Source organism: Sinorhizobium terangae (assembly GCF_009601505.1).
GTDB lineage: Bacteria > Pseudomonadota > Alphaproteobacteria > Rhizobiales > Rhizobiaceae > Sinorhizobium > Sinorhizobium terangae.
In genome coordinates, this window is record NZ_WITC01000036.1 from 452,233 (window position 1) to 535,094 (window position 82,862).

Below are 82,862 nucleotides of genomic sequence, written 5' to 3' on the forward strand. Positions count from 1 at the left end.
TCCCAACCACAGCAATGGCCGAAGACGCCGTGCCAGCGCTCGTCGAAGCCTGCACCGCGCCCTGTGCCGGTTACGAAGTTTCTACGGAGCTCCAGAATGACTGGTTGTTTGCCGCCAATCCCTCTGTTTTGAGGTCCGACGAACTGCAGCCGACAATTACCGTCGATCTGTTCTTCGCGCCGACGGACTATTTGCGGTTCGTCACGTCGATCATCACGGAGCCGGTTGTCGAGCCAGAGCCTGGCGAGAACATGATTTTTGAAGGGATCGGGACCTACCTGGCCGAACTTTACACCACGGTCGAAGCGGGCCCGGCCACCGTGAGGGCCGGAAAATTCGATACGATCTTCAGCCTTGCCAGCGAGGTCGCGCCCGGAATCAATGCCACGGACCTGGTGTCGGATTTCGACGCGGACGAGCGCGTCGGTGCCGAGGTCGTATTTAACTTCGACGGTCTCGGGATGGATCAGGCCCTGGCCGCAACTCTGTTCACCACCGACCGATCGATCTTCAGCGATTCCCTGTTCACCGCTCGGGGGCGGACGCGACTGTCGGATGGCGGCGCCGGCAACACCGATGGCCTGTCTTCGCTCTCGCTTGTCCTTGACGGCTGCAGAGGGGCGGAGCCGAGTGATTGCTATCTGGACGGTGATTACGGCTACAGGCTGGGCTTCCGGTACCAGAGGGCCGGAGAGCCTACCGGCGAGGACATGGAAGAAGGGCTGACACCCGAAGACGAACTGGCCTACCTGGCGTCGGCGACCGCAAGCCTTCAGATGAACGAGATGACGCTGAGGCTGCTCGGCGAGGCGGCGTATCTTCGGCATTTCGACAGCGGTCCGGTCGATGCATTCGTCCTCACGGGTTCGGCCGCGCTTGAGCTGGAGCCGTTGACCTATGTCGCGAGCTATACCCAGCAGCTCAATCTTGTTGACAGCGGGCCGGACACACGTCAGCACCTGGCTGACCTCGAGGTCATCTATGATCCCGACGAGGAGCATGGCGAAGGCATGCCGTTCGAAGGCACGGGATGGAAACTCGCCGCCGCTTACACATTTACACGCAATGCCGACGAGGAAACGGCCCACATTTTCAGCGTTCGAGCGGTTTACGATTTCGACGGAGACGTGGAGTTCGATGCGCCGTGAGACGGGTCGCCGTCCGCCGTCATGTTCGGTTTTCCGTCCACATCACCGCTCCAGCGCATTTAAGAAGGACGAGTATGATCTAGCCGACGCTCCTTCTGCTCGGATCCGGCAGCGTCAGATCGTGAAGTAGCCGCCAGACCCATCAAGTGGTGAAATGGGCGCCCCCAATAACCGAAGGAGGGTTTCATGTCGGAACATGTCAGCGATGGGATCCTGGAGCACAACCGGGAGGCGGCGGCACTCTGGGGAGCAGGAGGCAGGCACTACGACCTTGTCAGCTTCGCGATCTCCGACGCGCTGGCGCATGCCGCCCAGCGATTGAGCCCGAAGCCCGGCGACAAAGTGCTCGACGTCGCGACCGGCACCGGCTGGAGCGCGCGCAATGCGGCGCGCTTCGGCGCAAACGTCACGGCGATCGATATTTCGGCCGATCTCATCGACGCTGCCCGCCAGCTTTCATCCGGCGTCGAGCCGCCGATCGACTTCCGCGTCGCCGATGCCGAGAACCTGCCCTTCCCGAACGAAAGCTTCGACAAGGTGCTCTCGACCTTCGGCGTGATATTTGCCGGGGATCACCGCCGCGCGGCGAGCGAACTGGCGCGCGTCTGCCGCAAAGAAGGGCGGCTCTGCATCTCGGCTTGGTCGCCGACGGGCGCCGTCGCCCGCTTCTTCGCTGTAATCAGCGCGCACACGAAGGCGCCGCCTCCGAAGGAATCGTCGCTCTCGTGGGGTGATCCGGCCCGTGTTGAAGACCTGCTCGGGCAAGAATTCAGGCTCACTTTCGAACACGGAACCAACAACGCCTATCATGAAAGCGTCGAGGCGATCTGGAACTGGTATCTGCGCGGCTTTGGGCCGTTGCGCATGCTCTACGAAGGCTTGAACGAAGGCGAAAGGGCAGCGCTGAAGCGCGATGTCGACGCCTATCACGCGCACTACCAGGTCGAGGCCGGGCTCCACATCAAGCGTGAGTATCTCGTCATCATTGGCGAGAAACGATAGATGTCCGTCGGCGGGACGTATCCGTGGCGAAGCAAGGGGATTGGCAACGCTTTCGATGCGCTGTGACTGATCCATCGGCAACATCAATGCGATGGGCTGCAATGTAGTGCCTTGAGGGGAAGTGGCGCACCCGAAGAGATTCGAACTCCTGACCCCCAGATTCGTAGTCTGGTGCTCTATCCAGCTGAGCTACGGGTGCTTGCCTGAAGCGGTGAGAACCGCTTGCGTGGCGATCCTCTACTGGGTCCTTTCGGCGATTGCAAGCGCCTTTCGGGAAAAAATTTCATTTTTGCGACAACAGTGGATAAGGCCCGGAAAGACCGATTGGGGCCGGGCGATGAGAACACTGGCAGCCCAAGGAGGGAATATCAGGGCCGCGCCTTCGAGCGGAAAGCGTCGAGCGGCACCGGGCGATCCGGCAGTTCGATGCGGAACAGCGTGCCGGGTGTCGGCTTTTCGACGAGCGCGATCGTGCCGCCATGGGCGAGTACCAGTTCGCGGGCGATGGCGAGCCCGAGGCCCGTGCCGCCGGAGCGCGCCGAGCCGCGAAATGCGGCAAACAGGTTTTCGCGTGCCTTGGCCGGCATGCCCGGCCCCGTATCGTCGATGGAAATCGTAACCACGCTGCCGGTTCGCATGGCCGAAACCGAGATCGACCTGGAGCGGCCGTCCTCCGGCTCGTGATTCGTCAACGCCTCGACGGCGTTGCGGCAGATATTGTGGACGACGCGAAAAAGCTGCTCGCTGTCGGCGTCGACCACGACGTCGTCGCGTATCTGGATCTCGAAATCGATGCCGCTCTGGCCGTCGATGGCGAGGAGTTCCGAGACGTCCTCGACGAGCGGACGCAGCGCGACAAAGCGGCGGTGCGGTTCTGCCTCAGCCGTGCGCCCGTAGGAGAGAACCTCCTGTGTATAGCCGACGGCGCGGTCTATCGTCCTCAGCAGCGTCGGTGCAAAGCGTTTGACCACCGGATCATCGACATCGGCGAGCCGGTCGGAGATGAGTTGCGCGGACGAGAGGATGTTGCGCATGTCGTGGTTGATCTTAGAAACCGCGAGGCCGAGTTCGGCGAGGCTCTTCTGCTGTTTCAAGGTTTTCTGCAATTCGCGCTGCATGCTCGCGAGGTGCTGACCGGCGATCGCCAGTTCATCACCGCCCTCCGGCGGAACGAGCAGTCGCTCCGGGTTCGACGGCTCTTCGGAAAACTCCTGCATGCTCGTCGTCATCCGCCTGATCGGCACGATCAGCATGCGGTTGATGGCGAGGAAGATCAGTGCCGCCGTAATCAGCGAAATCGCGATCGACAGAAGGAAAACGTTGCGTGAATAGACGAGCATCGCATTGCGCAGGCCCGCATCCTTCATCACCAGTTCGATCGTCGCATCGCTTTCGCCGAGCGGGCCATAGACGCGCACGATGCGCTTGCCACCGAAAAGCAGCGTATCGAACGCATCGCGTATCGCGCCGGCCGGGGTGAAGTTGGCGATGTCGTATTCGCCGTCGATCGCCGGCGGCATGTCGACGGTGGCGATCATCCGCGACGCATCCTTGCGGCGAATGACGATGGCCTTGGTTCCGGTCGCCATCAACGTGTCGCGCTGCACCGCCCGCGGAAGCTCGACATTCTGCAGTCCGTCGACCACGACGGCCGCAGCGGCGACCGTGTTCAGCCGATCCTGAAGCCAGCGGATCCGCATGTTGGCGACCGACGGCACGAAGATCAGCACTTCCGCCAGCATGACGAAGGCAACGGTCAAAAGCAGCAGCTTGCCGGAGAGCCCGCGGAGAAACCCCACGGCCGCTCGGGGCATACCATTCGCATCGGCCGGACGCGTGTCTTCCACCATAACTCTAGAACATTCCCTGCAACTCAGCCGAAATACCGCAGCATTCCGATCACGGATCGCACGAGCGGATTTCGCGCCACAGGGCCATAATAGGAGATCGATGCCTGTTTTCCAATCTCGGACAAGGTGGGATAGGGCGCCACATAGCCGCGGAAATGCTTGAGCGTCAGCCGATTGGCGACGGCGAAAGCAAAGCCGTTGATCATCTCTCCGGCACCGGCGCCGGCGATTGCAGCACCGAGGATCCGACCACGCCGCGTGACCGTGATCTTGATGAGGCCCCGGCCGAGGCCGTCGGTGCGGGCGCGGTCATTGGCTGAAAAGTCCCAGCGGACGACGTCGACACGACCGAACTTTTCCCGTGCCTCCGCCTCGCCGGGGCCGACCTCGGCCAGTTCCGGATCCGTGAACGTGACCCTCGGGACGATGCCTCGGTCTTCGCGCGCCGGCAGGCGGAACAGGATCTGCTGCAGCACGAGCCGCGCATGATAGCCCGCGACATGGGTGAACTGCATGCCTCCTGCGGCATCGCCGATCGCATAGGCGCGGCGATTGCTTGTGCGCAGGTCCGCGCCAACGGCGATCCCCTTCGCGTCGTGGCGAATACCGGCGGCGTCGAGATCGAGAGAAGCGTGATTGGGGGCACGGCCGGCGGCCAGCAGCAGATCGCTGCCGTCGATGAAAAAACGCCCTTGCGCATTTTCGCAATGCAGCCGCACGCCGCCCGCGTGCCGCTCAACGGACAGGATGGCGGTTTCTTCATGAAGAATGATACCCTCGGCCCGGATCGCCTCCAGAACGATCGCCACCAGTTCCGGATCGTCGCTCGAAAGCGCTTTGCCGCTCTCAACGACCGTCACGCGTGCGCCGAGCCGGCGATAGGCCTGGGCCATTTCCAGCCCGACAGGTCCGGCACCGACAATAACGAGGTGTTTCGGCAGCCGTTTCAGATCGAACAGCGTCTCATTGGTGAGATACGGCGTATCGGAGAGCCCCGGAATTGCGGGAATGGCCGGCGACGAGCCGGTAGCGATCACGAAGCGCCGGGCCCGGATGAGATGATCGCCGACTGCCACCGTCCTGTCGTCGATGAAACGGGCCGCATCGGCGATGACTTTCACGCCAAGGCTCTCGAAGCGCTCGGCGGAATCATGCGGCGCGATTTCCCCGATGACCGCGTGGACCCGCGCCTGCAACCGTTCATAGTCGATGAGCGGCTCGCCTGCGGAAATGCCGAATTCCTCTGCCGCGCGGATCGCCTGCGCGTGTTTCGCGGCCGCGATCAGCGCCTTCGACGGCACACAGCCAAAGTTCAGGCAATCCCCACCCATCCGGCCGCGCTCGACCAGAACGACCGGCACGCCGAAGGCTGCGGCGCCCGCGGCCACGGACAGGCCAGCCGCACCGCCGCCGATTACGCAGATATCCGGATTGAGGACATTCGCCACGCCGCTCGCCGCCCCTTTCAGACCGCCTTGCGGCGCGACTGTATTAGCTTCAACGCCAGGGGCAATGCCGCGATGAGGGTCAATGCCGCAAGCCCCAGCGAAATGTCCCTCGTCGCGAAATCCGCAAGCGTAAGCTCGCCGCCTGTCGCCCCCGAGCGCGCGATCACGGCGTCGAGGCTGCGACCGAGCCAGGCATAGGCGAGCGTGCCGGGCACGATGCCGATCAGCGTCGCGAGGGCAAAGGTGCGCAGCCGCACGTCAAAGAATGCGGGTGCGATATTGACGACGAAGAAGGGAAAGATCGGCGCCAGCCGCAATACCAGGAGATAAAGGAACGCATTGCGCCGGAAACCTTCCGCCAGACGCTCCAGAAAGCGTCCGGCGCGGGGGCGCAGGAGGTCGCCAAAAACGCCGCGCGCGGCAAGGAACAGAAGGCACGATCCGAGCGTCGCCGCGGCGATCGCGATGATCCCGCCTGTAAGACAGCCAAAAAGAAACCCGGAAAATATGGTCAGCACCGATGCAGCCGGAATCGAAAAGACGACCACCGCGACATAGACCGCAAAGAAGGCAGTTCCCGCATGGAGCGGATGAGTATCGACATAGGCGCTGAGTATCTCGCGGTGATGGACGAGCGCCGTCAACGACAGGTATTGCGGCAGGCCAAACGCATAGCAGACGGCACCACCGAGAAGCAGGAGAGCGAATGGCACGAACCGCCACGGCGAACGGCGCGGCGCATGTTCAGCGTCGCTCCGCCCTGACGAGGGGTTCAGGGCTGCTCCTTCTGCCCCGTTTCTTACTCCATTGTTCATGCGGCCTTGCTTTCGGCGAGATCTACTCCTGAGTTAGAGGGAATCCGGACCCGGAACCAATAACGAATGGTCGCGCCGTCAAACGTCAACGTGAACAGTTCGTCCTGACAACTCACGTTGCCGTGAAAAGAAGAACTATCGTCCCTGGTGTCGCTGGAGCCGCTGCATCCAGGTTTCTCCCGCGGAGACCGGCAGGGCCGTCCGCGAGAAAAGATCGTGACGTGGAGGCTCAGAATTCCTCCCATTCGTCCCGCGCCGCCGCGGCACTGCCGCCGAAGGCTCGAGCGACGCTGCCCATCATACGCCGGGCGGGCGAGGCAACCGGGCGGCTTGTCCCCTTTGCCGGCGCGATCGCCCCGACGGCATCGCGATCGACCTTGAAGTAGGCGATCAGGTTCGCAAGGTTGCCGGTTTCGGCTGAAAGCTTGTGTGTCGCGGCGTTCGCCTCCTCGACCATTGCGGCATTGCGCTGCGTGACCTGGTCCATCTGGTTGACGGCCGTGCTGACCTCGGCAAGCCCTGTCGATTGCTCGCGTGCAGCCGTCGCGATCGAATGGATATGGTCGTTGATCTTCAGGACGCGCGTTTCGATCTCGCCGAGCGCGGTTCCGGTCGCCTGAACAAGCTTGACACCGGTCGCGACTTCGCTGCCCGACTTCGAAATCAGCGCCTTGATGTCCTTGGCGGCACTGGCGGCGCGTTGAGCGAGTTCACGCACCTCCTGGGCCACGACGGCGAAACCCTTGCCGGCATCGCCTGCCCGCGCCGCCTCGACGCCCGCGTTCAGCGCCAAGAGGTTGGTCTGGAAGGCGATTTCATCGATGACGTTGGTGATCTGACCGATCTCGTTCGAGGCCTGTTCGATGCGGCCCATCGCCTCGACCGCGCTGCGCACGACGGACGCGGACTCGGCAGCGCTTTGATTGGCCTCGGTGACCATGACCGATGCTTCCTGCGCCCTCTCGGTCGAGCTGCGAACCGCGGCTGTGATCTCGTCGAGCGCGGCCGAGGTTTGCTCGAGCGAAGCGGCCTGCTGTTCCGTGCGTTTCGAGAGGTCGTCCGCCGCCGAGCGCAATTCGGATGCGTTGCCGTTGATCGAATCCGTCGTCGTGCGCACCTCGCGCAGGGTCTTCTGCAAGGTCGTAAGCGTGTCGTTGACGTTCTTCTGCAGCTCCGCGAAGGCACCCTGAAACTGGCCGTTCATGCTTTGCGTCAGGTCGCCGGCGGCAAGGCTCGCGATGACGCGGCGCGTTTCGGAAATCCCGCTGTCGACGCTGCCGACGAGTTCGTTGACGCTCGCGGCAAAGCGGTTGAGGTCGTCGTTGCCGTAGTCCTTGCTGATGCGCCTGGTGAAATCGCCCGCGGCGGCCGCAGATACGACGACGCCGATGCTCGACTGCAGGTCAGCGCTCTTTTCCCTGAGGGCCGCTTCCTGGGCATTGAGCTCGCGCACGGCAAGTCCGTTCTGCTTGAAGATGCCGACGGCGGCAGCCATGTCGCCGATCTCGTCCTTGCGGCCGGCAAAGGGTACGTCGACGGAGAGATCACCTCCGGCAAGCAGCTTCATGGCGCCGGTCAGGTCGAGAATCGGACGGCTGAGCTGGTTGGTGCCGATGTAGAAGGCCGTGCCGATGCCCGCGACCAGGCCGAGGCCGGCAATGCCGAGCACAATGAGAATAACGGAGCGCTCAAAGGCTGCGATCTCATCCGTGATCGCCTCAAGCGACTCGAGGTTGGCGTCCACGATCCCGTCTATTTCGGCCTGGAAAGCCTTGCGGTTGGCGCGATTGGCGTCGTTGTTGCCCTGCTCGTTGGCAGCCTGCGGCGAAACCTCTTGGCCCAGACGGGCCGTCTCGGTGCGGAAGGTCTTGAACTCTTCCGCGCGCTTCACCAGCGCATCGAAGGACGAGAGCTTGTCCGCAGGAACCAGCGGGCGCCAGTCTTTCAGCAGTGCGTCGATCTTGTCGAGGTTCTTGAGGAGACCTTCAGCGAAGGGTTTTGCCTTTTCGATCGTCGGCGCCGCGTAAATGCCGCGCGCTTCCATGACGACGCCGGTCACCAGGCGATTGAGCCGCTCGCCCTTGAACGCCCGCTGGGATGCGCTCTGGAATTGATGAAGCTTGTCGTTGTACTCCGACACGATCAGCAGCGACATGCCGGTAATGGCGATCGCAAGCAGGCTCATGATGCCGACGATCAGATAGATTTTCCCGCGTATTTTCATTTCCTGCCCCCCACCGCGTACTCGCCCAAAACGGGAAAGTAACCTGCGGTCCACACGTAATTGAATAAATGCTAAAATACTCTTGGTTAACAAAGGGCTCATCGGCTGCCCCTTAGTTCTTACAGCTGGGACACTGCAGGGGGCCATCGAATCTACGAGCCCATCGTCTCGAAAAGCCCGTCGGGAATTGACTTTGCCGGACATTTGTCCTTATAAGCCGCGCACGTCCGGTCAAGCCACCCTGCCCGCAAGGCGGAGCTGTGCCCGGTTACGTAAACGCTCTTGCAATATGCAAACCCAAGAAGGGCCGCACACCGCGGTATTTAAATAAATGAAGCGTACCTACCAACCGTCCAAGCTTGTTCGCAAGCGCCGTCACGGCTTCCGTGCACGCATGTCCACCAAGGGTGGCCAGAAGGTCCTCGCAGCCCGCCGGGCTCGTGGCCGCAAGCGTCTCTCGGCCTAAGCCGAGCCTGCCCGAAACCTCATGTCCGGGCATATGACGTCAGGCAAAGACAAGACGACTGTCGGGCGGCTGAAAAGCCGTCCGCAGTTTTTGGCCGTCAGAGCTGGAGAAAGCCGCAAAGGCCCACTATTTCTGCTCGAAGTGCTCGACCGCAAGGATCTCGATGGTGATGCCCGCGTCGGCTTCACAGTCACCAAGAAGCACGGCAACGCCGTAGAGCGCAACCGAATGCGCCGACGCCTCAAAGAAGCAGTGCGGCTTTCAGCCGGGTTTGCAATGAAACCCGGACACGACTATGTGATTGTCGCCCGACGCGATCTGCTGCATGCCCCCTTCGACACATTGACCCGGGCGCTCTGCGATCGCATCGAAAACAAGCCGAAACAGAAGCGGCCTTCGGCCGGTTCCAGGAAACCATGATGGAAAACAACCGCAATTATTTCGTGGCGATTGCACTGTCCGTGCTGATCCTCGTCGCTTGGCAATTTTTCTATGTCAATCCGAGGATCGAGAAGGACCGCATTGCTGCGGAACAGGCCCAGCAGACGCAACAGGCTCAACCGCAGGGCGGTACGCAGCAGGCAACGCCGGGCCAGGCGCCTGCGGGCGGTGCCATCCCGGGTGCCGGCGAAAACCGCGACCAGGCGATCGCCAAATCTGCACGTGTTGCGATCGATACGCCGGCGCTTTCGGGATCCATCAACCTGGCCGGCGCACGCTTCGACGATCTGAGGCTCAAGGGGTACCACGAGACGGTCGATCCGAAGAGCCCCGTCATCACCCTCTTCAGCCCCGCGGAAACGGCGGACGGCTATTTTACCGAGATCGGCTATATCGGTAACGACGCGTCCGGCTCGGTTCCGGGGCCACAGACCGTCTGGACGCTTTCGAGCGGCGAAAAGCTGACGCCTTCGACACCCATCACCCTCACCTACACCAACGACAAGGGTCTCACCTTCCTCCGGACGATTTCCGTCGACGATCGCTACATGTTCCAAGTCGTCGACAGCATCAAGAACGAGAGCTCGGCACCAATCTCGCTGTCTTCCTACGGCCGCGTCACCCGCTTCAACAAGCCGACGACGCCGAGCGTCTATGTGCTGCACGAGGGGTTCATCGGCGTGGCCGGCGAAACCGGCCTGCAGGAGGTCGGCTACTCGAAGGTCGAAGACAATCAGCCCGTCGAACCGGGCAAATCGACTGGCGGCTGGCTGGGCATCACCGACAAGTACTGGGCCGCAACGATCGTCCCGCCGCAGGAGACGCCGTTCGACATTCGCTTCTCGCACTTCACCGATGGCCGCGCCCGCTACCAGAGCGACTACAAGGGCGACGCGATCACCGTCGCGCCGGGCCAATCCGCAGAGGTCAAGAATCTCGTCTTCGCCGGTGCCAAGGAAGTTCCGGTCGTCGACAGCTACGAAGCCGCCTACTCGATCCCGAATTTCGACAAGCTGATCGATTGGGGCTGGTTCTACTTCATCACCAAGCCGATGTTCAAAATGATGGATTTCTTCTTCCGTCTGTTCGGCAATTTCGGCATCGCGATCCTGATCACCACGATCGTCGTCAAGCTTCTCTTCTTCCCGCTCGCCAACAAGCAGTATGCGTCGATGGCGAACATGAAGAAGGTCCAGCCGAAGATGGAGGAACTGAAGAAGAAGTTCGGCGACGACCGCATGGGCCTGCAGCAGGCGATGATGCAGCTCTACAAGGACGAGAAGATCAACCCGCTGGCGGGCTGCTGGCCGATCCTCATCCAGATCCCGGTGTTCTTCGCGCTCTATAAGGTGATTTACATCACCATCGAGATGCGCCATGCGCCGTTCTTCGGCTGGATCAGGGACCTCTCCGCGCCCGATCCGACGACAATCGTCAACCTCTTCGGCCTGCTTCCCTTCGACGCACCGTCGTTCCTGCACCTTGGCGTCTGGCCGCTCATCATGGGCGTTACCATGTTCCTGCAGATGCGCATGAACCCGACGCCCCCGGATCCGACCCAGGCGATGCTGTTCACCTGGATGCCGGTGGTCTTCACCTTCATGCTGGCGTCCTTCCCCGCAGGCCTCGTCATCTATTGGGCCTGGAACAACACGCTGTCGATCATCCAGCAGTCGATCATCATGAAACGCCAGGGCGTGAAGATCGAGCTCTTCGACAACCTCAAATCGCTGTTCGCGAAGAAACCCAAACCGGCGGAATAGAGCAATTCCGGGAAAAGTGCGTTACGATTTTCCGTCCGGAATTGCGTAGATCTAGCCGCCGGCTCCCATCCGCTTCAAAAGCCCCGGATCGAACGATCCGGGGCTTTTTCTTTGTCATTCCGCTTTGCGACAACCGACTGTCGCGAAAACCGGGGACTGCAACCGGCAAGCGCTCTATTGTCTGCCGGTTTTAATCCGGATTCCGATGATGTCGCAGCCGACCGTCCTGCCGAATACCGCCATGCCGGTTCAAGGCCGTGCAACCGAGGTCGCGCTCGTTGTCGGCTCGGCCGTCGTCTGGAGCTTTGGCGGCACCTTGGCGCGTTTCCTCGAAATTGACGACAGCTGGATCGTCGTTTTCTGGCGGTCGTTCTTCGCCGCCGCTTTCCTGATCACCTTCATGCTGGTCCGCGACGGGGCCTCGAACATGATGCGGCTCTTCCTGGACATGGATTGGCCCGGTGTGGCCGTCGGCTGCTGCTTCGCGACAGCATCGACGAGCTTCGTGCTGGCCCTTGCCCGACGAAATCCCCCGCACCAATACCATCATTGGCGGGTCGATCGTGCTCTTCGCCCTCTTTCCCTATCTCGCCGTCGAACTCTGGCGGCAACGCCGGCTGCGCACGGAAACTGGTGCGAGTCCTTGACAAGGAGGCGCAAAACATTGAAGCCGACCGGGCAACGGAAAAAATCGAGCGATGACCGGAAAGAAGAAAAACCAGAACGATTCCTCCGCCTTCGGCCGCCCGTGGATCTTCATCCGCGGCGTTCCAGCCATGAAGTTCCTGCCGCCCGAGGGCCCGCTGGAGATCGCCTTTGCCGGCCGCTCGAATGTCGGCAAATCGTCGCTGATCAACGCTCTTGTCGGACAGAAGGGCCTCGCGCGCACATCGAACACCCCGGGCCGCACACAGGAGCTCAACTATTTCGTGCCGGACGGCTATTCCGGCGAGGCCGGCGACCTGCCGCCAATGGCGCTTGTCGACATGCCGGGCTACGGCTATGCGCAGGCACCGAAGGAGCAGGTCGACGCCTGGACGAAGCTCGTCTTCGACTATCTGCGCGGCCGCTCCACGCTGAAGCGCGTCTATGTGCTGATCGACGCCCGTCACGGCATCAAGAAGAATGACGAAGAGGTGCTCGCGCTCCTCGACAAGGCCGCCGTTTCCTATCAGATCGTGCTCACCAAGACAGACAAGATCAAAGCGGCGGGCGTGCCGCGGCTGATCGCGGACACGATCGAGAAGATCAAGAAGCGCCCAGCCGCATTTCCCGAGGTGTTGTCGACCTCCTCGGAAAAGGGCACCGGCATCGAAGAACTGCGGGCAGCGATCGATCTCGCCGTCGCGCGCTGAAACGGGTATCTCTCTCCCACCCGAAGACAAAAGTCTTTGATCTTCGTCACTACCCTGACACGCAAAGCGCTCTATTTCTGCGAGCGGCGGCACTCTTGCCGGCCGGGCCAAGATGCAGGAGAGAGACATGTCCGATTTGATTGTCGTAGGGTTCGATTCGACGGAAGAGGCCGACAAGGTTCTCTTGAAGCTGAACAGCCTTAAGAAAGAATATCTGATCGACCTTGAGGATGCGGTCGTGGTCGTGCGCGACGGTGAAGGCAAGGTGCACCTGAAGCAGAGCCTCAATCTCGCCGCCGTCGGTGCAACCTCGGGCCTTCTTTCGGGTTCGCTCTGGGGCGGCCTCGTCGGCCTGCTCTTCCTCAATCCGCTCGCGGGTTTCGCGATCGGCGGCGCGCTCGGCGCCGGCGCCGGGGCGCTCTCCGGTTCGCTTGCCGACTACGGCATCGACGACGAGTTCATCAAGTCGCTCGGCAACACGATCCCGAACAATTCCTCTGCACTCTTTATTCTGGTGCGCAAGGTGCAACCGGAAAAGGTACTCGCCGAGCTTACAGGGCTGCGCGGCCGCGTACTGAAAACGTCGCTCTCGCCCGAGCAGGAGCAGAGGCTGCAGGCTGCGCTCTCCGACGTGCAGGCTCCGCCGCAGGCCACCGCGTCCTAGATCCGGGTGGCCTGCGGCCTGCTGTCTCCTTTTCCCATTTAGATGGGGAGAAGGAGGCAAGCCAAGGGGCAATAATTTCGTCTCGCTTCATGCGGCGGCCGGCGCAAATGTCAGCGCCAGACCGTTGATGCAGTGCCGCTTGCCGGTCGGCGGCGGGCCATCGTCGAAAACGTGGCCGAGATGCCCGCCGCAGCGGCGGCAGTGGCATTCGACCCTTGTCATGAACAGGGAATTGTCCTCGCGTGTGCGGACTGCGTCGGGAAGCGATTGCCAGAAGCTCGGCCAGCCAGTGCCGCTGTCATACTTCGCCTCGGATGAATAGAGGGCGAGCCCGCATCCCGCGCAGTGGAATATCCCCTTGCGTTTCTCGTGGTTGAGCGCGCTTGTGAAGGGCCGTTCCGTGTCCTCCTGCCGCAATATGCCATACTGGTCCGCGGTCAGGATCGCGCGCCACTCCTCGTCCGTCTTCACGACTTCGAAAGTCTCGCCGTCGGCCGCGCGTACGGCGGGGCCAAAGCTACGCGCCACCATCCATGCGGCGAGCGCGGCGCCCGCCATCAGGAACTTGCGACGGTTCGTCATCGGAACCTCCCGTGCAAAAGGGGCCCGCTGCATGTTGCCTTTAATCGTAGCCTATTGAAGGACAAAAACATGCAGCAATTCAAAGTGCTACAGCGTCCTTTGCGCGCCTGATAAGACGCGCGGCTCTGTAGTGTTTACTTGGAGACTAGCGGTCCGAGAGAACCACGACAAAACAAAGTCCATCAAACCGACGTGAGAGCAGTGCGGCAAGCGGCTTGAGCGGCGGGCCGATGCCCGCCGCCCGTAAGCGGATCATCCCTTCGGCAGCAGCACCTTGTTGATGACGTGGATGACACCGTTCGACTGTTTCACGTCGGCAATCGTCACCCAGGCGGTGCCGCCGGTTTCGTCGGTCAGGCTGATCTTGCCGCCGTCGGCCTTGGCCTTCAGGATGCAACCGCCAACCGTCTTGACGTCGTGTTCCCCGCCGTCATCCTTGATCATCTCAGCGATCGCCGACGACATTGCGTTGGCGGCGACGACATGGCAGGTCAGCACAGTCGTGAGCTTGTCCTTGTTCTCGGGCTTCAACAGTGTGTCGACGGTGCCGGCCGGCAGGGCCGCGAAGGCTTCGTTCGTCGGCGCGAAGACGGTGAACGGCCCCTTGCCCTCAAGGGTCTCGACAAGGCCGGCGGCCTTCACGGCCGCAACCAGCGTCGTGTGGTCCTTCGAGTTCATGGCATTTTCGACGATATTCTTGTCGGCAAACATCGGGGCACCGCCGACCATCGGGTTCTCGGCGTAGGCGACGACCGAACCTGTCGTAATCACGGAGGCGACAAGTGCCGAACGGATCACAAACTTGAACATCTCTCTTCCTTCCTGTTGCGCTTGCCCACGGAGGGCGATTGCTGTTCCTCTCGGGAACATCACAAGCAACGGGAGGCGTGGAGAAAGAGTTTCAGATCACGCGATTTGACGCTAAGCATTTGAAAAGATAGCGTCTTTTTTGGGGCCGCTGCGGGCAGCCCTAGAGATGGCGGGCCGTGCCCTGCGCGACAACCGCACCGGTGGGAGCACCCGTCGGCGAACCGCCAAGCGGCTCGACACTGACGGCAAGGGTCGAACCTTCGTCGAATCTCGTCCGCATCTCGGGCGGCACCAGGATTTCGCCTTCACCGGACTGGGGCAGTACCCCCAGCGAAACTGCCGGATTGTCGCCCTCTATCAGCCAGAGTTCGAGAGACTTTTGCTCCGCCTGCCGCGCCGCCACCGGGGTCAGCTTCAGGCTCCCGGACGCTCTGTCGAAGCGTGCCACGAGATTGATCGCATTGCCCTCGCCGGAGAGTTCCGCCACCAGCGGCTGGCTTTGCGGCTCGCTGAACAGGCCGGCCATGGACGCACCCATGATTGCCACTGCAGCGAGCGACGCGACGGCAAGGCTGCGCCAGAGAAGAAGAGAGTTCCAGAATCCGACCCGAGGGCTGGCTGCCGGCGGCGGGAAGATGCGGCTCTCGACAGCAGCAAACACGTGGGCTGGTGGGCGGACCGCTTCGTAGGCATCGTCGAAAGAGGCGAGATTGTGCTGCCAGCGATCGACCATGGCGGCGAAGTTCCGGTCGGATGCCATGCGCGCCTCGACCTTGCGGCGGTCCTCTTCAGACAGAACGCCCAACACGTATTCTCCCGCGATCACCTCGTCGCGGCGAAAATCTCCGCTTTCGGGATTCTGCGTCGTCATCGCTCCATGCACTCTCTCAGTTTCAGGAGGCTGCGTCTCAACCAGGTCCGCATCGTATTGAGCGGTACCGCGAACATCTCGGCCAGTTCCTGGTAGCTCAATCCTTCGACATAGGCTCGGCGCACCGCCTCGGCGCGATCCTTCTCGAGCTCCTCCATACAGGCGTCGATCCGCCTGCCTTCCGACCGGACTGCTGCCAATCGTTCCGGATCTGGAGCAGGATCAGCCAAATCATAGACCTCGTCAATCGCGTTTGCGACGGGTTTTCGCGCCCGGATGAGGTCGATTGCATGGTTGCGTGCGATTGCCGTCAGCCAGGACATGGGGCTTGCCTGGCCTGTCGCGAAACGGTCGGCGCGCTGCCAAATCTTGACGTAGATTTCCTGGAGTGCTTCTTCCGCTTCGCTGAGATCCTTGAGTATACGCAAACAGACGCCGAAGAGTTTCGGGCTCGTCTGGCGATAGAGCGCCGCAAAGGCATCGCGGTCTCTCAGGACCACGCGGCCGAGCAGCGCGGAGATCTCCTCATCGGCCATGGCGCCTGGGCCCCTTGCGGCTTCAAAGCATCACCATAGGATAGAGGGAGCGCCAGAGCCAGCAGCAGTGTCATTAGGGCTTTATGTTGCGGCCCGATCATTCCGGCCTTCCGGAACTTGCGTTTTCGCCGTGAAAGGCTCTAAACAGCAGCCGATATTCTTCGAGGGTCCGCCATGTCCGCATCAGAAAGTGAAATCCAGGCACGCCTGCTCACCCAAGCATTGCCCTACATGCAACGCTACGAGAACAAAACGATCGTCGTCAAATATGGCGGCCACGCCATGGGCAATCCGGAACTGGGGCGTGCGTTCGCCAGCGACATCGCGCTCCTGAAGCAGTCCGGCGTCAACCCGATCGTCGTGCATGGCGGTGGCCCGCAGATCGGCGCGATGCTCTCCAAGATGGGCATTGAATCGAAATTCGAGGGCGGGCTGCGCGTCACCGACGAGAAGACCGTCGAGATCGTCGAGATGGTGCTCGCCGGCTCGATCAACAAGGAAATCGTCGCCCTCATCAACCAGACCGGCGAATGGGCGATCGGTCTTTGCGGCAAGGACGGCAACATGGTGTTCGCCGAAAAGGCCAAGAAAACCGCCCGCGATCCGGACTCCAACATCGAGCGCGTTCTCGATCTCGGCTTTGTCGGCGACGTCGTCGAGGTGGACCGCACGCTGCTCGATCTGCTGGCGCGCTCGGAAATGATTCCGGTGATCGCGCCGGTGGCCCCCGGCCGCGATGGCCACACCTACAATATCAATGCCGACACCTTTGCCGGCGCCATCGCCGGAGCGCTGAACGCCACCCGCCTGCTTTTCCTGACCGACGTGCCGGGCGTGCTCAACAAGCAGGGCGAGCTGATCAAGGAGCTGTCGGTGGCGCAGGCACGTGCGCTGATCGCCGACGGCACGATTTCCGGCGGCATGATCCCGAAGGTCGAGACCTGCATCGATGCGATCAAGGCCGGCGTGCAGGGCGTGGTCATCCTCAACGGCAAGACCGCCCATTCGGTCCTGCTCGAGATCTTCACCGAACGCGGCGCCGGCACGTTGATCGTGCCGTGATTTGGCACGACAGCGCCGCGGATATTATGTAGCGGCGCTCTCGTAGACTTTCTGCGCCTCACCGCGCAGCCACGCGATCATGGCGCGGTAGGGAAACGGCCCGTAGCTGACCCGACCGACGCCTGCCGCCGCGAGCGTGGCGAGATCCGGTGCACCAGGCTTCATCATCACGTTCACCGGCAAGGGCGACGCCGCACAAAGCCTGCCGATCAGTTCCGCATCGGCCAGCCCCGGCGCAAAGAAGCCGCTGCCACCGGCCTCGGCATAGGCCTTGGCGCGCGTGATCGCCTCATCGAGCAACCCCGCATGGCGCGTCGCGTCGCCTTCCTGGAGGAAGAGGTCGGTGCGGGCGTTGATGAAGAGCGTTATGCCGCGACGCTCTGCCATTTCGCGGATCGCCCGGATGCGCGACGCCTGCTTGTCGATGGCATGGACACCGCCCTTGCCCACCACCTGGTCCTCGAAATTGATGCCGATCGCCCCGGCATCAATGAGCTGCGCAACATTGGCCGCGCCCTGCGCCGCATCCTCGGAGTAGGCGCCCTCGAAATCGACCGAGAGCGGGAGGTCCGTCGCGCCGTCGATCAGCCGGACGATTTCGAGCAGGAGCGCGAGCGGTATCTTTTGCCCATCGCCAAACCCTTGCGCCGCCGCCACAGACCAGCTTCCGGTGGCAAGCGCCTTTGCCCCGGCCTCGGCCACGCAGCGGGCGCTGCCGGCATCCCAGATATTGTAAAGAACGACCGGGTCGCCCTTGCTATGCAACGCTCCAAAGGCGAGCGCCTTTTCCTGCTGTTTCATCGAACATCCTCCGCAAACAATCCAACGGGTTTCAACTTTCCCTCATGACGCAGCAGCCATTGCTTTCGCCAGAGACCGCCGCCATAGCCGGTCAGTGATCCGTCCGAGCCGATGCAACGATGGCACGGGATAACAATCGCGATGCGGTTGGCGCCATTTGCCTTGGCGACGGCGCGCACCGCCTGGAGCGTGGCGACCTCCCGCGCAATATCGCTGTAAGACCGCGTCTCTCCCACCGGTATCTTTACAAGCTCCGCCCAGACCTCCCGTTCAAAGGCGCTGCCGTCGAGCGCGAGCGGCGTGCGGAATTCGCTCAAATCGCCGGCAAAATAGGCTTTCAGTTCCGCCTCGATCCGATCGATCGGCGGCACCCGGCCAGGTGCCACGGCGGATCGTGTCTTGCGTTTCAGGCTTTCCATTTCGGTCGGCAGGGCCTTGCGGTCGTGGAATTCGAGCAGATGGAGATGCGTCTTGTCGGCGACCGCTACCATCGGCCCGAGCGGCGTTTCGATTGTATCGGCGAAGAGCAATTGGCGCCCCTGCGACATAGCAGGCGCCTCACCGATCAGCTTCGCGAAAGCGGCGCGGAACCCGCTCGGCGAATCATATCCGGCATCGATCTGCGCTTCGATAACGCTGGCGCCGCCCGAAAGCTGACGGGCGGCCTCGCCCATCCGCCGCTGACGGGCGAGGTCGAGAAAGGTGACGCCAAGCACCCGCTTGAAGGCACGACGCACGGTAGATGGATCGAACCCGCGCCGGACGAGATCGTCCTCGGTCCAGCGGCGATCCGGAGCGCGGTCGAGCAGTTTCAGAAGGTCGTTGACGAGCGGCTCCTTGTCGGATGGTCGGTTGAGCGGGCGACACCGCTCGCAGGGCCGGAAGCCGGAATTGATACAGGCGGCGATGCTGTCGAAAAACAGCGTGTTTTCCCGCTTCGGCTTGCGAGCCGGGCAGGAGAGCCGGCAGAAGATGCCGGTGCTCTTGACGCAGACGAAGGCCTGGCCTTCGTAATCGACGCTTCGGGCCAGAAGCGCGTCGTAAAGGATATCGTCGTTCGGCAAATCGAAAAGCATGCCGCTGTTGTAACACCGGACGGACGGCTCGTCCGCCGAAATTCGGGCGGCTATTTCGGGCGCCCTTAAAGAACGATGAGCATCACGACGCCGGCCACGATCAGCAGACAGCCGAACAATTCGAGGCGGTTGATCCACTCGCGGAAGACGAAAAAGGACGAGGCGAAGGTGAAGAGCATTTCGACCTGCGCCACGACCTTGACGACCGCGGCCTGCTGCAGGGTCATCGCCATGAACCAACCGAAGGATGCCGAGGCGCCGACGAAGCCGACGACGAAGGCCGGCCTCCATGCAGCGCCGATGCGTTGCAGTTCCTCCGGTTCGCGAACCACGATCCAGGCAAGCATCACGACGGTCTGAAGCAGGATGACGAAGCCGAGCGTGAAGCTCGCCTGCATCATGTAGTCCGGTGCAGGAAGGCTGGGCGCCAGCGCCAGCGAGGCGGAGCGATAGGAGACGGCCGAAAGGCCGAAGAACGTGCCGGACGTAAGCCCAATACCGGCGGTGCGGCTGAATACCGAAGTCACCAGCGATCGCGGGCTGAGCATGGTGCGGGCAACGGAGATGAGCATCACGCCGACCACCGAAATGGCGATCGCCACCAGCGCGCCCTGGCTCGCTTTCTCGCCCAGGAAGATCAGGCCGAAGAGAGCTGCCTGCGCTGGTTCGGTGCGGGAATAGGCCGTACCGACGGCGAAGTTGCGAAACGAGAAGAGATGGACGAGCAGGAAGGTCGCGGCGATCTGCGCCAGTCCGCCGATGACTGCCCAGAGAAAGAACGTGCCGTTCGGGGCCGGCAGGGGGTGCCCCGCGCCACGCCAGAGGACGACGAGGTAGAAGAGTGCGAAAGGCAAGCCGAAGCCGAAGCGCACGAAGGTCGCGCCGGTGGTGCGCATGACGCCCTTCAGGTGCTTCTGCATGGCGGAGCGGACATTCTGAAGGAAGGCCGCGGCGACGGTGATAAGAACCCAGGTTTCCATTTTCGCGAGCTAGCACGCGCGCGGCGGACAATCCATTGGTGCGCGCGGTGCGAGACAAAATAAATCCGTTTTCCTTCGTAAGCCTGCCATGTCATAACCCGGCCATGAAAAAGCTCGACCGCCTTCCGACCCATGCCGAGTTCGCCCATGTCACAGACTGGGTCTTCGATCTCGACAACACGCTCTATCCGCACCACGTCAATCTGTTCGCGCAGATCGACCGCAACATGACGGCCTATGTCGCCGAGCTCCTGGCGCTCGAGCCGGCGGAAGCGAAGAAGTTGCAGAAGGAATATTACCGCGACCACGGCACGACGCTGCAGGGGCTGATGATTCATCACGGTGTCGATCCCAACGATTTCCTGCAGAGGGCGCATGCGATCGACTACAGCGTGGTTCCGGCCGACCCCGCGCTCGGCGAGGCGATCAAGGCGTTGCCGGGCCGCAAGTTCATCTTCACCAATGGCAGTGTTCACCATGCTGAGATGACGGCGCGCGCGCTCGGCATTCTCGACCATTTCGACGACATCTTCGACATCGTCGCCGCCAATTTCGTGCCCAAGCCGGCCGGCGACACCTATGACAAGTTCATGAGCCTTCACCGCGTCGACACCCGCAACGCCGTCATGTTCGAGGATCTGCCGCGTAACCTCCTGGTCCCCAAGGCGCTCGGCATGAAAACCGTGCTGCTCGTGCCGCACAACCTCGAATACGAATTCGCGGAAGCCTGGGAGACGTCGAGCGACGCGGACGAGCAGATCGACTACGTCACCGAGAACCTCACTGGATTCCTGCGGCGGGTGGTGGCGCAGGCCTAACGCAACACGATTCAACCACTGAAAAACCGCTTTTCCGCCAGAGACTTAAATTACCAAAGTTTAACTGGTGCCGGGACCGCGCTTGCCTATCCTTTGCTCAGGATAACTGATCGAAGGAAAGCATGATGCGCAACAGGACTTTCATTCTCGGCGCCACGGTCCTCGCCGTGGCATTGACCGGTCTTTCAGCACCTTCATTTGCCGCCAAAAACAAGCTTATGCCCGAGCAGCGCGCGGAGCGCATGATCAAGCGCCTCGACACGAGCGGCGATTCCAAGGTCTCCCTTCAGGAGCTCCAGGCGCGGATCTCGAACAATTTCAAGAGCTTCGACACCAACGGCGACGGTGAGATCAGCCGCGACGAGATCGAGGCAAAGCGCCAGGCATTCCGCGAGGCGCGCAAAGCATGGCGCGACGCCCGGGCGAAGACCGGCGGGGAGCGGGACCAGGCGATCGCCAGGCTCAGGGAAGCTCGCCCGGCCATGCTGCCGGGAATGCGGCCGCGTGCCTTCGCGCGCATCGATGCCGATGGCAACGGCACTCTCAGCGCAGCCGAAGTGGCTGCAGCCACGGAAAGGATATTCAAGCGCCGCGACCGCAATGGCGACGGAATGATCGACGCCGCCGACTTTACCAGAAAGGTCTGATGCGTCTCGCCCTCTTTGTCATCGAAGAGGGCAAGATCTCCTACTGCATATCCCGACCTCGATTTAAGGACAAAGACATGCAGCAATTCAAAGTGCTACAGCGATCTTTGCGCGTCCGATAAGACGCGCGGCGCTGTAGTTCTAGCGCCGTCCGGATGCCATCGGTATCGACCGCGGATCGATGCTCTCGTAGAACCGGGCGATGATCTCCCAGGCCTCTTCGGCGGTCTCGACGAAATGCACGAGATCGACGTCGTTCGGCGCAATCGTGCCGAACTCGGCCAATGCCTCGAAATTGATGATCGTGCGCCAGAACTTTTCACCGAAAAGGATGAGCGGCACCAGGGCCAGACGGCCCGTTTGCATCAGCGTTAACGTTTCGAACAATTCGTCGAGCGTGCCGAAGCCGCCCGGAAACACGGTGACCGCCTTGGCGCGCAGAAGGAAGTGCATCTTGCGAATGGCGAAATAGTGGAAATTGAACGACAGCTCCGGCGTCACGAAGCGGTTTGGCGCCTGCTCGTGCGGTAGCACGATGTTGAGGCCGATCGAAGGGGCGCCCGCATCCGCCGCGCCGCGGTTTCCCGCCTCCATCACCCCCGGGCCGCCGCCGGTGACGATGACATATTCCTTGTAGCCGAGCTTGGCGGACTGCTCCGAGCAGATCCGTGCGAATTTGCGGGCTTCGTCATAGTAGATCGATGCCGCTTCGAGATTCTTGCGCTGCGTGTCGTTCTTGGCCGCCCAAGCCTCGCCGCCCGGTTCGGGGATACGCGCGCCGCCGAACATCACCACGGTCGAATTGATCCCCCGCTCCTCGAGCATCATCTCCGTTTTCAGGAGCTCGAGCTGCAGGCGTACCGGCCTCAGTTCCTCGCGGCAGAGAAAATCATCGTCGACATAGGCGAGACGATAGGTCGGCGAGGCCGACTGCGGCGTCAGCGGCACGGTCGAGGCGCGCAGCCTGCTCTGCGAGCTGTCGGCCAGCGGATCCCAAACTCCATCCTTGCGGCGCAGATTGCGCTTCTTCATGCGTGCCATATTTCATCTTCCCGTCGCGTTTCGAACAGACGGCATCTCGTCCGGACGCGCCCTGTCGTGTTTCCTCGGTCATAGAGGCGTCCCTACTGCCGGAAACACGGAAGTTTGCCAAGTCCTGCTGAGATGTCGAAGCCAAAAGCGCTTCAACTTTTCAGATTTATGCCTCTGCAGCGCACGCGTCATCAAGACGCGTGAGGTCGCTGCAGGACTTTGAATTGCTGCATAACTTTGTCCTCAAATCGGTTCCGATTTAAGGAATTATGCAGTAGAGCTTGCACGACAACGCCGAACATAAGGAATTCCGATGACGACCCACGACCTTGCCTCCCTGTCGCAGACCATCGAGACCGCCTTCGACAATCGCGAAGCCGTCAATACCGGCACGCGCGGCGCGGTCCGCGAAGCGGTCGAAGCGGCGCTGAACCTGCTCGATAGCGGCAAGGCCCGCGTCGCCGAACGCGGCAAGGACGGCACCTGGACCGTCAATCAGTGGCTGAAGAAGGCCGTCCTTCTGTCCTTCCGCCTGAACCCGATGGAGCTCGTCAAGGGCGGTCCCGGCGAGTCGGTCTGGTGGGACAAGGTTCCCTCCAAGTTCGACGGCTGGAGCGTCAACGAGTTCGAGAAGGCCGGCTTCCGCGCGGTTCCGAACTGCGTCGTCCGCCGCTCGGCCTATATTGCGCCGAACGCGATCCTGATGCCGTCCTTCGTCAACCTCGGCGCCTATGTTGGCGAGGGCACGATGGTTGATACCTGGGCAACCGTCGGTTCCTGTGCCCAGATCGGCAAGAACGTGCACCTTTCCGGTGGCGTCGGCATCGGCGGCGTACTGGAGCCAATGCAGGCAGGACCGACGATCATCGAGGACAATTGCTTCATCGGCGCCCGCTCGGAAGTGGTCGAAGGCTGCATCGTGCGCGAAGGCTCGGTTCTCGGCATGGGCGTCTTCATCGGCAAGTCGACCAAGATCGTCGATCGCGCGACAGGCGAAGTGACCTACGGCGAAGTGCCGCCCTATTCCGTCGTCGTGGCGGGCTCGATGCCGTCCGGCTCGACCATGGCGAACGGCCAGCCGGCGCCGAACCTCTATTGCGCGGTCATCGTCAAGCGTGTCGACGAGAAGACGCGCGCCAAGACCGGCATCAACGAACTGCTCAGAGACTGATGCGATGGCCGAGGAGGGGCAACAGCCGAGCATGACCTGGCTGTTCTTCAGCCCCTCCGGCCGCATCGGCCGCCTCCCCTTCTTCCTTTCCTGGCTTTTCTGGTTCCTCGTCGGCGGCGTCTTCCTCATGCAGATGCTGAAGAACGAAACCGAGGACACCGCATTGGCGCTCTGGACACTGGCGCTCATCGTGTCCGGCGTCCTTTCGACCGTTTCCATCGCGATGCTGGCGATCAAGCGCCTGCATGACATCGGCTATCCCGGCCCGCTAGCGCTCTGCCTTTTCATTCCGGTGCTGAGCCCGATCGTGTTCATCGCCCTCTGTCTGTGGCCAGGCACGAAGGGCCAGAACGAGTTCGGCGGCCCCAACAACGGTCCCGGACACTAAAGATTCCGCCTGTACATGAGCGCTTCCGCCGCGTATGTAGCGCGCCATGAACAGGCCCGCGACGTGTTGGCCGCGGCAATTGACGCCTGATGACGACCTGATCCAAATCCGCTCGTCTGTCGGCGTGAAGACCGAAATCCGAAAGACAAGATATGACTGAGTTCGAAGGGATCGCGCCCGCGATCGCCGAGGCATTGGCAAGACGCGGTTACAACGAGCTGACGCCGGTACAGAAGGCGATGCTCGATCCAGCGCTCGATGGCGCGGACGCGCTGGTTTCGGCCCAGACCGGGTCCGGCAAGACCGTGGCCTTCGGCCTTGCGCTTGCGCCGACGCTCCTCAATGGCGCAGAGCGTTTTAGCGCAGCCGGCGCACCGCTCGCGCTCGTCATTGCGCCCACACGCGAACTGGCGCTGCAGGTGAAGCGCGAACTCGACTGGCTCTACGAGGTGGCGGGCGCGACCATCGCCTCCTGCGTCGGCGGCATGGATATCCGCAGCGAACGGCGCGCGCTCGAACGCGGCGCCCACATCGTCGTCGGCACGCCGGGACGGCTTTGCGACCACATCCGCCGGGATTCGCTCGACATCTCGGCGCTCCGCGCCGTCGTGCTCGATGAGGCCGACGAGATGCTGGACCTCGGCTTTCGCGAGGATCTGGAGTTCATCCTCGAAGCCGCGCCTCAAGACCGGCGCACGCTGATGTTCTCGGCGACCGTGCCGCGCTCGATCGCAACGCTTGCGAAAAATTACCAGCGCGATGCCATACGCATCAGCACCGCATCGGAACAGAAGCAGCATGGCGATATCGAATATCGCTCACTGCTCGTCACGCCGAGCGACCGCGAGAACGCAATCATCAACGTGCTTCGCTACTACGAGGCACGAAACGCGATCGTCTTCTGCTCCACCCGCGCTGCGGTCAATCACCTGACGGCCCGCTTCAACAATCGCGGCTTCTCTGTCGTGGCGCTATCCGGCGAACTCAGCCAGAACGAACGCACCCATGCGCTGCAGGCGATGCGCGACGGACGTGCCCGCGTCTGCATCGCGACGGATGTTGCGGCACGTGGCATCGACCTGCCGGGACTGGAACTGGTGGTCCACGCCGATCTGCCGACCAATCCCGAGACCTTGCTGCATCGAAGCGGGCGTACGGGTCGTGCGGGCCAGAAGGGCGTCAGCGCGCTGATCGTCCCCGTCAATGCACGCCGCAAGGCCGAAAGGCTCTTGGAAAATGCGCGCATCACCGCGACCTGGGCAAAGCCGCCGTCAGCGGACGAGGTTATGAGCCGTGACGACGAGCGCATCGTCGCCGATACGGCGTTCGACGAGCCGCTGCGCGAGGACGAACAGGCGATCGTGCGGGCTCTGATCGACCGTCACGGCGCAGAGAAGGTGGCAGCCGCCTTCGTGCGGCAGTTCCGTTCCGGTCGCTCGGCGCCGGAAGATCTCGCCGATGTTTCTCTCGCGGACGACCGCAGGAAAGGGCGGCGCGATGCCGCTCCGACGACCCGCGATGATTTCGGCGCACCGCGCGCCGACTTCACGGAGGGTAGCTGGTTTTCGCTCTCGGTCGGCCGCAAGCAGAATGCCGAACCGCGCTGGCTGATCCCGATGCTGTGCCGTCATGGCAAGCTTTCAAAGCGCGATATCGGCGCGATCCGGATGCAGCCGGAAGAGACCTATGTGGAACTGACGGCCGAAGGCGCCGAACGCTTCCTCTCGGCAATCGGTCCGAGCCGGACGCTCGAAAAGGGCATTCGCGTGAAGCCGCTCGCGGGTACCCCGGATCTGTCCCAGCCGCGGCAGGAAAAGCCCGAATTCGCGAAGAAGCGGACCGCCGACGCAGCACGCGAGGATTTCAAACCGAAGCGCAAGTTCGAAAAGAAGCCGGCCTTTGCCGAGGAGACACGCCTTGAGAAGCGGGACGACAAACCCCGCGGCAAGAAGGGCAAGCCGGGAGCGCAAAAGGACGCTGGCGGCTTCAAACCCAAAGCGAAACGCGCCAACGCCAAGAACAGGCAATACTAATCACCGTGGTTTTGGGCCCGCGTTGTCTGCTGCCACCTTGGCAGCAGCGCGCCTGGCCTCCTCCGGACGCCGTGGAGCGTAACGGCGAGGCATGCGAAAGCGTTTGCATTCCTCGAGCATTTCCCGATGAGTGCCAGCACTGCGTGTACCTCAGCGATATTATTCTCCAAAAGCGGTAAATCACGCCGCGGACATTCTTTTTGCGGATCGTTCCCGCACGTTTCCTCCTCGAAAACCGCCACGATTGCGCTATTCTGCGCGAAACAATCGCCAGCCGCAAAGGAGCAGACCATGGGCCTCCGTATCAACCAAACCGCCCCAGATTTCACCGCCGAGACCACGCAGGGCACGATCAATTTCCATGAATGGATCGGCGACGGCTGGGCCGTTCTCTTTTCCCATCCGAAGAATTTCACACCCGTGTGCACCACCGAACTTGGCGCCATGGCCGGAATAGAGAACGAGTTCCGCAAGCGCGGCGTCAAGATCATCGGCATCTCGGTCGATCCGGTGGAAAGCCACAGCAAGTGGAAGAACGACATCAAGGTCGCAACCGGTTTCGACGTCGAATACCCGCTGATCGGCGACAAGGACCTCAAGGTGGCCAAACTCTACGACATGCTGCCGGCTGATGCCGGCGAAACGTCGGAAGGCCGCACACCGGCCGACAATGCCACCGTGCGCTCGGTCTACGTCATCGGCCCGGACAAGAAGATCAAGCTGATCCTCACCTACCCGATGACCACCGGCCGCAATTTCAACGAGATCCTGCGTGCGATCGACTCGATCCAACTGACCGCCAAGCACCAGGTTGCGACGCCGGCGAACTGGCAACAGGGCGAGGACGTCATCATTACCGCTGCCGTATCCAACGAGGACGCGATCCAGCGTTTCGGCTCCTTCGACACGATCTTGCCTTATCTCCGGAAGACGAAGCAACCGACCGCGTAACACCTGCAAACTCGTAGCGGCGCTGAATAAATGGCCCATGAAACGTTCACCCGGCGCTTCATGGGCCACGGGCTATCGAAGGCCAAGCTGGTTCAAGCCTCCAGAAACCGCAGCCCTGCGACCGCGACGATGATCATGGCGATGCAGACGAGGCGAAGCCAGGATACCGGATCGCCGAAAAGAACGATGCCAAGCACGGTGATGCCCACCGATCCGATGCCGGTCCAGGCAGCATAGGCGGTGCCCGCTGGCAGTTCCCGCATCGCGATCGTCAAGAGATAGACACTGGCGAGTGCCGCGACCACACCGATGATGCTTGGAACAAGCCGCGTCCAGCCCTCGGCATATTTGAGCGCAAGCCCCATGGCGATTTCGACGGCGCTCGCTGCCAGCAACGTGATCCATGCCATTGGCATCTCCATCCAGATTTTTGAATCTCTGGACCCAATCTGGTAGCGTAGGCACCAAAGGACAATTACGCACCTTTTGGTAACTATGAAAATGTCTTCAGAGCCGGCAGAGAATTCCGAGACCTCGGCGCCGAGCGTCTTCGATCCGACGTGCTCCTCCCGTCACGCGCTGGAGCTTGTCGCCAGCAAATGGGCGATGCTGATCATCTCCGCTCTTGATCAGGGGCCGATGCGCAATGCCGCGCTGATGCGCAAGCTTGGCGACGTGTCGCAGAAGATGCTGACGCAGACGCTCAAAGAACTGGAGCGCAACGACTGGTGATCCGCGACGACAAGCAGACCGTGCCGCCACATGTCGAATATCGCCTGAGCGCGGTCGGGCGGTCGCTGAGCGATACGCTTGTGGTCCTCGATCGCTGGGCTGAAACGCATTTCGGCGAACTCGATGCCGCGCGCGAGCGCTATGATGCGGAACGCCGCGATTGAGCTGTGGGGGATACCACGTCAAGCTCGATTGGCCTACTCGCCATCCATCTGCGACTGTGCGATCACCTTCACCGCCCAATCAGCGAAAACCCGCAGTCGACTGCTCAAATGCCGGTTGGGTGGATAGACGAGATAGATCGGCGCCGGTTCGATCTGCCAATCATTGAGCACCGGCCTCATCGCACCGGTCCGCAAATCGTCGCGCACCATGAAGCGTGGTGCCTGGACGACTCCGAGCCCGGCCCGCGCGGCGGCAAGATAGGTCGTCGCTTCGTTTGCCGCGACTGCGTAACGGCCTTTGACTTCGATCTCCTCGTTTCCTCGCTTGAAATGAATCGGCATCGGCTGCCCGGTCTGCGGCCGGAAATAGCCGACGACATAGCAATTCCTCTCGAGGTCGGCCGGATGCTGCGGCGTTGAGTGGCGATCGAGATAGGCTGGCGACGCACAGGTGATGAAGCTCATTTCCGTAATGCGCCGGGCGATCAGCGACTGGTCGGTCAGCGTGCCCACGCGGATCGCACAATCGACGTTTTCGGCGACATAGTCGATGGTCCGATCCGAAACCCCGAGGTCGATCTGGATGTCGGGGTATTTCTTGTGGAACTCGGGGAGCGCGGGAAGGATGACGAGATTGGCGATCGCACTCGCCATTTCAACCCGCAGCCGCCCCTTCGGGAGGCTCTGCGCGCTCGACAGGCTGCCGTCCAGTTCGTCGAGATCGGAAACAAGGCGTGCCGCGCGCTCGTAATAGAGTGCGCCATCCGGTGTCACCAGGACGCGCCGCGTCGTGCGGTTGAGCAATTTGGTGCTTAAGTGCGCTTCCAACCCCTGGATGAGGTTAGTCACCGTCGCCTTCGGCATATTGAGCGATACGGATGCCCGGGTAAAATTGCCGGTCTCCACCACTCGAAGAAAAGCGCGCATGGCCGTGAGCTGGTCCATTTTCAATAACCGAATTGTTCGAAATACCGAATAGTGTAGTCAGAACCCGCCGACTATTCCAGACGAAAGACAATGTTATGCTGCAAACATCGCGGGCTGTCCCTCATCTAGGGATTGCCCTATGGTTGAGACAAGAGAGATGAACGCGCATTTTACCGAAGAGACGATGCAGACGACCCACGGGGCGTGCCGCGCGCGCGTCTACCGCGGCGCGTCCTTGCTCGTTCCGCCTCCGGTCGTGCTTCATTTTCACGGCGGGTCCTTCGTCGGGGAATCGGTCGCGGCCGGCGAGAAAGTTGCGAGCGCGCTTGCCGCCGCCGGGGCTGTGGTCGTTTCGCCGGAATACCCTTCGGCATGCTTGAGCCCGTTCCCGGCGGCGCTCGAGGCCTCGTACGCCATGCTGTCGTCGATGCGCAGCCGCTGTCCGCAGTTTGCGAACAAGAAGTCCATGCTGTTCATTGCCGGCGAGGAAGCGGGCGGAAATCTCGCGGCCGGCCTGGCGCTGATGGCGCGCGACCAGTTCCTCCCGGATCTCAAGGGGCAGATCCTGCTGTCGCCGTTGCTCGATCCCTGCATGGCCACCGCTTCGTTCCGGAAGTACTGTCCCCAGACTTCGGTGCAGTCGATCGCTGATGGCTGGCAACGCTACCTCGGCGAACGTAGCGGACTGACGCATCCTTATGCGGCGCCCGGCCATTGCACGCGACTGGGCGGGCTGGTTCCCGCCCTCGTCATCACCAGCGAGCAATGTCCGATGCGCGACGAAACGGAAGCCTATGCAGAGCGGCTTCGCAAGGCCAGCGTCCCGGTAGAAATGCACGTCCTGCCGGGGGGCGCCGCCTGGCTGCCTGCCAACACCTCGTCGCAGGAAAGCTGGCCTGCGCAAGAACAGACGATATCCGGCATTTTCTCCCGCTTCTTCCAGAAAGCGGGGGCGAGGCCAAAATCGCAGATGAAAACGAACTAGGCCGGGCTCCCAACCGGCAAGGAGAAAATATGACGTCGACCGTTACCCGCCGGGTCCTTTGGGGCGCCGGCCTGAGTATCCTATTGTCCATTGCCGGGGGAACCGCCGTTTTCTTCGGCGTGCCCTATCGGTTCACGGCTGACGCCGCGACCGACGCGGCCGCGCCGCCGCCAGCCGTGCCTGTCTCGGTTGCGAAGGCAGAATCGCGCCGGATTACCACCTGGGAGAATTTCTCCGGGCGACTCGAGGCGATCGAGCGCGTCGAGGTGCGTCCCCGCGTCGGCGGTGCCGTTCTCCAAGCGCATTTCCGTGAAGGCGCGCTGGTGGAGAAGGGTGACCTCCTCGTCACCATCGATCCCGAACCCTACGCCGCCGCCGTCGAGCGCGCAGAGGCGCAGGTTGCGGCGGCCGAAGCGCGCGTCGCGTTGGCAAAAACCGAACTCGAACGCGGCCGCAAGCTGGTTACCACCAGTGCGATCCCGCAAAGCGGAGTCGATCAGCGCCTGAGCGTCTACGACGAAGCGCAGGCGAACGTCCGCTCCGCGAAGGCGGCTCTGCGTTCGGCGCGGCTGGACCTTCAATATACCGAGGTCCGTGCGCCGATCTCGGGCCGTGTCGGCAGGCTCGAAGTGACGGCCGGCAACCTGGTGGCCGCCGGCTCTACCTCGCCAGTGCTGACGACGCTCGTCTCGGTCGATCCGATCTATGCGAGTTTCAACGTCAACGAGGAGGTGGTCGCCGCAGCCTTGGCCAAGCTTTCCGCCTCCGCCGGCAGCAACGCGATCGAGCGCATTCCGGTCGAGATCGGCACTGCCGCCGACCAGGGGACGCCGATCACCGGCCATATCCAGCTCATCAACAACGAGGTCGACGCCACCACCGGCACGATCCGCGTACGGGCGGCGCTCAACAATGCCGACGGCCGCCTGATCCCCGGTCAGTTCGTCCGCATCCGGATCGGCGATCCGGCTCCAACCGAGAAGCTGGTGATCAGCGACCGCGCCATTGGCTCGGACCAGGACAAGAAATTCGTGCTGGTCGTCGGCGCCGACAACAAGGTCGAATACCGCCAGGTGACCCTCGGACCGACGGCCGATGGCCTGCGGATCGTCGAAGCCGGGCTGAAGCCGGGCGAGAGCATTGTCGTCAACGGGCTGCAGCGCGTCCGGCCCGGCGTACTCGTTGCCCCGCAGCCGGCCGAAGAGGCCACGGCCTCGATCGCCAAGCGATAGTCGAACGCGCCGCCTCGCGCTCCTTGAGGGGACACGCGGCGGCGCCGACCGAACACCTAACTGCATGCTTCCGCGCTCGCGGCGAACATCCTCGCCGCGGATGCCTGGCTTTTTGTCCCAAGGGGGATCGTTATGAATTTCTCACGCTTTTTCGTCGACCGCCCGGTCTTCGCGGGCGTTCTTTCAGTACTCATATTCGTCGCGGGCCTGATCGGCATGACCGGTCTGCCGATCTCGGAATATCCGGAAGTCGTGCCGCCGCAGATCGTGGTGCGTGCACAGTACCCCGGCGCCAACCCGTCGGTGATCGCCGAGACTGTTGCGACCCCGCTTGAAGAACAGATCAACGGTGTCGAAGGCATGCTCTACATGCAGAGCCAGGCAACGGCCGACGGCCTGATGACGCTGACCGTCACCTTCGAACTCGGCACCGATCCGGACCAGGCCCAGCAGCTCGTGCAGAACCGCGTGTCGCAGGCCGAACCCCGCCTGCCGGAAGAGGTGCGCCGCCTCGGCGTCACGACGGTCAAGAGCTCGCCCGACCTGACGCTCGTCGTACACCTGATTTCGCCGAACGGCCAATACGACATCAACTACCTGCGCAATTACGGCGTCCTGAACGTCAAGGACCGGTTGGCCCGCGTCGAGGGCGTCGGCCAGGTGCAGATCTTCGGCGGCGGCGACTACTCGATGCGCGTCTGGATCGACCCTGAAAAGGCTGCCGAGCGCGGGCTTGCGGCAAGCGACATCGCCAATGCCATTCGCGGACAGAACGTCCAGGCGGCCGCCGGTGTCATCGGCGCATCGCCCTCGGTTGCAGGGCTCGACCTGCAACTCTCCGTCAATGCACAGGGGCGGCTCAGAACCCCGGAAGACTTTGCCGACATCGTCGTCAAGTCCGGCGCCGATGGCGAGATCACCCGTCTTGGCGACGTCGCGCGTGTCGAAATGGGTGCGGCGGACTACTCGCTACGCTCACTCCTCGACAACAAGGCCGCCGTCGGCATGGGTGTCTTCCAGGCACCCGGCTCCAACGCCATCCAGATCTCCGAGAACGTCCACAAGGCGATGGCCGAGCTGAAGCAGACCATGCCGGAGGGCGTCGATTACGAGATCGTCTATGACACGACGCAGTTCGTCAGAGCCTCGATCGAGTCCGTCGTTCATACGCTGCTCGAAGCGATCGCGCTGGTTGTGCTCGTCGTCATCATCTTCCTGCAAACCTGGCGCGCGTCGATCATCCCGCTCGTTGCCGTGCCGGTCTCGATCGTCGGCACCTTCGCGGTGATGTATGTCTTCGGCTTTTCGATCAATGCGTTGAGCCTCTTCGGCCTGGTGCTGGCGATCGGCATCGTCGTCGATGACGCCATCGTCGTCGTCGAGAACGTCGAGCGCAACATCGCGCAGGGGCTTTCGCCGGTGCAGGCGACCTATCGCGCCATGTCGGAGGTTTCCGGCCCGATCATCGCAATCGCGCTGGTGCTGGTCGCGGTCTTCGTGCCGCTCGCCTTCATCACCGGCCTGACGGGACAGTTCTACCGCCAGTTCGCACTGACCATCGCGATCTCGACGGTGATCTCCGCCTTCAATTCACTGACGCTTTCTCCGGCGCTCGCCGCCCTTCTCCTGAAGGATCACCATGCGCCGAAAGACCTCTTGACACGCGTGATGGACAGGCTGTTCGGCTGGTTCTTCCGCGGCTTCAACCGCTTCTTCGGAAAGAGCTCGGAGGCCTATGGCCGCGGCGTCGGCGGGATTCTCTCGCGCAAGTCGCTGATCATGGGAGTCTACGTCGTCCTTATCGGCGTCACCTTCACCCTGTTCCGGGCCGTCCCCGGTGGTTTCGTGCCGGCCCAGGACAAGCAATACCTGATCGGCTTTGCGCAATTGCCGGACGCGGCGACGCTCGACCGCTCGGAAGACGTCATCCGGCGCATGAGCGAGATCGCGCTCAAGCATCCAGGCGTCGAACATGCCATCGCCTTCCCGGGCCTGTCGATCAACGGCTTCACCAACTCGTCGAACTCCGGCATCGTCTTCGTATCGCTGAAGCCGTTCGAGGAGCGGACGACGCCGGAACTCTCCGGCGGAGCGATCGCCATGCAACTGAACCAGGAGTTCGGCGCGATCCAAGATGCGTTCATCGCCATGTTCCCGCCGCCGCCTGTCCAAGGCCTCGGCACGACCGGCGGCTTCAAGCTGCAGATCGAAGACAAGAACGGCCTCGGCTACCGGGCGCTTGACGATGCGGCCAAGGCATTCCTCGCGAAAGCGATGGCAACGCCAGAACTCGCCGGGCTCTATTCGAGCTATCAGATCAATGTGCCGCAGCTCTATGCCGACCTCGACCGCGTCAAGGCGCGCCAGCTCGGCGTGGCGGTCACCGACGTGTTCGAAACGCTGCAGATCTATCTGGGCTCGCTCTATGTCAACGACTTCAACGCCTTTGGCCGCACCTACAGCGTGCGCATACAGGCCGATGCGAGCTACCGCAGCCATGCCGACGACATCGGCCGGCTGAAGGTCCGCTCGCAGTCGGGCGAAATGATCCCGCTTTCGGCGCTGTTGAAGGTCGAGCAGACCGTCGGCGCGGAACGGGCGATACGGTACAACGGCTTCCTGTCCGCCGATATCAACGGCGGTCCGGCACCGGGCTACTCGTCCGGCCAGGCGCAGGCCGCGATCGAAAGGATCGCCGCGGAGACACTGCCGCCCGGCATCTCCTTCGAGTGGACGGACCTGACTTACCAGCAGATCCTCGCGGGCAATTCGGGCATCCTGGTGTTCCCCTTGGCGCTGCTGCTCGTCTACCTCGTGCTGGCGGCCCAATATGAAAGCCTGTTGCTGCCGATCGCCATCGTGCTCATCGTGCCGATGGGCCTGATGGCGGCGCTCACGGGCGTCTGGCTGACCGGTGGGGACAACAACGTCTTCACTCAGATCGGCTTGATCGTGCTCGTCGGGCTGTCGGCCAAGAACGCTATCCTGATCGTCGAGTTCGCCCGCGAGCTCGAACTTTCCGGCAGCAGCGCGGTCGCTGCCGCGATCGAGGCGAGCCGGCTGCGTCTGAGGCCGATCCTCATGACCTCGATGGCCTTCATCATGGGCGTCGTACCGCTCGTCACCTCCACCGGTGCCGGTGCGGAAATGCGCTCGGCCATGGGCGTCGCGGTTTTTGCCGGCATGATCGGCGTTACCGCCTTCGGCATCTTCATGACGCCGGTCTTCTACGTGCTGATCCGCAAGCTCGCTGGCGAGCGGCCGTTGAAGCACGCCGGAGCGCACATCGAAGCGCCTCACCTCGCCCCCGGCGAGTGAGGCCCCCTCCCCTGCCCCCTGCGCTCCCTGCGGGCCGGACGACAATTCGTCCGGCCCGTGTGCCTTTGCCGAGAGTCGAGACCATCACGCGTGACAGCCGACACCCGATCGGATAAACCAGCAACCTCCGACCTCACAGGCCTGCGTGCCCCGCAGATGGCATTCCGATAGATGACCTCCACCGATCCGATTACCAATCTTGCCACCCTTATCCGCTGCCCCTCCGTCACCCCCGCCGAAGGCGGCGCTCTCGCCGCTCTCGAACAGATGCTGAAGCCGCTCGGCTTCACCGTCGACCGCGTGGTGGCGAAGGACACCGGGACCCCGGACATCGAAAATCTCTACGCCCGCCTTGGAAGCGATGGACCACACTTGATGTTTGCCGGGCATACCGACGTTGTGCCGGTCGGGGATGAGGCCGCCTGGACCCACCCGCCCTTCTCCGCGGCGATCGCCGACGGGGAGATGTATGGCCGCGGCGCCGTCGACATGAAGGGCGGCATCGCCTGTTTCGTGGCTGCGGTCGCGCGCCACATCGAAAAACATGGAGCGCCGAAGGGTTCGCTCTCGTTTCTGATCACCGGCGACGAGGAAGGCCCGGCCATCAATGGCACAGTGAAGCTTCTTGAGTGGGCGGCGGCGAAGGGCGAACGCTGGGACGCCTGTCTTGTCGGCGAGCCCACCAATCCCGATGCGCTTGGCGACATGATCAAGATCGGCCGGCGCGGCTCGCTCTCCGGTCGGATCACCGTTCACGGTGTCCAGGGACATGCGGCCTATCCGCATCTCGCCGACAATCCCGTGCGCGGCATACTGCAGCTCACCGAGGCCCTGATGGACCCGCCCTTCGATAGCGGTACCGAGAATTTCCAGCCATCGAACCTCGAGGTCACGACCATCGATGTCGGCAATCCGGCCGTCAACGTCATTCCGGCGAAGGCGAGCGCCAGCTTCAACATCCGCTTCAACGACATCTGGACCGCCGAAAGCCTGATGGCGGAGATCATCGCGCGGCTCGATCGTGCCGCAGCGAAAGACAAGCTCAGGCCCGGCCGCACACCGGTCCGCTACGACATCGTCTGGAACGAGCGTCCGAGCCACGTCTTCCTCACGCGCAACAACGCCCTCATCGATTCGCTTTCCGGCGCGGTCGAGGCCGTCGTGGGGCGCCAGCCGAAGCTCTCGACCACGGGCGGCACATCGGATGCGCGCTTCATCAAGGATTACTGCCCCGTCGTCGAATTCGGCCTCGTCGGGCAGACGATGCATATGGTCGACGAGCGCGTTGCCGTCGCCGATCTCGAGACCTTGACCGGGATCTACGAGACCTTCATTGCCCGCTGGTTCGGTCATGCCGCTGCTTGAGGAGGTCCTCACCTATGTCAAGGGGTTATGGCTGCTGATCCAGGGCAACCGCGAGGGCTTTCGCTGGCTGGACATCAGCGAAAGCGGCCTATGGCGCTCGTTCGCGGCAATACTCTGGTCTCTGCCCGCGATCGCCGTGACCTGGGCATCCTGGCGACTCTATTATCTTTCGGCCATGCCGACCGGCACAACGATCGGCTTCGGCTTCATCCTGAAGCTGCTTGTCGTCGACCTCGCCAGCTGGCTGCTGCCAATCATCCTGGTCGTCATCCTGTCCCGGCCACTGGGTTTTCAGATTTTTGTGGTGCCGGTGATCGTTACGACCAATTGGCTCTCGGTGCCGCTCTCCTACGCCATGGCACTGCCTGCAGCAATTCGTCTGCTGGTCCCGGGCAGTCAGGGTCTGACCAGCCTGATCTGGCTCTTGCTGGTGGTCGTCAGCGTCGGCTTGCTCTTCCGGCTTCTGCGCACGGTTACCGGCAACCAGACCTTGCTGGCGGCCGCGTTGACCGCACTATTCCTGCTGCCGTCGATGATGATCGGCGAATTTCTTCAACGTTTCTTTGGTCTTGTTCCAAGCTAGCGCTGACGCACCGCGCTACGCCCGGAGAAGATCAATAATCCACCTGCATGAAGTAGAGGCCGTCCGGCGGCGCGACCGGCCCGCAGGCCTTTCGATCACGCGCTTCGAGCGCCGCCTGCAAATCGTCCGGCGTCCACTTGCCCTCGCCCACCAGCTTCAGCGAACCGGCGAAGGAGCGAATCTGGTTGTGCAGAAAACTCTGGGCCGTCGCGCGGATCTCGATGAGATCTCCCGCTCGCGTCACGTCGAGCCGATCAAGCGTGCGCAGCGGGCTCGTCGCCTGGCAGTGGGCGGAGCGGAAGGTCGTGAAATCGTGGTGGCCGACCAGTCGTTGTGCGGCCACATGCATCGCCTCGTGGTCGAGCGTTTTCGGCACCCACCAGGCGCGCCTTGCTTCGAGCGCCAGCGGCGAGCGGCGGGAGATGATTCGATAGAGATAGTGGCGCCGAACCGCCGAGAAACGCGCGTCGAAATCCGGTGGCGCTTCAAGTGCGTCGAGAATCGAGACACGTTCGCCGGCAAGCGTCAGGTGGGCATTGAGCGCGTTGCGCAACGTGTGCGTCTTCCATTCGCGCGTGAGGTCCGCATGCGCCACCTGGCCCATGGCATGGACGCCGGAATCGGTGCGTCCCGCCCCACGGACGGACACTGTCTCTCCGGTCAGCGACAGGATCGCTTTCTCGATCGCGCCCTGGACAGACGGACCGTTTTCCTGACGCTGCCAGCCGACATAGTCTGAGCCGTCGTATTCGACGGTGAGGCGATAGCGCGACATCAGGCGATCCTCGTGCCGCGGGCGACGGGCGTCCCCCGCAGGAACTCGGCGACGGCGAGCGGCTTGCCGCCGGCCTTCTGCAGTCGAGTCGGCCGCACCGCACTCTGGCCGCAGGCAATGGTCAATGTGTCATCGAGAACGGTGCCGGCTTCGCCGGCTCCGCCGACCTTCTCAGAATTCAGCACCTTGATCCGTTCCGGTTTCCCGGCGATCGTCAGCTCGAACCAGGCTCCCGGAAAAGGCGAAAGACCGCGAATGTGGTTGTGAACCTCGGAGGCCGGCTTGGTGAAATCGATGTGGGTCTCCCCCTTGCTGATCTTGGCAGCGTAGACCGCGCCTTCTTCCGGCTGCGGCGTCAGCGGCAGATCGCCCGCTTCGAGCTTCGCCATCGCCTCCTTCATCAAGGCCGCCCCGACCTGCATCAGCTTGTTGTGCAGCTCGCCAGCCGTCATCGTCTCTCCGATCGCAACGGCCTTGCTGAGTGCGACCGGACCGGTGTCGAGCCCCTTGTCCATCTTCATCACCATCATGCCGGTCTCGTGGTCGCCGGCGATGATTGCGCGCTGGATCGGCGCCGCCCCACGCCAGCGCGGCAGGAGCGAGGCGTGTCCGTTGTAGCAGCCGTGCCTCGTTCCCTGGAGAATCGCCTCGGGCAGGAGCAGGCCATAGGCGACGACAACGGCGACGTCAGCATTGAACTTGGTGAAGGTCTCGCGATCGCCGGCGTCCTTGAAGTTCGGCGGGGTCAGAACGGGGATGCCGAGAAGTTCGGCGGCTTGGTGGACCGGCGATTTTTGCAGGTCGAGACCGCGCCGCCCGCCGGGACGCGGCGGCTGTGTATAGACGGCAGTGATCTCATGGCCCGCCTCGGCGAGGGCGACAAGCGTCGGTACGGAGAATTCCGGCGTTCCCATGAAAATGATGCGAAGCGGCAAGGCGGCAAACTCCGTCTCTTGAAACCAAGCTGTGTCCGCGACTTCCGGCACCGAAGCGGGCGTTTGTCAGATCGCCTTGGCGCCGCGGGTCTTGGCCGCCTTGGTGAACTTGCGGATCACCATATCCCGCTTGAGCTTGGAAATATGGTCGATGAACAGCACGCCGTTCAGATGATCGATCTCGTGCTGCAGGCAGGTGGCAAGCAGGCCATCCGCCTCGAGCGTCTGCTCCTTGCCGTGGCGGTCGAGATATTCGACGGTGACGGCCGCCGGGCGCTCCACTTCCGCGTAGTAGTCCGGGATCGACAGGCAGCCTTCCTCGTAAACCGAGCGCTCATCCGAGGATCTGACGATTTTCGGGTTGATGAAGACGAGCGGCGTCTTCTCCTCGTCCTCCTTCGACACATCGAGAACCAGGAGGCGCTTCGGCACACCGATCTGGATTGCCGCAAGGCCGATGCCCGGCGCGTCGTACATGGTTTCCAGCATGTCGTCGGCGAGGCGGCGGATATCGTCGTCAATGGTCTCCACCGGCTTGGACACCTGGCGCAGAACCGGATCGGGAAGGATGATTAGCGGCTTGATCGTCATGCTGATCCCATAGCCGATCTTTCCGCTTGCGCGCAAGAACATTGCCTCCAGTCAAGCATACACACGCAGCACTTGCCATCTACAACGCTCGAAGTATGTTTGTTCTTGTTTTGATCTGGTCTTCAGGCGCGAATCTGTTAGGCTGCCGCCATGGAGCCCATCGCCTTTTCCTTCGACCAACCTTTGTTCCTGCTTGGAGCCCTGCCCGTCACGGCCGGTCATCTCGTCACGGCCGCCGCGCTTCTCATGGCGCTCGCCTCCCTCCTGTTTGCGCGCCGTGCGAGTTCTGCCCGCGCCGGCGAGCGAGACGAGCAGATGGCGACGCTTCTTGCCGCGCAGACGGAATTGCAGGGCCGCATCGCCGCGATGGCGGATGTTTTCGGTACCCGCCAGGCGGAGCTCAACCAGTCCATCAGCCAGCGCATCGACGGCATGACGCACCGGATCGGCGCCTCGATCAGCGAGCAGACGAAGGCGACCCACGAGAACCTTCGGCGCCTGCAGGAACGGCTTGCCGTGATCGATAACGCCCAGAACAACATTCAGTCGCTCGCCAAAGACATGGCCGGTCTGCAGAACATTCTGGCAAACAAGCAGACGCGCGGGGCCTTCGGCCAGTCGCGCATGGAAGCAATCGTTGCCGATGGATTGCCGATGGGCGCCTTCGCCTTCCAGGCAACGCTTTCGAACGGCGCGCGCCCGGATTGCACGATCCGCATGCCGAACGGCCAGCCGCCACTTGTCATCGACGCGAAGTTTCCGCTCGAAGGATGGAACGCAATGCGCGATGCCGCTACGGCCGAACGGCGGCAGCAGGCGGCGCAGGCCTTTCGCCGCGACATGGAGGTCCATATCCGCGATATCGCCGGCAAATATCTTTTGCCGGGAGAGACGCAGGAGACGGCCTTCCTGTTTGTCCCTTCCGAGTCGATCTTCGCAGAGATCCACGAGCACTTCGAGGCGATCGTGCAGAAGGCGCATCGCCAGCGCATCGTCATCGTCTCGCCGTCTCTGCTGCTTTTGTCGATCCAGGTGATCCAGGCGATCCTGAAGGATGCCCGCATGCGCGAGCAGGCGCACCTGATCCAGGGCGAAGTCGCCCGCCTGATGGACGACCTCTCACGGCTCGACGAGCGTGTGCGCAAGCTCCAGAGCCATTTCGCCATGACTCAGAAGGACGTCGAGGACATTCTCATCTCGTCGGACAAGCTGACGAGGCGCGGCGCCAAGATCGAGGCGCTGGAACTCGCGGCCGAAGCCGCGCCCGGAGAGGGCGAGCAGGGCGGACGGCCGCTCGACAACCGGATGGGGCAACTCAAGCTGCGGGTGGTTGACGAGGACTGACGCGGTCGGGCACTCTTCGCGAAAATCAATAATCGGACGAGGGCATCTCCACATGATCACTGTCCTTGGGTCCATCAACATGGACCTGATCGCCACGACCGCACGCCTGCCGAAGCCCGGCGAAACCGTTGCCGGGACCGGCTTCTCGACCGCCGCCGGTGGCAAGGGTGCAAACCAGGCGCTGGCCGCCCGCCGCGCCGGTGCGTCGGTGCGCATGGCCGGCGCCGTCGGCTGGGACAGTTTCGCCGAAGGCGCGCTGGCGCTCTTGAAAGCGGCCGGCGCCGACCTCAGCCTCATCAAGACGGTCGATGCTCCGACCGGTACGGCGCATATCATCGTCGGCGGCGATGGCGAGAACGTCATCGTTGTCGTCGCGAGCGCCAATGCGACGGTGAACGAGAGCGACGCAACGGCGGCGCTCGATCAGATGTCGCCCGGCGATACGCTGATGCTGCAGCTCGAAATTCCCGCCGCCTCGGTCGAGACGGCGCTTTTGGAAGCCAAACGCCGCGGTATCCGCACGATCGTCAACATCGCTCCGCTGACGCTCGACGCGGCCCGTCTCGGCCGGATGGCTGATATCGTGATCGCCAACGAAACCGAATTCGAACTGCTGGCCGGCAAGACTGGCATCGACAGCGCCGAGCGCGAGGCGGCGATGAAACGGCTCCATGACGAGACCGGGCGGACCGTGATCGTGACGCTTGGGGCCGAGGGCGTGATCGCAATCCACGACGGTGCCGTTCATTGTGCCAAGGGTCTGACCATCGAACCCGTCGACACGGTCGGCGCCGGCGACACCTTCTGCGGCTACCTCGCCGCAGGCCTCGACGCCGGCCTCGCCTTCCCCGACGCCCTGCGGCAAGCGGCGGTTGCCGGATCGCTTGCATGCCTCAAGCCCGGTGCACAACCGGCCATACCGCAGGTGTCCGAGGTCGCGGCCTATCTGTGACGGACAACGCCGCGATTTGCCTCCTGTCTGCGCTTTTTCGCAAACCCGACAGTTTATGTCGCGCCGGTTAAACCCGGCGCACAAAACTTGCGTGTCGCGACCATGATTTGGCCGCGGCGTTGGCTGGATCTTAAGATTTGATCCTCTATTCAGACACATGAGAAGGTCGACCGTACCTACAGCGCCGCGCGTCTGTTGAGACGCGCAAAGGACGCTGTAGCGGTTTGGCTGCCTCCTCCGTGCCGGTTGGCATCTGGCGCTCCATGATGGAGTTTCACCCCACAATTCGGAATGCGTCACGCCGTGGGCGGCAAGCCCGCGGACCTCTCAGTATGTGAGGATTTCATGTTCAAGTTCCAAGCCAAATCACTGGCGACCAAACTGATCGCTGTGACAGGCGGCACGATCGCACTCGTGCTGCTCGCCTCGAATTTCGTTCTCATCTCCCAGACACAGAACCGCGTCGAGACGCTGGTCCTCGACGACGCGGACAGCGAAGCGCACGCCATCGCATCCGAGATCGCGGGCAGCGTCGGTGAACTCGCGGCCGCCGCGCGTACGATGTCGGGCGTTCTCGGGCGCGGCCACGCCGGAGAGTCCATCGATCGCGCCGGCGCCATCAATCTCCTGAAGGCGAACCTGGAGCAGCACCAGTTCGCCTTCGGAAGCTGGTTCGCCGAGGAGCCGAAGGCCTTCGATGGGAAGGACGTTGCCAACAACACGGAGCTTGGCGGTAACGCAGAGGGCGCATTCACGCCCTATTGGTCCAAGGACCGTAACGGCAAGGCACAGCTCTCGACCTTCAAGGCCGATTATGCCGCCGAATGGTATGCCCTCGCGGCCAAGAGCGGCAAGGGGGCAATCACCCAGCCCTACCTCGCCGAAGGGACCGACGTCCCCACGACGATGAGCTCGATCGCCTATCCGGTGATGTCCAATGGCAAGATGATCGGCGTCTCCGGCGTCGACATCTCGCTCGCCTCGCTCGCCGACGATCTCGCAAAGGTCAAGCCTTTCGGCTCGGGTCGGGTCTACCTGCTGTCGCAGAGTGGCAAATGGCTCGTGTCGCCGATCCCGGATCTGTTGATGAAAGATTATGACGGCGAAGGCGCCGATATCGTCAAGAACGCCCTGTCGTCGGCGACGTCCGGCGTGATCAAGAATCTCACCTATGACGGAAACGAGCCCTTCAATCGCGTTGTCTATCCCTTCAAGCTGCCGAACGTAAACGCCAACTGGGTCGTGCTCGTCGACGTGCCGCGTGCGGTAATCAACGCGCCGGTCCGCGACCAGACCTATATGATGATCGTCGGCGGCCTTGTCGTCCTCGGTGCCGTGCTTGCCGGTCTTTACTACGCAGTCCGCGGCTTCGTGCAGAAACCGCTGGCCGGCCTTGTCAGCGACGTCCAGACGCTCAGCAACGGTGACTACACTCAGCCGATCGCCGGCCAGGATCGCTCGGACGAAACCGGTTCCGTTGCCAAGGCGCTGGAAGGCTTCCGCCATCAGCTCGCCGACACCAAACGCCTCGAAGGCGAAGCCCGCCATCAGCGGGAGCAGGCAGAGATGCAGCGCAATCAATCGGAAACAGAGCGCGCCGAAAGCAGCGCCCTACAACGCGACATCGTCGCCCGCCTTGGCAAGGGCCTGTCACATTTGTCGGCCGGTGACCTCGCCTTCCGCATCACCGACGAATTCCCGGGTGAATACGCGCAGCTGAAGCGTGACTTCAACGCGACGATGGAGAGCCTCGAGGAGACCATCCGGACCGTCAATCACTCGGTCGTCAATATCGGCAGCGGCACATCCGAAATCAGCAATGCCGCCAACGACCTGTCGCACCGGACGGAACAGCAGGCCGCGAGCCTTGAAGAAACCGCAGCCGCGCTCGACCAGCTTACTTCGCAGGTGAACGCCAGCGCCGAGAATGCCAAGGTTGCGGCAAAATCGGTCGAGGTGGCGAGCAGCGACGCCGAACAGTCCGGCGAGGTCGTGCAGAAGGCCATCGCAGCCATGCAGGGCATCGAGCAATCCTCGCACGAGGTCAGCCGGATCATCGGCGTCATCGACGAGATCGCCTTCCAGACGAACCTCTTGGCGCTCAACGCGGGCGTCGAGGCTGCCCGCGCCGGTGACGCCGGCAAGGGCTTCGCGGTCGTCGCCCAGGAAGTACGCGAGCTTGCACAGCGCTCGGCAAATGCTGCGAAGGAGATCAAGACGCTGATCAATACCTCCGCAGGCCAGGTCCGCGAGGGCGTGGACCTCGTGGGCAGGGCGGGCAGTGCGCTCGAAAAGATCGCCGAGCAGGTGGTGCAGATCAACAGTCTGATCCGCCAGATCTCCAGTTCCGCCTCGGAACAGGCGGTCGGCCTGAAGGAGATCAACTCCGCCGTCAACCAGATGGACCAGGTGACGCAGCAGAACGCGGCGATGGTCGAAGAAACGACGGCCGCCAGCATGGCGCTGAACGACGAAGCCGGCGCACTGAGCACGCTGGTTTCCCGTTTCCGGGTCGCCCAGCAGGCGCCGGCCCAGTCCTCGCCCGAAATGTTGCACGGTGCAGCCGAGCGGATGCGCGCAGCCGAGCGTCCCGCCTCACCTGCGCCCGCCGCCAAGGACAATCGGCCGCCGCAGGCAGCGGCAAGGAGCAGCGGCTATTCGGCATCGACGCAGCGCGTGCTTGCCCAGACATCCGGTGCCAATGCGCTCGCCCAGGACAATTGGGAAGAGTTCTGATCAGACCACGTAACCAACAACGAAACGGCGCCCGATCGGGCGCCGTTTTCGCTTGAGGGGTCGGAAGCGGTCAGCGGTTGCACAAGCCCGATCTGAACGAGCCCCTCCCCAACCCTCCCCACAAGGGGGAGCGCTTCGGAACTCGCGGCAATCGCCTGCCATTCGCATCCCTTGCGTCCTGCGCAGCCGCGCATTGGAGGTGTAGAGGTGCGGCGGGTAAGCCCCTCCCCCTTGTGGGGAGGGGTCTTAGGGGCGCCGAAGAGGTGAACCTAGATGCGCGCCAGGCGCTCGGTGAGGAGATCGAAAAAGCCCTCGTCGTCGATGTGGCGCATGACCTTGGCATTGCGCTCGCGGCCTGTCACCTGCCACCAGTCGACGACAGTCATGCCGGCCGTCAGGGCGGACGCCGTCTCGATCTCGACATTGCAGTCGCGCCCGGTGAACAGTTCCGGCCGCAGGAGGTAGGCGATCACCGTCGGGTCATGCAGCGGCCCGCCGTCCGTACCATATTTTTCGATGTCGAAGCGCTCGAAGAACTCCAGCATTTCGGCCATCGCGATCGCCGCTGGACTGCCGATCTCGCGAATCTTCTGGACGCGGGCCTTGTGGGTCAGGACGCGGTGGGTTACGTCGAGCGGCATCATCACGATCGGGATGCCGGAGCGGAAAACGATTTCGGCGGCTTCCGGATCGACGTAGATATTGAACTCCGCCGCCGGCGTAATATTGCCGCCCTCGAAAAATCCGCCACCCATCATCACGAGCTCGCGTACCCGCGGCGCGATCTCCGGCGCCTTGGTCAGGGCAAGGGCAATGTTGGTCAAGGGGCCTAGGGTGCAGAGCGTGACCGTGCCCGCATCCTCGGCGAGCAGCGTCTCGATGATGAAATCAACGGCGTCCTGCTCCTGCAGGGGCATCGTCGGCTCCGCCAGATCCGGCCCATCGAGCCCCGACTTGCCATGGACATGCTCGGCCGTGACCAGCGGACGCGCGACCGGCCGCTCGGCACCGGCAAAGACTTTCACATCCGTCCTGTTGCAAAGCTCGCAGATGATGCGTGCGTTGCGGGCCGTCAGCGAAAGCGGAACGTTGCCGGCGACGGTGGTGATGCCTAGGACGTCGATCTCCTCCGGACTGCCGAATGCGAGCATGATGGCGGCTGCATCGTCCTGGCCGGGATCGGTGTCGATGATTATCTTTCTCGCGTTTGACACTTTCTCGATCCTCCTGGGCCACGATGATAGCGGATCTCCTCGATCCACGAACATGGCCAATTCTCTAAGACATTGAAGCAGGATTCGGACAGAAAAGCGCTTCGCATTTCCACTTCCCGCTCTGATTTGGCGCAGCGAACTATGATTTGCGTGCGCAGCCGAGGCAAGCGGCTTGCACTCGTTGCTCACAGCTACCATATTGCGGCGTGGATGCTGCTTGGCAGGTCCCCAAAGATGGTCGCTTGAGATGCAAGGACTTGGGCAATGAGCAGGATTACGCCCTTTACCAGCCCGCTACTGCTGGGCTTTGACACCATGGAAAAGACCCTTGAGCGCATCGCCAAGGGCAATGACGGATACCCACCCTACAATATCGAGCGCATTCGCGGCGACGCATCTTCGGATGCGCCGGAGCGGCTTCGGATCACGCTCGCCGTCGCCGGCTTCTCCGAGGAGGACCTGGACGTCACGACGGAAGAAAACCAGCTGGTCATTCGGGGCCGCCAGGTCGATACGGGCGAGCGGGAATACCTGCACCGCGGCATTGCCGCCCGCCAGTTCCAGCGCACCTTTGTTCTCGCCGACGGCATGAAGGTTCTGGGAGCCGAGTTGCGCAACGGTCTTCTTTCCGTCGACCTCGTGCGGCCGGAGCCGGTGCGTATGGTAAAGAAAATTAACATTTCCGTCCCAGAGTAGGATAACCGGCGGGATTCTCCCCTGTCCGGCGACCACGGAGTATCACCATGGGACTGAAAACCATCAACACATCGCTGTCGAAGAACGACCTTGCGCATCTTGGCGAGGGCGAAGTCGGCTATATCCGCAAGATGCGTTCGGAGGAGGTCTCCCGTTGTTTCCCGGAAGCTCCTGAGATGGGCCCCGGAATCGATCTGTGGGCCCTGTTCGGCGCCGACGGCACGCCGATCCTTTTGACCGACAATCGCTCCAGCACCTTCTTCAAGGCGGCCGAAGACGATCTTCGCACCGTCAGCCTGCACTGAGCGGCAGTACGGGCGCGTGAACTCCCCTCATCCGGCCTGCCGGCCACTCCCGCCAGCGGGGAGAAGGTGGCTCGCGAAGTCGCCTCAGTCCCCCCTCTCCCCGCGAGCGACACGATGAGGGGCCAAATCCAAGATTCTAAACGCGCCGGAACGTGAGATAGGCGGAGTTCCGTCCTTCCCGGCGCGCCTTGGCCTCGTAGCGCGTGCTCGGCCATCCCGCGAAAGGCGTGAGCCAATCGGCCGATTTTTCGGCCGTCCACTCGAAGGCTGCGTGGTCGCGGCAGTGAAGCAGCGTCCAATTGACGTAGGTGTCGATATCCGAGGCGAAGCAGAAGAGCCCGCCAGGCTTCAGGATGCGCGCGAACCGGTCCAGGTTGACCTTGGAAACGAAGCGCCGCTTCCAGTGCTTACGCTTCGGCCAGGGATCGGGATAGAGCAGATCGATCTGGTCGACTGAAGCCTCCGGCAGCCAGTCCAGCACCTGCGTCGCGTCGTCGTCATAGAGCCGGACATTGGCAAGCTTTCGCGCCTCGATCTGTCCGAGCAGCTTCGCCATCGAGTTGACGAAGGGCTCGACGCCGATAAAGCCGGTTGCCGGATCCTCCGCGGCGCGGTGGACGAGATGTTCCCCGCCACCGAAACCGATTTCCAGGCGAATGCGCCTCACCGGCTGCGGGAAGAGCATCGCCAGGTCAGCCGGCGCCGGCTCGGCGAGATCGAGCCGGAGCGTGGGGAGCAGATGCTCGAGATGGGCAGCCTGGCGTTCGCGCAAGGGCTTGCCCTTGCGGCGGCCAAAGAAGGCCTCCGTGGCTCTGGCGCGGCGCGGTTCGGTCATCACGATCTTCCTTCAAACAGCAAAGCGGACACTCCACCGGGAGCATCCGCTCTTGATCCCGCAATGTGGTGCGCCTGAATAGCAGTGCACCGGACCATTGCAATATTTTTCAATGCCCCGTGGCTTCGCGGCGCTGTAGATGCCCCGTCAACGGCGATGTCAGGCAGCGCGGCCGGATGCTCTCGGCACGGAGTAGGAGGCCGCGTCAAGCTCGATCGCTTCCTTGAGCGGCTTGACGAGATCGAGCTTCTCCCAGGAGAACGAACCATCGCGACCGGCCTTGCGGCCGAAATGGCCGTAAGCGGCGGTCTTGGCGTAGATCGGCTTGTTGAGGTCGAGATGACGGCGGATGCCGGTCGGCGAGAGATCCATCGTCTTGCGAATGGCGTTTTCGACCTGATCTTCCGTGACCTTGCCGGTACCGTGCAGATCGACATAGATCGACAGCGGCTGGGCGACACCGATCGCATAGGAGAGCTGGATCGTGCAGCGGTCGGAAAGGCCGGCTGCAACGACGTTCTTCGCCAGGTAGCGCGCGGCGTAAGCGGCCGAACGGTCGACCTTGGTCGTATCCTTGCCCGAGAAGGCGCCGCCGCCATGCGGGGCCGCGCCACCATAGGTGTCAACGATGATCTTGCGGCCGGTGAGGCCAGCGTCGCCGTCAGGTCCGCCGATGACGAACTTGCCGGTCGGGTTGATGTACCAGGTGCAATCGTCGGAGATCTTCAGATCGGAAAGCGCTTCGCGGATATAGGGTTCGACGACGGAGCGGACCTTGGTGGAATCCCAGCTCTCATCGAGATGCTGCGTCGAAAGCACGATCGAGGTGACTTCGGCCGGCTTGCCATCGACATAGCGTACGGTCACCTGGCTCTTCGCGTCGGGGCCGAGCTTGGCGACTTCGCCTTCGCCTTTCTTGCGGGCAGCGGCGAGCGTCTGCAGGATGCGGTGCGAGTAGTAGAGCGGCGCCGGCATCAATTCGGACGTCTCGCGGCAAGCATAGCCAAACATGATGCCCTGGTCGCCGGCACCTTCCTCGCCCTGCTTGTCCGAAGCGTTGTCGACGCCTTGCGCGATGTGCGCCGACTGGAAGTGCAGGAGCACGTCGATCTTCGCCGTCTTCCAGTGGAAACCGTCCTGCTCGTAGCCGATGTCGCGGATCGCCTTGCGGGCGGCGGACTTGAACTTCGAAGGATTGATGACTTCGTTGCCGTTCTTGTCCTTCTTCAGCAGACTCGGCGGCAGGCGGACTTCGCCGGCAATCACGACGCGGTTCGTCGTTGCCAGTGTCTCACAGGCAATGCGCACACCCCAGGGATCGACACCCGTCTTCGCCGCCTCGCGGTAGACCAGATCGACGATCTCGTCGGAAATACGGTCACACACTTTGTCCGGATGACCTTCGGCTACGGATTCACTCGTGAACAGGTAGTTTGCGCGCATGCGGGAAGTCCCCTCAATGAAAGAAGCGGTGCGAACGTGTTAGTGGTTTTGCCGCCGAAAAACAAGCGAACAACGACATAAATATATCTTTATATCGGTATTGCCAGCCGAAATCTCAACCTGCATGTCTCTTTGAATCCTACCCGATTCAAGAGTGCGGCAGCGACGGTTGCGCGTTTGGCAAGAGCGCCGCGCCGCAGGGCGAAGCGCGCAAAAAAAGCGGCACTCAGGCCGCTTTGTTTTTGTGGTCTGTGAACCGCGCTGGCTATTCGCTTTCCGCCTCGGCGGCCAATGCCTTTACCAGGTCGACCAACTTCCGCCGTACCTTCGGGTCGGAAATCTTGACGAAGGCCCGATTGAGCTGAAGTCCTTCGGAGGACGACAGAAAATCAACCACGTAGTTGGAGCTGGAGGCTTCGGCCATGCCGGATGCGCCGCCGGCGCCTTCCCCGGGGGCATCCTCGAAGAAGAACGACACCGGAACGTTGAGGATAGCAGAAATGTTCTGCAGACGGCTCGCGCCAACGCGGTTCGTTCCCTTCTCGTATTTCTGGATCTGCTGGAAGGTGATCCCCAGGGCTTCGCCGAGCTTTTCCTGGCTCATGCCCAGCATCGTCCTGCGGAGGCGAATCCTGCTCCCGACATGAATGTCGATCGGGTTCGGCTTCTTCTTGTTTTCAATCATGTCCGCGTTCCTAAACACGCTGTTTCGGGTGCCCGCAACCTGGCATCGCGCAGATCGCTCCTTTGCAATCTTGCCGGCAATCAAGAGCCCCACCCGTGGGTGAAGGTTGAGGGATTCGGCCACTATGCAATTTTAGGGGTTTTAGGTCAATTCTTCCTAATATTAAAACCAGCGCGCGAAATTGCTGCAACCAAAAAGAGCATTCCGGCTGTTAACCAGAAGATTCGGCAGCGCGTGGCAGCATCCGTTACGCTAAGCATTTTTCCCGGCAGAATTGTGTCTGTAACCCCCTTGTAATTGTATCCCAATCCTACCACTAAAACACCACGTGCATCAACAATTGCTGATATACCGCTGTTGGCTGCCCGGATCATCGGCGTTCCAGTCTCGACTGCACGCAACTGCGCCTGATGAAAATGCTGGCGCGGACCGGGTGTGTCGCCGAACCAGGCGTCGTTGGTGATGTTGAGCAGGAAGTCGGCTAGCGGAGCGTTGCCATCGATCTCTTCGGGGAAGATCGCTTCATAGCAGATGAGTGGATAGGCCGTCCTGCCGCCCGGCAGCGTAAGAAGCGCACGGCTTTGGGCAGGCGAAAAGCCGCCGGGCATCGAGGCAGCGACAGCGTTTAGCCCCCAGGAGGCAAGAACATCCTCGAACGGCAGATATTCGCCGAAGGGGACGAGGTGAACCTTGTCTGCGGCACCGACGATCTGGCCGCGATCGTCGATAACATAGATCGAGTTGTAAAAGCGCCGCGGCAGGCCGGCCCCGGCATCCTCGACGCGGACAGCGCCGGCAATGAGGATCTGCCCGTCGTCCAAGACCTCAGCGATGCGTGCCAGCGCGTCCGGGTTGTCGGTGAGTATGAACGGGATCGAGGTTTCCGGCCAAACAATGATGTCCGGACGTTTTCCGCCATCCTTGGCCGGTGCGGTCGTGAGAGCGAGATGCTCCTCGAAGACCGATGAGCGTTCGCGGTCATCAAGCTTTTTCGCCTGATCGACCACCGGCTGAACCAGACGCACCGTCAACTCAGGCGCCAGCGGCTGGGGCGCCGGCTGTGAAAGGCGATAGAAGCCGAAAGCCAGGTGCGCGCCAAAGAGCGCGACGGCAATCGCGAGGCCGGCACGCGCGCCCTTTCCGGTGGCGACGAGAGCCGGCGCTGCAAACACGAAGACCGCGAGCATATTCATCGTTGCAAGGTTCACGACGCTCGCCGACTGCATCATCACGGGCATCGGCATCAAGGCATACCCGATGGCATTCCAGGGAAAGCCCGTGAGCAGAAAGCCGCGGAGCCATTCCGCGATGCCGAAGCCGAATGCAAGGGCGGCGATCCTGCCCAGGCCATCCGACCAGATACAACGCGCCAGCGCGACTGCGAGGGCGTAAAAGAGCGCGAGAAAGGCAGGCAGGCCCACAACGGCGAGCGGCAGCGCCCAGGCAAACAGATCCGCCTCGATCAGCAAGGCATTGCCAAGCCACCAAAGGCCGCCAAGAAAGTAGCCGAAGCCGAAGCTCCAGCCGATCGACAAGGCCGGCCAAAGCCTGCCGAGCCGGCCCCTTTCAGGATCACCCGGCGCGCCGTCGATCAGCCAGACGAGGACAGGGAACGAGACGAAAGCGGCCGCGAAGATACCGAAAGGCGGCTGGGTGAGAACGGTCAAGAGCCCCGCGACGAAGGCAATGAATACCCGCAACGCCCCGGAGAGGAGCATAATCCTGCCTGCCAGCCCTGCCATACAGCCTCCAATAGACGCAGAATCGCACCTCGACCCTGCGCAGGAAAAACCACCGAATCATTCCGCGGCAGTCTTCCAAAAAAGCGGCTGCTTGTCCCGATCGCATACGTTGCACAGCACGGCGTTGCGCCAGAAAATCGAAGCGATTTTGGGCTATGCCAGATCGTTTGCGGTTTCGCTGAGACCGTGAAGCGAAGCTATTGTTCCGGCGTCGGCTGCGATCCGGCACCGACCTCGGCGTCGCGGCCAACGGGCGTTTCCCGCTCCGTTTTCACCACCCGGCGACGGGCCAGCGGGCGCTTGCGCATGATGCGCACCCGTTTGACGCGCCGCGGGTCGGCATCGAGGATCTGAAACTCAAAACCAGGAATGGCCTGGACCACTTCGCCGCGCACCGGAATGCGTCCGAGCGAAGCGAAAACCAGTCCGCCGAGCGTGTCGACGTCCTCGAGCTGCTCGCGCACGTCGAAATCCGGGCCGATCGCCTCGGCGATCTCTTCCAGTTCGACGCGGGCATCGGCGACGAAGACATCATCCGAGCTGCGCGCGAACATGACCTCTTCATCGTCATGCTCGTCCTCGATATCTCCGACGACCATCTCGACGATGTCCTCCAGCGACACGAGACCGTCCGTGCCTCCGTATTCATCGATGACGAGCGCCATCTGGATGCGCGCCGCCTGCATCCGCTGCATCAGGTCCGAGGCCAGCATCGACGGCGGCACGAACAGGACCTGGCGAACGATGCCGGCCTCTTCCACCGTCTTCCCGAGATCGACACGCGAGAGATCGAAACCCGCTCGTTGCTGCCTCGGCATCCGTTCCGCCCCAACCGGGACCGTCGGCTGCGCCTTGCCGTTGCGGCGCCGGTTGCGGGCCTGCTTGGTGACATAGGCGAGCAGATCGCGGATGTGCACCATGCCGCGCGGGTCATCCAGGCCCTCGTTGTAGACCGGCATGCGCGAACGTCCGGACTCCTCGAATATGACCATGAGCTCGCCGATCGTGATGCTCTGGTCCACGGCCTCGATATCGGCGCGCGGCACCATCACGTCCTCGACGCGAACCTCGCGGAAACGCAGGATGTTGTTGAGCATTGCCCGCTCTTCGGGCGAGAACGCGGCATTGCTGTCCGCATCCGTCATCAGAGCGTCGGCGAGATCTTCGCGCAGGCTCGACGGGCTCGCTCCGCGCAGAAGGCGCGCGGCTCGGCTCCAGAAGGAGGTGGTGGATTTGCTGCTCTCCTGTCGGGGAGCGGCGGTGCTACTACTGCCCGCCTCGGCCTCTCCGGAAGCTTCCGCTTCGTCGGCCACAACGGCAGCCGGCTGTGTGTTGGTGTCGCTCATCGTTCCAAACTGTTAATCCGGGGAACGATCCCCGTAGGGATCAGATAGGCCAAGACGCGCCAAAATGCGAGTCTCCAGGCCCTCCATTCTTTCCGCTTCGTCGTCTTCGAGGTGATCATACCCGAAAAGATGGAGGAATCCATGCACGAGGAGGTGCGTCAGATGCGCGTCAAACGGCTTCTCCATCTCGACCGCCTCGCGCTTCAGCGTTTCATAGGCAACGATGATGTCACCGAGCATCGGCCCCGGCATCTTGCCCGGCGTCACAGGAAAGGCAGGAAAAGACAGCACATTGGTCGGCTTGTCCTGGTTTCGCCATTCCGCGTTGATCGCCCGCATAGAAGCGTCATCGGTGAAGACCAGCGAGACTTCCGGCGCGTCCGGCGGAAATGGCTGCTTTTCCTCGCGCGCAAGGAAATCGGCCGCCGCCTCGAGAGTACGTTCCGAGAAGGATTGCAGCTCATCTTCCGATGGCCAATCGCCCTCCTCGACGCTGATCTGAATATCCAAAACCGTCATGGCTGCAACGAACCGCCGGTCAGCGATCGCTCTGCTCGCTCTCGTCGTGAACCGCGGTGTGGGCTTCATAGGCCCTGACGATCCTCGCCACCATCGGATGGCGGACGACATCGGCATCCTTGAAGCGGATCACCGAAACGCCCTCCACGCCATTGAGGATCTGCAGCGCCTCCACGAGGCCCGACTTGACGCCGCGCGGCAGGTCGATCTGGCTCGGATCGCCAGTGACGATCATCCGGCCGTTTTCGCCAAGACGGGTCAGGAACATCTTCATCTGCATCGATGTCGTGTTCTGGGCCTCGTCGAGGATCACGGCGGCATTGGCGAGCGTGCGCCCACGCATGAAGGCGAGCGGCGCGATCTCGATCACGCCCGCAGTGATCGCCCGCTCGACCTTGTCGCCGGGCATCGTGTCGTAGAGCGCATCGTAGAGCGGTCTCAGATAAGGGTCGACCTTTTCCTTCATGTCGCCCGGCAGGAAGCCCAGGCGCTCGCCGGCTTCGACCGCCGGCCTCGAAAGAACGATGCGATCGACCGCGCCGCGCTCAAGAAGCTGAGCGGCATGAGCAACGGCAAGGTAGGTCTTGCCGGTGCCGGCCGGGCCGATGCCGAAGACGAGTTCCGCCCGCTCCATCGCGCGGATATAGGCATCCTGCATGGGTGTGCGCGCAGCGATGGTCTTCTTGCGCGTCGAAATCTGCGCCATCGTCAACTTGGCTTTGCGTTCCATGGTCGGCAACTGCAACTGGTCGTCAGCAGCGACCGCCATGCGGATCGCTCCCTCGACATCGGACGTATCGATCGAACCGCCACTCTGCAATCTTCCGTAGAGATAGTCGAGAGCGCGCCGCGCCTGGTTCGTCGCCACCACATCGCCCGAGATGGCAACAGAGTTTCCTCGCGGCCTCGCATCGATGCGCAGGCGCTCTTCAAGCAGCTTCAAATTCTGGTCGAACTGGCCAAAGAGTTCGCTGGCAAAGCGGTTGTTCTCGAAAGTGAGCACGAAGTGATTGGCGTCTGTCGCAGATGTTTTTGACTGGCGCGGTGATGAAGAAATCAATTCGTGTCCGTCCAAGCGGTTAAGCTCCTCGCTCTCGGTCCCTATGCGATCATCTCGGCAAAGAGGCTATTGGAGCCTGCTTTGATGATTCGTACTTTGATAATGTCACCGATTTGCGATGTTTTTGCATCAACATTCACCGGCTGCAGCCAGGGTGAACGACCGACGAGCTGGCCGGGCATGCGGCCGGGCTTTTCCAGAAGCAGATCGATCTCGCGTCCGATACAGGCTTGAGCGAATTCGCGCTGCTGCTTCATGAGCAAAGTCTGCAATCTTTCCAATCGCTTGGCCTTCACGTCCTCTGGAACCTGATCCTTGAGTTCGGCCCCCGGCGTGCCGGGGCGGCTCGAATACTTGAAGGAAAATGCCTGTGCATAACCCACTGCCTCTACGAGACGCATGGTATCCTCGAAGTCCTCGTCGGTTTCACCCGGAAAGCCTACGATGAAATCGCCGGAGAGGGCAAGGTCGGGCTGAGCCGCGCGGATGCGATCTATCAGGGTGAGATACTCGGCTGCCGTATGACGCCGGTTCATCGCCTTCAGGATGCGATCGGATCCTGACTGGACCGGCAGATGCAGATAGGGCATCAGCTTCGTCATCGACCGATGCGCCTCGATGAGGCCGTCATCCATGTCGCGCGGATGGCTGGTCGTATAACGCAGGCGTTTGAGGCCCTCGATTTCCGCAAGACGGACGAGAAGATCGCCCAAGCCCCAGTCGCGGCCATCCGGGCCGGCGCCATGCCAGGCATTGACGTTCTGCCCGAGCAGGGTAATTTCGCGTACCCCGCCTTCGACCAGTTTTTCGGCCTCAGCAACGATCTGAGCCACCGGTCGCGACACTTCCGAGCCGCGCGTATAGGGGACGACGCAGAAGGTGCAGAACTTGTCGCATCCCTCCTGCACCGTCAGGAAAGCGGTCACGCCGCGGGCTCGTGTCTTCGCCTTGTCCGGTGCGGGCAAATGCTCAAACTTGTCCTCGATCGCATAGTCGCTCTCGACGACGCGCTCGCCGTCCCGCGCTCGCTTCAACGCCTCGGGAAGGCGGTGATAGGTCTGCGGGCCGATGACGAGGTCGACCGCCGGGGCGCGGCGAAGGATTTCGTCGCCTTCGGCCTGCGCGACGCAGCCGGCAACGCCGATGACCATTTCGCGGCCTTCGCGCGCCTTCTCCTTCTTCAATTCGCGCAGCCGGCCAAGCTCGGAATAGACTTTTTCAGCCGCCTTCTCGCGGATATGGCAGGTGTTGAGCAGGACGAAATCCGCTTCCTCCAGGACGTCGGTCGAAACATAGCCGTCGCGCGAAAGCGCATCCGACATGCGGTCGGAATCGTAGACGTTCATCTGGCAGCCATAGGTCTTGACGAAGACCTTGCGCGAGGGTGCGTGTTCCTCGCCCGGCACCGGCGTTTTCGACAGAAGAGCTGTTTCCTGGGTCATGCGGGGTTCTTTAGTGCATGGCGGCCCAAAGTTGAAGCATTTTCGGCGCCGATGCCTATCGCTCCGCCCGCGCCACTACCCGATCCAACTTTGGCCGACCCCTCAGGCGGTCCGACAGCATGCTGCGAATGCGCGCCTCGATCGTGCGGCTCACGTCTTTCCGATTGGCATGGCGGTCGTAGTCCACCGCCTCACCGAAATCGACGTCCACGTCGAGCGCGCCTTCCCGCAGCACGCCAAGAAGGTGCGGCACCAGTCCGATGTCGCCGGGCCAGGCGGCGATCGGCCTGTTGTAGCGCCCCATGGGCATGCCGTGTATGCCGGTGTAGGAAATGGCGAGTGGTTGAACATGGACCACCCCGGTCGGCGAGTGCGGAACCGCAGAAGCGGCGGCGCCGAAGAGCGAGGTCTTGATGTCGAGCAACCGGTTGCCATCCGACGTCGTGCCTTCGGGGAAGAGCACGACGATCTCTCCATCGGCGAGCCTTCGGCCGATCTCGTTCACCTGGTGACCGGTCGTGCGCTTCTGGTCGCGCTCGATGAAAACAGAGGCCTGCAGGCGGGCGAGAAGCCCGAAGACGGGCCAGGTCTTCACCTCGGACTTGGCGACGAAGACGACGTCGGCCACGGAAGACAGCACCAGAATATCCTTCCAGGACACGTGATTGGCGCTCAGTAGCAACGGACGCCGGCGCTCGGGCTCGCCATGAACGCGAACGCGAAGACCGAGCAACAGGCATGCCACGCGGTGCCAGAAACGCGGCAGCCACCGCCGCGGCTTCAAATCCAGCCAAAGACAAAGGATCTGCACCGGCATCAGCACCAGCGAGACCAGGACAAGCAGCGCGCCGCACAGGGCAACCCGGACCCAATTGATCATTCGCGAAGGCTTTCTAACCCGCTCATCTTTCGTTCATCGTTCGGGCCCGCGCCATTTTCGGAACGCGGCCACACGCATCCGAACGGGAAATGTGATGAATCGGACTAACGAAGATCGAGTCGCATGACAAGCGCCGCCGTGCGCGCTCCTGTCGAGCTCTGGTAGTAAGCCCGGCGTTCGCCAACCTTGAGGAAGCCGAGTTTCTGATAGAGGCCGAGTGCGGCCTCATTCGTTTCATCGACTTCGAGAAAGAGCGCCTCGGAACCTTTGACGAGCGCCTCGCGCATGGCGGCCTGCATCAGGCGCCAACCGAGGCCCGAACGGATGAAACGCGGATCGACGCCGATGGTCAGGATTTCGGCCTCACCGGCTACGGCCCGCGACAGCACAAATCCGCCGAACGCAGGGCGAAAGGCGCCGCTCGTCTGGCGCGCCACGAAGCCGAAGACGGTATCCTGCGACAGCAATGCGTGAATTTCACCGTCGCTCCAAGGAGAAGCGAAGCGTTGGCGATGCAGCGCCGCAGCGGCAACAAGGTCACCCTCCTCGAGCGGGAAGATATCGAACTCCGTCCGACGGGTGAAATAATCGGTCAAACTCATCGTGGTCTAGGCTCGGGTTACGGCAAAACCTGCCTGAGGTTTCGCATCCGGTCCACGCAAGTATAGCGGTTTCGGCTTGGCCGAGGCTGGATCGGCATTGGCACCCAACCGGCCAACAACAGCAATGTCGATATCGTCCGGAATTCCACCTGCCCGCACATGGCCAACGAGAGAGGCGCCGGAGCCGCAAACGGTGCCTTCGAAGCCGGAAAGCCGGTCGCGCGCCTCCGTCACCGACAGGATTTCGGGCTCGCCCATTGCTCGACCGGAGGCGTCGAAGAGTTGGACGTAGACTTCGTCCCGCTTCGCGTCGATGACGACGAGAATCGGCTGGCCGGGTGTCGTCAGCCTGGCGCTTTCGGCGGCGACCTCGAGCGTGGTGATGCCGACAGCCGGCTTGCCAAGCGCGAGCGCAAGGCCGCGTGCGGCCGCAACGCCGACACGAATTCCGGTGAAGGATCCGGGGCCGATTGTGACTGCGATACGGTCAATGTCTGCAAGTTGCCCGTCGGCGGCGAGCAGCGCCTCGTCGACGAACTCCATCAGACGTTCGGCGTGGCCACGTCCAATGTTCGCGCCCGCACGGCCCATAACCTCGGCGGAGGCGCTGTCATAGACCGCAGCGGAGCAACCGCTGCCGGACGTATCGATGGCAAGCACTAACATGTCAGCCGCAATGGCCTCCTCCATTGCTTCGCGCACAGATCCGGCGCGAAGTGCCCTTACAGCCGCTCTTGGCACGCGCTCTCGCACGCGACGGACAACGACGGGACAGGGCGCCCCGGATCAGACGGATTCGACTGCTTCAACTTCCGGAACGAAGTGGCGCAGCAGGTTCTGGACGCCGTGCCTCAACGTAGCGGTCGAGGAGGGGCAGCCGGAGCATGCGCCCTTCATGTTCAGGAACACGGTGCCATCCTTGAAGCCGCGGAAGGTGATGTCGCCACCGTCCTGGGCAACGGCCGGACGAACGCGGGTTTCAAGCAATTCCTTGATCGTGGCGACGATCGCTTCATCGCCCTCGTCGAAGAACTCGCCTTCCTGGTCCGTTTCTTCGGCGCGCCCGGCACCCGACATGACCGGCTGGCCCGACATGAAATGCTCCATGATCGAGCCGAGGATGGCGGGCTTCAGGTGTGGCCACTCCTGGCCTTCCTTGCTGACCGTGATGAAGTCATAACCGAAATAGACGCCGGTTACGCCCGGGATCGAGAAGAGCCGGGACGCCAAAGGCGACCCTGCACGGGCTTCTTCTTCGCTCCGGAATTCGGCCGTACCGTTCTCCATCACCACCTTGCCCGGCAGGAACTTGAGCGTGGCCGGATTTGGCGTGGCTTCCGTCTGGATGAACATCTCTCTCTCCGTTTCGCCGGAAGCGCTTACCGACCGGCTTTTTAGAATTGTTCAAAAATATAGGTGTTTCGCGCCGCCCTCGCAAGGGCTCATCCCGTCGCACGTGGACCGCGAAGATCGGGACGGCGGAGCGTGGCAAGACCGTGTCTTCCCGACTTGGAAAGACCGCAATGCCGCACGGAAAAAGCGCTCTAACTCAGTGCGTCTATTTCCTCGTCGGTCAGCATATCGGGAATGACGGTCACGGGGATCGGAAAGGCCGCGGCCTTCCCGGCGATGGACGACACCAACGGTCCCGGCCCTTCCTTCGCAGATCCGGCTGCAAGCACCAGAATGGCGATGTCGCGGTCATCCTCGATCACGGCATGGATCTGCTCCGTGGCGATCCCTTCGCGAATGACGATTTCCGGTTCGATGCCGATGCTTTCGCGCACCGTCTGCGCCACCTTTGCCAGCGTCGCCTCGGCCTCTTCGCGCGCTTCCGCGCGCATGATCTCCTCGACCCCCAGCCATTGCTGGAAGTCGCCATCGGCGATCACATAGAGCAGCACCAGGCCGCCATTGGAGTTCTTCGCGCGCATGCCGGCATAATGCACGGCGCGGCTGCATTCGGGCGTATCGTCGATCACCGCCATGAACTTGCGGCGATGACCTTCCAGTCGTGAGAGTCGGGTGGAAACCATGCGGCGAACATTACATTGCCGTTCGCCGCCCGCAAGGTCTCATTTTTGTGCGCTACTGCAAAAACCCGATGATTTCGCGAACCTCGCGCATCGTCTTTTCCGCACGCGCCCGCGCCCGCTCGCCACCACGCCTCAGGATTGCGTCGATGTGCGCGGTATCATCCATCAGGCGACGCATCTCACCGGTGATCGGCGACAGCACGTTGACGGCAAGATCGACCAGGGCCGGCTTGAAGACCGAGAACTGCTGGCCCCCGAACTCCGCGAGAACCTCGTCCTTCGTCTTGTCGGAAAGCGCCGCATAGATGCCGACGAGGTTTTCGGCCTCCGGACGGCCGGCGAGGCCGTCGACTTCGCTCGGAAGCGCGTCGGGGTCGGTCTTGGCCTTGCGGATCTTCTTCGAGATCGTCTCGGCATCATCCATCAGATTGATGCGCGACAGATCGGAAGGATCGGACTTCGACATCTTCTTCGTGCCGTCACGCAGAGACATGACGCGCGGCGCCGGCCCGCCGATCAAGGGCTCGACGGGCGGGAAATAGGCATGGATCGGCTCTTCACCGACGACGATATCGACGCCGTAACCGCGCGCCCGAATATGCTCCATGAAGTCGATGTTGAATTTCTGGGCAATGTCGCGCGTCAGCTCCAGGTGCTGCTTCTGGTCGTCGCCGACCGGAACGTGCGTGGCACGGTAGACGAGAATGTCGGCCGCCATCAGGCTCGGATAGGCGAGCAGGCCGAGCGAGGCGTTTTCGCGATCCTTGCCGGCCTTGTCCTTGAACTGGGTCATCCGGTTCATCCAACCGATACGCGCGACACAATTGAAGATCCAGGCGAGCTCGGCGTGTTGCGGCACGGCCGACTGGTTGAAGACGATATGCTTTTCCGGATCGATGCCGGAGGCGATGAAGGCGGCCGCGATCGAGCGGATCTGGCCCGGCAGGTCCTCATGCACAAGCTGCGCGGTGATCGAATGCAGGTCGACGACGCAATAGATGCAGTCATTGTTTTCCTGCAGGGCGACGAACTTGCGGATCGCGCCGAGGTAATTGCCGAGATGCAGGTTGCCGGTCGGTTGTACGCCGGAAAATACGAGCGGCTTGAATTCGTTCATGTCGTCCTCAATCGGGCTTGTGGAGGGCCCGTCTCCAGTTGATATCCGCCGCGCTTATGCACGGCAGGCAAAGTGCAATCAAGGGGGTGCGGGCGTACAACGGATCACGATGCCGGCTGCAGCAGATCCCAAAGATTGCCGAATGGGTCGGCAAACACCGCGACCGAGCCGTAGGCCTCATGGCGGGGCGCCTCGCGGAATTCGACGCCGGCAGCCACCATCGCGGCGTGATCACGGGCAAAGTCGTCGGTGAACAGGAAGAAACCGACCCGGCCGCCGGTCTGGTTGCCGATCGCGGCCCGCTGCCGTTCATCCGCCGCCCTGGCGAGAAGCAAGGCGGTCTCCGTAGCACCTTTCGGCCGAACGAGAACCCAGCGCTTGCCGCTGCCGAGGTCCGTGTCCTCGATCAGGTCGAAACCGAGCTTGCCGCAATAAAAGGCGATGCCGTCGTCGTAGTCCGGCACGACGATGGTGACGCGGGCGACCGTCTGTTTCATGACGCGTCGGGCTCCCGGCTGGCTGCAGTTTCGACGGCAGCCCTGCGCTTTAGATTGCGGCGAATCATGCCGAGACTCGCGCCGCCGAGACCGAAGGCGAAAGCGAAATAGATCACCATTGCCGCCGCCACCAACCCACAAAGGGTCACGGCTCGTGTCAAAAGCGGGGCGGCGGAGGAGAGCGGGAACGCCAGCCATTGGATCGCAAAATGCAGCGCCACCGCCATGACCGCCGCCGCAACGATCAGGCGCGGAATCCGGGTCAACAGCGGAATGTCGCGCCCCCAATGGCCACGCCAGACGAGGGTTGCGAACAACAGTATGGCATTCACCCAACCGGCGACGATCTCCGCCGTTGCAATACCGCTCGCGGCAAGCGTCGGAAACAGCGTCAGCGCCAGCGACACGTTCACCACCACGGAAATGGCGGCGAAGATCATCGGCGTGCGCGTGTCCTCGCGCGCGAAGAAGCCCGGAATGAACGCCTTGATCAGGACGAAGGCCGGCAGACCAAGGCCGTAGATCGCCAGGATGTGGCCGACCACGACGGTCGATTCCGCTGAGAACTTGCCGCGTTCGAAGAGCAGCCGGACGATCGGTTCCGACATGACAAGCAGCGCGGCGGCGGCCGGAAGCGTCAGGAACAGCGTGAACTCGACGGAGCGGTTCTGCAGGTTCGATGCCTCGTTGAGATTGCCGGCGCGCAGCGCCCGTGCAAGTTCCGGCAGCAGCACGGTCGCGACCGCGATGCCGACGACGCCGAGCGGGAGCTGGTAGATGCGGTCGGCATAGACGAGCGACGACACGGCACCCGCTTTTGCGGAGGCGATATTGGTGTTGATCAGAAGGTTGATCTGCGTGATGCCGCCGGTGATTGCCGCCGGCAGCGCCAGCACCAGAAGCCGCCTGACATTCGCCGTCAGCCGCGGACGGCGAAGCCCGATCCGGATGCCGGCATTGCGCACCGCGAACCAGACGATCGCAAGCTGCACCAGCCCTGCAGCCAGAACGCCCCAGGAAAGCCCGTAACCGACGGCGACGGCGTTATGCCCGCCGTACCAGGCATAGGCAAGCACGCCGATCAGGATGACGTTCAGAAAAACCGGCGCGATCGCGGCTGCGAAATAGCGGTGCAGCGAGTTCAGCATGCCCGCCATCATCGCCGCCAGCGACATGCAGGCGAGATAGGGGAACATGATCGTCGCGAAGGTTACGGTGCTTGCGAATTTAGCCGCGTCATTCGCAAAGCCCGGTGCGATCAGTTCCCTGACGATGAAGGGCATCGCCAGTTCCATGGCGATCGTCAGAATCAGGAGAACGGTGAAGAGCACACCGAAAACCTCTTCCGAGAAGCGCCGCGCACCGTCCATGCCGCGCGCTTCGATCTCCCTTGCAAAGAGCGGCACGAAGGCGGAGTTGAAGGCGCCTTCGGCGAAAAGCCGGCGGAAGGTGTTCGGCAGACGGAAGGCGGTGTTGAAGGCGTCGGCAACCGGTCCGGTGCCGAGCGCCGCCGCCATGAAGGTTTCGCGGACGAAGCCGAAGACGCGGCTTCCGAGCGTCGCGCCGCCGACGGTTGCAAATTTCTTGACCAGGCTCATGTTTCGGCTTTTGTCGTTTTGGAAGCATGTGAGGTGCGCGGCGCGGGAGCCGGCGCGATGATGCCGGAGGGCATGCGGTCACGGACCTCGTCGACCTCGCCCGCCAGCACTGCCTTGAGGCGCGCAGCGATGTGAGTCTGCCGGTTCTCGCTGGTGATCTTCGAGCCGACCAGATCGGTCACGTAGAAGGTGTCGATCACCTTCTCGCCGAATGTGGTGATATGGGCCGAGGCGATGTCGAGCGAGAGGTCGGATAGCACCGCCGTCACCTCGGAAAGAAGACCGGGCCGGTCGAGGCCTTCGACCTCGATGACTGTGAACTTGTTCGACAGCGTGTTGCTGATCGTCACTTCCGGCGTGACGGTGAAGGCCTTGCTACGCTTCTTCACCCGGGTGCGGCTGGCGATCACTTCCGGCAGCCGCTTGCGGCCGGAAAGCACGTCCTCGATCAGCTTGCCGATGCTCGCCGCCCGGCGCATCTCGTCCTCGTCGACCGGAAATTCGCGGTTGACGAGGATCGTGTCCAATGCACGTCCGTCAGACGTCGTGAAGATCTGGGCGTCGACGATGTTGGCGCCCGCCGCCGCGCAGGCTCCCGCAATCACCGTCAGCAGGCGCGGATGGTCCGGCGAAAGCACGGTGATTTCGGTGATGGCGTGGAACTGGTGCGTGCGCACCATGGTCGCCAGGGTCCTGCCGCCTCGGTCCGCATCGCGAATGAACTCCGCGTGCCGAACCTGATCCTCGAGCGCCACCGAAAGGAGATAAGGCTGATAATGCAGCCGGACATAAGCCTGGCGGTCTGCCTCGGGCCACCCGGTCAGCGCCTCCTCCAGCATGTGGGCCGCATGCTTTGCGCGCTCCTTTCGGGACAATTCCGAGAAGCCGCCGGAGAGTAGAAGCTCCGTCTCGTAGTAGAGCGTGCGCAGCAATTGTCCCTTCCAGCCGTTCCATACGCCGGGCCCCACCGCCCGGATGTCGCAGACCGTCAGGATGAGCAGCATTTTCAGGCGGTCGAGCGACTGCACGCGTTCGGCGAAATCGACGATGGTCTTGCGATCGTTGAGGTCGCGGGTCTGGGCCACCATCGACATGGTGAGATGCTCCTCGACCAGCCAGACCACGGTTTCGGTCTGCTTCGGAGAAAGCCCCAGACGCGGGCAGAGCTTGCGCGCCACCTTGGCGCCGGCGACCGAGTGGTCCTCCGGCCGGCCCTTGGCAATATCGTGCAGCAGCACGGCGACATAGAGCGCCTCGCGATCCTCGATGCCCGGCATCAGCGTCGCCGAAAGCGGATGCGCCTCCTCCTCGATGCCGCGCTCGACGCGCGAGAGAATATCGACGGTGCGCAGCAGATGCTCGTCTACCGTGTAGTGATGATACATGTTGAACTGCATCATCGACACGATCTTGCCGAAATCCGGGATGAAGCGGCCAAGCACGCCGGACTCGTTCATGCGCCTCAGGATCAGTTCCGGATTACGTCTGGATGTCAGGATCGAAAGGAACAGCCTGTTGGCTTCTTCATTTTCGCGCAGTTGCGGCGTGATCAGGCTCAGCGAGCGGGTCACCTGCTTCAGCGCGGCCGGATGGAACTCCAGGCCGTTTATGTCAGCGACGTGGAAGAGCCGCAGAAGGTTTACCGGGTCGCGCTTGAAGACATCGGGGCTCGACAGCGTGATGCGTCCGCCATCGTCGACGAAGTCGAGCGTGCCGGCGATCTTGCGGGTGCGGTGCTTGAAACGGCTGATCACCCCGGAAATCCCCGGCGCGTCCTTCGCCTGCTGGTCCTCGAGTGCGGCGCAGAAGATGCGCGTCAAATCACCCACGTCCTTGGCGACGAGGAAGTAGTGCTTCATGAAGCGCTCGACAGCCGTGAGGCCGGGATGATCGTGATAGCCAAGCGCCTCGGCGATCTCGCGCTGTATGTCGAAGGACAGCCGCTCTTCCGCCTTGCCCGTCAGGAAATGCATGTGGCAGCGCACCGCCCAGAGGAAATCCTCCGATTTCTGGAAAAGCTTGTATTCCTGTCGCGACAGGACGCCGAGCTTGACGAGATCGGCCGAGTCCTTGACCCGGTAAAAATACTTGGCGATCCAGAACAGCGTGTGCAGATCGCGAAGCCCGCCCTTGCCCTCCTTGATGTTCGGCTCGACGAGATAGCGGGTGTCGCCCGCCTTGCGATGGCGCTGGTCGCGCTCGGCAAGCTTGGCGGCAATGAAATCGGGACCGGTATTGCGGACGATCTCGTGGTCGAAGCGCGTTTCGAGTTCGCTCGCCAGCGCCTCGGAGCCGCAGATGTAGCGGCATTCGAGGATCGCCGTGCGAATTGTCATGTCGGCGCGTGACAGCCGGATACATTCCTCGATCGTGCGCGTCGCATGACCGACCTTGAAGCCCAGGTCCCAGAGGATATAGAGCATGAACTCGATCGCCGGCTCCGCCCAGACCGCCTTTTTTGCAGGCAGCAGGAAGAGCAGGTCGATGTCTGACCCCGGCGCCAAAGTCCCGCGGCCGTAGCCGCCGACGGCCGTCACCGCGATGCGAGACGCCGCCGGCGCCTTCGCCGCATCGAAAACCTCGTTCAACACGAAATCATGCAGGAGAGTAATGAGTTGGTCCTGGAGCCAGGAGATGCGCTCGGCGCATTTGATCCCGGCGCCGTCGACAGCAAGCAACTCGCGCGCCTTGGCGCGGCCCGCAAGATTGGCCTGCTTGAATGCGGCAAGCAGGGCGTGGCGCATCGGTTCTCGCTGCTCCGCATGAGCAGAGGCGATAAAGCTGCATTTCGCTCTGAGCGCCGCAACATCGAGAATTTCGGGAAAGGAAGTTTCGTGTCTGGCCATGAAGTGCCGAGGGGCGTCCTGTCCGACTGGTTGTGTATTCCGCTGCATCTGCCAGCGCTCCTGCATGTCGCCGTGGACTGGCCGGAAACATGCAGCATTTCAAAATGCCACGTCCTCAAGGTGCCATGCCGACCTTTGCACGTCTGAAGGCGCACGGCGCCGTAGAAGACACGCGGCGCTGTATAGCCTTTCTATCCCGCAAATAACAGGAAAAATCGGCTTGCAGCGCCGCGCGTCTTTTCAGACGCTCAGAGGACGCTGCAGCACTTTGAGTTGGCGCATGCAACAGCCGGTCGATGCCGCGCTCAAGCAAGGTCAGCGGGCATCCAGCTGTTTCTTCAGCGAATAGAGCGCGTCGAGGGCATCGCGCGGCGTCATGTCGTCGGGATTAAGCGCCTTCAGCGCCTCCTCGACCTTCGAAGGGCCAGCCCTTGTTGCCGCCTCCTCCCGCCGGATTGCCACCTGGAAAAGCGGCAGGTCGTCGATCAGCTGGCTCGCCGGGTTCTTGCGGTCGGCGTCCTCGAGCTTGGCAAGTACGTCCTTCGCCCGCGCCACGACCGATGCCGGCAGACCGGCAAGCCGGGCGACCTGGATCCCGTAGGACCGGTCGGCGGCACCGGGACCGACCTCGTGCAGGAAGATCACGTCACCGTCCCATTCCTTGACCCGCATCGTCGCGTTCGAAAGGCGGCCGAGCTTTTCGGAAAGCACCGTCAGTTCGTGGAAATGCGTGGCGAAGAGCCCGCGGCAACGATTGACCTCGTGCAGGTGCTCGACCGCGGCCCAAGCAATCGAGAGGCCGTCGAAGGTTGCGGTGCCGCGGCCGATCTCGTCGAGGATCACCAGCGAGCGGTCCGTCGCCTGATTGAGGATCGCCGCCGTCTCGACCATCTCGACCATGAAGGTCGAGCGGCCGCGGGCGAGATCGTCGGACGCGCCGACGCGGGAGAAGAGACGGTCGACAATGCCGATATGCGCCGCCGCTGCCGGAACGAACGACCCCATCTGCGCCATGATGGCAATCAGCGCATTCTGGCGCAGGAAGGTCGATTTACCGCCCATGTTGGGACCCGTGAGCAGCCAGATTGCCCCGCCCTCGTAACCTTCCGGAGGCGACAGGTCACAGCCGTTGGCAACGAAGGCGTTGGCCGCCTGACGCCGGAGCGCCTGTTCGACGACCGGATGACGCCCGCCATCGATCGTAAACATCCGCGAGCGGTCGACGACGGGGCGTGCATAGTTCTGCTCTTCGGCAAGGACGGCGAGGCCGGTCGAGACATCAAGCGTTGCGAGCGCGAGTGCTGCGGCCTTGATCGCCTCGGCATGCACGACGACCTCGCCCGCCATCGCCTCGAACGCTTCGAGTTCGATCGCAAGTGCCCGGTCCGCCGCATTGGCGATCTTGGTTTCCAGTTCCGCGAGCTCGGTCGTCGTGAACCGCATGGCATTCGCCATGGTCTGGCGGTGTATGAAGCGCGCGCGCCCGGCGTCCGTGTCGGTCATCGCGCCGGCGTTTCCCGCCGTCACCTCGATGAAATAACCAAGCACGTTGTTGTGCTTGATTTTCAGCGATTTGATCCCGGTTTCCTCGCAATATTGCAGCTGCAGGCCCGCAATCACCCGGCGCGACTGATCGCGCAACGCCCGCATCTCATCGAGTTCGCCATGCGCTCCTTCGCGCACGAAGCCGCCGTCGCGCTTCAACAGCGGGAGTTCTTCCGCGAGCATCGACTCGAGTCTGTCGAGCAACGCCTCCGGCAATGCGTCGATCGCGGCATGCGCCTCGGTCAGTTCTGTCGAGAGGCTGCCGCGCGACAGCAGCGCCGATATCGCTGCTGCGGCCCGAAGCCCGGCCTTTATCGCTCCAAGATCACGCGGGCCGCCACGGCCGAGCGCCAGCCGCGACAGCGCGCGCGGCATGTCGGGCGCGCGCCGCAAGGCGTCGCGCAGGTCCGTCGCGAAACTCGGCTGGTCGGCCAGGACCTCGATCGAATCGAGCCGGGTGTTGATCCGATCGGGATCGGTCAGCGGCGACATCAGCCGCTCCGCGAGAAGCCGTGCGCCGCCGCTCGTCACCGTTCGGTCTAGGGCTCGGAGCAACGTTCCCTCGCGGGCGCCGGAAAGCGTCTTGACCAGCTCGAGGTTCGCGCGGGTCGCCGGATCGATGAAGAGCGTCGAAGCGGCGCTTTCTCGCTCCGGAATCCCGAGCGCCGGGCGTTCGGCGAGCTGAGTCTTCTCGACATAGGAGATCGCGGCCGAAGCCGCCGCGAGCTCGGCGCGCGAAAAGCTGCCGAAGCCGTCAAGGGTCTTCACCCCATAATAGCGGGCAATGCGGCCTTCCGCTGTCGCACTGTCGAACAGCACGGCCGGCTGCGGCACCGCGACTCGGCCGAGCACGTCGAAAACCGGCCGGAGCTCCGGATCGTGAAAAACGGTATCCGGCAGGATGAGTTCCCGCGGCTCGATGCGCAGTATGTCGGCGAGCAAGCGGCCCTCGGCCGTCTCGGCAAGGCGGAAGATGCCCGTCGAAATGTCGATCCAGGCGAGCGCATAGGCCGGTTCCGAGCCGCTGCGGATGCGGGCAAGCGCCATCAGATAGTTCGATTCTGCCGGCGAAAGCAGCTTGTCCTCGGTGATCGTTCCGGGCGTCACCAGCCGGACAACGTCACGGCGCACGACCGACTTGCTGCCGCGCTTCTTCGCTTCGGCCGGATCCTCGATCTGCTCGCAGACGGCGACCCGAAAGCCGAGGGCGATCAGCTTCTGCAGATAGTCGTCGGCTGCGTGAACCGGCACGCCGCACATCGGGATCTCCTGGCCCAGGTGCTGGCCGCGCTTCGTCAGCGTGATCCCGAGCGCGCGGGAGGCTTCGACCGCATCCTGGAAGAACAGCTCGTAAAAGTCGCCCATCCGGTAGAACAACAGCGAATCCGGATTGTTCGCTTTGATCTCGATGTACTGCTCCATCATCGGAGTCGCGGTCGAGCGGCTCTCCTCGCTCGCCAGATCGGACACGGAAAGGACATCGCCCGTGCGGCTCGATGGGTCTGTCACGAAATTCATGATTGTTCCAAAAAAAGAGATGTCACACTATCCGCAAGCATTTATAGACGACAATAACAAAGAGGCTGACCTCGGCGGTCGCCCACAGGAGGTTGAGGAAACATGCCGGCTACCGACAAGACCGACCGCACGATGACAAGCGTCACCGCCCAGGAAGCGCTCGATTTCCACTCACAAGGTCGGCCCGGAAAACTGGAGATCGCCCCGACGAAGGCGATGGCGACTCAGCGCGACCTGTCGCTCGCCTACTCGCCCGGCGTCGCCGTGCCCGTGAAGGCGATTGCCGAAAACCCGGCAACCGCCTATGACTACACCACGCGCGGCAACATGGTTGCGGTGATTTCCAACGGTACCGCGATCCTCGGCCTCGGCAATCTCGGTGCGCTTGCCTCGAAGCCGGTCATGGAGGGCAAGTCCGTCCTGTTCAAGCGATTTGCCGACGTCGATTCGATCGACCTCGAGGTCGACACCGAGAATGTCGACGAATTCGTCAACTGCGTGCGCTTTCTCGGACCGTCTTTCGGGGGCATCAACCTCGAGGACATCAAGGCGCCGGACTGTTTCATCATCGAGCAGCGGCTGCGCGAGGTCATGGACATTCCCGTGTTCCATGACGACCAGCATGGCACTGCAATCATCGCCGCCGCCGGCCTCATCAATGCGCTGACGCTCACGGGGCGTGACTTCAAGACGACCAGGCTCGTCTGCAACGGCGCGGGCGCCGCGGCCATCGCCTGTATCGAGCTCATCAAGGCGATGGGCTTCAACGGGGAAAACGTCATTCTCTGCGATACCAAGGGGGTGATCTACAAGGGCCGCACGGACGGGATGAACCAGTGGAAGTCGGCGCACGCGGTCGACACCGACCGCCGGACGCTGGCCGAAGCGCTCGAGGGCGCTGACGTGTTCTTCGGCCTGTCGGCAAAGGGTGCGCTCTCGACGGAGATGGTGCTTTCCATGGCGCCGAAACCAATCATTTTCGCCATGGCCAATCCGGATCCCGAAATCACGCCCGAGGAAGTCGCCCGCATTCGCGACGACGCGATCGTCGCGACCGGCCGTTCCGACTACCCGAACCAGGTCAACAACGTTCTCGGTTTCCCCTATATCTTCCGCGGCGCCCTCGACGTGCGCGCCTCGACGATCAACGACGCCATGAAGATCGCCGCGGCGGAAGCCCTTGCGAGCCTTGCGAAGGAAGACGTGCCCGACGAGGTTGCCGCCGCCTATCAGGGCAACAGGCCGCGTTTCGGGCCGCAATACATCATTCCTGTTCCCTTCGATCCGCGCCTGATCTCGGCCATTCCGATTGCCGTTGCGAAGGCGGCCATGGAAACGGGCGTCGCGCACAAGCCGATAACCGACCTTTCCGACTACGCCCAGCAGCTTTCGGCGCGGCGCGACCCGATCGCCTCGACGCTTCAGCGCATCTTCGAACGCGTCCGCCGCCAGCCGAAGCGCATCGTCTTTGCCGAAGGCGAAGAGGTGCAGATGATGCGCTCCGCGATCGCCTATGCCAACCAGGCGCTCGGCATGGCAATCCTGCTCGGGCGCGAGGAGCAGATGCGCGAAACCGCCGAGCGGGAAGGCATCGACCTCAACCGCGCCGGCATCCAGATCGTCAACGCACGCCTCTCCAAGCGCGTCGGCGCCTATACGGATTTCCTCTATGCCCGGCTCCAGCGCAAGGGCTACCTTCACCGCGACGTGCAGCGGCTAATCAACAACGACCGTAACCACTTCGCCGCCTGCATGGTGGCGCTCGGCGACGCCGACGGCATGGTGACGGGCCTGACGCGAAACTATTCGACCGCGCTCGAAGACGTGCGCCGCTGCATCGACGCCAAGCCCGGCCACCGGGTCATCGGCGTATCGATCGCGCTCTGCCGCGGCCGCACGGTACTCGTCGCCGACACGGCGGTCCACGACATGCCGACGGCCGAGGAATTGGCCGACATCGCCGAGGAAGCCGCCGGGCTCGCCAAGCGCCTTGGCTATGTGCCGCGCGTCGCGATGCTCGCCTATTCGACCTTCGGCCACCCCTCGGGCGAGCGCTCCGAACGGGTCCGCGAGGCCGTGAAGATCCTCGACAGGCGCCGCGTCGATTTCGAGTTTGACGGCGAGATGGCCGCCGATGTGGCGCTCAATGCCCGGGTCATGGAGCAATATCCGTTCTGCCGCCTTTCCGGCACCGCCAACGTGCTGGTCATGCCGGCGTTCCACTCGGCCTCGATCTCGACCAAAATGCTGCAGGAACTGGGTGGCTCGACGGTTATCGGCCCGCTGCTCGTCGGTCTCGACAAGTCGGTGCAGATCGCCTCGCTGTCGGCAAAGGATTCGGACCTCGTCAACCTGGCGGCGATCGCCGCATACAATGCCGGAACCTGACGGAAACGGTGCACCGTTTCGAGACAGGCGCTGTATCGGCCGAAAACATTGCCTGGCGGAACGTACAGCAATGACACACGTATTTCCAATAAAACAAGAGCCCACTTCTCCGGCAAAGGAAGTGGGCTCAATCTTTTATGGCAGATCCATCGCTTAGGTCATAAAAATCAGAGGAATTTGATTGCAAAATACGCGCCCCCAGACGCATTGCAAATCTTTCCCTTTATTTTTTACATTCCTTCGTCATGAAATCCAGATCAACCATGGAAATACACTTTGATCCTTCACCAAGGAAAGTCAAACACATCCTTAACAACTGGTTAATACTGCAGTCGGCCGCATAAAGCGTGTCGCGCTCAATCGGACGCATGCAATGCGCTTTAAATGTTTTTGTGCAGGACATTGGCCCAAAACCGCTGCGCACTTTTGGGCGACATGCATTAGGACACGGCTGAAGAAAAACGCCCGGCGTCCGCGCCGTAGTAGTTGAGATAGCGGCCGGAAATATTGCTGATCGGCAACACGATCAGCACGTCGGTCGTGCGGAAAGCATGATCGACCACAGCGCCGTCGCCGACCATTGCGCCGAGCCGCATGTAGCCCTTGATCAGCGGCGGGAGGGCGGCCAGCGCCTTCTTGGGATTGATCGCTTCCGAGGGCATCAGGTCCATGGTCCGATGGAGCTCGGGCCGGGCGGAAACCGCCCACTCCCCTTGAGCCAGAACATTGTGGTGCAGGAAGGAGAGTGCCAATGCATGCTCTTCCGGAACAACGCCCGGGAATGAGCCGCATCCGAACATGGCGTCAACGCCATGTTTCAAAGCGTAGGCCCAATTGCCCTGCCACAGCAGTTCGACGGTGCGTTTCGTCCGATATTCCGGCAGCACGCAGGAACGGCCGAGTTCCATGAAGCGCTTGCCCGGATGGCGCTGAAGCAGTTCGGCGATCGCAAACTCCGAAGCCGAGTAGAAGCCGCTCGCCCGCTCTGCGACGTCCTGCCGCAACAGCCGGTATGTGCCGACGATCTGATCTTCCGGGTCGCCTTCGATCGACGTGTCGAGAACGAGCAGATGGTCGCAAATCGAATCCCAGCTATCGACGTCGCGCTTGCGCCGCTCGGCATCCGGCCCCACCTGCGCCTTCATCTCCTCGACGAAGACCTTGTAGCGTACTGCCTGTGCAGCATCGACCTCGGCGGCGGAGCGGGCAAGCCGCGTCTCGAGATTGCCGATCCGCCCGAGAACCTCGGTCGCCGGAGTCGCAATCGTCTTGCGGATGCAAGGCTGTGAAGTGTCGATCACGTTCGCCGAATCCAGAAGTTCGATCGTCATCCCGTGTTATCCCGAATCGCTTGTGCCTGCCGGGCTTAAACCACGTTTCTGCAACAAGATAGTGACACGAAGGCGGCTTGCAAGCCTGGAACCCAAGGGGATGGTCGGCGCGCCGGACCCCGCGGCCCCGCGCGTCTTATCGGACGAGCAAGGGACGCTGTAGCACTTTGACTTGCCACAGCTCTTATCCTCGGATCGGCTACGATTTAGGAAACATGCTGGAGCTCTCAGGCGTCGAGAAGGCATGCAATCTCGGCCGTGAGACGCCCCGGTTCAGGCGGCTTCGGCAACACCGAGTCCGCTCCGGCCGCGATCAGAAGCTCCCGCAGGTCGCCGCGTGTATCGGACGTCAGGACGATAACGGGCAAGCGGCGGTGACCGGCCTTTTCCTGCTCGCGCAGGCGCTTCAGCATGGCAAGGCCATCGCCGCCTGGCATATTGAGGTCGGTAAGAACCAGACGGGCCGTCTTATGAGCCGTTTCGCCAGCCCCGTGCAATGCGTGATCGAGGCTCGCAAAATCTCCGACGAGGCGAACCAGATAGCCTGCCCGCCGAAGCATCGTCCGCAAAATGAGCGCGTTGACAGGATCGTCCTCGGCAAGAAGAATGTCGTAATCGCCCTGTTCGCCTGCCTCGCCCGAGGGCAGCGCCTCCCGCAGCACGGGCCGGTTGTCGTTGATCGCATCCCGCTTCTCGATGCCCTTCAGCCGCCCGAGCAGAACTTCCACCAGCGACTTTTCGCGCAAGGGGCGGATCAGCCATGCCTCGTAGCCGTCGATCTGGTTCACTGGATGAGCGGTGCGCTCCTCCGGGTTGATAAGGTAGGTCCGGCGCAGCGCGAGGCTGCCGATCTCCGGTTGCAGTGCAAGAAGACGGCGGAACTCATCCGAATGGCGATGGTCGACGATGATGTCGGTCAGCGGCAGGTCGTTTGACAGAACGGCGGCGGCGATCGCTTCGGCGGCGGCAAGCGTCGGCGCGCGATGACACACGCCGCCAAGGGTCGTAATCGTCGCGGCGAGCGCGTTCAGGACGGGGCCATCAGGAGCCAGTGCCAGCACGTGGGCGCCAGATAGCACGCCATCTCGTGCGGCCGAAGGACCACCCCCGATCAATGGAAACCGGACTTCGAACCGGCTTCCCCGGCCGGAGGCGCTGGAAGCGGTCAGGCTGCCGCCGAAAGCCTCCATGATCCTGCGTGAGATGGCGAGCCCTAGGCCGGTGCCCTTGGCGCGCTGACTATCGTCCCCGGCCTGTTCGAATTCCTCGAACACGCGTCCGAGTTCATCTGCCGACATGCCGGGACCGGTGTCGTCGATCCGGATTCGGACGCCGCCGTCGGCAATGTCGGCGGCAACGAGAACGCCACCCGTCTCGGTGAATTTCACGGCATTGCCGATCACGTTGAAGAGCACCTGCCGGAGACGTGCGGCGTCGAACACCATCCCCGCCGGCACTTCGGTTGCAACGGTGGCTGCGATCTCTATGCTCTTCTCGTGGGCGCGGTGCGCGAGCATCTCCACCACACTCTCGATGACGAGGCGCAGGTCCTGCTGTGAAGGGCGTAACTGAAACCGCCCGGCCGAGAGCGAAGAAAAGTCGATCAGATCCTCGACCAGTTGAACCAGTGCGTGGCCGGATTGCTGGATACCGGCGAGGTAGTTCTTCTGCTCCGCCGACATCGGGGTCTGGCCGAGCAGGTGGCTCATACCCAGAATACCGGAGAGCGGCGTACGGACCTCGTGGCTCACGGTAGCAAGAAGGCGCGACTTCGCGCGGCTTGCCTCCTCGGCGCGGCGGCGGGCTTCCTCCCGTTCGCGCGCGGCGCGCGCCTCTTCGGTCACGTCGCGGGCGATGCTGTGACGCATCAGCCTGCCGGTTGCCGGCTCACGGGCGATCAGGTCATGCCAGTCGTAGAGGCGGGTTCCCGTCGGCGTCGAGATTCGCGCAAGATAATGGTTGGGCTCAGGCTTCGGCTCGAAGCTTAAGCCTATCGCCGCGCAGGTCAGTCCGCGCACGTCGGCGCGAGCACAGACCTCGTGAAACACCGAGTTGGCATAGACGATCTGGCCGTCCATCGTGCGCACGATGGCAAGATCGCCAAGGCCGTCATGAATTGTCGAAAGCAGGGCCGAGGTTTCAAGCCGCCGCCACTCTTCGTCACCGGCGGTCTCGCGTAACGCTATGCCACGCCCGTCGGGCGTCTCGATGCCTCCGGCGAGAAGCAGGAAGGCCCCGGCAAGACCGCCCGAAGCGACAATTGCCGAAAACAGGGGAAGGCCGTTCGCTGCACCCGTAGCAAAGAGGATCGCCGCGGCGACGATACCTGCGAGAGCGCAGGCGGCGCGCGTCGGCCAATGGCCTTTGGCATCGGTCGCCAACGGTGCGGCCGGGACCGCACGGGCTGCCGTACCGAAACCGGAATCGATCCGCCGCTCAAGTCGTGACGCTTCGCTCATGCCATCGAAGTAGCATGGCAAGCGTTCCGAATGCCTTCAGCCCGTTTCTAAAGTTTTAGCGATCGCGCCTTTTCGCCAGCAAGAGCTCGTCGAGGATGATCGCGCCCGCGCCGAGCGTGATGAAGCTGTCTGCGAGGTTGAAAACCGCAAAGGACCAGTTGGCGGTGTGGAACAGGATATAGTCGATGACGTAGCCGAAGAGCAGCCGGTCGACCAGGTTGCCGAGCGCGCCCGCGATGATCATCGCATAGCCGAGGTGCGCAAAGAACCGGTCCTTCGGCGTGCGGCGCCAAAGCCAGAGCACGAAGGCAACGACGGCGAGGCGCATGCCGATTATGAACCAGTCTTCCATCCCCGAAAGCATGGAGAAGGCCACGCCGTAATTGTAGGTCCGGTAGAGGGCGAGCATCGGAATGACCGCGACCGCCTGCTGGAAGGGCAGCAACGTCTCGACCAGATATTTGATGATCTGGTCGGCAACGAGCGCCACCAGAATGAAGACTGCGATCGGCAGCGGCCGCGAAAACAGAACCTGTCGCTCACTCATGCGCCGGCATCCAGCGACAACAGATGGCGGCGCGCTTCGAACAGCATGATCCCGGTGGCGATCGCGAGATTGAGCGAATCCGCCCGGCCCGCCTGCGGGATGCGGGCGAGCGCGCCCGCTTCGCGGGCAAGCTCTTCGGGAAGGCCAGCCTGTTCGTTGCCCATCAGGAGCACGACCGGTTTCGACTTGTAGTCGATGGTGCGGTAGTCGACCGAGCCTGCCAGATGCGTTGCCACGACCCTGACGCCGGCCGCCTTTTGCCACTTGAGGAACTCTTCGGCGCTGCCGCGCGCGACGGGCATGGCGAAGACCGAGCCCATCGTCGCCCGCACGGTCTCGAGCGAAAAGGGGTCGGTGGTCTCGCCGACAAGGATGATGCCGGAGGCGCCGGCCGCATCCGCCGTCCGGATGATCGTGCCGAGATTGCCGGGATCGCGAACGCGGTCAAGCGCCACATAGGTCTCGCCTTCGGCGGGTCGAACGTCCTTCAGCGCGCGATAACGCTGTTCGAAGATACCGACCACCATCTGCGGATTATCGCGCCGGGTGATCGTCGAAAGCACCTTCTCGCTGACCTCGAGCACCAGGCCGCCCTTGGCAACGGTCTTGGCCGCCACCTGCTCGACCTGCGGCTTGCCTTTCGCCGCCTTGGCGTAAACGAGGATCTTGATCTTCCAGCCGAGATCGAGCGCATCGATCACCAGCTTCAGACCTTCCGCCATGAAGGAACGCGTCTCGTCGCGATGCTTCTTCTGCGCAAGCGAGCGGATGTCCTTGATGATCGGATTGGTGAGGCTGGTCACCTCCTTCACATGGCCGACGCGCGGCGTGCCGTGATCGCTTCTGTCAGTGGTCATTTGGGTACCCAGCGGCTGAAGAGGGAAGTGGAAAGCGCCCGCCCCGGCTCCTTGCCGTCGAGACCGCCCTCGCGGATGATGAGCTCTCCCGACTCGACCCGGCCGCCGCGCCCGCGCATCGTTTCGCGCATGAGCTCGTGGATAGAATAGAAGCTTGCGCGGATGGAATAAGCCGTAAGCACAAGCCCGCGCGCGTCAGGCGACAGGATCTCGCGGCAGATGTCGAGCATTGCTGCCAAATGGTCGAAGAGCTGCCAGACCTCGCCGTTCGGGCCACGGCCGAACTTGGGCGGGTCGGTCAGGATGATGTCATAGCGGCTACCGCGTCGTTCCTCGCGCTGGATGAACTTCATCGCATCGTCGCAGATCCAGCGGATCGGCAGTTTTTCGGCGCGGGCCAGGGTCTGGTTTTCGCGCGCCCAGCCGATCGCCTTCTTGGAGGCGTCGACATGCGTCACCTCCGCGCCCGCCTTTGCGGCAATCAGCGAGGCGACCCCCGTGTAACCGAAGAGATTGAGAACCTTGAGCGGCCGCCCGGCCGTCGCCACTTGATCCTTCACCCAGGACCAATGGGCAAGCTGCTCGGGGAAAACGCCGACGTGGCGAAACGAGGTGAAGCGGCCGAGAAAATCGGTATCGAGAAGCTGCATCGGCCAGGTCTCGCCCAGCACCTCCCGCGGGAAACGCCAGCGCCCCATACCGTCTTCGTCGGTATCGCCCGTGAACGCGGCATCGGCCTTCTCCCAGATCGAGGCCGGCAGCGCCTTCGGCCAAAGCGCCTGCGCTTCGGGCCGGACGATGCGGTAGGGACCGTATTGTTCGAGCTTCTCACCGTTGCCGCTGTCGATCAGATGGTAGCCCGCCGTCGCCGCGGTTTCGAGAATGAGCGGCACGGTCTCGGCCGGCTTGTCGCCCGTTCTTTGCCGGACGGGACGCGCTGGAAGCGCCTCCTGAGCGGAACGCTGCCGCTCGCCCTTGTCCGGTGCGGCTTTTGCAGGCGGTCCACCGCTCCTGGCATTGAAGCCGCCCTTCGCAGGCAGGTGCCTTTGCTCGTGGCGGCCGCCACGCGCCTCAGCGCCCCGGCCTTTCGCCGCCGTGACCGAGGCGTTCTTCGACCGCCGATCTTTTTCTTTCACGCGCTGATCCTTGGACTTCAATCAAACCACTCGACGTATCCGCTCATAGGTCGAAGCCGCAGCCAACCGGCCTTCACACCCTCTGTCGGGCGGGCGATACGCTTAAACCGTGCAAATAGCACTGCCGATGCTCTTGGCAAAGCCGTTTCCGATTTGCCAAGATCGAAGCCCAAGAGCAGGACGGGAGGAACAGGCATGGAAATGACCGGCGAGGAACGCATCGCGGCGCGGCGCGACGTAGTTTGGCAATGCTTGAACGATCCGGAGATCCTGAGGCGATGCATTCCCGGCTGCCAGTCGCTCGAGATGATATCGCCGACGGAACTGACGGCCGTGGTCAAGGTGAAGATCGGACCAGTTTCGGCGACCTTCAACGGTCATGTCATCCTTTCCAACCTCAATGCGCCTCAGAGCTACACGATATCCGGCGAAGGCAAGGGCGGCATCGCCGGTTTTGCCAAGGGCGGTGCAGATGTCACGCTTGACGAGGCCGGTGATGAAACGCTGCTGCGCTATAACGTCAAGGCCGTGGTCGGCGGGAAAATCGCGCAGCTCGGATCGCGCCTGATCGATTCGACATCGAGAAAGCTCGCGCAGCAATTCTTCGCGGATTTCAACCTGGCGGTCAGCGGGGGTGCGGCGGAAGCAGCAAGCTGAGCAGCCCGCCGGTCATGCGCAACTAAACACGCGGAGGATCAGTTCTGCGGCGCAGGCAGGCTCGTCTGCGATGCAAGTTTTTCGGCCTGACTGCGGTGCTTTTCCGCCTCACGATGCCATTTCAATGCCTCGTTTGCCTCGTTGCGGGCGCGGCGACGGTATTTTCCCTGGCTGAGCCAGGTCGCCGCCGCCCCGAGGATCAGGCCGACGATGACGGCGAGAAACAGGAACACGAAAAAGGGGGCCGAAACGGAAAGCACGCTGTCGGCCGGGTTGAACGGATTGAACGCAAAGGTCACCGACTGACGATTGGCAACGCTCAGTACGATCAGGATGATCCCCAGCGGCGCCAGTATAACGATATTGATCAGTTTCTTGAGCATGCATCCGTTCCTGCTGTCGCATCGGTCCGCGAAAATCGCGACAGTCTTCGCAAGGCCCGACGCCCAGATTCAAGGGTAGCCTTTCTCGCCTGCCGGAAAGACTCCACCGCTTCATCGATCCGAATTATCGCGATCTAGTCGTCGTCGTTGCCGTTCATGCCGGGATTGAGCCGCTCGCGCAGTTCCTTGCCGGTTTTGAAGAAGGGCACCCATTTCTCCTCGACGAAGACGGAGTCGCCAGTGCGCGGATTGCGACCCGAACGCGACGGTCTGTTCTTGACCGAGAAGGCACCGAAGCCGCGTAACTCGACGCGGTTTCCCGCCGCCAGCGCATCCGTGATCTCATCGAGAACCGCATTGACGATATTTTCGACGTCGCGGTGGTAGAGATGCGGATTGCGTGCGGCCACAATCTGCACCAGTTCTGACTTGATCACTGTCGCCCCCTTGATTTTTTGCTTTTTCTGTCAGTTTCGTGGCTTCGACTGGCGTCACAACGCTCGCTCTGAGCCAAACGAGCCTCCGGCTCAGGACAACAAATGGCGCCGTCTCCTCTTGTCACTCAACCTGCCAAACCGAAACAAGACCGTCAAGAAACAACTTCTCGCCGCCGATTTTTTCGAGTCCCTTCATCGCCGGAAAAGCGTCATATCCCAAAGCCTTGATCCACTCCGAGACGACGCCGCCGAGGCCGAAAGGCAGGTTTCCGCGCGGCGCCTCCCAGTCCACCACCGGAAGGCTTTTCGGGACGTTGCGGCTGGCGAGGAATGCCCTGATCTCCTCGTCCCCGCCGAGCGTATCGACGAGCCTGTCCTTCAGCGCCTGCCGTCCCGTGAAGATGCGGCCATCGGCAAGGGCGAGCGCGTCCGGCCGCGCGATCTTGCGGCGTTCGGCCACGAGATCGACAAACCAGCCGTAGCTGTCATCGATCATCGCCTGGATCATCGCTCTCGCCTCGTCGCTCGGCGGATGGAAAGGAGATGGTTCGGCCTTGAGCGGCCGCGATTTTATCGACTCGAGCGAGACACCGAGCTTGTCCATCAGGGCCTTGACCTGCGGATACTGGAAGATGACGCCGATCGAGCCTGTGATCGAGGTCTCGCCGGCGACGATGTGGTCGCCCGCAAGCGCGATCATGTAGCCGGCCGAGGCGGCAAGCGTGCGGACGTCCGAAACGACCGGCTTCTTCGCGGCGACCTTGCGGATCGCCTTGTAGATGACCTCGCCGCCATAGGTGGTGCCGCCCGGCGAAGAGATCTTCACGATGAGCGCCTTGACCGAATCGTTGTCGGCGATCCGCTCCAGCCGCTCGACCAGCTCCTGGTCGTCCTGGATCAAGCCCGAGACGGCAACGCGCGCAACGTGCTGGCGCGCGCGCCCGGTCACCTCGCTCCAGCCAGAGAAGGCATACAGCACGAGGCCCACGCCCACCAGGATTGCGGCAGCCGCCCAACGCCAGAAGCTCAATTTGCGGCGCAGGCTGCGACGATCGGCTATGGCAAGTTCGTTCATGGGTCTCTCCCGTTTTTCTTGGCTCGAGGTCCTGTCAGTTTCCAACGGAACATGCTATTTGCGCGAGCCGCGGCACATTAGATAGCGGTGGTTGATGGCCGTTAAAAGCCGCAACCGTCTTTTTCGCAGCCTTTCAAAGTTTTTGTCGCTCCATTGTCGGACGACAGGAAAATAACCATATTCGCGGTGACTTACGCCATTGTATGTATATGCGGATCCTCCGGGGCCGCCGAGACTCAAGGGAACCGACAGGCCTCTCCATGCTGAACGAAGCACGATTTCCCGGAATCTTTCCAGATTCGGGCACGAGTTCTTCCGATGCCTACGCTTCGGCGGCGCGGCACTCTGCGCGCGTGAGACGCCTCAAGGTCATATTGCCGCTTGCCGCCAGTGTCATCGCGATGATCTTCGTGGCCGTCTCCTTCGTGCGCGCCTTCCTGCCGGAAGAGCTGCAACTCGAGACGGCGACGATCGAGAACGGCAAGATCGTCATGCAGAATCCTGCGATCTCCGGCCGCAACAAGCAGGACATCAGCTATTCCATGAAAGCGCAGCGTGCGCTTCAGGACATAGCCAACCCGGACCTCATCACGCTCGAAACCATTCACGCCGAAATGCCGGTGAACGACACGCTGATCGCCACGGTGGACGCGGCAAGCGGCATCTACGATCGCGGCGCCAACACGCTCGATATGAACGCACCGTTCACGATTTCCATGAATAATGGCGTCAACGCCGATTTTCAGTCCGCCTATCTGGACATCAATGCCGGCGAGATGGAAACGAAGCGCCCGATCGCGATCAGCATGAACGGCGGATCGATTATTGCGCAGACGCTGCGAATGACAGATAAGGGACGTATTGTAACATTTGAGGGCATGGTCAAGGTCAACGTCGACCCGAGCACCATCCGCAAGAACGCAAAATAGGACCTGGTGCACCTATGTCGGTCAAACCTGCCGTTTTTTTTAGACTTTCAGCCAGTCTCGCTGTCGCCGGACTCGGTGCGTTGATGATTGTTAACAGCGCCTCCGCGCAGGCCACCTCAAGCCGGATGAAGGGCCTTCAGCTTTCGAACGACAAGCCGATCCAGATCGAGAGCGACAAGCTCGAGATCAAGGATCCCGAGAGCAAGGCGATCTTCACCGGCAACGTGAAGGTCGTCCAGGGCACGACCACGTTGCAGGCGGGCAACATGACCGTCTTTTACAAGACGGAAAGTGGCGCCACGGTGACGAGCGGCAATGCCGACATCGATCGGATCGAGGTCAGCAACAAGGTGTTCCTCAGTTCCGGAGCGCAGCAGGCGACGGGCGACAGCGGCCTTGTCAACATGACCGAGCAGACGATCGTGCTCAAGGGCGACAAGGTCGTCCTGTCGGAAGGCAAGAACGTCTTCGTCGGCTGCCAGTTGAACGTACAGATGGATACGGGCGAAGCACAGCTCGAGGCCTGCGGCGGCCGCGTGCAGATCCAACTTGACCCGCAGTCCCGCAAGCAGAACTGACGTAGACCGCTCGTGCAGATTCCTTTTTTTCACAAACGCAAACGGGTCAAAAAGCCGTCGGCGGGCGCCAGCGCCGTTCATGCAGTCGACAAGGCGCGCTACGACGGCACCCTGATCGCCCGCGGCTTGACGAAATCCTATCGTTCGCGCTGCGTCGTGAACGGGGTCTCGCTCGTCGTGCGCCGCGGCGAGGCTGTCGGCCTGCTCGGTCCGAACGGCGCCGGCAAGACGACCTGCTTTTATATGATCACCGGCCTGGTGCCGGTCGACGAGGGTTCGATCGAGATCAACGGCAACGAGGTCACGACGATGCCGATGTACCGCCGAGCCCGCCTCGGTGTCGGCTATCTGCCACAGGAGGCGTCGATCTTCCGTGGGCTGACGGTCGAGGAAAACATCCGCGCGGTGCTGGAGATCCATGACCAGAACCTCGACCGGCGCGAAGCCAAGCTCGATGACCTGCTTGGTGAATTTTCGATCACGCACCTGCGCAAATCGCCCGCCATCGCGCTTTCCGGCGGCGAACGTCGGCGCCTGGAAATCGCCCGGGCGCTTGCCACCGATCCGACCTTCATGCTGCTCGACGAACCCTTCGCAGGCGTCGACCCGATCTCGGTCGCCGACATCCAGGCGCTCGTGCGACATCTGACCTCGCGCGGCATTGGTGTGCTTATCACCGACCACAATGTCCGCGAGACCCTCGGTCTTATCGACCGGGCCTATATCATCCATGCCGGTGAAGTTCTCACGCACGGCCGCGCCAACGACATCGTCACCAATCCCGATGTCCGCCGCCTCTATCTCGGCGATAATTTCAGCCTATAGACGACATTGCGGGCGAATCCGCCACTTCCGCCCGCAGCCGTGCTTGACCAAAACACCTTAATAAGCAATTTTTGGGCCAACTAATAAAAAGGCCTGTCGAGAGAACCTGGCGACACGGCCATCGGAGATCGTGACGGGGGTTACGCGTCAGCATGGCTTTGTCTGCCAGCCTATATCTACGCCAGTCTCAGTCGCTGGTCATGACGCCGCAACTGATGCAGTCGATCCAACTGCTTCAGATGACCCATCTGGAGCTCAATCAGTTCATCGCGCAGGAAGTCGAAAAAAACCCGCTGCTCGAATTTCAGGCGGGCGACGAGATGATCACGGCCCAGGATCGCTCCGCGGGCGAGGATCCCTCACCCGTTTCCGGCGAGACGGGGCCGGATGAGGTTGCCGGCCAGGGCGACCTTTACGACAGTGCGACATCGAGCCCGGGCGAGAGGCTCAGCGAACAGCTCGACGCCGATTTCGCCAATGTCTTCCCGGACGACACGCCACCGCAACGCGCCGATGCACCGGAACTGCTCGGCCAATGGAAGTCGATGCCAGGCAGCGGCGAAGGTGAGGGCAGCGAGGAATACGACCTCGACGATTTCGTCGCCAGCCGAAAAACCTTGAGGGACGTCCTCCTGGAACAACTGCCCCTCGCACTGGCCGCCCCCGGCGACCGGCTTATCGCGCAGCACCTCATCGACCAGCTCGACGCGGCGGGTTACCTTAACGCCGACCTCGCCGAAACGGCGGCGAGCCTCGGCACGACCAGCGACGATGTGATGCGCGTTCTTCTCAGCCTGCAGCAATTCGACCCGCCGGGCGTCTTCGCACGCACGCTCAGCGAATGCCTTGCCATTCAGTTGCGGGCACGCGATCGTCTCGATCCGGCAATGGAGGCGTTGATCGACAATCTCGAGCTCCTGGCGCGCCGCGACTTCGCAAGCCTCAAGAAGATCTGCGGTGTCGACGAAGAAGATCTCGTCGATATGCTTGCCGAGATCCGCAAGCTCGATCCGAAGCCCGGCACCAGCTTCGAGACGAGCGTCACCGAGGCGATCGTGCCGGACATCATCGTGCGTTCCGGGCCCGATGGAGGTTGGCTGGTGGAGCTCAATCCCGACGCCCTGCCCCGGGTTCTCGTCAACCACGACTATTTTGCCGCGATCTCGCGCGGGACCCAGAAGAACAGTGCCGATCAGGCCTTTCTCAGTGATTGCCTGCAGAATGCCAACTGGCTGACGCGCAGCCTCGACCAGCGAGCCCGCACGATCATGAAGGTGGCGAGCGAGATCGTACGCCAGCAGGACGCCTTTCTCGTCAACGGCGTCGACCACCTTCGCCCGCTCAATCTCAGGATGGTGGCCGACGCGATCAAGATGCATGAATCGACGGTAAGCCGCGTCACCTCGAACAAGTACATGCTGACACCGCGCGGGCTTTTCGAACTGAAATACTTCTTCACCGTCTCGATCGGCTCGGCCGAGAACGGGGACGCCCACTCGGCGGAATCCGTTCGTCACCGCATCCGTACCATGATCCAGCAGGAGAGCGCAGAAGCGGTGCTTTCCGACGACGACATCGTCGATCTGCTCAAGCGGGCCGGCGTCGACATAGCCCGGCGCACTGTGGCCAAATATCGCGAGGCGATGAATATCCCCTCCTCGGTCCAGCGTCGACGTGAAAAGCGCGCGCTTGCCAAGGCGGCTGGCTTCTAGGCGCATCGGCCCGAAAATCGGACCCGATTTTCGGAAAGCACGATGCGTG

At 62.4% G+C, this 82,862-nt stretch carries 75 protein-coding genes, 1 tRNA gene and 3 pseudogenes (1 of these 79 running past the window's edge); 32 read left to right on the forward strand and 47 right to left on the reverse strand.

Annotation, left to right across the window (positions count from 1 at the left end; translation table 11 throughout):
• Together GHK62_RS10515 and GHK62_RS10520 are read left to right on the forward strand one after the other, a co-directional pair.
• On the forward strand, window positions 1-1,148 hold the 3' portion of the coding sequence (locus GHK62_RS10515) for a hypothetical protein (protein WP_234886843.1). The gene continues 274 nt to the left of window position 1, outside the view; 1,148 of the gene's 1,422 nt are visible here — the last part of the coding sequence; its start codon lies off the left edge, out of view; its stop codon occupies window positions 1,146-1,148.
• Window positions 1,149-1,334: 186 nt separating this feature from the next.
• Window positions 1,335-2,150, forward strand: coding sequence for a class I SAM-dependent methyltransferase (locus tag GHK62_RS10520; protein WP_153438740.1), 816 nt, complete (start codon window positions 1,335-1,337; stop codon window positions 2,148-2,150).
• A 122-nt stretch (window positions 2,151-2,272) separates the two neighbouring features.
• Here GHK62_RS10520 and GHK62_RS10525 read toward each other — a convergent pair.
• From GHK62_RS10525 to GHK62_RS10545, 5 genes are all read right to left on the reverse strand, one after another.
• A tRNA-Arg gene (locus tag GHK62_RS10525) sits at window positions 2,273-2,349 on the reverse strand.
• A gap of 169 nt (window positions 2,350-2,518) precedes the next feature.
• Entirely contained in the window at window positions 2,519-4,000 is a 1,482-nt protein-coding gene (locus GHK62_RS10530) for a sensor histidine kinase (protein ID WP_153438742.1), read from the reverse strand.
• 23 nt (window positions 4,001-4,023) lie between these two features.
• On the reverse strand, window positions 4,024-5,448 hold the full coding sequence (locus GHK62_RS10535; protein WP_184108416.1) for a dihydrolipoyl dehydrogenase family protein: 1,425 nt from the start codon (window positions 5,446-5,448) through the stop codon (window positions 4,024-4,026).
• A gap of 17 nt (window positions 5,449-5,465) precedes the next feature.
• A complete protein-coding gene (locus GHK62_RS10540) occupies window positions 5,466-6,263 on the reverse strand; it encodes a TVP38/TMEM64 family protein (protein WP_153438746.1) in 798 nt (265 codons plus the stop codon).
• Window positions 6,264-6,492: 229 nt separating this feature from the next.
• Complete coding sequence (locus GHK62_RS10545; RefSeq protein ID WP_153438748.1) at window positions 6,493-8,487, reverse strand: methyl-accepting chemotaxis protein; 1,995 nt, start codon at window positions 8,485-8,487, stop codon at window positions 6,493-6,495.
• Between the two features lie 331 nt (window positions 8,488-8,818).
• Here GHK62_RS10545 and rpmH point away from each other — a divergent pair, with 331 nt between their 5' ends.
• From rpmH to yidC, 3 genes are read left to right on the forward strand one after another with little or no spacing between them, the layout of a single operon-like run.
• Entirely contained in the window at window positions 8,819-8,953 is a 135-nt protein-coding gene (gene rpmH / locus GHK62_RS10550; protein WP_012706673.1) for a 50S ribosomal protein L34, read from the forward strand.
• A 21-nt stretch (window positions 8,954-8,974) separates the two neighbouring features.
• Window positions 8,975-9,373: a ribonuclease P protein component gene (rnpA, locus tag GHK62_RS10555; protein WP_167528206.1), complete on the forward strand. Its 399-nt coding sequence runs from the start codon at window positions 8,975-8,977 to the stop codon at window positions 9,371-9,373.
• Window positions 9,373-11,157 (forward strand): membrane protein insertase YidC, encoded by a 1,785-nt coding sequence (yidC, locus tag GHK62_RS10560; RefSeq protein ID WP_167528207.1) that lies wholly within the window; start codon window positions 9,373-9,375, stop codon window positions 11,155-11,157. Before rnpA ends, yidC begins: the two co-directional genes overlap by 1 nt.
• 249 nt (window positions 11,158-11,406) lie before the next feature.
• On the opposite strand, the gene GHK62_RS10565 is transcribed toward yidC, so the two are convergent.
• Complete coding sequence (locus GHK62_RS10565) at window positions 11,407-11,586, reverse strand: hypothetical protein (protein ID WP_153438753.1); 180 nt, start codon at window positions 11,584-11,586, stop codon at window positions 11,407-11,409.
• 86 nt (window positions 11,587-11,672) lie between these two features.
• Between GHK62_RS10565 and GHK62_RS34825 the strand changes: the two genes are divergently transcribed.
• The 3 genes from GHK62_RS34825 (at window position 11,673) to GHK62_RS10575 (ending at window position 13,176) form a co-directional block, all read left to right on the forward strand.
• Window positions 11,673-11,804, forward strand: a complete 132-nt coding sequence (locus GHK62_RS34825; protein ID WP_268833736.1) for a hypothetical protein — start codon at window positions 11,673-11,675, stop codon at window positions 11,802-11,804.
• 51 nt (window positions 11,805-11,855) lie between these two features.
• A complete protein-coding gene (yihA, locus tag GHK62_RS10570) occupies window positions 11,856-12,512 on the forward strand; it encodes a ribosome biogenesis GTP-binding protein YihA/YsxC (protein WP_153438755.1) in 657 nt (218 codons plus the stop codon).
• A 127-nt stretch (window positions 12,513-12,639) separates the two neighbouring features.
• Window positions 12,640-13,176: a DUF1269 domain-containing protein gene (locus GHK62_RS10575; protein ID WP_153438757.1), complete on the forward strand. Its 537-nt coding sequence runs from the start codon at window positions 12,640-12,642 to the stop codon at window positions 13,174-13,176.
• A gap of 87 nt (window positions 13,177-13,263) precedes the next feature.
• Here GHK62_RS10575 and msrB read toward each other — a convergent pair whose 3' ends face one another.
• The 4 genes from msrB to GHK62_RS10595 all read right to left on the reverse strand — a co-directional run bounded on the left by msrB (window position 13,264) and on the right by GHK62_RS10595 (window position 15,975).
• Window positions 13,264-13,758 carry a peptide-methionine (R)-S-oxide reductase MsrB gene (gene msrB, locus GHK62_RS10580; RefSeq protein ID WP_153438759.1) on the reverse strand — a complete coding sequence of 165 codons (495 nt, stop codon included), beginning with the start codon at window positions 13,756-13,758 and terminating at the stop codon, window positions 13,264-13,266.
• A gap of 252 nt (window positions 13,759-14,010) precedes the next feature.
• A complete protein-coding gene (locus GHK62_RS10585) occupies window positions 14,011-14,568 on the reverse strand; it encodes a fasciclin domain-containing protein (RefSeq protein ID WP_153438761.1) in 558 nt (185 codons plus the stop codon).
• A gap of 160 nt (window positions 14,569-14,728) precedes the next feature.
• Window positions 14,729-15,439, reverse strand: coding sequence for an anti-sigma factor (locus GHK62_RS10590; RefSeq protein WP_153438763.1), 711 nt, complete (start codon window positions 15,437-15,439; stop codon window positions 14,729-14,731).
• Window positions 15,436-15,975 (reverse strand): sigma-70 family RNA polymerase sigma factor, encoded by a 540-nt coding sequence (locus GHK62_RS10595; protein ID WP_153438765.1) that lies wholly within the window; start codon window positions 15,973-15,975, stop codon window positions 15,436-15,438. The genes GHK62_RS10590 and GHK62_RS10595 overlap by 4 nt, the downstream gene beginning before the upstream one ends.
• 231 nt (window positions 15,976-16,206) lie before the next feature.
• Between GHK62_RS10595 and argB the strand changes: the two are divergent.
• A pseudogene (gene argB / locus GHK62_RS10600) lies at window positions 16,207-16,953 on the forward strand (acetylglutamate kinase); the annotation flags it as partial.
• Here argB and GHK62_RS35190 read toward each other — a convergent pair.
• From GHK62_RS35190 to GHK62_RS10615, 4 genes and pseudogenes are all read right to left on the reverse strand, one after another.
• A pseudogene (locus GHK62_RS35190) lies at window positions 16,920-17,099 on the reverse strand (hypothetical protein); the annotation flags it as partial. The pseudogenes argB and GHK62_RS35190 sit on opposite strands and share 34 nt — an antisense overlap.
• Entirely contained in the window at window positions 17,062-17,838 is a 777-nt protein-coding gene (locus GHK62_RS10605; RefSeq protein WP_153438769.1) for an isocitrate lyase/PEP mutase family protein, read from the reverse strand. The gene GHK62_RS10605 and the pseudogene GHK62_RS35190, both read right to left, overlap by 38 nt.
• Window positions 17,835-18,914 (reverse strand): bifunctional transcriptional activator/DNA repair enzyme AdaA, encoded by a 1,080-nt coding sequence (locus GHK62_RS10610; RefSeq protein WP_153438771.1) that lies wholly within the window; start codon window positions 18,912-18,914, stop codon window positions 17,835-17,837. The genes GHK62_RS10605 and GHK62_RS10610 overlap by 4 nt, the downstream gene beginning before the upstream one ends.
• Before the next feature lie 65 nt (window positions 18,915-18,979).
• Window positions 18,980-19,894 (reverse strand): DMT family transporter, encoded by a 915-nt coding sequence (locus GHK62_RS10615; protein ID WP_153438772.1) that lies wholly within the window; start codon window positions 19,892-19,894, stop codon window positions 18,980-18,982.
• Window positions 19,895-19,998: 104 nt separating this feature from the next.
• Here GHK62_RS10615 and GHK62_RS10620 point away from each other — a divergent pair, with 104 nt between their 5' ends.
• Window positions 19,999-20,712, forward strand: a complete 714-nt coding sequence (locus GHK62_RS10620) for a pyrimidine 5'-nucleotidase (protein WP_234886844.1) — start codon at window positions 19,999-20,001, stop codon at window positions 20,710-20,712.
• A 125-nt stretch (window positions 20,713-20,837) separates the two neighbouring features.
• Window positions 20,838-21,359: an EF-hand domain-containing protein gene (locus GHK62_RS10625; protein WP_167528208.1), complete on the forward strand. Its 522-nt coding sequence runs from the start codon at window positions 20,838-20,840 to the stop codon at window positions 21,357-21,359.
• 141 nt (window positions 21,360-21,500) lie between these two features.
• Here GHK62_RS10625 and GHK62_RS10630 read toward each other — a convergent pair whose 3' ends face one another.
• Window positions 21,501-22,400, reverse strand: coding sequence for an LOG family protein (locus GHK62_RS10630; RefSeq protein WP_153438778.1), 900 nt, complete (start codon window positions 22,398-22,400; stop codon window positions 21,501-21,503).
• Between the two features lie 304 nt (window positions 22,401-22,704).
• Between GHK62_RS10630 and dapD the strand changes: the two genes are divergently transcribed.
• From dapD to GHK62_RS10650, 4 genes are all read left to right on the forward strand, one after another.
• Window positions 22,705-23,562: a 2,3,4,5-tetrahydropyridine-2,6-dicarboxylate N-succinyltransferase gene (gene dapD, locus GHK62_RS10635; RefSeq protein WP_153438780.1), complete on the forward strand. Its 858-nt coding sequence runs from the start codon at window positions 22,705-22,707 to the stop codon at window positions 23,560-23,562.
• Between the two features lie 4 nt (window positions 23,563-23,566).
• Complete coding sequence (locus GHK62_RS10640; RefSeq protein WP_153438782.1) at window positions 23,567-23,950, forward strand: DUF805 domain-containing protein; 384 nt, start codon at window positions 23,567-23,569, stop codon at window positions 23,948-23,950.
• A gap of 152 nt (window positions 23,951-24,102) precedes the next feature.
• Window positions 24,103-25,983 carry a DEAD/DEAH box helicase gene (locus GHK62_RS10645; RefSeq protein WP_153438784.1) on the forward strand — a complete coding sequence of 627 codons (1,881 nt, stop codon included), beginning with the start codon at window positions 24,103-24,105 and terminating at the stop codon, window positions 25,981-25,983.
• Between the two features lie 291 nt (window positions 25,984-26,274).
• Window positions 26,275-26,934 (forward strand): peroxiredoxin, encoded by a 660-nt coding sequence (locus tag GHK62_RS10650; RefSeq protein ID WP_153438786.1) that lies wholly within the window; start codon window positions 26,275-26,277, stop codon window positions 26,932-26,934.
• Between the two features lie 92 nt (window positions 26,935-27,026).
• Here GHK62_RS10650 and GHK62_RS10655 read toward each other — a convergent pair whose 3' ends face one another.
• Window positions 27,027-27,344 (reverse strand): DMT family transporter, encoded by a 318-nt coding sequence (locus tag GHK62_RS10655; RefSeq protein ID WP_153438788.1) that lies wholly within the window; start codon window positions 27,342-27,344, stop codon window positions 27,027-27,029.
• Window positions 27,345-27,573: 229 nt separating this feature from the next.
• On the opposite strand from GHK62_RS10655, the pseudogene GHK62_RS33940 reads away from it, so the two are divergent.
• A pseudogene (locus GHK62_RS33940) lies at window positions 27,574-27,830 on the forward strand (winged helix-turn-helix transcriptional regulator).
• Between the two features lie 33 nt (window positions 27,831-27,863).
• Here GHK62_RS33940 and GHK62_RS10665 read toward each other — a convergent pair.
• On the reverse strand, window positions 27,864-28,775 hold the full coding sequence (locus tag GHK62_RS10665) for a LysR family transcriptional regulator (protein ID WP_153438790.1): 912 nt from the start codon (window positions 28,773-28,775) through the stop codon (window positions 27,864-27,866).
• A 139-nt stretch (window positions 28,776-28,914) separates the two neighbouring features.
• Between GHK62_RS10665 and GHK62_RS10670 the strand changes: the two genes are divergently transcribed.
• The 5 genes from GHK62_RS10670 to GHK62_RS10690 all read left to right on the forward strand — a co-directional run bounded on the left by GHK62_RS10670 (window position 28,915) and on the right by GHK62_RS10690 (window position 36,240).
• The gene (locus GHK62_RS10670) at window positions 28,915-29,742 is read left to right on the forward strand and encodes an alpha/beta hydrolase (protein WP_153438938.1); all 828 of its coding nucleotides are present in this window, start codon (window positions 28,915-28,917) and stop codon (window positions 29,740-29,742) included.
• Between the two features lie 29 nt (window positions 29,743-29,771).
• Complete coding sequence (locus GHK62_RS10675) at window positions 29,772-30,974, forward strand: efflux RND transporter periplasmic adaptor subunit (protein ID WP_153438792.1); 1,203 nt, start codon at window positions 29,772-29,774, stop codon at window positions 30,972-30,974.
• A gap of 132 nt (window positions 30,975-31,106) precedes the next feature.
• Complete coding sequence (locus GHK62_RS10680) at window positions 31,107-34,292, forward strand: efflux RND transporter permease subunit (RefSeq protein ID WP_153438794.1); 3,186 nt, start codon at window positions 31,107-31,109, stop codon at window positions 34,290-34,292.
• Between the two features lie 171 nt (window positions 34,293-34,463).
• The gene (gene dapE / locus GHK62_RS10685; RefSeq protein ID WP_153438796.1) at window positions 34,464-35,657 is read left to right on the forward strand and encodes a succinyl-diaminopimelate desuccinylase; all 1,194 of its coding nucleotides are present in this window, start codon (window positions 34,464-34,466) and stop codon (window positions 35,655-35,657) included.
• On the forward strand, window positions 35,644-36,240 hold the full coding sequence (locus tag GHK62_RS10690; protein ID WP_153438940.1) for a hypothetical protein: 597 nt from the start codon (window positions 35,644-35,646) through the stop codon (window positions 36,238-36,240). Before dapE ends, GHK62_RS10690 begins: the two co-directional genes overlap by 14 nt.
• 31 nt (window positions 36,241-36,271) lie before the next feature.
• Here GHK62_RS10690 and truA read toward each other — a convergent pair whose 3' ends face one another.
• The 3 genes from truA to def all read right to left on the reverse strand — a co-directional run bounded on the left by truA (window position 36,272) and on the right by def (window position 38,541).
• Window positions 36,272-37,015, reverse strand: coding sequence for a tRNA pseudouridine(38-40) synthase TruA (gene truA / locus GHK62_RS10695; RefSeq protein ID WP_153438798.1), 744 nt, complete (start codon window positions 37,013-37,015; stop codon window positions 36,272-36,274).
• Window positions 37,015-37,950 (reverse strand): methionyl-tRNA formyltransferase, encoded by a 936-nt coding sequence (gene fmt, locus GHK62_RS10700; protein ID WP_153438800.1) that lies wholly within the window; start codon window positions 37,948-37,950, stop codon window positions 37,015-37,017. Before fmt ends, truA begins: the two co-directional genes overlap by 1 nt.
• A gap of 66 nt (window positions 37,951-38,016) precedes the next feature.
• Window positions 38,017-38,541 (reverse strand): peptide deformylase, encoded by a 525-nt coding sequence (gene def, locus GHK62_RS10705; RefSeq protein ID WP_153438942.1) that lies wholly within the window; start codon window positions 38,539-38,541, stop codon window positions 38,017-38,019.
• Window positions 38,542-38,691: 150 nt separating this feature from the next.
• On the opposite strand from def, the gene GHK62_RS10710 reads away from it, so the two are divergent.
• From GHK62_RS10710 to GHK62_RS10720, 3 genes are all read left to right on the forward strand, one after another.
• On the forward strand, window positions 38,692-39,885 hold the full coding sequence (locus tag GHK62_RS10710) for a DNA recombination protein RmuC (RefSeq protein ID WP_153438801.1): 1,194 nt from the start codon (window positions 38,692-38,694) through the stop codon (window positions 39,883-39,885).
• 52 nt (window positions 39,886-39,937) lie between these two features.
• The gene (locus tag GHK62_RS10715) at window positions 39,938-40,837 is read left to right on the forward strand and encodes a ribokinase (protein ID WP_153438803.1); all 900 of its coding nucleotides are present in this window, start codon (window positions 39,938-39,940) and stop codon (window positions 40,835-40,837) included.
• 345 nt (window positions 40,838-41,182) lie between these two features.
• On the forward strand, window positions 41,183-43,573 hold the full coding sequence (locus GHK62_RS10720) for a methyl-accepting chemotaxis protein (RefSeq protein WP_153438804.1): 2,391 nt from the start codon (window positions 41,183-41,185) through the stop codon (window positions 43,571-43,573).
• Window positions 43,574-43,842: 269 nt separating this feature from the next.
• On the opposite strand, the gene GHK62_RS10725 is transcribed toward GHK62_RS10720, so the two are convergent.
• Window positions 43,843-44,787, reverse strand: a complete 945-nt coding sequence (locus tag GHK62_RS10725; RefSeq protein ID WP_184108414.1) for a nucleoside hydrolase — start codon at window positions 44,785-44,787, stop codon at window positions 43,843-43,845.
• Between the two features lie 264 nt (window positions 44,788-45,051).
• Here GHK62_RS10725 and GHK62_RS10730 point away from each other — a divergent pair, with 264 nt between their 5' ends.
• Both GHK62_RS10730 and GHK62_RS10735 read left to right on the forward strand, forming a co-directional pair.
• A complete protein-coding gene (locus tag GHK62_RS10730) occupies window positions 45,052-45,483 on the forward strand; it encodes an Hsp20 family protein (RefSeq protein WP_153438808.1) in 432 nt (143 codons plus the stop codon).
• Between the two features lie 47 nt (window positions 45,484-45,530).
• Window positions 45,531-45,788 (forward strand): BQ00720 family protein, encoded by a 258-nt coding sequence (locus GHK62_RS10735; protein WP_153438810.1) that lies wholly within the window; start codon window positions 45,531-45,533, stop codon window positions 45,786-45,788.
• Between the two features lie 136 nt (window positions 45,789-45,924).
• On the opposite strand, the gene trmB is transcribed toward GHK62_RS10735, so the two are convergent.
• The 18 genes from trmB to mutS all read right to left on the reverse strand — a co-directional run bounded on the left by trmB (window position 45,925) and on the right by mutS (window position 67,499).
• Window positions 45,925-46,623: a tRNA (guanine(46)-N(7))-methyltransferase TrmB gene (gene trmB / locus GHK62_RS10740; RefSeq protein ID WP_153438812.1), complete on the reverse strand. Its 699-nt coding sequence runs from the start codon at window positions 46,621-46,623 to the stop codon at window positions 45,925-45,927.
• A 159-nt stretch (window positions 46,624-46,782) separates the two neighbouring features.
• Complete coding sequence (gene metK, locus GHK62_RS10745) at window positions 46,783-48,066, reverse strand: methionine adenosyltransferase (protein WP_153438814.1); 1,284 nt, start codon at window positions 48,064-48,066, stop codon at window positions 46,783-46,785.
• A gap of 265 nt (window positions 48,067-48,331) precedes the next feature.
• Window positions 48,332-48,751, reverse strand: coding sequence for a helix-turn-helix domain-containing protein (locus GHK62_RS10750; RefSeq protein ID WP_153438816.1), 420 nt, complete (start codon window positions 48,749-48,751; stop codon window positions 48,332-48,334).
• A 146-nt stretch (window positions 48,752-48,897) separates the two neighbouring features.
• Window positions 48,898-50,493: an apolipoprotein N-acyltransferase gene (lnt, locus tag GHK62_RS10755; protein ID WP_153438818.1), complete on the reverse strand. Its 1,596-nt coding sequence runs from the start codon at window positions 50,491-50,493 to the stop codon at window positions 48,898-48,900.
• A 197-nt stretch (window positions 50,494-50,690) separates the two neighbouring features.
• Window positions 50,691-51,839 (reverse strand): hemolysin family protein, encoded by a 1,149-nt coding sequence (locus GHK62_RS10760; RefSeq protein ID WP_153438820.1) that lies wholly within the window; start codon window positions 51,837-51,839, stop codon window positions 50,691-50,693.
• A gap of 12 nt (window positions 51,840-51,851) precedes the next feature.
• A complete protein-coding gene (gene ybeY, locus GHK62_RS10765) occupies window positions 51,852-52,358 on the reverse strand; it encodes an rRNA maturation RNase YbeY (RefSeq protein WP_153438822.1) in 507 nt (168 codons plus the stop codon).
• Window positions 52,359-52,377: 19 nt separating this feature from the next.
• On the reverse strand, window positions 52,378-53,433 hold the full coding sequence (locus GHK62_RS10770; protein ID WP_153438824.1) for a PhoH family protein: 1,056 nt from the start codon (window positions 53,431-53,433) through the stop codon (window positions 52,378-52,380).
• Between the two features lie 26 nt (window positions 53,434-53,459).
• A complete protein-coding gene (gene miaB, locus GHK62_RS10775; protein ID WP_153438826.1) occupies window positions 53,460-54,860 on the reverse strand; it encodes a tRNA (N6-isopentenyl adenosine(37)-C2)-methylthiotransferase MiaB in 1,401 nt (466 codons plus the stop codon).
• A 55-nt stretch (window positions 54,861-54,915) separates the two neighbouring features.
• Complete coding sequence (olsA, locus tag GHK62_RS10780; RefSeq protein WP_153438828.1) at window positions 54,916-55,740, reverse strand: lyso-ornithine lipid O-acyltransferase; 825 nt, start codon at window positions 55,738-55,740, stop codon at window positions 54,916-54,918.
• A gap of 104 nt (window positions 55,741-55,844) precedes the next feature.
• Complete coding sequence (locus tag GHK62_RS10785) at window positions 55,845-56,342, reverse strand: GNAT family N-acetyltransferase (RefSeq protein WP_153438830.1); 498 nt, start codon at window positions 56,340-56,342, stop codon at window positions 55,845-55,847.
• A gap of 6 nt (window positions 56,343-56,348) precedes the next feature.
• On the reverse strand, window positions 56,349-57,008 hold the full coding sequence (gene tsaB, locus GHK62_RS10790; protein WP_153438832.1) for a tRNA (adenosine(37)-N6)-threonylcarbamoyltransferase complex dimerization subunit type 1 TsaB: 660 nt from the start codon (window positions 57,006-57,008) through the stop codon (window positions 56,349-56,351).
• Between the two features lie 120 nt (window positions 57,009-57,128).
• Complete coding sequence (locus tag GHK62_RS10795; protein ID WP_153438834.1) at window positions 57,129-57,695, reverse strand: NifU family protein; 567 nt, start codon at window positions 57,693-57,695, stop codon at window positions 57,129-57,131.
• Between the two features lie 191 nt (window positions 57,696-57,886).
• On the reverse strand, window positions 57,887-58,378 hold the full coding sequence (locus GHK62_RS10800) for a universal stress protein (RefSeq protein ID WP_153438836.1): 492 nt from the start codon (window positions 58,376-58,378) through the stop codon (window positions 57,887-57,889).
• A gap of 52 nt (window positions 58,379-58,430) precedes the next feature.
• Window positions 58,431-59,495, reverse strand: a complete 1,065-nt coding sequence (trpS, locus tag GHK62_RS10805) for a tryptophan--tRNA ligase (RefSeq protein WP_153438838.1) — start codon at window positions 59,493-59,495, stop codon at window positions 58,431-58,433.
• Between the two features lie 104 nt (window positions 59,496-59,599).
• Complete coding sequence (locus GHK62_RS10810) at window positions 59,600-59,992, reverse strand: VOC family protein (RefSeq protein WP_153438840.1); 393 nt, start codon at window positions 59,990-59,992, stop codon at window positions 59,600-59,602.
• A complete protein-coding gene (gene murJ, locus GHK62_RS10815; RefSeq protein ID WP_153438842.1) occupies window positions 59,989-61,590 on the reverse strand; it encodes a murein biosynthesis integral membrane protein MurJ in 1,602 nt (533 codons plus the stop codon). Before murJ ends, GHK62_RS10810 begins: the two co-directional genes overlap by 4 nt.
• A complete protein-coding gene (locus GHK62_RS10820; protein WP_153438944.1) occupies window positions 61,587-64,436 on the reverse strand; it encodes a [protein-PII] uridylyltransferase in 2,850 nt (949 codons plus the stop codon). The genes murJ and GHK62_RS10820 overlap by 4 nt, the downstream gene beginning before the upstream one ends.
• Window positions 64,437-64,751: 315 nt before the next feature.
• Window positions 64,752-67,499 (reverse strand): DNA mismatch repair protein MutS, encoded by a 2,748-nt coding sequence (gene mutS, locus GHK62_RS10825; protein ID WP_153438844.1) that lies wholly within the window; start codon window positions 67,497-67,499, stop codon window positions 64,752-64,754.
• Window positions 67,500-67,601: 102 nt separating this feature from the next.
• Between mutS and GHK62_RS10830 the strand changes: the two genes are divergently transcribed.
• Window positions 67,602-69,887: an NADP-dependent malic enzyme gene (locus GHK62_RS10830; RefSeq protein ID WP_153438846.1), complete on the forward strand. Its 2,286-nt coding sequence runs from the start codon at window positions 67,602-67,604 to the stop codon at window positions 69,885-69,887.
• Window positions 69,888-70,327: 440 nt separating this feature from the next.
• Here the strand turns inward: GHK62_RS10830 and olsB are convergent, their stop codons facing one another.
• The 5 genes from olsB to GHK62_RS10855 all read right to left on the reverse strand — a co-directional run bounded on the left by olsB (window position 70,328) and on the right by GHK62_RS10855 (window position 76,217).
• On the reverse strand, window positions 70,328-71,218 hold the full coding sequence (gene olsB, locus GHK62_RS10835) for a l-ornithine N(alpha)-acyltransferase (protein WP_153438848.1): 891 nt from the start codon (window positions 71,216-71,218) through the stop codon (window positions 70,328-70,330).
• A 227-nt stretch (window positions 71,219-71,445) separates the two neighbouring features.
• Entirely contained in the window at window positions 71,446-73,677 is a 2,232-nt protein-coding gene (locus tag GHK62_RS10840; protein ID WP_153438850.1) for an ATP-binding protein, read from the reverse strand.
• Window positions 73,678-73,732: 55 nt separating this feature from the next.
• Entirely contained in the window at window positions 73,733-74,224 is a 492-nt protein-coding gene (gene lspA / locus GHK62_RS10845; RefSeq protein WP_153438852.1) for a signal peptidase II, read from the reverse strand.
• Window positions 74,221-75,081 (reverse strand): TrmH family RNA methyltransferase, encoded by an 861-nt coding sequence (locus GHK62_RS10850; protein WP_153438854.1) that lies wholly within the window; start codon window positions 75,079-75,081, stop codon window positions 74,221-74,223. The genes lspA and GHK62_RS10850 overlap by 4 nt, the downstream gene beginning before the upstream one ends.
• The gene (locus tag GHK62_RS10855) at window positions 75,078-76,217 is read right to left on the reverse strand and encodes a class I SAM-dependent methyltransferase (protein WP_184108413.1); all 1,140 of its coding nucleotides are present in this window, start codon (window positions 76,215-76,217) and stop codon (window positions 75,078-75,080) included. The genes GHK62_RS10850 and GHK62_RS10855 overlap by 4 nt, the downstream gene beginning before the upstream one ends.
• A 195-nt stretch (window positions 76,218-76,412) precedes the next feature.
• On the opposite strand from GHK62_RS10855, the gene GHK62_RS10860 reads away from it, so the two are divergent.
• Entirely contained in the window at window positions 76,413-76,874 is a 462-nt protein-coding gene (locus GHK62_RS10860) for an SRPBCC family protein (protein WP_153438858.1), read from the forward strand.
• A gap of 38 nt (window positions 76,875-76,912) precedes the next feature.
• On the opposite strand, the gene GHK62_RS10865 is transcribed toward GHK62_RS10860, so the two are convergent.
• The 3 genes from GHK62_RS10865 to sppA all read right to left on the reverse strand — a co-directional run bounded on the left by GHK62_RS10865 (window position 76,913) and on the right by sppA (window position 78,769).
• Window positions 76,913-77,257, reverse strand: coding sequence for a lipopolysaccharide assembly protein LapA domain-containing protein (locus GHK62_RS10865; RefSeq protein WP_153438860.1), 345 nt, complete (start codon window positions 77,255-77,257; stop codon window positions 76,913-76,915).
• Window positions 77,258-77,391: 134 nt separating this feature from the next.
• Complete coding sequence (locus tag GHK62_RS10870) at window positions 77,392-77,694, reverse strand: integration host factor subunit beta (RefSeq protein WP_136506735.1); 303 nt, start codon at window positions 77,692-77,694, stop codon at window positions 77,392-77,394.
• A gap of 121 nt (window positions 77,695-77,815) precedes the next feature.
• A complete protein-coding gene (gene sppA, locus GHK62_RS10875) occupies window positions 77,816-78,769 on the reverse strand; it encodes a signal peptide peptidase SppA (RefSeq protein ID WP_153438862.1) in 954 nt (317 codons plus the stop codon).
• A 260-nt stretch (window positions 78,770-79,029) separates the two neighbouring features.
• Between sppA and lptC the strand changes: the two genes are divergently transcribed.
• The 4 genes from lptC (at window position 79,030) to rpoN (ending at window position 82,813) form a co-directional block, all read left to right on the forward strand.
• Window positions 79,030-79,698 (forward strand): LPS export ABC transporter periplasmic protein LptC, encoded by a 669-nt coding sequence (gene lptC / locus GHK62_RS10880; RefSeq protein ID WP_153438864.1) that lies wholly within the window; start codon window positions 79,030-79,032, stop codon window positions 79,696-79,698.
• 14 nt (window positions 79,699-79,712) lie between these two features.
• A complete protein-coding gene (locus GHK62_RS10885) occupies window positions 79,713-80,276 on the forward strand; it encodes an LptA/OstA family protein (RefSeq protein ID WP_153438866.1) in 564 nt (187 codons plus the stop codon).
• Window positions 80,277-80,288: 12 nt separating this feature from the next.
• Window positions 80,289-81,101, forward strand: coding sequence for an LPS export ABC transporter ATP-binding protein (lptB, locus tag GHK62_RS10890; RefSeq protein ID WP_184108412.1), 813 nt, complete (start codon window positions 80,289-80,291; stop codon window positions 81,099-81,101).
• A 152-nt stretch (window positions 81,102-81,253) separates the two neighbouring features.
• Complete coding sequence (rpoN, locus tag GHK62_RS10895) at window positions 81,254-82,813, forward strand: RNA polymerase factor sigma-54 (protein WP_153438867.1); 1,560 nt, start codon at window positions 81,254-81,256, stop codon at window positions 82,811-82,813.
• Window positions 82,814-82,862 lie beyond the last annotated feature (49 nt).

Excerpts from the sequence above, each read along its gene's own strand:
- trpS (WP_153438838.1), bottom strand. The coding sequence starts at position 59,495 with ATGAACGAATTCAAGCCGCTCGTATTTTCCGGCGTACAACCGACCGGC.
- GHK62_RS10785 (WP_153438830.1), bottom strand. The coding sequence starts at position 56,342 with ATGAGTTTGACCGATTATTTCACCCGTCGGACGGAGTTCGATATCTTC.
- lnt (WP_153438818.1), bottom strand. The coding sequence starts at position 50,493 with ATGGCAGGGCTGGCAGGCAGGATTATGCTCCTCTCCGGGGCGTTGCGG.
- GHK62_RS10750 (WP_153438816.1), bottom strand. The coding sequence starts at position 48,751 with ATGATTGAAAACAAGAAGAAGCCGAACCCGATCGACATTCATGTCGGG.
- GHK62_RS10860 (WP_153438858.1), top strand. The coding sequence starts at position 76,413 with ATGGAAATGACCGGCGAGGAACGCATCGCGGCGCGGCGCGACGTAGTT.
- GHK62_RS10625 (WP_167528208.1), top strand. The coding sequence starts at position 20,838 with ATGCGCAACAGGACTTTCATTCTCGGCGCCACGGTCCTCGCCGTGGCA.
- GHK62_RS10730 (WP_153438808.1), top strand. The coding sequence starts at position 45,052 with ATGAGCAGGATTACGCCCTTTACCAGCCCGCTACTGCTGGGCTTTGAC.
- murJ (WP_153438842.1), bottom strand. The coding sequence starts at position 61,590 with ATGAGCCTGGTCAAGAAATTTGCAACCGTCGGCGGCGCGACGCTCGGA.
- olsA (WP_153438828.1), bottom strand. The coding sequence starts at position 55,740 with ATGATCAATTGGGTCCGGGTTGCCCTGTGCGGCGCGCTGCTTGTCCTG.
- GHK62_RS10585 (WP_153438761.1), bottom strand. The coding sequence starts at position 14,568 with ATGTTCAAGTTTGTGATCCGTTCGGCACTTGTCGCCTCCGTGATTACG.
- GHK62_RS10885 (WP_153438866.1), top strand. The coding sequence starts at position 79,713 with ATGTCGGTCAAACCTGCCGTTTTTTTTAGACTTTCAGCCAGTCTCGCT.
- yihA (WP_153438755.1), top strand. The coding sequence starts at position 11,856 with ATGACCGGAAAGAAGAAAAACCAGAACGATTCCTCCGCCTTCGGCCGC.
- olsB (WP_153438848.1), bottom strand. The coding sequence starts at position 71,218 with ATGACGATCGAACTTCTGGATTCGGCGAACGTGATCGACACTTCACAG.
- GHK62_RS10630 (WP_153438778.1), bottom strand. The coding sequence starts at position 22,400 with ATGGCACGCATGAAGAAGCGCAATCTGCGCCGCAAGGATGGAGTTTGG.
- metK (WP_153438814.1), bottom strand. The coding sequence starts at position 48,066 with ATGCGCGCAAACTACCTGTTCACGAGTGAATCCGTAGCCGAAGGTCAT.
- miaB (WP_153438826.1), bottom strand. The coding sequence starts at position 54,860 with ATGACCCAGGAAACAGCTCTTCTGTCGAAAACGCCGGTGCCGGGCGAG.
- GHK62_RS10720 (WP_153438804.1), top strand. The coding sequence starts at position 41,183 with ATGTTCAAGTTCCAAGCCAAATCACTGGCGACCAAACTGATCGCTGTG.
- GHK62_RS10530 (WP_153438742.1), bottom strand. The coding sequence starts at position 4,000 with ATGGTGGAAGACACGCGTCCGGCCGATGCGAATGGTATGCCCCGAGCG.
- GHK62_RS10590 (WP_153438763.1), bottom strand. The coding sequence starts at position 15,439 with ATGACGACGCAGAATCCCGAAAGCGGAGATTTTCGCCGCGACGAGGTG.
- GHK62_RS10605 (WP_153438769.1), bottom strand. The coding sequence starts at position 17,838 with ATGAAACAGCAGGAAAAGGCGCTCGCCTTTGGAGCGTTGCATAGCAAG.
- yidC (WP_167528207.1), top strand. The coding sequence starts at position 9,373 with ATGGAAAACAACCGCAATTATTTCGTGGCGATTGCACTGTCCGTGCTG.
- def (WP_153438942.1), bottom strand. The coding sequence starts at position 38,541 with ATGACGATCAAGCCGCTAATCATCCTTCCCGATCCGGTTCTGCGCCAG.
- dapD (WP_153438780.1), top strand. The coding sequence starts at position 22,705 with ATGACGACCCACGACCTTGCCTCCCTGTCGCAGACCATCGAGACCGCC.
- GHK62_RS10810 (WP_153438840.1), bottom strand. The coding sequence starts at position 59,992 with ATGAAACAGACGGTCGCCCGCGTCACCATCGTCGTGCCGGACTACGAC.
- lspA (WP_153438852.1), bottom strand. The coding sequence starts at position 74,224 with ATGAGTGAGCGACAGGTTCTGTTTTCGCGGCCGCTGCCGATCGCAGTC.
- GHK62_RS10665 (WP_153438790.1), bottom strand. The coding sequence starts at position 28,775 with ATGGACCAGCTCACGGCCATGCGCGCTTTTCTTCGAGTGGTGGAGACC.
- GHK62_RS10710 (WP_153438801.1), top strand. The coding sequence starts at position 38,692 with ATGGAGCCCATCGCCTTTTCCTTCGACCAACCTTTGTTCCTGCTTGGA.
- GHK62_RS10820 (WP_153438944.1), bottom strand. The coding sequence starts at position 64,436 with ATGGCCAGACACGAAACTTCCTTTCCCGAAATTCTCGATGTTGCGGCG.
- GHK62_RS10565 (WP_153438753.1), bottom strand. The coding sequence starts at position 11,586 with ATGTTCGAGGCCCCGTCGCGGACCAGCATGAAGGTGATCAGGAAAGCG.
- msrB (WP_153438759.1), bottom strand. The coding sequence starts at position 13,758 with ATGACGAACCGTCGCAAGTTCCTGATGGCGGGCGCCGCGCTCGCCGCA.
- GHK62_RS10675 (WP_153438792.1), top strand. The coding sequence starts at position 29,772 with ATGACGTCGACCGTTACCCGCCGGGTCCTTTGGGGCGCCGGCCTGAGT.
- GHK62_RS10735 (WP_153438810.1), top strand. The coding sequence starts at position 45,531 with ATGGGACTGAAAACCATCAACACATCGCTGTCGAAGAACGACCTTGCG.
- trmB (WP_153438812.1), bottom strand. The coding sequence starts at position 46,623 with ATGACCGAACCGCGCCGCGCCAGAGCCACGGAGGCCTTCTTTGGCCGC.
- GHK62_RS10800 (WP_153438836.1), bottom strand. The coding sequence starts at position 58,378 with ATGGTTTCCACCCGACTCTCACGACTGGAAGGTCATCGCCGCAAGTTC.
- GHK62_RS10650 (WP_153438786.1), top strand. The coding sequence starts at position 26,275 with ATGGGCCTCCGTATCAACCAAACCGCCCCAGATTTCACCGCCGAGACC.
- tsaB (WP_153438832.1), bottom strand. The coding sequence starts at position 57,008 with ATGTTAGTGCTTGCCATCGATACGTCCGGCAGCGGTTGCTCCGCTGCG.
- GHK62_RS10670 (WP_153438938.1), top strand. The coding sequence starts at position 28,915 with ATGAACGCGCATTTTACCGAAGAGACGATGCAGACGACCCACGGGGCG.
- GHK62_RS10610 (WP_153438771.1), bottom strand. The coding sequence starts at position 18,914 with ATGCTTTTCGATTTGCCGAACGACGATATCCTTTACGACGCGCTTCTG.
- ybeY (WP_153438822.1), bottom strand. The coding sequence starts at position 52,358 with ATGACGGTTTTGGATATTCAGATCAGCGTCGAGGAGGGCGATTGGCCA.
- GHK62_RS10540 (WP_153438746.1), bottom strand. The coding sequence starts at position 6,263 with ATGAACAATGGAGTAAGAAACGGGGCAGAAGGAGCAGCCCTGAACCCC.
- GHK62_RS10655 (WP_153438788.1), bottom strand. The coding sequence starts at position 27,344 with ATGGCATGGATCACGTTGCTGGCAGCGAGCGCCGTCGAAATCGCCATG.
- GHK62_RS10865 (WP_153438860.1), bottom strand. The coding sequence starts at position 77,257 with ATGCTCAAGAAACTGATCAATATCGTTATACTGGCGCCGCTGGGGATC.
- mutS (WP_153438844.1), bottom strand. The coding sequence starts at position 67,499 with ATGAATTTCGTGACAGACCCATCGAGCCGCACGGGCGATGTCCTTTCC.
- GHK62_RS10520 (WP_153438740.1), top strand. The coding sequence starts at position 1,335 with ATGTCGGAACATGTCAGCGATGGGATCCTGGAGCACAACCGGGAGGCG.
- GHK62_RS10575 (WP_153438757.1), top strand. The coding sequence starts at position 12,640 with ATGTCCGATTTGATTGTCGTAGGGTTCGATTCGACGGAAGAGGCCGAC.
- GHK62_RS10615 (WP_153438772.1), bottom strand. The coding sequence starts at position 19,894 with ATGGAAACCTGGGTTCTTATCACCGTCGCCGCGGCCTTCCTTCAGAAT.
- GHK62_RS10690 (WP_153438940.1), top strand. The coding sequence starts at position 35,644 with ATGCCGCTGCTTGAGGAGGTCCTCACCTATGTCAAGGGGTTATGGCTG.
- GHK62_RS10840 (WP_153438850.1), bottom strand. The coding sequence starts at position 73,677 with ATGAGCGAAGCGTCACGACTTGAGCGGCGGATCGATTCCGGTTTCGGT.
- rpmH (WP_012706673.1), top strand. The coding sequence starts at position 8,819 with ATGAAGCGTACCTACCAACCGTCCAAGCTTGTTCGCAAGCGCCGTCAC.
- GHK62_RS10830 (WP_153438846.1), top strand. The coding sequence starts at position 67,602 with ATGCCGGCTACCGACAAGACCGACCGCACGATGACAAGCGTCACCGCC.
- rnpA (WP_167528206.1), top strand. The coding sequence starts at position 8,975 with ATGTCCGGGCATATGACGTCAGGCAAAGACAAGACGACTGTCGGGCGG.
- rpoN (WP_153438867.1), top strand. The coding sequence starts at position 81,254 with ATGGCTTTGTCTGCCAGCCTATATCTACGCCAGTCTCAGTCGCTGGTC.
- GHK62_RS10715 (WP_153438803.1), top strand. The coding sequence starts at position 39,938 with ATGATCACTGTCCTTGGGTCCATCAACATGGACCTGATCGCCACGACC.
- dapE (WP_153438796.1), top strand. The coding sequence starts at position 34,464 with ATGACCTCCACCGATCCGATTACCAATCTTGCCACCCTTATCCGCTGC.
- GHK62_RS10595 (WP_153438765.1), bottom strand. The coding sequence starts at position 15,975 with ATGGCCGATGAGGAGATCTCCGCGCTGCTCGGCCGCGTGGTCCTGAGA.
- GHK62_RS10640 (WP_153438782.1), top strand. The coding sequence starts at position 23,567 with ATGGCCGAGGAGGGGCAACAGCCGAGCATGACCTGGCTGTTCTTCAGC.
- GHK62_RS10620 (WP_234886844.1), top strand. The coding sequence starts at position 19,999 with ATGAAAAAGCTCGACCGCCTTCCGACCCATGCCGAGTTCGCCCATGTC.
- lptC (WP_153438864.1), top strand. The coding sequence starts at position 79,030 with ATGCTGAACGAAGCACGATTTCCCGGAATCTTTCCAGATTCGGGCACG.
- truA (WP_153438798.1), bottom strand. The coding sequence starts at position 37,015 with ATGTCGCGCTATCGCCTCACCGTCGAATACGACGGCTCAGACTATGTC.
- GHK62_RS10795 (WP_153438834.1), bottom strand. The coding sequence starts at position 57,695 with ATGTTCATCCAGACGGAAGCCACGCCAAATCCGGCCACGCTCAAGTTC.
- GHK62_RS10645 (WP_153438784.1), top strand. The coding sequence starts at position 24,103 with ATGACTGAGTTCGAAGGGATCGCGCCCGCGATCGCCGAGGCATTGGCA.
- GHK62_RS10545 (WP_153438748.1), bottom strand. The coding sequence starts at position 8,487 with ATGAAAATACGCGGGAAAATCTATCTGATCGTCGGCATCATGAGCCTG.
- GHK62_RS10760 (WP_153438820.1), bottom strand. The coding sequence starts at position 51,839 with ATGAGCGACACCAACACACAGCCGGCTGCCGTTGTGGCCGACGAAGCG.
- GHK62_RS10680 (WP_153438794.1), top strand. The coding sequence starts at position 31,107 with ATGAATTTCTCACGCTTTTTCGTCGACCGCCCGGTCTTCGCGGGCGTT.
- GHK62_RS10850 (WP_153438854.1), bottom strand. The coding sequence starts at position 75,081 with ATGACCACTGACAGAAGCGATCACGGCACGCCGCGCGTCGGCCATGTG.
- sppA (WP_153438862.1), bottom strand. The coding sequence starts at position 78,769 with ATGAACGAACTTGCCATAGCCGATCGTCGCAGCCTGCGCCGCAAATTG.